The following is a 108,717-nucleotide window of genomic DNA, read 5'->3' as shown; positions in this document are numbered from 1 at the left end:
CCGACCTGGCGCCGCACGAGCACCGGGTCCACGCCGGCACCGTAGAGGTCCTTGCCGTCGAGCAGCACCTCACCCTCCACGCGGGCGCCGGGGATCACCTCGTGCATGCGGTTGAGGGTGCGGAGGAAGGTGGACTTGCCGCAGCCCGACGGGCCGATGAAGGCCGTGACGCTGCGCGGCTGGATGTCGAGGGAGACGCCTTCGACCGCGAGGAAGTTGCCGTAGTAGACGTTGAGGTCGTTGACTTCGATGCTCTTGGACACGTGGATTCCTATTCTGAGTGGTCGGGCGCTCAGCGGCCGTTGACCTTCGGGGCGAACAGCTTCGCGATCAGGCGGGCGAGCAGGTTCAGCACCATGACGATGAGGATGAGGGTGAGGGCGGCGGCCCAGGCGCGCGCGACGGCGGCGTCCGGGCTCGTGCCCTGGTTCATGTACTGGTTGTAGGCGAACACCGGGAGGGTCATCATCTGACCGTCGAAGATGTTCGTGTTGAGGCTCTGCGTGAAGCCGGCGGTGAGCAGCAGCGGGGCGGTCTCGCCGATCACGCGGGAGATGGCGAGCATGACCGAGGTCATGATGCCCGCGATCGAGGTGGGCAGGACGACCTTGAGGATCGTGAGCCACTTCGGCACGCCCAGGGCGTAGGAGGCCTCGCGCAGCTCGTTCGGGACGATCCGGAGCAGCTCCTCGCTGCCGCGCACGACGACAGGGGTCATCAGCACGGCGAGGGCGAGCGCGCCCATGAAGCCCATCGAGATCCCGGGACGGATCAGGAGGGCGAACACCGCGTAGATGAACAGACCCGCGACGATCGAGGGGATGCCCGTCATCACGTCGACGAAGAACGTGATGGCCTTGGCGATCTTGCCGCGGCCGTACTCGACGAGGTAGATCGAGGTCATCAGACCGACCGGCACCGAGATGATCGTGGCCGTGAGCGTGATGAGGACGGTGCCCCAGATGGCGTGCACGATACCGCCGCCGTCGCCGACGACGTTGCGCATCGAGTAGGTGAAGAACTCGGCGTCGAAGCGCTCGAGGCCGTTTGCCACCACGGTCCACAGCAGCGAGATCAGCGGCAGCAGGGCGATGAGGAAGGCCGTGGCGACGAGGGCCGTCATCAGGCGGTCGACGGCCTTGCGGCGGCTCTCGGCGATGGAGGAGATCACCGTGATGATCACCATGTAGAGCAGGATGCCGACGATGACGGTGCCCGCGATGTTGAAGTCCGCGAGCGGGGTGTCGGAGCCGGCGGCGGCGACACCGAAGACGGCGGCGGACACGACGAACGAGACGCCGAGGAGGGCCCACGGAGCCCACTTCGGCAGGCGGCCGGAGGTGAGGGCGGTGGTGCTCGCGGCGGGCGGAGCGCTGGTGAGGGCGGTCATGTCAGTTCGCTCCCGAGAACTCGGCGCGGCGGGCGACGATCCAGCGCGCCAGCGCGTTGACCGCGAAGGTCACGACGAAGAGGATGAGGCCGGTCGCGATCAGCGTGTTCACGCCGGTGCCGTGCGCCTCCGGGAAGGCGAGCGCGATGTTCGCGGGGATCGGCGTGGGGTTGGTGGCGGTGAGCACGAGGAAGCTGACGACCGCCGAGGGGGAGAGCACCATCGTCACGGCCATCGTCTCGCCGAGCGCGCGGCCGAGGGCGAGCATCGCCGCCGACACCATGCCGCCGCGGGCGAAGGGGAGGACGGCCATGCGGACCATCTCCCAGCGCGTGGAGCCGAGGGCGAGGGCCGCCTCCTCGTGGAGCTTGGGGGTCTGCAGGAAGACCTCGCGGCAGATGGCGGTCATGATCGGGATGCACATCACGGCGAGGACGAGGGCGGCGGTGAGGATGGTCTTGCCCGTCGCGGAGACCTGACCGCCGAAGAACGGCACCCACGAGGCGTTCTCGTTGAGCCACACGTAGATCGGCTGGAGCATGGGGGCGAGCACGAGGCCGCCCCAGAGGCCGAACACCACGGAGGGCACCGCGGCGAGCAGGTCGATGATGTAGCCGAGGAACGACGCCAGCCGCCGGTGGGCGTAGTGCGAGATGAAGAGCGCGATGCCGATGGCGATGGGGGCGGCGATCAGCAGGGCGATGAACGATGCCCAGAGGGTGCCGAAGACGAGCGGCCAGACGTACACCCAGAACGACTCGCCCCGCAGGATGTGGTTGTCGGTGGTGTCGAGCTGGAACGCCGGCAGGCTCTGGATGATGAGGAAGGCAGCGACGAGCGCCAGCACGATCAGGATGATGATGCCGGCCGCCAGCGCGGTGCCGGAGAAGACCCGGTCGCCGAGGCGCTGCTTGGCCTTGATCGGTGTGGGCGGCGCCGGTGTCGGTGCCGGTGCCGTTGTCGGCTCCTGCGCGGTCGTGCTCATGATCTCCCTGTTTCGGGCCGGGTGGAGATGGATCGGGTGCTGACCTGGCGGAGCCCCCGCGCCCGCTCGGGGACGCGGGGGCACCGTCGTCAGTGGATCGGCAGGATCAGCCGACCTGGATGAGGTCGATCGCGGCCTGGACCTGCTCGCGCAGGCCGTCCGAGATCGGGGCGCTGCCGGCGTTCTCCGCAGCGGCGTCCTGGCCCTCGGCGCTCGCGACATACGTGAAGTACTCCTTCACGAGCTCCGCGACGTTGCTGTCCTCGTACTGCTCGCAGCCGATGAGGTAGCTGACCAGGGCGATCGGGTAGGCGCCGTCCGCAGCAGCGGCCGGGTCGACGTCGAAGACGAGGTCGCCCTCACCACGGCCCTCGGCGAGCGGCGAGCCCTCGACGAGCTTCGCGGCGGCCTCGGCCGAGTAGGAGACGAAGTCCTCGCCGACTCCCACGGCGACCTGGCCGAGGCCGTCCGCCTGCGAGGCGTCGAGGAAGCCGATCGCACCGTTGCCGGCGGTGAGGGCCTGCTTCACGCCCGAGGTGCCCTGAGCGGCCTCGCCACCCTGGATCGGCCACTCGTCGGAGACCTCGTAGGTCCAGACGTCGGGGGCCGTCGCGCTGAGGTACTTGGCGAAGGTCTCCTGCGTGCCCGAGGGGTCGGAGCGGTGCACCGGCGAGATCGCCAGGTCGGGGAGCTCGACGCCGTCGTTCAGGGCGGCGATGGCCTCGTCGTTCCAGTTGGTGATCGTGCCGGCGAAGATGCCCGCGATCGTGGCGGCGTCGAGGTTCAGCGTGTCGATGCCCTCGAGGTTGAAGGCGACGGCGACGGGGGAGATATAGAGGGGGACCTCGACGATGTCGTCGGTGGTGCAGGCGCCGAAGCCGCCGGCGGCGATCTCCTCGTCGTTGAACGCGCGGTCGGAGCCGATGAAGTTGCTGCCGCCCTCGAGGAAGTTCTCGCGGCCGGTGCCCGAGCCGGTGGGCTCGTAGTTGACCGTCACATCGGGGTTGGCCGTCTGGAAGGCGGCGACCCAGGCCTCCTGGGCTGCGGTCTGCGACGACGCGCCGGTCGCGTCGATCGTGCCGGAGAGCGTGGACTCCGAGGGCTCTTCGCTGGAGCCGCCGGCTCCGCCTTCGTTCGCGGCACAGCCGGCGAGGGCGAGAGCGGCGACGGCGCCGATGGCGCCGATTCGTGCGATTCGGGAGATCTTCACTGTGGATCCTTCGATCTTGGAGGGGTGGGGCCCGGTGCAGGGCACACAGTGACGCTAGGGGCGACGGTTAACGAGACTCTCCCGCGCAGGTGAACGGCAGGTGAACGGCCGGCGACTCTCTGTCACCGATCCCCGTCACGGCGCGGCCCCGCCGTTTCGAATCGCCCACTTTGCGGCATCCCCGGCCCGGATGCAGCGAAGTGCGCGATTCGAACGTGGGGGAGGGATCAGACCTTCGGGGCGTGGGTCTCGATCGAGATGATGCCGGAGCCGGGATTGGTGGCCGAGACGTGCACCACGGAGAACGCGCCGGTCTCCAGATCGGCGGCGCTGCCGACGTACGAGCCGTGCACCGTGCCGGTCGCGAGGGCGATCTCCGAGAGGAGCGCAGGCAGCACCGGGCCGTGGCTGCAGAGCACGGCGGGCTTGCCGGCGCGGATGCGGCGGCCGACGACGGAGCGGAGATCGGCGACGCCGTCCTCCCAGGCGTCCTGGCTGATCTTCTCGGTGAGGACCGGCTTGCGGTCCAGGGCCTTGGCGAGCGGCGTGACGGTCTGCACGCAGCGCACCGCGTCGCTGGTGACGATCTTGCGCACGCCGAAAGCGCGGAGCGGTCCGACGATGGCCTTGGCCTGGCGCTTCCCGCGGTCGGTGAGCGGCCGGGCCGCGTCCGCCTTGTCCCACTCCGAACGGGGCAGGGCCTTCGCGTGCCGGAGGGCGATCACCGGGAAGGTCCGCAGCACGCCGTCGTCGACGAGGGCCGCGAACGCATCGAGGATCTCGAGGTCGACGGGGTAGCTCAGCGCGGCACGGGCCTTCTTCACGCTGACCCACTCGAGGGCGGCGATCTCGCGGTTGGGCACGAAGGTCGACGCGCGGATCGCGGCGTCCGTCGCCTCGGCAGCCCAGTAGTGCACGACCTTCTGCTTGCGGGACGCGAGGTGATAGCGGCTGATCCCGACCGGCACGCCGAGGGCCACGCGGATGCCGGTCTCCTCGTGCACCTCACGGACGGCGGTCTCCGCGAGCATCTCGCCCGGGTCGACCTTGCCCTTCGGGAGGGTGACGTCGCGGTACTTCGTGCGATGGATGAGCAGGATCCGCAGCTTGCCGTCGACCAGACGCCAGACGACGGCGCCGGCCGCGTACACGGCCTTGTCCGCCCACTTCGCGTCGGCCGCGGACGGCGGGAGCTGGACCTGCCGCGCCGTCATCGAACCGCCCGTGCCCGACGACGTCGCTGGATCATCCCCATGGTCTTATCCTGCAGGTCGGTGAGCGGCTTGCCGTCGGCATCCACGGCGTGGCGCTCCCACACGCCGTCGCGGCCGAGGTGCCACGACGAGGTCCGGTCGTCCATCGCCAGGTCGAAGAAGGCGGTGAGCTCCTTGAGATGCGCGGGGTCGGTGACCCGCACCAGGGCCTCGACGCGCCGATCGAGGTTGCGGTGCATCATGTCGGCGCTGCCGATGTACACCTGCGGGTCGCCATCGTTCTCGAACGTGAAGATGCGCGAGTGCTCGAGGTAGCGGCCGAGGATGCTGCGCACGGTGATGTTGTCGCTGATCCCGTCGAGGTCGGGCCGCAGGCTGCAGATTCCACGCACCCACACGTCGACCTTCACCCCCGCGGCGCTGGCGCGGTAGAGCGCGTCGATGATCTCCTCGTCGACCATCGAGTTGACCTTGATGCGGATGTGCGCGGGCTTGCCCGACTCGGCGATCCGGCGCTCGGCGTCGATCAGCCGCACGAGGCCCTTGCGGAGGTGGAGCGGGGCGACGAGCAGACGCTTGAACTTCTTCTCGATCGCGTAGCCGCTGAGTTCGTTGAACAGCCGGGTGAGGTCCTTGCCGACCTGGGCATCGGCGGTGAACAGACCGAAGTCCTCGTAGATTCGGCTCGTCTTCGGGTTGTAGTTGCCGGTGCCGACGTGCGAGTAGTGCTGGAGTCTGCCCTCCTCCTCGCGGATCACGAGGGCGAGCTTGCAGTGGGTCTTGAGTCCGACGAGGCCGTACACCACGTGCACGCCGGCCTTCTCGAGCTTGCGCGCCCACACGATGTTGTTGGCCTCGTCGAAGCGGGCCTTCACCTCGACGAGCGCGAGCACCTGCTTGCCGGCCTCGGCCGCATCGATGAGGGCCTGCACGACGGGGCTGTCCCCGGACGTCCGGTACAGCGTCTGCTTGATGGCGAGCACGTGCGGATCGCGGGCGGCCTGCTCGAGGAACGCCTGGACGCTCGTGGTGAAGGACTCGTACGGGTGGTGCACGAGCACGTCGGACTTCCGGATCGCCTTGAAGATGTCGGCACGGGTGTTGGAGCCCGTCGGCTGGAAGGCCACCGCGGTCGTGGGGAGGTGCGGCGGGTACCGCAGATCGGGGCGATCGATGCGTGACAGGTCGAAGAGGCCCCGCAGATCGAGCGGCCCGGGGAGGCGGTAGACCTCCTGGTCGGTGATGTCGAGCTCGCGCACGAGGAGGTCCATCGTGACCTCGTCCATGTCGTCGGTGATCTCGAGCCGGATCGGCGGCCCGAACCGGCGGCGCAGCAGCTCGGCCTCCAGCGCCTGGATGAGGTTCTCGCTCTCGTCCTCCTCGATCTCCACGTCCTCGTTGCGGGTGAGGCGGAACGCGTGGTGGTCGAGCACCTCCATGCCGGGGAAGAGATCGCCGAGGTGGTTGGCGATGAGCTCCTCGAGGCGGAGGAAGCGCTTGATCTCGCCCGTGGACGGCACCTCGACGAAGCGAGGCAGCATGGGCGGCACCTTGAGGCGCGCGAACTCCTGGCGGCCGGTCCGCGCATTGCGGATGCGGATCGCGAGGTTCAGGGAGAGTCCGGAGATGTAGGGGAACGGGTGCGCCGGGTCGACCGCCAGCGGCATCAGCACCGGGAAGACCTGCGCGCCGAAGTAGTCGGACAGCGCGCTGCGCTCGTCGCCGGTGAGATCCGACCACTCCGTGATCTCGATGCCGGAGTCGGCGAGGGCGGGGCGGACGAGCTTCGTCCAGGCGTCCGCGTGGCGGAGCTGGAGGGCGTGCGCTTCCCGAGAGATGTCGGCGAGGGCATCGACGGGGGAGCGTCCGATGTTGGTCGGCACGGCGAGACCGGTCATGATGCGCCGCTTGAGACCGGCCACGCGCACCATGAAGAACTCGTCGAGGTTGCTGGCGAAGATCGCCAGGAAGTTCGCCCGCTCCAGCTCCGGCAGCGACGGGTCCTCCGCGAGTTCGAGCACCCGCTGGTTGAACGCGAGCCAGCTCAGCTCGCGGTCCAGGTAGCGATGGTCGGGGAGCTGCGAGTCCGGCGCCTCGACGGCGTCGTCGAAGTCGTCGTCTTCGGCGTCACCGAGGCCGGCGTCGGCGAGTGCGGGATCGATCATGGGGTACATCTAAGCACCGGCAGGTGTCGGGCGTGTGAACGGCGGTCAGCGCGAGCCGACCAGGCTGTCGTCCTCGTAGACGTTGAAGCGGTACCCGACGTTGCGCACGGTGCCGATGATCTGCTCCTGATCGCCGAGCTTGGCGCGGAGCCGTCGCACGTGCACGTCGACGGTCCTGGTGCCGCCGAAGTAGTCGTACCCCCACACCTCGCTGAGCAGCTGCTCGCGGGTGAACACCCGGGACGGGTGGGTGGCGAGGAAGTGCAGGAGCTGGAACTCCTTGTAGGTGAGGTCCAGCGGCCGCCCGTGGAGCTTGGCCGAGTAGGACTGCTCGTCGATCGTGACGCCGGAGGCCTGCACGCGCGCCGGTTCGGCGACCTCGTCCCGTCGCGCGAGCGCCAGACGCACGCGCGCGTCGATCTCCGCGGGGCCGGCGGTGGACAGGAGCACGTCGTCGATGCCCCATTCGCCGGACAGGGCGCTCATGCCGCCCTCGGTCACCACGAGCAGCAGCGGCGCATCCTGGCCGGTGGCCCGCAGCAGACGGCACAGCGACTTCGCCCCGACCAGGTCGTGACGGCCGTCGACGATGACGATGTCGTACTCCGGGGCATTGATCAGCTGCGCCGGCTCCGCCGGGATCTGCCGCGTGCGATGGCTCAGCAGCTCGAGGGCGGGCAGCACCTGCTCCGAGAGCGGAGCATTGGTCAGAACCAGCACCAGGGCCACGCGCACTCCTCACCGGCGGGGGGATCGACGCCGTGCCGCCATGATAGCGGCCACCGATGCGCAAGAATGGAGACATGTCAGAACCGGCACTCGCGCCCCGCAACGCCTTCACCGGCGTCATCGCGGTCTGGGCGACCGCGTTCGTCGGCAGCATCGTCATCGGGATCTTCGCTCCGGAGGAGTGGCGCATCCCCTGGATGCTGGTCGGCTTCGGCGCGGTGGTGCTGCTCTCCTTCGCCGTGCAGCTCTGGTACGGGCGCACGCAGGGCTTCATCTTCCGCGTCGCGAGCAGCGTGACCGGTGCGCTGCTGCTGATGGGGATCATCTCGGTCGGCTTCGGCCTGGCCGCCCTCATCCCCTCCTGACCCGGATCGCCGGGGGTAAGGTGGAGGTCATGGACATCATGGCGCTCGAAATCTTCTTCATCGGCCTGCTCGGCCTGGCGAGCCTCGCGATCGTTTTCGTGTCGGCCGTGGTGCTGCGCAACCTCTTCCGCGGCCAGCGCTGACGACATGATCGAACTCCCCACGGACCTTCCCGCCGACCTCGCCCCGCTGGCGTGGCTGATCGGCGTGTGGGAGGGGTCCGGGGTGATCGACTACCCGGTCGGCGAGGAGCGTCTGCAGGGCGAGTTCACCCATCGCGTCAGCTTCAGCCACGACGGGGGACCGTTCCTCAACTACGCGGCCACGGCGACCTTCGTCGGTGACGAGGGTGCGCCCGCCGTCCCGCTGACCGCCGAGTCCGGTTTCTGGCGCCTGGCGCGTCCGGCCGCGGCGACCGACGCGGGACCGGCGCTGCTGCCGCCGACGGCGACACCCGTCACCCGCACGGTCGACGACGTGGAGGCGCTGCGGTCCGACAACGGCGCGTTCCCGCTCGAGGTGTCGCTGGCGCGCTCGGACGGCATGCTCGAGTACTACCTCGGCGAGATCAACGGACCGCGGGTCGACCTCGCGTCGGACGCGATCGTGCGCGGCGCCGGTGCCAAGGACTACGGCTCCGCCGCGCGGATGTACGGGCTCGTCGACGGGCACCTGCTGTGGGCGTGGGACATCGCCGCCCTCGGCACACCTCTGCGGGCGCACGCCTCGGCACGTCTCGCTCGCGTCTGAACGGAGCACACCGTGAGCACCAGCGTCTTCGACGGCGTCCCCGGCGCGACAGCAGGGGAGCGCGGGATCGCCCACTTCGGCGATCCGTTCCGGGAGCAGCGCCGCCTCGCGGCCGGAACGGCGATCGCGCCCCTCGACGACCGGGCGGTCATCGAGGTGTCCGGCCCCGAACGCCTCCCCTGGCTCGACTCCATCACGTCGCAGGCGGTGGGTCATCTGCGCGCGGGGGAGAGCACCGAGCTCCTCGTCCTCGATCCGCAGGGACGGGTGGAGCACGCGGCCGGGGTCCTCGACGACGGCACCTCGACCTGGCTCCTGGCGGACGCCGGCGATGCCGAGGGTCTGGCGACCTGGCTGACGCGGATGAAGTTCCGCACCCAAGCCACGGTCGAGCTGCGCCCCGACCTCGCGCTGCTCGGCTTCGTCGACGGCGGTCCCGCGGCCGAGCGCGTGCGCGGCCTCGACGACGCGCGGATCTGGGTCGACCCGTGGCAGCAGGTCGCCGTCGGCGGCCATCAGTATGCCGACGTGGCCGCGCACCCCGGGGCCGACCTCGCCTGGCGGGTCGGCATCGTGCCCGAGGCGGCGGCGCGGGCGCTCGCCGCGGAGCTCGATCGGGAGGACGCCGCCGGTCTCCTCGCCGCCGAGGCTCTGCGCATCGCCGCCTGGCGCCCGCGGTGGGCGGCCGAGGTGGACGAGCGATCGCTGCCGCACGAGTCGGACTGGCTCCGCAGCGCCGTGCACCTGAACAAGGGCTGCTATCGCGGCCAGGAGACGGTCGCGAAGGTGCACAACCTCGGCCATCCGCCGCGGCGGCTCGCTCTGCTCCAGCTCGACGGCAGCGACGCCGTGCTTCCGGAACCCGGAGCCCCCGTGTTCGCGGGCGACGACGAGGTCGGGCACATCACCTCCTCCGCGCGGCATCATGAAGACGGGCCGATCGCCCTCGCCCTCCTGTCCCGTCGCGCCCCGATTGGTGATCTCGTCGTCCGGGCCGAAGGGATCGACGTCGCCGCGTCCCAGCAGATCATCGTCCCGGCCGATGCCGGCGCCACCGCGGACGTCCCGCGCCTGACGCGGCTGTCCCGCCGCCCGACGGCGCCCGATCCCCGCGACGCCGGCGTTTGAGCGGGGCGTCCGTCAGATCTCGACTCCCGGTCCGGCCGCCGAGCGCTGCGCGGCGAGCTCCCGGATCCGTGCTCGGGCCAGGAACCAGCCGCCGATGAGCGCAGGGATCAGCACGCCGAGGCTGGCGACCGTCCAGGTGCCCGTCGGATAGTCGAAGGCCATGAGCACGACGACGGACGCGAGGAACGCCAGCGTCAGATACGAGGTGTACGGTGCACCGAAGAGGCGGAACGACGGGCGCTCGACGAGGCCGCGCCGCGACAGCCGGTACAGCCGGAGCTGGCAGAGGATGATGGTCGCCCAGGCCGCGATGATCCCCAGCGCGGACATGTTGAGCACGATCTCGAAGGCCTGTCCCGGCACCACCGCGTTCAGCAGGACACCAGCGAGGGCGAACACGGCGGTGACGAGGATCCCCACGACGGGCACGCCGCGACGGCTCATCCGCCCGGTCGCGCGGGGTGCGGCGCCCGAACTCGCGAGCGAGCGGAAGACCCGGCCCGTCGAGTAGAGCCCGGCGTTCAGCCCGGAGACCGCGGCGGTGATCACGATGAAGTTCATGGCGCTGCCGGCCACCGCCCCCACGTCCGGCCCTCCCACGTGCGAGAAGAACGTCACGAACGGGCTCTCCCCGGCGCGGTACACCGTGTATGGGAGCAGCAGGGCGAGGAGCAGCACCGATCCGACATAGAACACCGCGATGCGCAGGATCACCGAGTTGACGGCCCGGGGCATCACCTTCTCCGGGTCCGCGGTCTCGCCGGCGGCGGTGCCGATCAGCTCGATCGAGGCGTACGCGAAGACGACCCCCTGCATCACGATCACGGCGGGGAGCACCCCCTCCGGTGCGAAGCCTCCGTGCGCTGCGAGCATGGGGATCCCCGTCGGTCCCTCGTCGGTCTGCCAGCCGGCCGCGAGGAACACCACGCCGATCACGAGGAACAGCGCCAGCGCGGCGACCTTCACGAGCGCGAACCAGAACTCCATCTCGCCGAACAGCCGGACCGAGACGAGGTTGAGGCCGACGACGACGACCAGGGCGATCAGCGCGAGCAGCCACTGCGGCACGACGCGGAACGCCGACCAGTAGTGGACGTAGAGCGCCACGGCCGTGGAGTCGACGATCGCCGTCATGCCCCAGTTCAGCAGATACAGCCAGCCCGCGGCGAAGGCCAGTCTCTCGCCGAAGAACTCCCGCGCGTACGAGATGAACGATCCGGAGGAGGGGCGGTGGATGACGAGCTCTCCGAGGGCGCGGAGGATGAAGAAGGCGAACACCCCGCACACCAGATAGGAGACGGCCAGCAGGGGTCCTGCGGCGTTCAGGCGTCCGCCCGCCCCCATGAACAGTCCAGTCCCGATCGCGCCGCCGAGGGCGATCATCTGCAGGTGCCGCGCCTTCAACGCGGTGCGGTAGCCGGACTGCTCGTGGGAGAAGTCCTGCGCCGACGTCAGGACGTCGCCGAGTCGCTCGCGGTCGTTCTCCTGTGCCTCCGCGGATCCTTCCGCCTTCGCGTTCTCGGTCGCCATCGCCTCTCCTGCCCTGGGAACGCATGGCGATCGAGTCGGCGCACGCGTCGGTACGGCCCGCCGCGTACGACGCTAGCGGCCCGCAGGCCCGTGAGGAGGTGCGCACCGGAATACAGCAGGGGCGTGTCCTCGCGGGGCGCGTCAGGCCGGTGCCACGGCGCCCCACGGCAGGGTGAGCTCCCCCAGCCGCCACCGGCTCCGCCCGCCCTGCACAGGCCAGCCCTGCGCGCGCAGCGCCGTCACCGCGGCGAGGAAGCGCTGCGTGGCGCCGAAGGTCGACAGGGGAGCGGCGCGCTCCCACTCCCGGTCCAGCTCGACGAGCAGCGCGTGGATGCGCTCGCCGGGGACGTTGCGATGGATGAGGGCCTTGGGCAGCCGCTCCGCCACGATGCTCGGGACCTCGAGCCCGCGGAGGCGGAGGGAGACGGTGAAGCGGAGCGGCGTGCCGCCGGGATCGACGTCGACCCAGCTCGCCACGCGCCCGATCTCGTCGCAGGTGCCCTCCACCAGGAGCCCGTCCGGCGCGAGGCGGTGCGCCATCGTCCGCCAGGCGGCGGCCACCTCGGCCTCGTCATACTGCCGCAGGACGTTCATCGCCCGGATGACGGCGGGGCGCCGACCGCCGGGGAGCGGTACCTCGAATCCGCCGCGGGCGAAGGAGACGCGGAGATCGGCGGGGAAGGGGGTCCGGCCGGCCCGGACCTCGGCGAGCTGCTGCTCCGCGGTCGCCACCCGGTCCGGGTCGAGCTCCAGGCCGCGCACCTCCGCATCCGGCCGCACGCGTCGCAGCCGGGCGGCCAGCTCGAACGCGGTCACCCCGCTCGCCCCGAACCCGAGGTCGACGACGAGGGGGTCGGCCGCGCGTCGGAAGGCGGGGGAGGCGGCGATCCACCGGTCGTTCCGTCGCAGCCGGTTCGTCCCTGTCGTGCCGCGGGTCGGCCGACCGAGGGGAGATGACGCCATGCGTCCATCCTCCCTCCTCCGCCGCTGTGCCCGCTCCGCGCCCCGGATAAACTGGCGACATGACTGCGAAGCGCACCCTGATCCTGCTCCGCCACGGCCAGAGCGAGTGGAACGAACTGAACCTCTTCACCGGCTGGGTGGACGTCCGCCTGACCGCGCAGGGCAAGGGCGAGGCCCGTCGCGGCGGTGAGCTGCTCGCCGAGTCCGGCATCCTGCCCGACGTGCTGCACACGTCGCTGCTGAGCCGGGCGATCCAGACTGCCGACATCGCGCTGGATGCGGCCGACCGGCTGTGGATCCCGGTGAAGCGCTCCTGGCGGCTCAACGAGCGCCACTACGGGGCGCTGCAGGGCAAGGACAAGGCGCAGACGCTCGAGGAGTTCGGTCCGGAGCAGTTCCAGCTGTGGCGCCGCTCGTTCGACGTGCCGCCGCCCCCGCTGGACGACGCGAGCGAGTTCAGCCAGGTGGGTGACGCCCGCTACGAGGGCATCGACGGCGAGGTGCCGCGCACGGAGTCGCTCAAGCTCGTCATCGACCGTCTCCTGCCGTACTGGGACGCGGAGATCGTCCCCGACCTGGAAGCCGGCAAGACCGTCCTCGTGACGGCGCACGGCAATTCGCTGCGCGGCCTCGTCAAGCACCTCGAGGGCATCAGCGACGACGACATCGCCGGCCTCAACATCCCCACCGGCATCCCGCTCGTGTACGAGCTCGACGAGCACAACGCGCCGACGGGCCCCGGCCGCTACCTCGACCCGGAGGCCGCCGCCGCCGGTGCCGCGGCCGTCGCCGCCCAGGGCAAGAAGTAACCGAGACCCCGATTTCACGCCGAGACCCCCTGCTGCAGTCGCCTGCAGCAGGGGGTCTCGGCGATAAGGCGGGGGCTCGGTCAGGCGTGGCCGAGCTGCTCCTGCTGCTCCACCGCGAGGGCGATGTCCTCCTCCTCGACGTGCCAGTCGCCCGTCGCGAGGTAGACGACCTTCTTGGCGACGGCGACCGCGTGGTCCGCGAAGCGCTCGTGGTACCGGCTCGCGAGCGTCGCATCGACCGTGGCGACGGCCTCGCCCTTCCAGTTGTCGCTGAGCACCTTCTCGAAGACGCTGGCGTGCAGCTCATCGACGTCGTCATCGGCGTTGCGGATGGCATCCGCGAACTTCAGGTCCTGGGTGCGGAGGAGCTCCGTGAGCGTGCGCGAGATCTCCACGTCGAGCTCGCCCATCTTCACGAACGTGCCCTTGAGGCCCTTCGGGATCGCGCGCTCCGGGAAGCGCAGGCGGGCGAGCTGGGCGATGTGCTCGGACATGTCGCCCATCCGCTCCAGGGACGCGCTGACGCGGAGCGCCGTGACGACGATCCGGAGGTCGCGCGCGACCGGCTGCTGTCGGGCGAGGATCTCGATGGCCTGCTCGTCCAGCGCCACCGCGAGCTCGTCGATCTTGGCGTCGTCGGCGATGACCTCCTCGGCCAGCGCGACGTCGCTCGTGGCGAACGCGCGGGTGGCCTTGTCGATGGAGACCGTCACGAGCTCGGCGATCTCGACGAGGCGGGACTGCAGGTCCTCGAGGGACTGGTGGAAGACTTCGCGCATGGTGGGCGCAACCTTTCGTTCGGATCCGGCTGACGGTCCAGCGCGGGGCGGCGGGGCGTCCGCAGGGGTGAGGACTGCGCGCGCGCAGGCCTGAAGCGATTGTCTGCTCCGAAGGTTAACGAACGGTGCCCGGCGAGTGAATAGTACGTCTCCGCTCCCCGGGATGGCGCGGAAACCCGCCGGATCGACGGTGAACGCGCTCTACGCTGGAGTCATGACCCTGCCGCAGCTCGCGCTGTCCTCCCTCGCCATCGGGTTGGCGATCGGGGTGGGCCTCTCCCTCCTCGTCGTCTGGGCCTATCGGGCGCGGGCGCGGGCGGAGGAGGAGACGTCGATGACGATCCCGCCCGGGATCACCGACGTGCTGCGCAGCATGGACGACGCCGCGTGCGTCGTCGACGTCTCCGGCCTCGTGCTCGCCACGTCGAAAGCCGCCGCACGGTTCGGGATCGAGGTCGGATCGACGCTCGAGAACCCGGAGCTCCGGCAGCTCGTGCGGGGCGTCCGCTCGACGGGGGAGACGGCGACCGAGTCGCTGCGCATCACCCGCGGCGGTCTCAGCCTCGACCCGCGCCTCGTGTCGGCCAGGGCGAGCGCCATCGGCACGCGCCTCGTGCTCCTCATCATCCGCGACGTGACCGAGCAGGAGCGCCTCGATCAGATGCGCCGTGACTTCGTGGCCAACACGAGCCACGAGCTCAAGACGCCCGTCGGGGCCGTGAGCCTGCTCGCCGAGGCCATCGAGTCCGCCGCCGACGATCCCGCCCAGGTGCGGGCGTTCGCGTCCCGGATCTCGGCGGAGGCGGGCCGCCTCGGTCAGCTCACCGGACGCATCATGAGCCTGTCCCGGCTGCAGGCCGAGGACGGGCTGACCGAGGTCGCCCCCGTTTCGATCGACGAGGTCATCGCCTCCTCGATCGAAGCCCACGTCGTGCAGGCCGACTCCGCCGGTGTGGAGCTCGCCCGCGGTGGAGACCGCGGCGTCTGGGTCCGCGGCGACGCGCAGATCCTCATCGAGGCCGTCGGCAACCTCATCGCCAACGCGATCGTCTACTCGCCCCGCGGCTCCCGGGTGGGCGTCGGGGTGAAGGCCGACGACGAGGTCGTGGAGATCGCCGTGTCCGACCAGGGCATCGGGATCGCCGAGGCCGATCGCGAGCGCATCTTCGAGCGGTTCTACCGTGCCGACGAAGCCCGCTCGCGGCGCACCGGCGGCACCGGCCTCGGGCTGTCCATCGTCAAGCATGCCACTCAGCGGCACGGGGGAGAGGTGCGGCTGTGGTCGCGCCCCGGCCGAGGATCGACGTTCACCATCCGCCTGCCTCGCATCGACGCTCCCGCGAACGCCGGACAGGGCAAGAAGAGCAAGAAGAAGCGCGCACGCAAGGGCGCCCCCGCGACCGGGGCGACGCGCGTCCGAAACGGAGAGACCGCATGACCCGCATCCTTCTCGTCGAAGACGAGCCCGACCTCGCCGACCCCCTCGCGTACCTGCTGCGCCGCGAGGGCTACGAGGTCGAGATCGCCGAGGACGGTCCCGGTGCGCTCACGGCGTTCCGGGAGCGCGGCGCCGACATCGTGCTCCTCGACCTCATGCTGCCGGGGATGCCGGGGACCGAAGTGTGCCGTCAGATCCGCTCGACGTCCGCCGTGCCGATCATCATGCTGACCGCCAAGGACTCCGAGGTCGACATCGTCGTGGGACTCGAACTCGGAGCGGACGACTACATCACCAAGCCCTACTCGTCGCGGGAGCTCCTCGCCCGGATGCGGGCGGTGCTGCGACGCGTCGTGCAGGCCGAGGGCGAGTTGGACGAACGGGTGCTGGAGGGCGGGCGCGTCTCGCTCGACATCGATCGGCACACGGTGTCGGTCGCGGGCGAGCAGATCAACATGCCCTTGAAGGAGTTCGAGCTCCTGGAGGTGCTGATGCGCAACTCGGGACGCGTGCTCACGCGGGGCCAGCTCATCGACCGGGTGTGGGGGAGCGACTACTTCGGCGACACCAAGACGCTCGACGTGCACATCAAGCGCATCCGCTCGCGGATCGAGGAGAACCCCAGCGAGCCGGTGATGCTCGTGACCGTCCGCGGCCTGGGGTATCGCTTCGAGGGCTGATGACAGACGCGAGAGGCCGGCACCCACGGGTGCCGGCCTCTCCTCGACTCTGGGACTCAGTCCTGAGGAGCGAGGTCCGAGTAGTACGGCAGGGTGCCGTCGAGGACCGGGATCTCGGTCGTCACACCGGCGGAGTCGCCGGACTGGAAGTGCATCGCGACGGTCGCGCCGGGCATGGTGTCGAGTCCCGTGATCTCCACGGGCTCCTCGTCGGCGCCGAAGCTGATCCTTCCGCCGGCGGGCACCGTGATCTTGAAGGGATCGCCGCCCTCCAGCGACACCGTCAGGGTGGCGCGGTCCTGCGACGGGTTGACCACGGCGCCGACGAAGTTGCCGACCGTGCCGTCCTCGTTCGCGATGATCAGGGCGTTGCGCACGGCGATGGGGCCGTCCTGATCGGAGACGTTCACGCCGTCGGAGGCCGCGTACTCGATCTTCGTCGACTGCGGCGTGATGAACGTGCACCCGGTCGCGCCGAGCAGAACGAGGGCGCTGATGGCGGCAGACGCGACAAGGCGCGATTTCACGGGTCCTCCTGAGGTCCGACGGGATATCCCTCCCATTCTATGGGTAAGTCGGGAGCGCGCAGGGAACAGGGAGCGCGAACCTTAGCGCATATCCCCTGTGGTATCCTTGAGGTTGCCGAAAGGACATGTTTTTATGCTTTTTGAGGTTGGCGAGACCGTCGTCTATCCGCACCATGGCGCTGCGACCATCATCGAGGTCAAGGAGCGCATCATCAAGGGCGAGGCGAAGAAGTACCTGAAGCTCAACGTCACGCAGGGTGATCTCATCATCGAGGTTCCGGCCGAGAACGTCGACCTCGTCGGCGTTCGCGACGTGATCGGCAAGGAGGGCCTCGACCACGTGTTCGAGGTGCTGCGTGCGCCGTTCACCGAGGAGCCCACCAACTGGTCGCGCCGGTACAAGGCGAACCTGGAGAAGCTCGCGTCCGGCGACGTCATCAAGGTGAGCGAGGTCGTGCGCGACCTCTGGCGTCGCGACCAGGACCGCGGCCTGTCCGCGGGCGAGAAGCGGATGCTGGCCAAGGCCCGGCAGATCCTCATCTCGGAGCTGGCACTGGCCGAGAAGATCGACGAGGACAAGGCGGGCGCGCTGCTCGACGAGGTCCTCGCGTCCTGAGACGTCAACGACGAAAGGCGGGTGCTTCGGCACCCGCCTTTCGTCGTTCCCGCGGGTAACGTGAAGCTGTGAGCATCCTCCCCGTCCCGCACACCGCGATCATCGTCGTCGCCGCCGGTTCCGGCACCCGTCTCGAGGCGGGGGCGCCCAAGGCCTTCGTCGGCATCGACGGACGGACCATCCTGCGGCACGCCCTCGACGGCGTGTTCGCTGCGGCTCCCATGCAGGTCATCGTCGTCGCCCCCGCGGGATACGAGGGCGACGCGCAGACCGAGCTGCTCGCGGCTGCCGGCGATCGTGCCGACCTGGGCCGCGTGGTCACCGGAGGGGCGACACGGCAGGAATCCGTCGCGGCCGGACTCGCGGCGCTGTGGGGGGACGTGAGCACGGTGCTCGTGCACGACGCCGCGCGCGCGCTGACCCCGCCCGAGGTGATCGACGCCGTGGCGGCGGCCGTGATCGGCGACGCCGGTGCCGTACCGAGCCTGCCGGTCGTGGACACGCTCAAGCGGGTCGCGGACGGTCTCGTCGTGGGCACCGTGGATCGTGCGGAACTCGCAGCCGCGCAGACGCCGCAGGGTTTCCCGCGTGGCCCGCTGGAAGCGGCTTACGCGGAGGCGACGGCCCAGGGTGTCGAGTACACGGATGACGCGGCGCTCTTCGCCGCGGCGGGGCACGCGGTGCGGCTGGTGCCCGGCTCCGAGCGTTCGTTCAAGATCACCACCCCTGCCGATCTCGAGCGCGCCCGCCTCCTCGTCGCGCCCGCGCCCGTCTCGTCTCCCGTGCCTCGCGCGTCGGCTGTCGCCGGGCTCGGGCCGCGCGTGGGCATCGGCACGGACGTGCATGGGTTCGGCGGCGACGGGGCGCTGTGGCTGGCCGGGCTGGAATGGCCGGGGGAGCCCGCGCTCTCCGGGCATTCGGACGGGGACGCGGTCGCCCACGCGATCGTCGACGCCCTGCTCGGCGCCGCCGGGCTCGGTGACATCGGCGAGCACTTCGGTACAGCTCACCCGGAGTATGCGGGTGCGCACGCCGACGTCTTCCTCTCCCGCACCGCGGAGCTCCTGGCGGCGGCGGGGTTCATGATCGGCAACGTTTCCGTCCAGTTCCAGGGCAATCGTCCGCGGTTCAGCGGACGACGCGGGGAGGCCGAGGCGGTGCTGTCGGCGGCGCTCGGGGGTGCTCCGGTGGCCGTGACGGCCACGACGACCGACGGCCTCGGCTTCCCCGGACGGGGCGAGGGGATCGCGGTCACGGCCGTCGCGATCGTCATCCCGCGACCGGAGCAGGGTCTCTCAGCGCCCGCCGAGTAGGCTTGAGCGGTGACTCTCCGCCTCTACGACACCCGCGCACAGCTGCTGCGCGACTTCGTGCCTCTCGATCCCGAGAACATCACGATGTACGTGTGCGGACCCACCGTGCAGTCCGGCCCGCACATCGGCCACGTCCGGGCGGCCCTGAGCTTCGATCTCCTGCGCCGCTGGCTGACGCACCGCCACGGCCGAGTGACCTTCGTGCGCAACGTCACCGACATCGACGACAAGGTGCTCGCCAACGCCACGGACGCCGAGCCGTGGTGGGCGCTCGCCTACCGGATGGAGCAGGAGTTCGCCGCGGCCTACGCCGGCATCGGCATCCTGCCGCCCACGTACGAGCCGCGGGCGACGGCCTCCGTCCCGCAGATGCAGGAGCTCATCGCGCTGCTCATCGACCGGGGCCACGCGTATCCCGCTCCCGACGGGTCGGGCGACGTGTACTTCGATGTGCGCTCCTGGCCGTCCTACGGCGATCTCACCCATCAGTCGGTGGACGCGATGGAGGCGGCGCAGGACGCCGACCCGCGGGGCAAGCGCAACCCCCAGGACTTCGCCCTGTGGAAGGGCGCCAAGCCCGACGAGCCCGCCGATGCGACCTGGGCGTCGCCGTGGGGGCCGGGGCGTCCTGGCTGGCACATCGAGTGCTCGGCCATGGCGAAGCGGTACCTCGGTGCGGAGTTCGACATCCACGGCGGCGGCCTCGACCTGCGGTTCCCTCATCACGAGAACGAGCTCGCGCAGTCGACGGCCGCGGGTGACGGCTTCGCCCGCTACTGGGTGCACAACGGTCTCGTGACCGTCGACGGCCAGAAGATGTCGAAATCCCTCGGCAACTTCACCCTCGCGCGGGACGTTCTCGCGGAGCGGGACCCGCTGGTCGTGCGCTACGCCCTCGCCGCCGCGCACTACCGATCGAGCCTCGACCTCTCGGAATCGTCCTGGGCGGAGGCGGACGCGGCGCTCGGCCGTATCCGCTCCTTCCTCGATCGCGCAGTCCGCGCGGCCGGCGAGGAGATCGGTGCCGAGGACGCGCGGAGCCTGCCCGGTGCCTTCGTCGAGGCGATGGACGACGACCTCGGCGTGCCGCAGGCGCTGGCCGTCGTGCACGAGAGCGTGCGGGCCGGGAACTCGGCGCTGGACGCGGGCGACACCGGCACGGCCCTGGACGCGGCGCGGGCGGTGCTCGCCATGACCGGGATCCTCGGTCTGAACCCGCGCACGGGATCCGGCGCCGCCGGGGATGCGCAGGCAGCGGCGCTGGACGCGCTGGTGCAGGAGATGATCGCGCAGCGCGCCACCGCGCGCGCGGAGAAGGACTGGGCGGCGGCGGATCGCATCCGAGACGCGATCGCCGCCGCAGGAATCACGCTGGAGGACACTCCGGCCGGAACTCATTGGAGTATCGATGGCTAAGCCAGGGCGCCCCGGCGCGAGCAAGGGAAACAAGAAGGGCCCGACCAAGGGCACGGGCGGTCTCGGGCGCAAGGCGCTCGAAGGGCGTGGCCCCACGCCGAAGGCGGAGGACCGCGCGTGGCACCCCGCCGGGAAGCGCAAGGCTGCGGCTGAGCGCTACGCGGCTGCGGGCGGCAAGGGCAAGCCCGGAGGGCGTCCCGCCTCCGGGGGCAACCCGAACCGCAACGCCAGGTCGAAGGACAACACCAACGACACCGAGACGGTCACCGGGCGCAACTCGGTGCTCGAGGCGCTGCGCGCGAAGATCCCGGCGACCGCGATGTACATCGCGCAGCGCGTCGAGATGGACGACCGCGTCAAGGAGATGCTGTCGATCGCGACCCACCGCGACATCCCGGTGCTCGAGGTCACCCGCCAGGAGCTCGACCGCATGGCCGGCTTCGACGGCGTGCATCAGGGAGTCGCCCTCAAGGTGCCGCCGTACGAGTACGCCCACCCGCAGGACCTCCTGGAAGAGGTCATCGATCGCGGCGAGACGCCCCTGTTCGTCGCCCTCGACGGGATCACCGACCCTCGCAACCTCGGAGCGATCATCCGCTCGACGGCGGCGTTCGGCGGCCACGGCATCATCCTGCCGCAGCGTCGTTCCGCCGGCGTGAACTCCGCGGCGTGGAAGACCAGTGCGGGCGCGGCCGCCCGCATCCCGGTGGCGCTGGCGTCGAACCTCACCACGCAGCTCAAGGAGTTCAAGAAGCAGGGCGTGTTCGTGCTCGGGCTCGACGGCGACGGCGACGTCTCGCTGCCCGCGCTGGAGCTGGCGGACCGTCCCGTCGTCATCGTCGTGGGCTCGGAGGGCAAGGGCTTGTCCCGCCTCGTGACCGAGACCTGCGACCAGATCGTCTCCATCCCCATCTCCGCGGCGACCGAGTCGCTGAACGCCGGCATCGCGGCCTCGGTCGCGCTGTACCAGGTCGCGACCGTCCGCGCCGCGGACTGACCGAGAGGAACACGCATGGCCCGCATCATCGTCCTGGGAGGAACCGGCTACGCCGGACGCCACATCGTCGCGGAGGCGGTGAGCCGCGATCACGCGGTCGTCGCCATCTCGCGCTCGACCCCCGCGGATCCGGTCGCGGGTGCGGCGTACGTCCAGGGGTCCGCGCTCGACCCTGCGACGCTGACCGAGGCGTTCGCGGGTGCCGATGCCGTGGTCTCCGCGCTCTCGCCGCGCGGCGACATGGAGGACCGTGTCCTCGAGGCGCTGACGAACGTGGTGGCGCTGCTCGACGGCACCGAGACCCGGCTCGGGGTCGTGGGCGGCGCGGGCGGCAGCCTCGTCGCGCCCGGTGGCCCCCGACTGTTCGATCAGGGGTTCCCCGAGGAGTACAAGCACGAGGCGCAGGTCGGCATCGACTCTCTCGCGCTCCTGGAGCGCACCGCGGAGAGCCTGGACTGGTTCTTCGTGCACCCGGCCGAGGTCTTCGGGCCGTGGGCCGAGGGGGAGCGCACCGGACACTACCGGGACGGCGGTGACGTGCTCGTCCGCGACGAGGACGGGAAGTCGTACATCTCCGGGGCGGACTTCGCCGTCGCGATCGTCGACGAGATCGAGCAGGGCAACCACCACCGCGAGCGGTTCACCGTCGGCTACTGACGCCGTCCGGCGCGGCGCCGACGGGCGGGCACGGTCTCAGACGAGGTCGCGCCAGTCCACCTCGTCGTCGTCGCCGAGCGCCAGCGTACCGGTGACGACGGGGAGGCCCATCGTCTCGGTCGGCGGCCCCATGATGGTGGCCTCGTCGCGCCGGTGGCGGAGCACGTCGTTGATGTAGCTCGTCAGCACCTCCGCGAGGGCGACCGAGCGGCCCTGTGCCTGGGACAGGTACCAGCGGTGCTCCAGCACCTGGTGGAACACCTCGGCCGGCTCCAGCTTGGCGCGCAGGTCGTAGGGGATCGCGCGGACGACGGGCTCGAAGACGCGCGTGAGCCACTCGTGCGCGTACATCTCCTCGTCCGCCCACTGCTTGGTGGAGCGGGCACGGAACTCGTCGAGGTCGTTGAGGAGCCGCCGGGCCTGGTTCTCCTCGACGTCGAGACCGGTGAGGCGGATGAGCCGGCGCTGGTGGTGCCCGGCATCGACGACCTTGGGCTGGATCTCGACGACCGTGCCGTCGGCGGTCGTCGACATCGACATCTCGTCGATGTCGAAGCCGAGGGCGTTGAGCCGCTCGACGCGTTCCGTGATGCGCCACGTCTCGGCGGCGGAGAAGGACTCCTGCGCGGTGAGCTCGGCCCAGAGGGAGCGGTAGGACGACACGATGCCGTCCGCGATGGCGACGGCGTCGACCCCGTGCTCCAGGCGACCGCCCGCGGCGAGGTCCATGATCTCGCCGGCGATGTTCGTGCGCGCGAGGTCCAGGTCGTAGGCGCGCTGACCGTCGGTGAGGCCCTCTTCGTGCAGCTCGCCGGTCTCCGCGTCCACGAGGTACGCCGCGAAGGCTCCGGCATCCCGGCGGAACAGCGTGTTCGAGAGGGAGACGTCGCCCCAGTAGAAGCCGACGTTGTGCAGGCGCACGAGCAGGAGCGCCAGCGCGTCGACGAGGCGCGTGGCCGTGTCCGGACGGAGCACCCGGGTGAAGAGCGCCCGGTACGGCATCGAGAAGCGCAGATGCGAGGTGACAAGTGCCGCGGGGAGCGGCGCCCCCGCCGCGTCGGTGCGCCCCGCGATGACCGCGACGCGTTCCACGCACGGCACGTCGAGTCGCGACAGGTTTCCGAGCATCTCGTACTCCCGGCGCGCCATCTCCGTCGTCGTCTCCTTGACCGCCACCACCCGCCCGGAGAGGTCCGCGAAGCGCACGAGGTGGCGGGAGAGGCCCTTGGGCAGCGAGACGATGTGCTCGGACGGCCACTTCTCCAGAGGCGTCGACCAGGGCAGAGCGAGCAGACCGGGGTCGACCGTCTTGGCGGTGATCCGGAGGGATTCCTGCATGGGGGCTCCTGAGGGTGCCGGGGAAACGACGCGGCGCGGGCGACCGAAGTCAGCCCGCGCCGCGGTGGAGTGTCCGATCAGGCCGAGACGACCGGCTTGTCGTTCAGGCGGTCGCCCGACTCGAGGTCGAACGCGTGCACGTGACCCGGGTTCGCGGCGAGGGTGACGGTCTCGCCGGCGTTCGGGTGGTTGCGGCCGTCGACGCGGGCGACGAGGTCGGTGCGCTTGCCGTTGATCTCCGTGTGGCCGTAGAGGTAGCCGTCGGCGCCGAGCTCCTCGACGAGGTCGACGACGACCGACAGGCCCTGGCCGTCGGCCGGGCCGACGGTGATGTCCTCGGGGCGGACGCCGACCGTGACCTGCGAGCCGTTGGCGCGGCCCACGGTGTCGCGGTCGAGCGGGACGATCTCGGTGCCGAAGCGCACGCCGCCGTCGGCCAGGTCGGCCGAGAACAGGTTCATCGCGGGGGAGCCGATGAAGCCGGCGACGAAGACGTTCTCCGGCTTCTCGTACAGGTCGCGCGGCGAGCCGACCTGCTGGAGCAGGCCGTCCTTCAGCACGGCGATGCGGTCACCCATGGTGAGCGCCTCGGTCTGGTCGTGCGTGACGTAGACCGTGGTGACGCCGAGACGACGCTGCAGCGACGCGATCTGCGTACGGGTCTGGACACGGAGCTTCGCGTCGAGGTTCGACAGCGGCTCGTCCATGAGGAAGACCTGGGGCTGACGGACGATCGCGCGACCCATGGCGACACGCTGACGCTGACCACCGGAGAGGGCCTTCGGCTTGCGGGTGAGGTACTGCTCCAGGTCGAGGAGCTTCGCGGCCTCGAGCACGCGCGCGGCGCGTTCCTCCTTGCCGACGCCGGCGATCTTGAGCGCGAAGCCCATGTTCTCGGCGACGGTCATGTGCGGGTACAGCGCGTAGTTCTGGAACACCATCGCGATGTCGCGGTCCTTCGGCGGCACGTCGGTGACGTCGCGGTCACCGATGAGGATGCGGCCGGAGTTGACCTCTTCGAGGCCGGCGAGCATGCGGAGGGAGGTGGACTTACCGCAACCGGAGGGACCGACCAGGACGAGGAACTCGCCGTCTCCCACCTCGAGGTTGAGCTTGTCGACAGCCGGACGGGTGCCGCCGGGGTACAGGCGGGTGGCCTCGTCGAAAGTCACAGATGCCATCGTGTTTCTCCTTCACCGGCAGGTACGTGCCGGACGATCCGTAGTGAATGAAGCGGCGGAGCGACCCGCCGTGACCCTTCATCGGGTCGGGATCAGTATGGCACGAACGCCCGCACCTGGGTATTTCTCAGCCTCACTGGTTAGCATCGAACCCGGCCGTGCGCAGCGGCGACCACCGCCCGACGGTGGTCGGGGCCAACCCGGACCCCCTGAGACTCAAGAGGAACGATGTCGAGCGACGAAACGCCGAACGTCCCCGCCCCTCGCAATTCGCGCGAGGCCGTGCGGGAGAAGGCACAGAAGGTGCACGCCCAGCAGTCGCGGGCGCGTCTCATGCGACGGATCATCATCGGTGCGGTCGCGATCATCGCGGTCGGTGCGATCGGGACCGCCGTGACGCTCGCCGTGACCTCGCAGACGTCCAAGCCGCAGCTCAGCCCGAGCGGCATGGAGGCGGATGGCGTCGTGGTGACGGACATCGCCTCCGCCGCGATCGCCGGTACCCCTTCCGCCACGCCGGAGCCCGAGCCCAGCGAGGCCGGCGCCAGCGAGACGCCGTCGCCCGAGCCGTCCGCGGCGGGTGCTGTCGAGGTGCACATCTACGTCGACTACCTCTCGCCCGACGCGGGCAAGTTCGAGCGCGCCAACGCCCGGCTGCTCGCGCAGTGGATCGAGGACGGCGCCGCGACGGTCAGCTACCACCCGGTCGCTCTGCTCACCGCCAGCTCCAACGGCACCAAGTACTCGCTGCGTTCCGCCGCCGCGGCCGCCTGTGTGGCGACGCACTCGCCGGACCAGTTCTACGCGTTCAACCACGACCTGCTCGATGACCAGCCCGATGTGGGCAGCGACGGGATGTCGGACGAAGAGCTCGCCAACCTCGCGGGGGCTGTCGGCGTGGACAACGGCAAGACTGTGCGCTCCTGCATCCAGGACGGCGACTACGTCAGCTGGGCGAAGGAGGCGACGACTCGCGCGCTCGAGGGGCCGCTCCCCGGCTCCGACGACCTCGTGCTCACGGCCGCACCGATGATCGTCGTGAACGGCGAGGCCTACGTCGGCGCGCTGGACGACCCGCAGGAGCTGTCGACGTTCGTCATGTCGGTCGCCAGCGAAGCCTACTACGAGTCGGCGACTCCGACGCCGAGCCCCACGGCCACGTCGGCGCCGGCGAAGTAGTCCGCCGCGCGTCCCGGCCATCGCTAAGCTGTGATGGCATCCGCCGACTTGGCGCAATTGGTAGCGCACCGTACTTGTAATACGGGGGTTACGGGTTCGAGTCCCGTAGTCGGCTCCATACGGGAAGGCCCGCATCCCCCGGGAGACACGGGGATGCGGGCCTTTCGCGCATCTCGGCGAGGAGTGCTGCCCACTTCACCGGCACCCACGGCCCCAGCGCTAGGCTCTGCGCATGAGCGAACCCGCGGACGAGCCCGGCCCGTCGCTGATCCCGCAGCGGCTCGCACTGCAGCGACGGAGAACGTGGGCGATCGTGCTCGCCGTGTTCTGGACGGTGAGCGCCGCCTGATGGCTGAGCTCTGGTCTTCTGACAGGAGCGCCGTGATGTCAGGGCGCCCGCATATCGCGTAGCACGTCGGAGGGTGTTATGTTACTGGGGTGCAGGTGGTCGGCACCCCGCCCCGGCCACCTGCGCATCTTTCCGCCCCGCCACGGGAATGTTCGTGCCGCTCACAGCGGTTGTCTCGGACATGACCCGCATCGGCTCCAGTGACCTCGACGTCTTCCCCCTCGCCCTCGGCGGCAACGTGTTCGGCTGGACCGCCGACCGTGACGCCTCCTTCGCCGTCCTCGACGCCTTCGTCGACGGGGGTGGCGACTTCATCGACACGGCGGACTCCTACAGTGCCTGGGTTCCCGGCAACGAGGGCGGCGAGAGCGAGACGATCATCGGGGCATGGCTCGCGTCGCGGCGGCCCCAGGGCGTCGTCGTCGCGACCAAGGTCAGCCAGCACCCGGCCTTCCGCGGCCTGTCGGCCGGCAACGTCCGTCGGGCGGCCGAAGCGTCGCTCGCTCGCCTCGGACTGGACGAGATCGACCTCTACTACGCGCACTTCGACGACGAGTCCGTGCCGCTGGAGGAGACGGTCGAGGCGTTCGGCGCCCTCGTCACGGACGGGCTCGTGCGGCACGTGGCGGTGTCGAACTACACGGCCGACCGCATCCGGCAGTGGATCGACATCGCGGACCGCCTCGGCGTCGCGCGACCGGTCGCCGTCCAGCCGCACTACAACCTCGTGCACCGCAACGACGTCGAGGACACCATCATCCCCGTCGCTGAGGAGTTCGGGCTGAGCCTCGTGCCGTACTACGCGCTGGCGAGCGGCTTCCTCACCGGCAAGTACCGTTCGACGGATGCCGGGGGAGAGGGGTCTCCGCGGGCCGCCGGCGCCGCGAAGTACGCCACCGCGGCTGGACTTCGGATCATCGACGCGCTGGATGAGATCGGCGCCGCGCACGACGCATCCGTCGCCGCGACGGCCCTGGCCTGGCTGCGGGCGCAGCCGACCGTGGTGGCGCCCATCGCGAGTGCCCGGACGGTGGATCAGGTTCCGGATCTGCTCGCCGGAGCGCGGCTGGAGCTGTCGACAGCGGAGGTCGAGCGCCTGAACCGCGTGTCGGCCTGGACGCCGCCACAGGACTGACCCGCTCTCACCGCCCGACGAGGCCGAGCCGGTGGGCGAGGATCACAGCATGGATCCGATCCCGCGCCCCGAGCTTCGCCAGGATCCGCCCGACATGCGTCTTGACGGTGGACTCGCCGACGTAGAGGGACGCCGCGATCTCGGCGTTGGTGAGCCCGCGGCCGATCGCGACGAACACCTCGCGCTCGCGCTCGGTCAGGGAGCGGTACCCGGCGTCGTCGACCTCGTCGAGGGCGCCGGTTCCGAGCTGCGAGCCGACGTGCTCCAGCAGCACGCGGGTCACCCGCGGCGCCAGCGCGGCGTCTCCGCGATGGACGGCACGGACGGCGGAGAGCATCTCGTGGCGCTGGGCGTCTTTCAGGAGGAACCCGCTGGCACCGGCCCGGATCGCGCCGAAGGCGTACTCGTCGAGGTCGAAGGTGGTGAGGACGAGCACCTTCGTCTCGGGGTGGGCGCCGACGATGGCCGTCGTCGCCGCGATCCCGTCGAGCTCGGGCATGCGGATGTCCATCAGCACGAGGTCCGGGGCGAGCGCGGCGCTCTGCGCGATCGCCGCCTTCCCGTCGGCGGCTTCGCCGATCACGACGATGTCGGGCTCCGCCTCCAGGACCATGCGGAACCCCAGGCGGATCAGCTCCTGGTCGTCGACCAGGAGCACACGGATGGGCGATGTCATCTGTCCTCCTCCTCTGTCGGCAGGACGGCACGGAGGATCCATCGGCCCGCGCCGTCCGGCCGCGACTCCAGTGTGCCGTGCACGTGGGCAGCGCGTTCCTGGAGACCTCGGAGACCGAAGCCTCCTTCGCCCGGAGAGCCCGCAGCGCCGTCGTTGACGATCTCGACGACCACGGTAGCGGGCGCGTACTCCAGACGCACGGCCGCGGCCGTCGCGGTCGGTGCGTGCCGCATCGCGTTCGTCACCCCCTCTTGCACGATCCGTCCGAGCGCATGGGCGACGTCGGACGAGACATCCGCCTGCCCCGTCGTGGCGAGGGTGACCGGATAACCGGTGCGCTGCGCCGCCGCGACGGTCTCCTGTGGAGAGGCGGGCGAGACCGGCGCGAGGAGGAGCGGGGCGTCGTCGTCCCGGAGCACGCCGAGCATCGCCCGCATCTGCGTGAGCGCGCTGCGGGCGGTGTCCGCCGCAGAGGTGGCCGCCGCGCGCGCCTGTTCGCGGTCCGGGGTGGCGGCCGCACCCTCGGACAGCGCCACGACCACGGTCAGGGAGTGCGACACGATGTCGTGCATCTCACGTGCGATCCGCGCCCGCTCCGCCGCTGCGGCGAGCTGCGCCTGCTGGTCGCGCTCCACGAGGAGCTGCCGGGAGCGGTCGATGACGGCGTCCAGGTAGCGCTTCCGGTTGCCGACGTTCGCGCCGATCAGTGTGCCGATGAGGCCGAGCACGACCGTGCCGAGCAGGGCGTTGACCGCCTCTTGGAGTGTGAAGATGCCGGCCCAGAGGAGAAGTCCGGCTCCCGAGGCGCTGGCTGCGACGCCGATGCCGAAAGCGGTCCACGCGGCACGGGTGGAGCGGTAGACGGCGAGGGAGTAGCCGGCGAAAAGCAGCAGCGGGCTGCTTCCCGGCAGCGCGGTGAAAAGCAGGAAGACCTCGAGCAGGATCGCGGCGATCGCGGGGAGCCACGGCTTCCGTCGGCGCCAGAGCAGGGTGGCGGAGGCGGCGACCACGCAGAGCGGCAGCAGGGCGGCGAGCGCGAGCCCGACGGGGCCGCGGTCGGCATCGTCGATGCGCGCGGCGGGTGTGATCGTGAGGACGATGCAGAGCAGGGTGAGCAGGACGTCGGCGAGGACGGGATGGCGCGCCCAGAAACGCCGGAACACGCCGGGAGGACGAGGGAGCCGCAGCCCCTCGTCCTCCCGGACGGTGTCCGTTCCGCGTCGCTTCGCCGGCACCCGGTCTCCTACGCGTCGCGCGTGCGGAGGACGGCCCACGCGGCCAGCAGACCGCCGACCACCCAGCAGCCGAGGGTGAAGAAGGCGACCGGCGCATCCAGTGTCGCCGCGTCACCGGGCAGGATCGCGCTCTGCGCGGCGGCGACCGGCAGGTAGGCGGAGGCGTCGATCACCCAGGCCCAGGCCTCTCCCGCCATCGCGAAGAAGCTCGCGACGATCGGCAGGACGAACAGCAGACCGACCGTCGCCGCGATCGCTCCGGCACCCGAGCGCAGGATGAAGCCGAACGCCACGCCGATCAGCGCGAAGACGGCCATGGCGAGGGAGGCGACCACGATCGGCAGGACGGAGGCCGCGGGGTCCGACCAGTCGATGCCCTGCTCCCGTCCCGCGACCACGGCGGACACGGCGACCGCGGCGACGCCGAAGATGACCAGCGACGACAGGAAGAGGAAGCCCGCGAGCACGAGCGACTTCGCCAGCAGCACGGACCCGCGGATCGGGTCGGCGGTCAGCGTCGAGCGGATCATGCCCGTGGAGTACTCGCCGGTCACCGAGATCGCTCCGATGATGCCGGCGAGCAGCATCGTGAACTGGATCGGCATGACGACGGCCTGGATCGGGTCGAACCCGGGGGCATCGATCGCCTGGGCGATGAGGACGGCGATGCCGATCGTGAGCACGGCGGCGATCGCGATGGACCACCACGTCGACCGGAGGGTGATGAGCTTGATCGCCTCGCCGCGCACGGCTCGTGCGAAGGTGAGGCGGCGACCCGAGTCGACGGCGGGGGGCGCGACGGCCGGGGTCGTCACGGCGGGGGCGGTGGTCATGAGAGCTCCTTCGTGCGGTACTCGACGGCGTCGCCGGTGAGGGCGAGGTAGGCCTCTTCGAGGGATCCGGTGGTCGGGGTGAGTTCGTGCAGCGGGATCCCGCGCTCCGCGGCGAGGTCGCCGATGCGCGCTGCCGGGAGCCCCGCGATGTCGAGCAGATCGGGAGCGGCGCTGACGATCTCCACGTCCGGACCGCCCACCGCGGCCACGAGGTCGGTGGGGCGGGGTGTCCGCACGCGCACGCGGTTGGTCGTCCAGGAGCGCACCAGCTCGGCCAGCGGAGCGTCGGCGAGGACCTTGCCCCGTCCCATCACGATGACGTGGTCCGCGGTCTGCGCCATCTCGCTCATGAGGTGACTGGACAGCAGGACCGTCCGGCCCTCGGAGGCGGCATGCCGGACGAACTGCCGCACCCAGCGGACGCCCTCCGGGTCGAGGCCGTTGACCGGCTCGTCGAGGATGAGGGTGTGCGGGTCGCCGAGCAGTGCGGAGGCGATCCCGAGGCGCTGCCCCATGCCGAGGGAGAACTTCCCGGCGCGCTTGCGGGCGACCGCGCCGATGCCGGCGAGCTCGATGACCTCGTCGACGCGCGACGTCGGGATGCCGTGCGTGGCGGCCATGGCCCGGAGGTGGTCGCGCGCGGTCCGACCGGTGTGCACGGCCTTGGCATCGAGGAGCACGCCGACCTCGGTGAGGGGTGCCCGGAGCTTGCGATACTCCTGGCCGGCGACGGTCGCCCGGCCCGCCGAGGGACGGTCCAGCCCGACGATCATGCGCATGGTCGTCGACTTCCCTGCGCCGTTCGGTCCGAGGAAGCCGGTGACGGTCCCGGGCTGCACGGTGAAGGACACGCCGTCGACGGCGGTCTTGTCCCCGAATCTCTTGGTGAGGCCTTCTGCGGTGATCATGGTCCCCACGCTACGGACCGCCGCGCCGCGGCGCGTCCTCCTGCAGGACGATTCCCTGGTGCGGTGCGCTCGTCCTCCAGGAGGACGGTGCCGTGGAGGACAGGTGCGCGCGGAGGCTCCGATAGTGTCGAGAGGTGACCCCCGCACGCCGCCTCCCCGCCCCTCTGGCGCTCGGGGGAGCCGTCGCGATCGGAGTCATGACCGCGATCCAGGCGCGCATCAACGGGGTCCTGGGCGTGCGCGTCGACAACGGCATCGTCGCCGGCTTCCTGTCCTTCGCGGTGGGATTGGTGGCCCTCGCCGTGGTCATCTCCTTCCTGCCTTCGGCGCGCCGTGGTGCCATGCGCCTGGGCCGCGGCATCCGCGATCGGAGCATCCCGTTCTGGATGCTCCTCGGGGGCGCCTGCGGCGCTCTCACCGTCTCCACCCAGGGGCTGACGGCGGGCATCCTCGGCGTCTCCCTCTTCACCGTGGGTGTCGTGGCAGGGCAGACGCTGCACGGCCTCGTCCTCGACCGCATCGGCTTCGGGCCGGCCGGCGTCGTGGCCGTGACCCCCGGTCGGGTGATGGGCGGGGTGCTCGCGCTCGCCGCGGTGGGGATCTCCCTCTCGGGCGACGTGCTGGCGACCGCCCCGCTGTGGATGCTGCTGCTGCCCTTCGCCGCCGGCGTCGGTATCGCCTGGCAGGCGGCGACCAACGGGCGGCTGGCACAGCGCGTGCAGTCGCCGATCGCCGCGACACTCATGAGCTTCATCGCCGGGACGCTGGTGCTCGCGGTCGCCGCCGGCACCAGCGTCGCCGTGCGGGGATGGCCGGCCGCGCTGCCGACCGAGCCCTGGCTCTACCTCGGCGGCTTCCTCGGTGCGGGCTACATCCTGCTCGGCGCGTTCATCGTCGCGCACACGGGCGTGCTGCTCATGGGGCTGGGATCGGTGCTCGGGCAGCTCGTGACGTCGGTCGTGATCGACCTGCTCTGGCCGGCGCAGGCGGGACCGGCGCTGTGGCAGGTGGTCGCGATGGTGGTCGTCGCGGTCGGCTCGGTCCTCGTCGCGGTGCCCTGGCGTCGCCGCCGGCTCTAGGAGCCGCTCTTCTTGGCGGCCTTCTCGGCTATCTTCTTTTCCCTCTTCTTCGCCTTCTTGCGCGCCTTCTTCTCGGCCTTCTCGGCCTTCCGCTTCTCGGCCTCCTGTGCGGCCGCCTCAGCAGCCGCCCGCGCCTCCGGAGAGAGTTTCGGCGGTCGGGTCAGGAGCGCGCGGGCGTCGACGGTCTTGCGGCGGCCCGGGCTCTTGCCCTCGGGTTTCGCCCCGACATAGAGCCAACCGAGGAGCTCCTCGTCCGGCCCCAGCCCGTGCATGCGCGCGACCGGCTCCGAGCGCGTGTAGTGTCCGGTGCGCCAGATGACGCCCCACCCCGCCTCATCGAGCAGCAGGCTCAGCACATGCGCGACCCCGGAGGCCACCGCCTCCTGCTCCCAGCGCGGGACCTTCTCGCTCGGACGGTAGCTCGCGACCACCGCGATGAGGAGCGGAGCCCGCAGCGGCTTGGTCGACGGCTCCGCGTCCCCCTGAGCCTCGGCGATCGCGGCACCGAGCGCCTCGCGGTCCGCGCCGCGGAGCTCGATCAGACGCCAGGGACGCAGCGAGGAATGGTCGGCGACGCGGCCGGCGGCGCCGACGAGCGTCACCAGCTCCTCGCGCCCCGGGGCGGTGTCGCCGACCTTCGACCAGGACTGCCGTGCGCGGACGGCGTCGAGGGCGCTCACGACTCGTCGGGCGTGAAGTTCAGCGCGATCGAGTTCATGCAGTAGCGGTCACCGGTGGGGGTGCCGAAGCCGTCCGGGAAGACGTGGCCGAGGTGCGAACCGCAGGTCGCGCAGCGGACCTCCGTGCGCACCATGCCGAGACTGTCGTCCTCGAGCAGCTCGACCGCATCCGGCCGGACCGACTCGTAGAAGCTCGGCCAGCCGCAGCCGGAATCGAACTTCGTGCCGCTCTTGAACAGCTCGGCTCCGCAGGCACCGCAGGTGTAGAGGCCGGCGCGCTCCTCATCGAGCAGCTCACCGGTCCACGCCCGCTCGGTCGCCGCCTGGCGCAGCACGGCGTACTGCTCTTCGCCGAGCTCGTCGCGCCATTCGTCTTCGGTCTTGTTCACGCTGTAGGGCATCGTGTCCTCCTGAGTCCCCTCCATTCTCCCTCGTGCGGGGGCGTCGATGGCGCTTCGCGTCAGAATGGACGCATGACCGACACCGTGCAGGAGCGCTATGCCCGATTCGCGGCGACGGAGGCTCCTGGGCGCAGCGCGCTGTACGCGGAGTGGGCGGCCGGGGTCGCCGCCGACGACGAGATCAGCGAGGTGCTGCTGCGGATCCCCGCGACCCGTCGCCAGCCTCCGCTCGTGTTCGCCGTGTCCCGCCTGCTCGGCGCCGGTCACGGTCCGTACCGGGAGTGGCGTCGTTTCGTCTTGACCAATGCCACTCGACTCGTCGAGGAATGCACGAGGCGGGCTCTGCAGACCAACGAGCCCCTCCGCACCGCGGCACTGCTTCCGGTGCTCTCCGAGATCGAGGGCCCGATCGCGCTGCTGGAGGTCGGCGCCTCCGCCGGCCTCTGCCTCTATCCCGATCGCTACTCGTACCGTTTCATCGATGACGGCGGGTCCGTTCGTCGCGCGCTCGACCCCCTCGACGGTCCCTCCCCCGTGGTACTGGAGAGCACCGTCACCGGCGACCTCCCCCCGCTGCGCATGCCAGAGGTGGTGTGGCGCGCCGGGATCGACCTCGCCCCGCTGGACGCGGCCGACGAAGAGGATCGGCGCTGGCTGCGGGCCCTCGTGTGGCCGGGAGAGGTGGGGAGGGAGCAGCGCATCACCGCCGCCCTCGACATCGCGGCCGCCGAGCCGCCGCTTCTCGTCGCCGGAGACGCAGCCGCCCATCTGGAGGAGCTGGCAGGAGCCGCTCCGGCGGATGCCACGCTGGTGATCACGACCCCCGGGGTTCTCGTACACATCCCCCGGGAGCAGCGGGAGGCGCTGATCGAGACGATCGCGGCGCTGCCCGCGCGCTGGGTCACGATCGACCCGCCCGCTCTCCTCGGGGTCTGGGACCCACCCATCGTCGCGGAGGCCTGGCCCGGCTTCGTCGTCGCGCTCGACGGGCGGGTGCGGGCCGCTGCCGACCCGCTCGGCGCTCGGTGGGAGTGGCGCGCGGGCGATCCGTCGACCACGACCTAATCTGAGGGCATGCCCGCTGACCACCTCACGGAACGCGATCGCGCGATCCTCGCCCTGGAGGCCGCCTGGCCGCGCCACGGCGGTATGAAGGAGGAGGCGATCCGTGCGCGACTGGGCATGAGCGCGGCGCGTTACTATCAGCTGCTCGCCCGTCTCATCGACTCCGAGGCGGCCCTCGCCTTCGATCCGATCCTCGTCCGCCGACTGCGTCGACTGCGGGACGCCAGAAGCGCCCGGCGCACGTCCCGGATCCCCGGGTTCACCGGATGACCTGATCCTGCGGGGTCGGGCTCGTCGTGGAACGGTTTGCCAGCGACGTGCCGCTAGCATCGAGGGGTGTCCAAGCCCCCCCGTGACCGTTTCGACGAGGTTCCCCGTTCCACCGGACGTGTGGGAGCACACCGCGCCGAAGCTCCGGGGATGAACGGCTGGGTCGTGCTCCTGTGGTCGTTCGTCGCCGCTCTCGTGCTCATCATCGCCGGTATCTTCGGCGCTCTGGTCGTCATGGGACGGATCGACCTCTTTCCGGAGCCGATGTCGTCCGCGGCTCCCACGCCTGAGCAGACCGGGGTGGTCGACCCGACCTACTCGGTGCTCATCCTCAACGCGACCCCCGACAGCGGGCTGGACGACCAGATGCGCGACACCCTCATCAACGCCGGGTGGGCGGCGGCGACCGTGCTCGCCAGCGACAGCGCCAGCGACGACTTCGAGACCACGACCGTCTACTACGTCAGCGCCGAGGACGAGGAGGCGGCGAAGGGCCTCGCCGGCGTCATCGGCGGCGCCGAGGTGCAGCAGAGCGACTACTACGCCGGCCAGACGGAGGACGGGCAGAAGCAGCTCACCATCGTGATCGGCGTCGACCGGGCGGCATCGGTGCCCGAGACTCCCGCGCCCTGACCCTCGCCCGGCTCCCGGACGACGCGGCTTGCACTCGATGGTGTCGAGTGCCAGAATGGCGTTAGCACTCTCTCACTCTGAGTGCTAAACCCACCGTCTACGTCCAGGAGGGACGACAAAACTCATGGCAAAGATCATCGCCTTCGATGAGGAGGCCCGCCGCGGCCTCGAGCGTGGCCTCAACATCCTCGCCGACGCGGTCAAGGTGACCCTCGGCCCGCGTGGTCGCAACGTCGTGCTCGAGAAGAAGTGGGGCGCCCCCACGATCACGAACGACGGTGTCTCCATCGCCAAGGAGATCGAGCTGGACGACCCGTACGAGAAGATCGGCGCGGAGCTCGTCAAGGAGGTCGCCAAGAAGACCGACGACGTCGCCGGTGACGGCACGACGACCGCCACGGTCCTCGCCCAGGCCCTGGTCCGCGAAGGCCTGCGCAACGTCGCGGCCGGTGCCGACCCCATCTCCCTCAAGCGCGGCATCGAGAAGGCCGTCGCCGCCATCACCGAGGAGCTGCTGAGCACGGCGAAGGAGATCGACTCCAAGGAGCAGATCGCCGCGACCGCCTCCATCTCCGCCGCCGACCCCGCGATCGGCGAGCTCATCGCCGAGGCCATCGACAAGGTGGGCAAGGAGGGTGTCGTCACCGTCGAGGAGTCGCAGACCTTCGGCACCGAGCTCGAGCTCACCGAGGGCATGCGCTTCGACAAGGGCTACCTGAACCCGTACTTCGTCACGGACCCGGAGCGCCAGGAAGCCGTCTTCGAAGACCCGTACATCCTCATCGCGAACCAGAAGGTCTCCAACATCAAGGACCTCCTGCCGATCGTCGACAAGGTGATCCAGGACGGCAAGGAACTCGTCATCATCGCCGAGGACGTCGAGGGTGAGGCCCTCGCTACCCTCGTGCTGAACAAGCTCAAGGGCATCTTCAAGTCGGTCGCCGTCAAGGCTCCCGGCTTCGGCGACCGTCGCAAGGCGCAGCTGCAGGACATCGCGATCCTCACGGGTGGCCAGGTCATCACCGAAGAGGTGGGCCTGAAGCTCGAGAACGCCACGCTCGACCTGTTGGGTCGTGCGCGCAAGGTCATCGTCACCAAGGACGAGACCACGATCGTCGAGGGTGCCGGTGAGGCCGACCAGATCGAGGGTCGCGTCACGCAGATCCGTCGCGAGATCGAGAACACCGACAGCGACTACGACCGCGAGAAGCTGCAGGAGCGTCTGGCGAAGCTCGCCGGTGGCGTGGCCGTCATCAAGGCGGGCGCTGCGACCGAGGTCGAGCTCAAGGAGCGCAAGCACCGCATCGAGGACGCCGTCCGCAACGCGAAGGCCGCCGTCGAGGAGGGCATCGTCCCCGGTGGTGGCGTCGCGCTCATCCAGTCCGGCACGAAGGCGCTCGACGCGCTCTCGCTCGAGGGCGACGAGGCGACCGGTGCGAACATCGTGCGCGTCGCGATCGAGGCTCCGCTGAAGCAGATCGCGCTGAACGCCGGTCTCGAGCCGGGTGTCGTCGCCAACAAGGTCTCCGAGCTCCCCGCGGGCCAGGGCCTGAACGCCGCCAGCGGCGAGTACGGCGACATGTTCGCACAGGGCATCATCGACCCGGCGAAGGTCACGCGTTCCGCGCTGCAGAACGCCGCGTCGATCGCCGGCCTGTTCCTCACGACCGAGGCCGTCGTCGCCGACAAGCCCGAGAAGGCTGCTGCTCCCGCGGGTGACCCCACGGGCGGCATGGACTTCTGATCCTCTGAGAGGTTCAGAGACCCCGTCTCACACAGAAAGCCCCCGGCTCCGGCCGGGGGCTTTCCGCGTCCCTCAGCGGAAGAGGCTCGCCGAGTACTGATCCGCTTCGGCGTACTGGGTGGCCACGGCGCCGAGCGACGTCCCGATCCCGTCCAGGACGAGCTCGACGTGCTGCTGAGCGCCCTGCCACTCTTCGGCGCATCCTTGGAACGCCGTCGCGGCGGTGCCGACCCATGCGGTCTGCAGCTGCCTGAGCTGAGACATGAGGGTGGCGGATTCGGTGCGCAGGCGCTCGATGGTGGCGCGGGTCGCGGCTTCCGCCGCGTGGACCGCGTCGGTGTCGACGGTGAAGACGGTCATGGGAACTCCCTTCGAAGAAGCTCCGACGCTACGGGGGCTGCAGCGTCGTCGAAGAGGCGAGCCCGCATCCGCTCCGGAAGCCGGGAGAAGCCCGCCTCGCCCGTGGATGGTGCAGGAGCGAGTGCCTACGGGAGGTCGTCGAGCCGCTCCAGCGGCTGCGTGTCCTCGAGGAGATGCTCCGGGGTCGAGCGCGCGGGGGCGAGCGGGAGCGTGACGGTGAAGGTGGCGCCGCCTCCCGGGCTCTCCGACACCGCGATGTCACCATTGAGCGCCTTGAGGATCGAGGCGACGATGGCGAGCCCCAGACCGGACCCGCCGGTCTCGCGCGCCCGCGACGTGTCGGCGCGCCAGAACCGCTCGAAGATCTGCTCGCGGATCTGCGGTGGCACGCCCTCGCCATGGTCGACGATCGAGATGCTCGCGGTGCCCGCCGTGCGGTCGGAGTCCACGACGATCTCGATCGGGCTGTCCTCGGGGGAGAAGCGGCGGGCGTTGCCCAGGAGATTCGTGACGACCTGTCGGACCTTGTTCTCCTCGCCGAGCACGATCGGCGGCGTCCGGACCGGGATGTCCGCCACCTCGGTGAAATCGATGGCCGGAGGCTGCGCCGGCGTCCGCGGACGACGGCGCAGCCGTGACAGGGGGGCCCGGGGGCGCGTCTTGGGGGCGGGCTCCGGGGTGATGGGCACCACAGGCGTGCGGATGGGGGCCGTGGGCACGTTCTCGACCGTGCGGTCGATCACGGAGATCACCCGGCCGGGGGCGGCGGCGCGCACGTCCAAGGCGGCGTCGCGGGCGATGGGACGGAGGTCGAGAGGAACGATCTGCGGCTCCCGCTCCTCATCCAGACGAGCGAGCGCCAGCAGGTCCTCCACGAGGACGCCCATGCGGATCGCCTCCTTCTCGATGCGCTCCATCGCCCGGGCGGTGTCCTCCTCGCCCTTGATCGCGCCCATGCGGTACAGCTCCGCGTACCCACGGACGCTGACGAGCGGAGTGCGCAGCTCGTGGCTGGCGTCGCCGATGAAGCGTCGCATGTGCTGCACGGTGCGATCGCGCTGAGCCAGGGAGCGATCCACCCGGTCGAGCATCGTGTTGATGGCCGCGTTCAGGCGCCCGACCTCGGTGGTCGGCTCCAGATCCGTGAGCCGCTGTCGGAAGTCGCCGGCGGCGATCGACATGGCGGTCTGCTCGACCTGCCCGAGCCGGCGGAACGTCAGCGTCACGAGGCCGCGGGTGAGCAGCGCCGCGACGAGGATCGTGATGAGGGCGATGGTGATGTAGATCCCGAAGTACTGGCTGATGATGCGGTCGGCTTCGGCGAGGGGGAGCGCCACCATCTGGATGCTCAGCGGGTCGCCCTCCTGCTGCACGACGGCCGCGGCGGCGTGGTAGACCCGGCCGTCCGTGTCCTCGAGGGCGAGCACCTGGTCCTCGTTGGCCTGGGCGTCGGACAGGGAGTACTCCGCGGGGAAGACCGGAGCCCGGCCGGAGGCACTGGGTGCGGTCGCGCGGAGGGCGCCCTCCGCATCGTAGATCGCGAAGGAGAAGTCACGGGGCTTCTCGTCTCTCGGCGTATAGGTGGTGACGCCGTCGATCGTCGTCGTGTCGAAATACCGGTCGACGAGGTCGCTGGTCACCAGTGCAGGGAGCTGCGCATTGATGTTCTCCACGAGGGCGTTGCGCAGCAGCGGCACCGTGCCGATCCCCGCGACGAGGAGACCGAGGGCGAGCACGGCGACCGTGACGCCGGTGACCTTGGCGCGGAGGCTGATCCGCCGCCACCACGCGGTGACCGCATCCGGCTTGTGCGCCATGCGGTCCTCCCTCGTGCGGCGGCGATGCCGTCCGGGGACGGCGGGTGCGGGCTCGACGGTCTCAGACCGTCTTGCCCACCTTGAGCATGTACCCGAAGCCGCGCTTCGTCTGGATCAGCGACTCCTCCGTGTGCGGATCGATCTTGCGACGCAGGTACGAGATGTAGCTCTCGACGATGCCGGCGTCGCCGTTGAAGTCGTACTCCCAGACGTGGTCGAGGATCTGCGCCTTCGACAGCACCCGGTTCGGGTTCAGCATGAGGTAGCGGAGGAGCTTGAACTCGGTCGGGCTCAGGTCGATCGGCTCCTTGCCGACGTGCACGTCGTGCGTGTCCTGGTCCATGGAGAGCTCGCCGGCGCGGATGATCGACTCCTCGTCGGCCTGCATCGTGCGGCGGAGGATGGCCTGGGCCCTGGCGACGATCTCGTCCAGGCTGAACGGCTTGGTGACGTAGTCGTCGCCGCCGGCGTTCAGGCCCTCGATCTTGTCCTCCGTGCCGTCCTTGGCCGTGAGGAAGAGGATGGGGGCGGTGAATCCGGCGCCGCGGAGGCGCTTGGTCACGCTGAACCCGTTCATGTCGGGGAGCATGACGTCGAGGATGATGAGGTCCGGCTCCTCCTCGAGGACGGCGGAGATCGTGGCGGCGCCGTTGGCCACCGTCTTCACCTGGAACCCGGCGAAGCTGAGACCCGTGGAAAGCAGGTCGCGGATGTTGGGCTCGTCGTCGACGACCAGGATGCGCGCAGCAGTCATGACCCCATTATGGTGACTTCGGCCATGCGCGGGCTGATTATCCTGCGGAACGGCGTGGATGCGGTCCATCCGTCGGCCGGTGGATGTGCTGCACAGCCGTCCGGGGGAGGATCGAGGCATGAGTTCGATCGAGGACGCCACCGTCGCCCCCGTCTCCCCGTCCGCCCCCTCGTCGGAGGTGTCCGCTCGCGGGGTCGAGTACCACCGTCTGGCGCTCCTCCGTCCGCGTCCCCGCTGGTGGAAGCCGCTGCTCACCGGACTCCTGGGCATCGCGTTCTACCTCGCGATCCTCGTCCTGGTGATCGTGCCGCTCGTGATCGTGGCGGGCCTCGTCCCGGAATGGGGAGCGGAGCTGCAGATGCTCTTCCGCACCACCGCCTACTTCCAGCTCGATCGTCCATGGCTCCTGGTGGCGCTCGTGCTGCCGCTCATCCTCATGATCCCGGCGCTGCTGCTGGCCTCGCGGGTCGTCCAGGGACGAGGCGTCGGCCTGCTGTCCTCGGTCGCCGGGCGGCTGCGGATGGACTGGCTCGGTCGGACCCTCGGGCTGGCGTTCGCGGTGTTCGTCGTCTACTTCGCCGTGGTGCTCGGCTGGTCGGCGGCGCTCGGCGATGCGGTGACGCCGGACTTCTCGCACCCGGGGCTCCTGCTCATGGTGGTGCTGCTGCTCGTGCTGATCCCGTTCCAGGCCGCCGCGGAGGAGTACGTCTTCCGCGGCTATCTCATGCAGCTCGTCGGGACCTGGCTCCGGCACCCCGCCTTCGCGATCCTGCTGCCGGTGCCGCTGTTCGTGCTGGGGCACGGCTACGACATCTGGGGTGCGGCGAGCGTCGGCCTCTTCGCCGTCGTCGCCGCCTGGCTCACGTGGCGGACGGGCGGGCTGGAGGCGGCGATCGCGCTGCACATCGTGAACAACCTGATGATCTTCCTGCTCGGCTCCGTCGCCGTGGTCGACGCGAACGCCACTTCGGGGACGCCGGTGGATCTCCTGGGCTCGGCCGCGGCGATGCTCGTCTTCGCCGTCGTCGCAGACCGCTGGGCGCGCCGGAGAGGGATCACCCGGACCGCGTCAGCCGTCGCCCGCGGGACGCACCTGCTGCCGCCGAGGATGCACGGCTGAGCGCCGCGACCCTGTTCAGGCGGCGATCGCCTCGGCGTCCATGATCGTGTAGCTGTACCCCTGCTCCGCGAGGAACCGCTGCCGGTTCTGCGCGTAGTCCTGGTCGATCGTGTCGCGGGCCACGAGCGTGTAGAAGCTCGCGGTGTGGCCGGACTGCTTGGGGCGGAGCAGCCGCCCGAGTCGCTGGGCCTCCTCCTGCCGCGAGCCGAACGAACCGGACACCTGGATGGCCACCGATGCCTCGGGGAGGTCGATGGAGAAGTTCGCGACCTTCGAGACCACGAGCAGCGAGATGTCGCCCTCGCGGAACGCCCGGTACAGCTCCTCGCGCTCCTCGACCGGGGTGGACCCGGTGATCTGCGGGGCGTCGAGCGCCTGCGAGAGCGCGTCGAGCTGGTCGAGATACTGGCCGATGACGAGGATCTGCTCGCCCTGGTGGGCCGCGATCAACTCGCGCACCGCATCGATCTTCGCCGGGGCGGAGGCCGCGAGCCGGTAGCGCTCATCGTCTGTCGCCGCCGCGTACTCCAGGCGGTCCGCCGGGGGGAGGTCGACCCGCACCTCGAAGCAGGCAGCGGGGGAGATGAACCCCTGCGCCTCGATCTGCTTCCAGGGGGCGTCGAAGCGCTTGGGGCCGATGAGACTGAACACGTCACCCTCGCGGCCGTCCTCGCGGACCAGGGTCGCGGTGAGGCCGATCCGGCGCCGCGCCTGCAGGTCGGCGGTGAGCTTGAACACCGGGGCGGGCAGCAGGTGCACCTCGTCGTACACGATGAGGCCCCAGTCCAGGGCGTCGAGGAGTGCGAGGTGCGCGTACTCGCCCTTCCGCTTCGCCGTGAGGATCTGGTACGTCGCGATCGTGACGGGCTTGACCTCCTTGGCCTGCCCGGAGTACTCGCCGATCTCCTCGGGTGTGAGGCTGGTGCGCTTGAGCAGCTCGTCCCGCCACTGCCGTGCGGACACCGTGTTCGTCACGAGGATGAGCGTCGTCGTCTTGGTCGCCGCCATGGCCCCGGCGCCCACGATCGTCTTGCCTGCGCCACAGGGGAGCACGACCACACCCGAGCCGTCCTTCGAGAAGGCGTCGACGGCGTCCTGCTGGTACGGGCGGATGGTCCAGCCGTCCTCGGCCAGCTCGATCTCGTGGGGCGTGCCGGGGGTGTAGCCGGCCAGGTCTTCGGCCGGCCAGCCGATCTTCAGCAGCTCCTGCTTGATCTGTCCGCGGGCCCACGCGTCGACGACGAAGGTCTCCGGCGTGGGGTGCCCGATGAGCAGCGGCTGGATGCGCTTGTTGTTCGCGACCTGGGCCAGCACGGCGGGATCGGTCGAACGCAGGATGAGCACGCCCTCGTCGTCGCGCTCGATGACCAGGCGCCCGTACCGGTTGACCGTCTCGCGCAGGTCGACCGCGACCGAGGGCGGCACGGGGAAGCGCGACCAGCGGTCGAGCGTCTCCAGCATGTCCTCAGCGGTGTGCCCGGCCGCGCGGGCGTTCCACAGACCGAGCCGCGTGATCCGGTACGTGTGGATGTGCTCGGGCGCGCGCTCCAGCTCGGCGAAGATCGCGAGCTCGTGGCGGGCGCTCTCGGCGTCGGCGTGGGCGACCTCGAGGAGCACGGTGCGGTCGCTCTGGACGATCAGGGGGCCATCAGACATAGCTGACCAGTCTACCGGCCCCTGGCTGCCCGGGGCCTAGGTCGGGACGACGGTGGCGGCACGGATGCTCGACACGGGCAGGGTGCGCTCGACGTCAGCTGCCCTGTCCCTCCCCCGCAGTCGCCCACCGCCGATCCCGGTGGCTTCGAGGAGGAGGTCCCTGGTGGAACCATCCGGCATGCCGACCGTCACCCGCAGCACGGCCTTCGCGCGCACGGCCGCCTCCAGTTCCCTGTCCAGCCACGCGGCGTCCGCGTCAGGACCCTGGCGTTCGCGCAATCGGGCGATCAGCGGTCCGTAGTCGGGGTCGGAGGGGGGATCCGGCACGGCGGCCGGATGGCGTGTGCGCACCGCGACGGTCCCGTCGCGATCGACGAGCGTCGCCGGATACCGGGCGTCGGTCAGCGCCCAGTAGACGGTGTCCTGCCCGACTTTGGTCGTCAGCGATCCCCCGTGCACGGCGAGCCCGAGAGGGCGCAGCGACTGGTCGACCGCCATGGCCTCGAGGAGGTGCGCATCAGCGCTCTCCACCCGTGTGCGTCCGGTCTCGTCGTCCACCGAGACCCGTACGAGCCCGTGACGCTGCGCGGTCTGCGCGACGAGGTAGCCCAGGGGCTGCGGGATGCCCGTGAGCGAGATCCCCCCGAGGAACTCCAGGATCGACGCCTCGTCCTCTCCCGCGGCGAAGGCGTGCGCGACGGACTCCGCCGTGAACCGGTACGACGAGGCCTGGGAGGCGGACTCCCGACGGGCCATGGTGCGTAGGCGCACGTCCAGTGCGGGTTGCAGCGGACCGGGGGCGATCGCCGTGAGGTCGTTCTGCAGGAAGATCCGATCGACCTCCGCGGGCAGGAGTATCGACAAGGGCGAAGGGTCCGCAGCTGCACCGCTTCGCAACGGCGCAGACCACGGGGGCTCGGAGCCGTCCTCGGCGATGAGGCCGAGCAGACGAGCGGCCTCGAGCTGCCGCGCTGCCTCTTCCGGCCAGGCCGGGTCCCACGGGTGGGCCAGAGGCCATTGGCCGGGTGGCAGCCAGCCGCCCGTCGCGGTGCGGATCCCAGGAGGGAGGGTGTCGCGGAAGGTCGTGGCCAGGAGGCCCCAGCGGGCGGGAGCGGGGGAGCGAAGCCATTCCTCTGCTGCGGGTGTGGTGCGCAGCAGTCGCTCGACCGGGGTGGCCAGGCCGGCTCGCACAGCGAGAGCAACCAGCGGGTCCACGCTCTCGACGGCGAGACCCGCCTCGGCGAGCTGGCGCTTCTGACCTGCGCTCACCGCCCCGCCCATGAGAAGCGCGAACGGCTGCTCTCTGGCGAGCAGGAGGATATCGGCGAGCACGCCGACAGTGGTGAACGCCCGCTCGGCGGCGTGCGCGGCCGCGGATTCCTCCGCGGCCGGTGCGGGCGTCTCATCGAGCGGAGCAGGTCGTGGTCTTCCGGCGACGGCGTCGGCGACCGGCGGATGCGGCGTGCCGTCGGGGCGGAGCAGGGCGAGTGCGGTCAGGCGCTCACGCCCGGCGCCGGCGTCGCCTCCCTTCGCAGCATCGACGAGCGCGGCGGCCTCCGCGACGGTGAGGGTCGGGAGCACGCGGCCGATCGACGAGGGCTCCAGCAGGGCCTCCGCGGCGTCGAAGAGATCCTGCCAGGTGGCGTCGGGACGCACGCCGCGCGCGGACAGCAGCGCCGTCAGCTCGTCATCGCTCGCCGCAGCCAGGTCGTCGGCCAACGGGCGTGCGTGCGTGCTCATCGATGCGGCCTCAACGACGCGACTCGGCGCGGCCCTTCCGCACGAAGCTCATCACCAGCAGCACGATGATCATGATGAAGGCGAGAGGCAGGCCCCAGTACGGGATCGCCGCGATCACCGGCCAGAGGCCTTCGCCGAACGCGGCCCGGTCCATGCCGAGCGCCGTGCCGATGATGATGACGAAGAAGCAGATCACCGAGGCGGCCGCGATGCCGAGCGCGGTGAACGCCAGGATGCGGTCGATCCGACGGATGGGGACCTCCGGTCCGGGACTCTGCGTACTCATCGGCCCCAGCCTACTCGCACGCGCGGGAGCGGTTCCGTTCCGCGCGTGACCGGTAGGCTGGGGGCACGCGCACGAGCGCGCTCCGTCAGCATTCGATCCAGCGAGGTTCTCCCATGCCCACCGGCAAGGTCAGGTTCTACGACGAAGACAAGGGTTTCGGCTTCATCGCCAGCGATGACGGCCAGGACGTCTTCCTGCACGCCTCCGCGATGCCGGCAGGCACCGCCGTGAAGGCCGGTGCACGCGTGGAGTTCGGCGTGGCCGACGGCAAGCGCGGCCTCCAGGCACTGTCGGTGCGCGTGCTCGAAGCGCCGCCCAGCCTGGCGAAGGCGAAGCGCAAGCCCGCCGACGACATGGCCATCATCATCGAGGACCTCGTGAAGCTCCTCGATGGCATCGGCGGCGATCTGCGCCGCGGCCGCTACCCTTCCTCCAGCCATGGTCGCAAGATCGCGGCCGTCCTGCGCAAGGTCGCCGATGACCTCGAAGCCTGACGCCGACGCGCGTCTCATCGAGGCGCATGACCTCGCGCTCTCCGCACTGCGTGAGATCACTCCCGCCGCCACGATCGGGCCGGCTGCGGGTTTCACGCCGGAGGACGACGGATCCGTCTCGCTGCGGTTCGAGAATCGTCTTCCCGGTTACCCGGGCTGGTACTGGACCGTGACGGTCGCTCGGGTCGACGACGAGGAGCCGACCGTCCTCGAGGTCGAGCTGCTCCCCGGCGACGGAGCGCTCCTGGCCCCGGAATGGGTCCCGTGGGCGGAGCGCCTCGCCGAGTACCGTGCGCACCAGGCCGAGCTGGCCGAGGCCGCGGCAGCCGGCGGTGAGGACGAGGACGCCGACGGGGACGACGAGGACGGCGACCTCGACGACGGCATCGACGATGACGAGCTCGATGAGGATGGCTCGGACATCCTCCACGCCGGCGATCTCGACGGCGTGGACATCGACGAGCTCGACGACTCCGACGAGGAGGACGCGTCCGGCGACGACGTCGACGAAGACGACGAGGCAGAGGACTCCGAAGACGACGACGCCGACGCCCGCGATGCGGACGCCGGCGACGAAGAGGAGTGAGCCGGGCGGTCAGCCGCCCATGTTCTCCTGCACGAAGTCGATGGCCCGGATGAGCTGACGCACGTCGTCCGGCTCGATCGAGACGAAGGTCGCCACCCGCAGCTGGTTGCGGCCGAGCTTGCGGTACGGCTCGGTGTCGACGATGCCGTTGGCGCGCAGCGTTTTCGCGATCGCCGCGGCGTCGACGCTCTCGTCGAAGTCGATGGTCGCCACCACGGGCGAGCGGTGCGCCGGGTCGCTGACGAAGGGCGTCGCCACGGCGGACGCCTCCGCCCAGTCGTAGAGCACCGACGACGACTCCGCCGTCCGTGCCGCAGCCCACGAGAGCCCGCCGTTGTCGAGGATCCACCGCAACTGGTCGTCCAGGAGCAGCAGCGTCGTCAGAGCGGGTGTGTTGAGCGTCTGGTTGAGCCGCGAGTTGTCCACCGCATGCTTCAGGCTCAGGAACTCCGGGATGTACCGCCCCGAGGCGGCGATCCGCTCGATGCGGTCGATCGCGGCGGGGGAGACCGCGGCGAACCAGAGTCCGCCGTCGGAGCCGAGGTTCTTCTGCGGGGCGAAGTAGTAGACGTCGGCCTGCGCCATGTCGAGGTCGATGCCGCCCGCGGCGCTCGTCGCGTCGATCACGGTGAGCGCTCCTTCCGCGTGGACGCGCTCGATCGGCGCGGCCACGCCGGTGGAGGTCTCGTTGTGCGGCCAGGCGTACACGTCCACACCCTCGACGAGCTCGGCGGCGCTGCGCGACCCGGGCTCGGCGGAGCGGACGTCGGGAGCCTCCAGCCAGGGAGCGGCGGCGGCCTTGGCGAACTTGCCTCCGAACTCGCCGAACACGAGGTTCTGGCTGCGACGCTCGATGAGACCGAAGGCCGCGGCGTCCCAGAACGCCGTCGAGCCGCCGTTGCCGAGGATGATCTCGTATCCCTCCGGGAGGCGGAAGAGAGCGGCCAGCTGCTCGCGGACGCTGCCGACGAGGTTCTTCACGGGCGCTTGGCGATGCGATGTGCCCAGGATCGAGGCTCCCGTCGTGACGAGCGCCTCGAGCTGCGCGCCGCGCACCTTCGAGGGTCCGCAGCCGAAGCGGCCGTCGTTGGGCAGGAGGTCACGGGGAATCTCGATCGCCATGGCTAGATTCTAGGGGGATCGCGCGGCCGTCCCTCCCGCCCCCCGCCCCGTCCGATGTCGCCGGAGGAATGTAGGCTTGCCTAAGAACTTTCGGAGGGCCACATGACGGATCTGATCGACACCACGGAGATGTATCTCCGCACCATCCTCGAGCTCGAGGAGGAGAACATCGTGCCGCTGCGGGCGCGCATCTCGGAGCGCCTCGGCCACTCCGGTCCCACCGTCTCGCAGACCGTCGGACGCATGGAACGGGACGGCCTCGTCGTGGTGTCCGAAGACCGCACGCTCGAGCTCACCGACGCCGGACGTCGCAAGGCCGTCGACGTCATGCGCAAGCACCGCCTCGCCGAGCGCCTGCTGTCCGACGTGATCGGGCTGGACTGGGCGTTCGTCCACGAGGAGGCCTGTCGCTGGGAGCACGTCATGAGCGAGCAGGTCGAGCGCCGTCTCGTCGAGCTGCTCGGTCACCCCACCGAGTCGCCGTACGGCAACCCGATCCCGGGCCTCGACCAGCTCGGCGACCTTCCCGCCCGCACCTTCGACGAGGGTGTCATCGGCCTCGTGCAGCGGCTGAATGCCGCGGGCGAGCCGGTCGAGGGGACCGTCCGCCGTCTCGCCGAGCCGGCCCAGGTCGACCCCGAGCTGCTGGAGCAGCTGCGTGACGCGGGCGTCGTCCCGGGTGCGCGCGGAGACTTCCGCTTCAACGAGGGCTACGTGCTCATCCAGATGGACGGCAAGGAGGAGGGCCTGGAGCTTCCGGTGGAGCTGGCCTCGCACATCTTCCTCGTCGGCGAACCGGCCTGAAAACCCTCACCGAGGATTGTCAGTTTCCCAGGGTGACATGATCGTTATCTTCCGGTAACCTCGGTCAGGTCCTCAGCGAAGAAGCCCGCTGGGGGCGAACCGCGAAGATCCGCCTTCCGGCTCGTCGTCTTCCCGAGAGGGATGCGCTCGAACCCGAGCAGTGCATCTCTGCCCTCGGGCAGAGGCCGACGAGCCAGCGCCACCCGAGGTGCGAAGGCTCAGGAGGACCACGTTTTGGCCGCAGACATCGAACCGACCGCGAAGACATCTGAAGATCGAGTACCCGCCCGGCGCACCGGTGCCAGGGTCAGTGCTCGGAAGATCGCAGCCCCTCTCCGGTCGGTGGCGATCTTCGGTGCCGTCGGTGCTCTCGTCGCCGCCGTCGCGCTCCCCGCCTACGCGGCCTCGAAGCCGACGGACGCCACGGCGCAGACCGTGCAGCAGCTCGCCGCGGTCGACGCACAGTCGCTCGTCGTCGCATCCGAGGCCACGGCGGCTCCGCTCGTCCGTGGCGCCTTCAGCGCGACCACGCCGGAGGAGATCGAGAAGAAGAAGGCAGAAGAAGCGGCCGCCGCCGCGGCCCGTGCCGCTGCTGCCACCGCGTCCGCCTCCGCGTCCGCGCCGTCCTCAGGCACCTTCAACACGTCCGGCTACGCGCTCGTCGCCCCCGGCTCCGGCCAGGTCCGCTACCCCCTGCCGCTCGGCTCGTGGAACGTCAGCCGTACCGTCGGCGGCGGCCACAACGGCGCCGACATGCTCGCGCCGGCCGGTACGCCGATCTATGCGGCCGCCGCAGGCGTCGTGCGCGCCTCGGCCGAGAGCATCGGCGGCTACGGCGTCGCCGTCATGCTGGACAGCGTCGTGGGCGGACAGCAGGTCCAGACCACGTACGGCCACATGCTCTACGGGTCGCGCCAGGTGCAGGCCGGCCAGACCGTCGCCGCCGGGCAGCTGATCGGCTACGTCGGCAGCACGGGCCGGTCGACCGCGAACCACCTCCACTTCGAGGTCTGGATCAACGGCGGTCTGGTCGAGCCGATGTCCTGGCTCTCCGTCAACGCCGGCTGAGCGGGACACGTTCTCGAGCATTCATCTCCCGTTTCGCATCGGTCCTCGCGGGATGAGTTAGCCTGAACCCGTCGTCATACAGACGGGAGAGGCTGATGGAGCGAACACCGAGCATCCGAACCATGGACGCTCTCGGTCGTCACGTCCTTCGGCATTGCCCGCAGGGATGCCGCGGTGCTGCCGCGCGCGAGAGGCGCCGTCTGTAGACGGCGCCTTTTTTCGTCCCTGCGAACACTCTTCCTCCTGCACGACGTCGTGTGAGTCGAGAGTGCCGGGAAGCCGTCCCGGCGGATCGAGAGGATGACGAATGCGCACACTGGTCCTGAACGCCGGATACGAGCCGTTGGCGATCGTGTCCTTCAAGAGAGCCCTCGTCCTGGTGATGAACGACAAGGCGACGGTCATCGAGAGAGTCGAGGACGACCCTGTCTGGGGTACCCACGGCGTCTACGATCGCCCGGCGGTGATCATCCTCTCCCGCTACGTGCGCGTCCCCCTCAGCCGTCGCGTGCCGGTCACGCGACGTGGCGTGCTGCGGCGTGACGGGCATCGCTGCGGATACTGCGGCAAGGCCGCTGCGACCATCGACCACGTCCTGCCACGGTCGCGTGGCGGCGCGGACTCCTGGGAGAACCTCGTCGCGTGCTGCCTGCGCTGCAACAACCTCAAGAGCAACCGCACCCCGCAGGAGATGCGGTGGCAGCTGCGGTTCACGCCGCGACCGCCGCACGGAACGGCATGGACGGTACGCGGGGTGGAGCGCAGCGATCCTCGGTGGGAACCCTACCTCGCTCTCGCCGCGTGACGGACGGCGCGAGGGCGCGCAACCCTGGTCCCGTAGACTGGGCTGCGCGCCCTCGTAGCTCAGCAGGATAGAGCAGCCCTCTCCTAAAGGGCAGGTCGCAGGTTCGAATCCTGTCGAGGGCACTCCCGCTTCCGCACGCGTCAGGGGCGTCCGCGCCGCCAGAGCTTCGACGGCCACCAGATGGCCTTGCCGATGTCGTACGCGAGCGCCGGCACGAGCAGCGAGCGCACCACGAAGGTGTCCAGCAGCACTCCGAACGCGACGATGAACGCGAGCTGCACGAGGAAGAGGATCGGGATCACCGACAGCGCCGCGAAGGTCGCCGCCAGCACCAGGCCCGCGGAGGTGATGACGCCTCCGGTGATCGAGAGCCCGCGCAGGATGCCCTCCCTCGTCCCGTGCTGCTTCGACTCCTCCCGCACCCGCGTCATGAGGAAGATGTTGTAGTCGATGCCCAGGGCGACGAGGAACACGAAGCCGTAGAGCGGGACGGCGGGATCGGCGCCGGGGAAGTCGAAGATGCCGTTGAACACGAGTGCCGAGACCCCCATGGCCGTACCGAAGGACAGCACCGTCGTGAGGATCAGCAGCACCGGCGCGAGGATCGAGCGCAGCAGCAGCATGAGGATGATCATGATCACGACGAGGATCACCGGGATGATGAGGTTGCGGTCGTGGATGGACGCGTCGTTCGTATCGATCGAGGTGGCCGTCACCCCGCCCACCACGGCGCCGAGGTCATCGAGCTCTCCCCGCAGCTCGCGCACGGTGGAGGCCGCGGCCGCAGAGTCAGCGGCGTCCGTCAGCGTCGCCTGCAGGAGCACCTGACCGTCGACCGTCGTGGGGTCGGGAGCCGGGGTCCCGGGAGGGCCGACGGCCGTGATCCCGTCTGCCGTCACCGGCGCGGATCCGCTCGGCGAGTCGGCCGCGGTGACGGTCACCCCGTCGATCCCGTCGTTCGCGAGGAGCACGTCGGCGGCATCCTGCAGGTTGTCCTCGTCGACGACAACGGAGACCGGGCTCCCCGAGCCGCCGGGGAAGTGCTCGCCGAGCGCGACCTGGCCGTCGCGCGCCTCGGAGGCCCCGAGCACGAGGTCGGACTGCGGCACCCCCTGAGCGTCCAGCTGGGTGACCCCGGCCGCGCCCGCGAGGAGGACGAGCGTGGTCGCGATCCAGATCACGCGCGGGCGCTTCTTGATGAGGCCGGACAGTCGTGCCCAGAGGCCGGTGGTGCGCATGCCGTGCTCCTCGGCAACGACCGCGGGTTCGAAGCGGGGACGCCGCGGCCAGAAGACCGCGCGCCCGAACAGCAGCAGCAGCGAGGGCAGGAGCGTGAGCGCGGACAGCATCGCGAACACGATGCCGATCGCCGCGACCGGGCCGAGGGTGCTGTTCGACTTCAGATCGCTGAGCAGCAGGCACAGGAGTCCCGCGATCACGGTGCCCCCGGAGGCGACGATCGGCTCGACGGACCCCTTCCACGCGGCGAGGAGCGCGACGCCCTTGTCCTGCGAGACCCGCAGCTCCTCCCGGAACCGCGCGACGAAGAGCAGCGCGTAGTCGGTGGCGGCGCCGATCACGAGGATGAAGAGGATGCCCTGGGTCTGCCCGCTGAGCAGCAGGATCTCCCACTTGGCCAGCCACCAGACGACGAGGAGCGCGACGCACAGGGCGAACAGGCTCGTGGAGAGCACGACGAGCGGCAGCAGGAACGAGCGGTAGACGAGCACGAGGATCACGAGCACGGCGAGCAGGGCGACGCCGAGGAGGAGGCCGTCGATGCCGGCGAACCCCGCGGCGAGGTCGGCCGTGAAGCCCGCAGGACCGGTGATGTAGACCGTGATGCCGTCCGGCACCGCGGCGCGCAGCTCATCGCCGAGAGCGGTGGTGGCATCGCTGAGCTCGGCGTCGCCGTCGATCGGGATGAAGGCCTGCACGGCGCGGCCGTCCTCGGACGGCAGCGCCGGGGAGACGTCGTCCGCGACGCCCTCCACGTCCGGCGCGTCGGCCACCGCGTCGGAGATCGCTTCGAGCTCGGACGGCGTCAGCTCCTCCTCCGAGGTGAACACCGCGATCGCCGGGATGGCGTCGCTGTCGGTGAACTCGCCGAGGAGCTGCTGCACGGTCGTGGCGTCCGCGGACTCCGGGAGGTAGGTGGTCTGGTCGTTCGACGACACCTCGTCGACCTTCCCGAACAGCGGACCGCCGAAGGACGCACCCGCGAGCCACACCAGGATGAGGGCGACGGGCAGGAACACCCGCAGCCAGGAATGGCGGCGGGTGCGCTCGCGGGTCGGCGGCGTCGGTGCGGGGGCGGGGCGGGACATCGGGGTCCTTTCAGGCGGGCGGTCGGGGAGGGTGCGACGGGTCAGGAGACCCAGGCGAGGATGAGGATCATCGTGGCGAGGAAGCCAGCGATGTAGTTGAGCGCGATGAACCGGCGCCAGGCGCGGTTCGTGCCGGCCGAGGTCTCGTCGGTGACGTTCCACCACGGCGCGGCGTTGACGATGTAGGGCAGCGCCAGCACGGCGGCGAGCGGTCCGGGCCAGGGGGTCAGCAGCATCGCGGCGCCGGCGATCGTCCAGAGCACGAGGGAGAGCCGGACGGTGGCCCTGGCTCCGATCACGGTCGCGATGGACGAGATACCGGCCTCGCGATCGGGCCCGATGTCCTGCACGGCGCCGAAGGCGTGGGCCGCCATGCCCCAGAGGAAGAAGGCGACGAGGACGAGGACGGCGGTCGTCGTGACGGGGGCTCCGGCGAGGGAGAGGCCGACGAGGGCGGGGCTGACGAAGTGGGTGCTCGAGGTCACGGAGTCCAGGAAGGGACGCTCCTTGAAGCGCAGCGCCGGTGCCGAGTAGGCGAGGACGGCGAAGACGCTGACGGCGAGCCACAGCCAGGATGCCGGGGTACCGACCGCGAACAGGTACACGAGGAACGGCACGTTCGTGACCGCCGCCGCCCACAGCGTCGCGCGGTGGATCCGCGGGGACAGCAGGGCGCCCTCGATCCCGCCCTTGCGGGGGTTGGCCAGATCGGAGGCGTAGTCGAAGACGTCGTTGATGCCGTACATGGCGAGGTTGTACGGGACGAGGAAGTACAGCGTGCCGATCACGAACGTCGCGTCGATCTCCCTGGTGCTCAGCAGGTAGGCGGCGGCGAAGGGGAAGGCGGTGTTGATCCAGCTGATCGGTCGGGAGGAGAGCACGATCTGGGCGATGTCGCGGCCGAGGCCCCCGGTGCGGGACGTCTGATCGGTCATGCCTGCTCCTCCGTCCGGGCGGCGGCGCGCGTCCGGGAGCGGCGCCCGCGGAGGGCGGTCCACAGCGCGGGGAGCAGCAGCACCCCGGCCAGCGGGTAGGCGAAGTCCTCGATCGGGGCGAGCCCGATGTGCAGGCCGGCGAGCGGGCCGGGTGCGTAGTGGAAGAGGCCGGTGGCGATCATGACGGTGTCGAACACGGCGGTCAGCACGAGGAGGGCGAGGGCTGTCAGCGCGAGGGCGCCGAGGTGCGGGGTGCGGCGTGCGGCGACGCCGAGGGCGACCGCGGCGAGGGCGGCGACGGCGAGGAACACGGCGGACAGCTGCAGGTAGGTCATCGCGCCGCTCCTTGCGCCTGGGAAGTGCCGTGGCGGCGCTCCAGGAGGCGCACCGCGCCGCCGTAGAGCACCATCGTGCACACGACGAGGAAGACGAGGAAGATCGGCTCTTCGAGAGGGAGTTCGGGAGCCAGGACGATGCCCGTGGCGATCGCCGCCTCGCCGCGGAAGAAGATCCCCGCCGCGATACCGGCCACATCCCAGACGAGGAAGAAGGCGAGGCCGACGGCGGTGACGACGGCCGCCGCCACGGCGTCGCGCCAGAAGAACAGGCGGAACCGCCAGTCCAGCAGGAGCATGCAGCCGAGGGAGACGAGCAGGGCGGCCAGATAGATCGCGCCCATCATGCCCGCTCCGCGCTCTTCGGCCGTGGGGCCGGCTCCGGCAGCGGACCGGGGGAGTGGTCGCCCCGGATGCGCTTGAGCACGATCTCGGCGCTGATGAGGCACATCGGCACGCCCACACCGGGGGCGGTGGTCGCTCCGGCGTAGTACAGCCCCTGCACGCGGCGGGAGGCGTTCTGCGCGCGGAACATGGCACTCTGCGAGAGGATGTGCGCGGGCCCGAGCATCCCGCCCCGCCAGGAGTGGTAGTCGTCGCGGAAGTCGGCCGGCCCCACGGTCTCCCGGACGACGATCCGCTCCCGAAGGTCGGGGATCCCCGACCACGTCTCGATCATGTCGATCGCGGCGTCCGCGGCCTTCTCGACAGCCGCGGAGCCGGCGCCGTCGCTTCCCCCGTGCCCGAGATCGACGTCGGCCGGCACCGGCACCAGCACGAAGAGGTTCTCGTACCCGTCCGGCGCAACCTCGGCGTCGGTGGCGCTGGGGCGGCAGACGTAGGTGGACGCCGGGCTGGGGACGGCAGGGGTGCGACCGAAGATCGCGTCGAAGTTCGCATCCCAGTCGTCGGTGAAGAAGAGCGAGTGATGGGGGAGCTCGGGCAGGGCGCCGCGGACGCCGAGCATCACGAGCACGCCGCCGGGCCCGCTCGTGCGCCGCGCCCACCAGGACTCCGGGTAGGACTGCAGCGTCGGGGGCAGCAGCGCCGTCTCCGTGTGGTGCAGATCGGCGCCGGAGACGACGATGTCCGCGTCCTCCACATGGTGGTGGCCGTCGCGGTCCGTCCAGCCGACCCCGGTCGCATGGGTCGCGCCGTCGGCATCCTGGGTGCGGATCCCGGTGACCTCCGCGCCGGTGACGATCCGGGCGCCGGCATCCTGGGCCAGCGCCGCCAACCGTTCGACGACGCGCCAGAAGCCGCCCTGCGGATACAGCACGCCCTGGTCGAGGTCGAGCGCGCTCATCAGGTGGTACATCGCCGGGGCCGTCCGGGGATCGGTGCCGAGGAAGACCGCGGGGTAGCCCAGGATCTGGCGCAGCACCGGGTTCCGGAAGCGGCGGGCGGCGAAGGCCTGGAGGCGCGTGCCGAGCAGCGAGAAGAGCCGAGGGAGCGCGCGCACCACCTCGGGCGCGGCCAGCGTCCTGGTCCTGGTGAACGGGTTGTAGAGGAAGTACCTCCTCGCCATCGCCCCGGCATCGTGGGCGGAGGCGAGGTAGGTGCCGAGCGCGGCAGCGGAGCCGGGTTCCATCGACTCGAACAGCGCCGAGACGGCGTCCCGTCCGGCGGGCACCGTGACCGGAGCGTCGCCGGAGTCGGGGGAGCGGAAGACGCGATACCCCGGGTCGAGCAGGGTCAGGTCGAGCTGCTCCTCGGTGCTCGTGCCCATCATCGCGAAGTAGTGGTCGAACACCTCGGGCATCAGGTACCACGAGGGGCCGGAGTCGAATCGGAAGCCGTCGCGCTCGATGGTGCCCGCCCGTCCTCCCACGCGGTCGTTCTTCTCCAGGACCACGACGTCGTGGCCGTCGCGTGCGAGCAGCCCGGCCGTGGCCAGGCCGGCCACCCCCGCGCCGATGATGACGACGCGGCTCATCGGTCCCGCTCCAGGCTCGTGACGGCGACGGCACGCGCGGCGAGCAGCGCCTTGATCGGATCCGGCACGCGGACCCGCCGGCGGTACAGCTCGGCGGCCGGCGTCCGCGCGACCTTCCGGGTCAGGGCGGCGAAGAGGGCGAGGGCGCTGCGCACCGCGGCACGGGCGTCCTTCGGGAGCAGCGGGATCGCAGCTCTCGCGTCGGTGAGCTGACGGTGGACCGTGTCGACCCAGGCGTCGCGGTCGGCATCGGTGAGACGAGCTGAGCCGCCGAGGTAGCCGCGCTGCAGGCGGTCGGTGTCGTCGGCCAGATCGCGGAGGAAGTTCACGTTCTGGAAGGCGGCTCCCAGCCGCCGAGCCCCGCGCTCGAGGATGTCGAGCTCGGCCGGCGTCCGCGTGGCGTCGCGGAGGAAGACCCGCAGGCACATGAGGCCCACGACCTCCGCCGACCCGTAGACGTAGGCGGCGTGCGCGTCGGCGTCGTAGGCCGTGAAGCCGGAGTCACCGGCGATGTCGGCGCGCATCGAGTCGAAGAACGGCCGCGTGAGCTCCTCGCCGATCCCGCACGCGCGCGCCGTCCGCGCGAACGCGTGCAGGATGAGGTCGCTGCTGTAGCCGGTCCGCATCGCCCGATGCGTCTCCGCGATGTACGAGTCCAGGGCGGTCGCCTGGGCGCCCGCGTCGAGCCCGGCCTCCGCGGCGACACCGTCGACGATCTCGTCGGCGATGCGCACCATGGCGTAGATGTTGCGGACGTGCTGACGGTGGCGTCGACCGAGGAGGCGAGTGGCCAGGCCGAATGATGTCGAATAGGTGCGGATCACGTCGGAGGTCGCGATCTCGGCGGTGCGGCTGAAGCGGCGCAGCGCCGCGTCGTCGCGATGCTCGGCGGGGGTCGCGGTCATCGGCTGCGGCCCTCGATCCGGTCGGCGAGCGCGAGGACGACGCGCCCCGCGTCGGCGGAGAGCGTGCCCGCCTCCTCGGCTTCCGCGAGGACTGTCGAGACGGCGGTCAGCTGCTCCTCCACGAGTCCGCGGACGAAGCCCTCCGCACCGCACTCGCGGAGGCGGTCGCGCATCTCTGCCGCGTCGTCGATGCTGAGGTCGGTGGCCCCGAATCGCAGTTCGATGCCGGGCCAGTGGCTGGTCATCCGCGCGTAGGCGATGATCGCGGTCTCCTTGCCCTCGCGGAGGTCGGAGTAGGGGTCCTTGCCGTGCGTGTCCGGGTCTCCGAACACGGACAGCAGGTCGTCCTGGAGCTGGTAGGCGAGCCCGAGGTGGCCGCCGATCTCGGTCAGCTGCTCCTCGGCTGCCGTCGACGCCCCCGACAGGATGGCCGCCGCGCGGAGGGGGAGGACGAACGAATAGGCGGCCGTCTTCGACGCGCTCGTGGAGAGGATGGTGCGGAGGTCGGCCGCGATGATGCCGTCGCTGAGGGCCACGTCCGAGTGCTCGCCAGCGACGGTCTCGAATACCGTCGTCTCGAGGAGGGCGAGGAGCCGCTCCCGTCGCGCGGCGGGGATGTCGGCGCGGGCGAATCCGAGCACGGCACTGGACAGGAGGAGGTCTCCGAGGAGGATGGCGCTCGACCGGCCCCAGTGCAGGGCCGCCTCGCCACCGGCGTCGGGGCGACGGGAGACGAGGGAGCCGATGAGGTTGGGGCGGCGGCGGCGCGTGAGGTCGCCGTCGATCACGTCGTCGTGCAGGAGGAACGCGAAGTGCAGGAGCTCGACATGAGCGGCCACGTCGATCGCCCGCGCGGTGTCCTTCGCCGTGAGGGGAGCCGCGGTGAGTGCGGACAGCAGGTCCATGAGCATGCGCGGACGCAGGAGCTTCCCGCCGAGGGCGTGCTCTGCCGCCGTGTGCCACAGCGCGGCGAACTCCGCCCCGTAGTGCTCGGCGGCGACCGTGCGCTCGGCGAAGCGTCGTCGCAGCACCGCCTCGATGCGGGTGCCGAGGTCTTCCTCTGTCACGGTGACGGCCATGGCTCAGACGTCTCCGTGTCGTCGGAGGAGCGGGAGCTGCTCCGCGAGCCAGGGGCTGAAGGCGAAGGGGGTGCGGATGACCGCGGCGAGCAGGTCGTCCACATCGACCCATTCCCATTCCGCCACCTCGTCGGGATTCGCGGCGGGCTGCCCGTCGATCACGGCGACGTGCACCGGGCAGATCTCGTTCTCCACGATGCCGCTCGCGTCCACGGCGCGGTAGCGGTAGTCGGGGAGCGCGAGCCGGACGTCGCTGACCTGGACCCCCAGTTCCTCGGAGCCGCGTCGGCGCACCGCCTCGATCATGTCCTCGCCGGGCTGAGGGTGACCGCAGAAGCTGTTGGTCCAGACACCCGGCCACGTGCGCTTGCCGAGGGCGCGACGGGTGACGAGCAGGCGTCCCTCCCGATCCTGCACGTAGCAGGAGAAGGCGAGGTGGAGGGGCGTGTCGGTCGTGTGGACTTCGCTCTTCGGCAGGATGCCGACGGCAGTCCCGTCTTCGGCGAGGAGTGTGACGTTGTCCATGGCGCCCTCTCGTCTTTTAGCTAACCTGGCGAAATATCAACTTAGCATGAAGCTGTTGGTGTGTAACATGATCGCATGCACTCCGAGCCCCGCACCACCCCGGTCGCCGAGGCGCCGGCGACCGCGGGGCCGGACGACCTGACCCATGGCGCGATCTACGACGTCGAGGCCAGCGATCCGCGCAGCACGCTCATCGACCGCTCCGGCGTCGCGCCGGAGGATCTGCGGCAGATCGCTCGCGTCATGGAGGCGCTCGGCGGATTGCGCGACGCCGAGCAGCGGCTGTCGCAGGCGTCGCGCCGGTACATGCAGCTGAACGAGACCGACATGCGGGCGCTGCACTATCTGATCGTGTGCGCGAATCGGTCGCTGGTGGCGACACCCAGCGGGATCGCCCATCACCTCGGGGTCTCGACCGCGGCGACGACGAAGCTGCTCGACCGGCTCGAGAAGGGCGGGCACATCCGGCGCTCGCCGCATCCCACCGACCGACGAGCCCTCGCGATCACGATCACTCCGGAGACCAGGCACGCCGCGATGGAGACGGTCGGGCGGCAGCAGGCCAAGCGCTTCTACGCGGCCGCGCGGTTGTCGGCGGCGGAGCGCGATGTGGTGATCCGGTTCCTCCAGGACATGACGGAGGAGATCACCCTGCGTGACGAGCCGTGGGCCACGCAGGGCGTACACGAAGATCCCGCCCGACCGTGAGGTGGGGCGGGACCGGATCAATGAGCGGCGCGGTACGCGTCCAGGATGGGGGCCGGAACTCGTCCCCGCTCCGAGAGCGTGTACCCGTTCTCCTTCGCCCAGGCGCGGATAGCCGCGACCTCGGGGTTGCGTGAGGGCCGCTTCCGCGACGAGGCGGAGGACGAGGAGCGCCCTCCGCCGGTGGACGCACCGGATCCCGCCCGACGCCCGGCCGTGATGTACGGCTCGAGGGCCTGACGCAATTCCTCGGCGTGCGCGGAATTCAGATCGATCTCGTAGGAGGTGCCGTTCAGCGAGAAATGCACGGTCTCGCCTTCTCCGACCTCCAGGACGGTGCCGTCGATATCGTCGACCAGCTGGTGCACAATTCGTCTCGCCATGACGGCGACTTTATCGCGGCGGCGGGAATGCGCACAACAAAGGCCGCTCCTTCATGGCCCCGTATGACGCGGTCGTGGAGAATGCCGATTCAGGGAAGCAGGCCCGCGCGACGTGCTTTGGTCACGGCGGCATGCCGCGTCGACGCGTCCAATTTCGACATCGCGGTGCCGAGATAGGCCTTGACGGTGCCTTCCCGCAGACCGAGGTGCGCGGCGATCTCCGCATTCGTCGATCCGAGGGCGGCGCACGCGAGGACGTCGGTCTCGCGCGGGGAGAGGTGGATGACGGGGACGGGACCGGTCGTCGTCGGGAGGTCGTCACCGGCGAGGGTCAGCAGTCGGCGCTCGACCTGCGCCAGCCGCGCGCGGATGCCGGCGTCGTCCACGGTGGCGGCGATGCTGCGCAGCTCGGCGAAGCTCTCCCGCAACTCCTCGCGCTGGGCCGGCGCGACCGTTGCGGGCGACGGGGACGCGGCCCGCAGACGGTGCTGCACCTCGTCCCGGATGCGCAGCTCATCGGCGACGGATTGGGCGACCTGCATCGCCGGTGCCGTCGTCACGCCGCCGATCCTCTCCTCGGCCCAGGCGCCGGCATAGAGCACGCCGCGCGGGCGCCCCTGGACGACGATCGGCAGGGCGAGCAGCGTCCGCAGGCCTTCGCCGAGCACGAAGACGTCGTAGTCGTGGGTGATCTGGCGGGAGGAGCCGTAGTCGCTCGTCATCCGCGGGCGCAGCTCCATCATCGCCCGCCCGCCGAGGCCGCGCTCGGGGCGCACGCGGAGCCCGTCGAGAGCACGCGTGCGGGCGCCGACGATGCTCGTGACGCTCACGACGCCCTCTTCGATCAGCCCGCCGAACGCGACGGGGAAGCGCGTGCGCCGCGCGAGCTCGCGCACCGCGTTGGCGACGAGCTCCGCCTCGGATTCGACGGTGATCGGAGAGCTCACGAATACCTACTTTCGGGGGTGACGGCACCGTTCCCCGTTTCGTAGCGTCGACCCTACCACTCGGGCGGCGACAGCCGCGCGTGCAGCGGACATGTGGCAAGGAGGCCCCATGAGCGAACAGGTTCCGACCCCTCAGAACGGTGCGATCGATTACGTCGCCGTCGAGCAATCCCCTCGATTCCTGCGATTGAAACGGACGCAGCGCTCTTTCATCTTCCCCCTCGCCGCGTTCTTCCTCGTGTGGTATTTCGTCTACGTGCTGCTGGCGGCATTCGCCCGCGATTTCATGGCGCAGCGCGTCTGGGGGGATATCACCGTGGGGCTGCTGTTCGGGCTCGGACAGTTCGTGACGACATTCGCCATCACGATGGCGTATGTCGCATTCGCGAATAGGAAGCTCGATCCGCTGGCATCGGAGATCCGCGAAGAACTCGAGAAGGCGCAGGCGGACGCATGACCATCATCCGCACGGCCACCGAGGATGTGGCACTCGACATCAATCCGGTGTTCAACATCTCGATCTTCCTCGCCTTCGTCGCGGTGACGTTGTTCATCGTCATCCGCGCCAGTCGGAACAACAAGACGGCCGCTGACTACTACGCAGCCGGTCGTTCCTTCACCGGGCCCCAGAACGGATTCGCGATCGCCGGCGACTATCTCTCCGCCGCGTCGTTCCTCGGCATCTGCGGCGCCATCGCGATCAACGGGTACGACGGATTCCTCTACTCCATCGGATTCCTCGTCGCCTGGCTGGTGGCGCTGCTGCTCGTGGCGGAGCTCATGCGCAACACCGGCAAGTTCACGATGGCGGACGTGCTCTCGTTCCGCTTGAAGCAGCGCCCGGTGCGGATGGCGGCGGCGATCACCACGCTCGCGGTCTGCTTCTTCTATCTCCTCGCGCAGATGGCGGGGGCGGGCGGCCTCGTGTCCCTGCTGCTCGGGATCGACGGGCGCGTCGGGCAGTCGGTCGTCATCGCCGTCGTCGGCATCCTCATGATCGTCTACGTGCTCATCGGCGGCATGAAGGGCACCACCTGGGTGCAGATCGTCAAGGCGGTGCTCCTCATCGGCGGTGCCCTGGCGATGACCATCTGGGTCCTCGCGATCAACGGCTTCAGCCTGAACACCCTCCTGGAGGCAGCGGTGGCCAACTCCGACAAGGGTGAGGCGGTCCTGGCGCCCGGTCTGCAGTACGGCGCCAACCCGTGGGACTTCCTGTCGCTGGGCATGGCCCTCGTGCTCGGCACTGCGGGTCTGCCGCACGTGCTCATGCGTTTCTACACCGTGCCGACGGCCAAGGAGGCACGGCGTTCGGTGGTGTGGGCGATCTGGCTGATCGGCGGGTTCTACCTGCTCACGCTGGTGCTCGGTTACGGAGCCGGTGCGCTCGTCGGCGCCGATGTGATCGCCGCGGCCCCCGGGGGAGTGAACTCCGCCGCGCCGCTGCTGGCGTTGAAGCTCGGCGGTCCGGTGCTCCTCGGGTTCATCTCCGCGGTGGCGTTCGCCACGATCCTCGCGGTCGTCGCCGGACTCACCATCACCGCGGCGGCGTCGTTCGCCCACGACATCTACGCGAACGTCATCCAGAAGGGGCGCAAGGACGCCTCGGGGAAGCCGGTCGAGACCGATCCCAATGGCGAGGTGCGGGTCGCTCGCCGGACCGTGATCGTCATCGGCATCCTCGCGATCGTCGGCGGCATCGGGGCGCAGGGGCAGAACATCGCGTTCCTCGTCGCGCTCGCCTTCGCGGTTGCGGCATCGGCCAATCTGCCGACGATCCTCTACTCGCTGTTCTGGCGCCGGTTCACGACGCGGGGCGCGGTGTGGAGCATGTACGGCGGGCTCGGTTCAGCGATCATCCTCATCATCCTGTCGCCCGTGTTCTCCGGCACGCCGACGTCGATGATCCCGGGGATCGACATCGCCGTCTGGCCCTTGAACAACCCGGGCATCGTGTCCATACCGCTCGGGTTCGCGCTCGGCTGGCTCGGGACCGTCACCAGCACGCGGCGCGAGTCTCCCGAGCTGGCGGCCGAGATGGAGGTGCGCTCGCTCACCGGCTTCGGCGCGGAGAAGGCCGTCGACCACTGACGCGACCTCCTCGGGTGCGGGCCCGGCGGCCTACTCGCCGGGCCCGCACCCCAGGAGCGGGATTCATCGGGACTCGAGGTCCAGAAGGAAGCGCTTCCGTTCCGGATGGCCGCCGTAGTGCCCCGCGGAGCCGTCGGATCGCACGACCCGGTGCACGGGCACGATGATCGAGAACGGCGTGAGGCGGCACGCCGTCCCGACGGCGCGCGCGGCCCCCGGGTGGCCGGCGAGGACCGCGACCTCCCCGTAGCTCAGGGTCTGGCCCCAGGGGATGTCGCACACGGTGTGCAGCGCCGCCCGGTGGAATCCGTCCATGAGGCGCCAGTCGAGGCGGACGTGCTCGTCGAAGCGCACGGGCTCGCCGTCGAAGTAGGCATCGAGGAGCGGGACGAGCTCGTCGGCGGCGCCGGGCTCGGGCTCCGGGACGGCACCGAGCTGCCGCGACACGCTCTCGAGCAGCCAGGGCACCTGCGGGTCTGCGGACTCGGAGAGGTCGAAGCGCACGATGCCCTCGTCGGAGAAGACCGCGAGGGCATCGCCGAAGGGCGTCGGAGCGAAGTCATAGCGGAAAGTCATGTCCCCATCCTGACCGGCCCGCTCGACACGAGAGAACCGGTCGCCGGCCCGGTCGCGCGTTCCGTGGGCAACGTGAGCGCACGACCGTCCGGGGAGGAGCAGTCCGAGCGGGCGTCGTACCGGCTGTTTTTCACCGGAAACCCGCCGTGGATACCGATCTCCGGCGGTGTCGCGCCTAGGGTGTGAGTGTGTGGCGACGGGAAAGCAGGTCTGCGAACAGCACAGCGGTGGACAACGCTGTGTCCCTCGGCGACCTGCACGACTCGTCCACCGGAGTCGGCATCGCGCACGCCGCCGAGGCCGAGCGCACGCGCCTGCGGGCCGAAGCCGCCGATCTGGGCGGTCCTTCGCCGCTGAGCAGCTTCCGCGACGGGCCGGAATCCGGCATCGACATCTCCAAGGCGCACCCGGGTAGCCTCCCGCAGTTCATCACCGGCAAGTCGACGCTGCTGTCCAACCTCTTCCGCGACGAGGTGGGTCTGCGTACCGCGCGGCTGGCCGCCGAGCGGATCACGGCCAAGAACACCGAGCTGCGCACGGTCCGGGGGATCGAAGCCGTGCACCTCGCCGTCGGTGTCGCGCGGTGGCGCATCGGCGGGGCGACCTTCGCCGCCCCTGTCCTGCTGCGACCCCTCGCGATCCGCCGCCATCACACCGACTTCGAGCTCAAGCTGCAGGGCGCCTTCGAGGTGAATCCGGAGCTCGTCCGGGTCGCCCGCGAGCACTTCGGGCTGTCGCTCGACGCCACAGCCCTCGCGGCGCTCGCTTACGACGGCGGCATCTTCAAGCCGCAGCCGGTGATCGACCGCCTTCGCGGTCTCACCCGATCGATCGAGACGTTCTCCGTCGAGCCTCGACTCGTCGTCTCCACCTTCGCCGACGTCGCGGGTGCCATGGCCCAGGACGGCGGCACCCTCGACCACCCGGTCCTCAACGCCCTCGGCGGCCACGTCGGCGATCGCGAGCAGGTCACGGCACCCCGGGCCGTTCCTCACCACATCGGCCCCGACGACCGCGCGCCCGCCTCGGACACGCTCCTCCTCGACGCCGATGCCGAGCAGGAGGCGGTGCTGGCCCGCATCACCGCCGGTCACTCCCTCACCGTGGCGACGCTGCCGGGCACCGGCGGCACGCAGACCGTCATCAACGCGCTGGGCGAGCTCGTCCGTGCCGGCAAGAAGGTGCTCGTCGTCTCGGCGCGCCGGTCGACGCTCGACGGCGTGCGCCACCGCCTCGCCGGCATCGGCCTCGACAGCCTCGCGGTGTCCCCGGCGAGCCTGCGCCGCGACCTCGTCCGGGCGATCGGCAGGAACGAGAAGGCGACCGCGCCCAAGGTGAGCGAGGTCGACGACGCGCTCGTGCGGCTGCGCACGGTGCTCCGCGACTACCGCGACGCTCTGACCGTCCCGATCCCCGGCCTCGACGCCTCCGTCCTGGACGCGACCAGGCACCTCACCCGCCTCGCGTCGCTGCCGGTCCCGCCGTCGACCACGGCCCGCCTGAGTGTGGACGCCCTGCGCCGGCTCGCGAAGGACCGCAGGGACGCGGCCGCCGCCCTGGCGCACGCCGCGCGGCTCGGCGAGTTCCGCGTCGGCCCGAACGATTCGCCCTGGTACGGCGTGACCTTCGGCAGCACCGAAGCCGCCCGCGCCGCCCACGAGCTCGCCGGGCGCCTCCATGCCGTCAGCGTGCCCGCCCTGCTGGAGCGCGGCTACGAGCTCATCGCGCAGACGCACATGCGACCGTTCTCGACGATCGACGAGCTCGGCGACTACCTCGAGCTGCTGCAGGGCATCCGCGACACCCTGGACCGGTTCAGCCCGACGGTGTTCGAGCGTCCGCTCGGGGAGCTCATCCAGGCGCACGGCTCGCGCCGGGACGCGCCCGGGATGTCCGGAGCCAACCGTCGCCGCCTCCGCCGTCTCGCCAAGGAGTACGTCCGCCCCGGCGTGCACGTGACGGAGATGCACGAGGCGCTGCTGCGCATCCAGACCCAGCGCACGCAGTGGCAGCGCTACGTCGACGCGGGCGTCGCGCCGGAGATCCCGCTCGGCCTCGCCGACGTGTTCGCCTCCTGGCAGCGGGTGGAGGCCGAGCTGGCCGAGCTGGATGCCGCTCTCGGCCGCCGCGAGCCGCTGTCCTCGCTGCCGGTCGCGCGACTCGTGCGCATGCTCGCGGGCCTCGCGGCGAAGTCCGACGTCTTCGAGAACCTCGTCGAGCGCGCGCAGCTGCGTGACAAGCTCGCCCTCCTCGGCCTGGAGCCGCTGCTGACCGAGCTCTCGGTGCGCCACGTCTCCGAAGCCCGGGTGGGGGACGAGCTCGAGTTCGCCTGGTGGCAGTCCCTTCTCGAGCGCGCGCTGCAGGACAACCGGGCGCTGCTCGGAGCGAACACGGCCGTGGTCGACCGCCTCGAGCGCGACTTCCGTCTGGTGGACGAGGCGCACGCGGCGATGGCGGGACCGCTGCTCGCCTGGCAACTCGCGAACCAGTGGCGCATCGCCATCGTCGACGAGCCCGAGCAGTCGCAGAACCTGCGCCGGGCCCTGACCCAGTCCGCGACGACGGCCGCCGAGGTCGTCAGCGCCGCACCGACGCTCGTCGACGTCCTGGCTCCGGTCTGGATCTCGTCGCCCTACCTCGTCCCGGAGATCCCGGACGCGGTGGAGTTCGACACCGTGCTCCTCGTCGACGCCGCGGCCATCAACCTCGCCGAGGCGGCCCCGGCGATCCGCCGTGCCCGGCAGGTCGTCGCCTTCGGAGACCCGGTCACGCAGCGGCCCTCTCCCTTCCGCATCGCGGTCGACCCCGCGGAGGACTGGGAGGAGGAGGTCCCGTTCGACGAGGTCTCCGTCTTCGAGCGGCTGTCCGAGCTGTTCCCCGTGATGACGCTGACCCGGAGCTACCGTGCCGGCGGCGAGGATCTCGCGGAGCTCATCAACGACGCGTTCTACGGCGGCGAGATCGTCTCCCTTCCGTGGGCGGGGTCGTACCTCGGCCGCGGCAGCCTCACCGTCGACTACGTCGAAGGCGGCACCGGGACGCCCGATCCCGTGTCTGGCGCCGTCGAGAGCCCGGACGCCGAGGTCGCCCGCGTCGTCACGCTCGTCGTCGAGCACGCGGTGCATCGCCCGACGGAGTCGCTCATGGTGGTCACCGCCAGCACCCGCCACGCGGAGCGCGTGCGGGCCGCCGTGACCGCCGCCTTCGCCGGCCGCTCCGACGTCGCCGACTTCGTCGCCCGCGACACCGCGGAGCCGTTCGCCGTGCTCACGCTCGAGGAGTCCGTCGCCGAGAGCCGCGACCGCGTCATCTTCTCGCTCGGCTTCGGGCTCACCAAGCACGGCCGCGTCCTCAGCGACTTCGGCGACCTGTCGACGCCGGACGGCGAGCGGCTGCTGACCGTCGGGATGACCCGGGCGCGGCGTTCCATGGTGATCGTCTCGTCCATCCGCCCCTCGGCCTTCGACGACGGGCGTCTCGAGCACGGCGCGGCCACGCTCATGTCGATCCTCGGCGGTCTCGCGGCCCGCGCCCGCGACGCGCGCCTGGAGGATCTGGCCGACCCGCTCACGCTCGCGCTGGCCAGGGAGCTCAGGCGTCTCGGGGCCTCCGTCGACGTCGACTACCGAGGGCTCCTGCCGCTCGTGGCGCAGCACAACGGCAAGGCCGTCGTGATCGAGTCCGATCCGGAGTCCCGGGGGGAGTCCCTGCGCGAGACGCTCCGGCTGCGCCCGCATGTGCTCCGCCGCCTCGGCTGGCACTACGTCCGCGTCCACGCGTTCGACCTCTACAGCGACCCGCGCACCGTGGCGTCCCGGATCGCGACGGTGCTCGGCATCTCGGAGTCGGCCCCGCGCGCGGAGAACGACACGCAGCCCCTCGACCTCGGCGACCACCGGAATGACTGACGGCCGTGACGAGCCGCGTCAGCGGGTCGTCCGGGTGCCGGGCTCCCGGCGGGCGCGCCTGACGCCGGTCGAGGGCAGCGACCCGGCGCCGGAGGTCCCGGAGGGCCAGGCGCCGCGCCGGTCCGCCCCCGGTGACCCGAAGGGGCCCAATGACGACCAGCTCCTCCGCGACGTGCCTCCGCACTACTGAGGCGCCCGCACCCGGAACGAGAAAGACCCACGGCCCTCCGAGGAGAGCCGTGGGTCGTGAGCGCGGTGCGGTCAGACGCCGCGCGGACCCTGCTGGGTCTTGAGCAGATCGCGGATCTCGACGAGCAGCTCCGCCTCGGTCGCGGCGGCCGGCTCTTCCTCCGGCTCCTCGGCGGGCGTGCCCTTGCGTGCCTCGACGTGCGCCTTGAAGGTGTTCATCGGCAGCACGAAGACGAAATAGACGACCGCGGCGACCGCGAGGAAGCTGATGATCGCCGAGATCAGGTCGCCGATCGGGAAGACGACCTCTTCGCCGTAGATGTTGGTGACAGGGATGCCGAAGTTCCCGGCCGCATCGGCCTTGAGGAAGAGCGCGATGAGCGGGTTGATGATGCTGTTCACCACGGCCGTCACGACGGCCGTGAAGGCGGTGCCGATGACGACCGCGACGGCCAGATCGATGACGTTCCCGCGGAGCAGGAAGTCCTTGAATCCTTTGAGCATGGAAACCCCCAAGTCGACTGGGCCTCAGTTCGAGGCGGGAGTCGACGCAGCAGCCGGTTTGGCGCTCGTCGTCGAATCCGACTTCGATGATGCCGAAGCATCCTTCGAACCCCCGGATTTGGCGCGCGAGTCCGTGCGATAGAAGCCGGAGCCGTTGAAGGTCACGCCGATCGAGCCGTACTGCTTGCGCAGCGCGCCACCGCACTCGGGGCAGACCGTGAGCGCGTCGTCGGAGAAGCGCTGGACGGCGTCGAACTGGTGCCCGCACGCGGTGCAGGCATAGGCGTAGGTGGGCATGGCGGTCCTTGCGGGTCAGCGTCGCCGAGGCGACAGATGCAGCGTCTGCGACGGGGTCACGATGCCGTCGACCGGCTGGTCGTGCACCTCGCGCGGCAGTTCGTCGAGTACCTCGGAATCATAGATCACCGCGTACACCGGAGGGCATTTCTCCATGGAGCCGATGGTCTTGTCGAAGTAGCCGCGGCCCCAGCCCATGCGCATCCCCGAACGGTCGACGGCGGCGGCGGGGACGATCATCAGATCGACGTCGTTCACCGCGATCGGCCCGAGCACCTCGCCGGTGGGCTCGGGCAGCCCGTGCAGGCCTTCCGCGATCTCGTCGGTGTCGTCGGCGACCGCCCAGTCCAGCAGTCCGTCGGAGCGGGTGACCGGGAGAAGGACCCGGATCCCGCGGCGGACCGCGCGGGTGACGAACTCCCTGGTGCCCGGCTCCGTGGTGGTGGAGAGGAAGCAGGAGACGGAGCGGGCGCCGAGCTCGTCGACGAGGGCGTCCAGCCGTTCGCCGATCGCCGTGGCAGCGGCTTCGCGCTGCGGATCGGACAGAAGCTGACGCCGCTCGCGCAGCTCCGCGCGGAGGGCTCGCTTGGCGTGCTCGACGTCGTTAGCCATGGTCCGAGTCTAGGGCGGCCCCCACCGGTAGGCTGTGGGAATGGCTCACGAGAAGATCAAGGCTGTCATTCCCGCTGCCGGGTTGGGGACACGATTCCTGCCCGCGACGAAGGCGATGCCGAAGGAGATGCTCCCCGTCGTCGACAAGCCGGCGATCCAGTACGTCGTCGAGGAGGCGGCGAACGCCGGGATCGAGGACATCCTCGTGATCATCGGGCGCAACAAGAACGCGATCTCCAACCACTTCGACTCCGTGCCGGAGCTCGAGGTGAAGCTCATGGAGAAGGGCGACACGGGTCGCCTGGAGCGCGTGATGAAGTCGAGCGACCTCGCCGACATCCACTTCGTCCGCCAGGGCGAGCCCAAGGGTCTCGGCCACGCCGTGCTCCGCGCTCGGACGCACGTCGGCGACAGCTCGTTCGCGGTGCTGCTCGGCGACGACCTCATCGATGAGCGCGACCCGCTGCTCACGGAGATGATCGCGGAGCACGAGCGCACGGGCGCCGCCGTCATCGCCCTCATGGAGGTCGACCCGGACAGCATCCACATGTACGGGGCCGCCGCCGTCGAGCCGATCGAGGGGTCGGACGCGGTTCGTGTCACGGGCCTCGTCGAGAAGCCCGCGAAGGAGGACGCCCCGTCCAACCTCGCGATCATCGGACGCTACGTGCTCCCCGCATCGGTCTTCGAGATCCTCGAGCGGACCGAGCCCGGCAAGGGCGGAGAGATCCAGCTCACCGACGCGCTGCAGGAGCTCGCGACGGCGGACGGCGGTCCCGGCGTGGTCGGCGTCGTCTTCGGAGGCCGCCGCTACGACACCGGCGACCGCGTGGACTACATCAAGGCGATCGTGCAGCTCGCGGCCGACCGCGACGACCTGGGCTCGGAGCTGCGCCCCTGGCTCAAGGACTTCGCGGAGCGCCTCTAGGCGCCTCGCGGTCGTCGGAGGTGCGGCGTGGAGCTGTCGACGGGGATGCGGCACGGACCGGTCGAGCTGCGTCTGATCCGGACGAAGGACGCGCGACCTCTGCAGCAGGAGCTGCTCGCGAACCGCGCGTGGCTGCAGCCGTGGGAGGCGACGATCCCGCACGGGGCGGTCTCCTTCGACATGCGGGTCAGCATCCGTCGGCTGCTCCAGCAGTACCGGGACGGCGGAGGCTACCCGTTCGTCATGGAGTACGACGGTGAGGTCGCCGGGCAGCTGAACGTCTGGGGCGTCGCCCGGGGCTCGCTGTGCTCGGCGACGATCGGCTACTGGGTGAGTGAGCGCTTCGCGGGGCGGGGGATCACCCCGACCGCGGTCGCGCTCGCCACGGACGCCTGCTTCACGGAGTACGGGCTGCATCGGATGGAGATCTGCATCCGGCCCGAGAACGCCGCGAGCCTTCGCGTGGTCCAGAAGCTCGGCTTCCGGTACGAGGGGCTGCGCCGGCGATACATCCACATCGACGGGGACTGGCGCGACCACTACGCCTTCGCCCTCACGCAGGAGGAGGTTCCGCAGGGCGTGCTCGCCCGGTGGATCCACGGACAGGTGCCGCCGCACGCGGCCACGATCCCGCCGGCGGACCGCATCAGCCTCTGACATCGCTTGTTGCGGAAGGACACGCCGCGACACGCGCCCCGACTGCACGGCGCGGCCGGTCCGCCGCCGTTACCGTTGTCCTATGGACGGGCCGGTGCTGAGCGGGGGAGTGATCGTGCTCGTCGCCGTGCTCCTGTGGATGCTGTACCTGCTGCCCTCTTGGCGCGGGCGCTTCCAGTACAACGCGGCCGAGCGGAACGCCGTGCGGCTGAACCAGGCGCTGCGGATCCTCGCCGAGACGAGCGAGACGCCCAGTGAGGTGCACATGGAGCTCAACGCCCGTACCGTCGTGGCCCAGCAGAAGCTCGCGAAGCGGCTGCAGGCCCAGCGGGAAGCCGCGGAGCTCGAGGCCCTCCGCCAGGAACTCGCCGCCACGCGCGCCGATCCCGTGATCCGTCGCGCCCGTGCCCGCCGACGCGTGCGGCTGACGGCGACCGGCGCGCTCGTCGTCGGCCTCGCCGCGGTCGGGCTCGGCATCTGGCAGCTCCTGGCCACCGGGGGAGCCGTGCTCCTCTGGAGCGGTGGGGTGGCAGCCCTCATCGCCACCATCGTCCTGCAGCGGATGGCGGCGGTCGCTGTGCGTGCTGCCCGTCGTCCGGAGCCCGCTGCCGTCGAGACCGTCGCGGAGAGGATCGCTCCGGCCCTGCATGACCAGGGCCCCGCCACCTGGACCCCGCGCCCGCTCCCGGAGCCGATGGTGTCGGTGTCGGGATCGCGCGCACAGGCGGCTCGCGCCGAGATCGATGCGCAGGAGGAGCGCCGCAAGGCCGCTCGGGTCGCCGCGCTCCGTGCCCGCGCCGAGGAGATGGCGCCGGCAGCGCCCGTCAGCCTCCCGGCAGCTCCGGCGGCATCGGCGGAATCCCCGTACGCCCGCATGGGCTTCGTCGACGACGCGGAGATCGAGGCGCATGTCCGCCAGCTCCTCCAGCGTCGGGCCGCGGGTTGACGGCAGCGGTGAGCGCGGTTCTCCACCGCTGACACCAGACGCGCGCGAGTGTCGCTCCTCGCGTCCCGCTCGCTCGGGGCCGTAGAGTCGTGGGATGGGAACCATGCAGTACGGCTCCGGCAGCGAGATCCAGATCGAGGACCGCGCCCTGGCCCATCTGAAGGTCGCGATCGCGACCAAACTCCGCCGGAACGAGAGCTTCACACTGTCCTGGAAGCACCCCGACGGCGACGTGCCGGGACGCTCGACGATCTGGCTGCATCCGTCGATCCCGCTGCGCTTCACCTTCTCGGAGCCGGAGACGCCGGAGCTGAACGTGAAGTGGATCCAGGCCCTCATGGTCGAGGCGAGCTCGTCGGGAGGCATCAGCCTCGTGGACGAGGTCGTCGACGGTCCCGCCGACTGAGCGCCTCCGCTACTCGGCGGGGTACGCCTGCGCAGTGAGCTGCCGGGCGAGGTGCGCGGCGTTGCGGGTCGCGGTCGCGATCGCGGAGCTCACGGCCTCCGGGGTCTCGTCGAGGTCCTTGTAGTCCACGGTCTGCATGGCCTCGCCGTTCCAGTACACCGACGTCTGGGCCGGGATCGTGTAGCCGATGTCGTTCAGCGCCTGGAAGAGGATCGCGGAGATGTGGTGCGCGCCGTCCTCGTTCCCGAGGACACCGGCGATCGCGACCTTGTCGAAGAGGATCGGGCGGCCCTGCTCGTCCGTCTCGCCGAGCTCGGCGTCCAGGCGCTCCAGCACGCGCTGGGCGACGCTCGAGTGCTGTCCCATCCACGTCGGCGTGACGAAGACGAGGATGTCGGCATCGAGGACGCGCTGACGCAGGCCCGGCCACTGGTCGCCGTCGCCCATGTCCTTCTCGACGCCGGGACGGATGTCGAGGTCGACGGCACGGACGAGGTCACCCGTCACCCCGTGCTCGGTAAGGGCATCGAGCAGCTGACGCGCGAGCAGATCGGAGCTCGACGACGCGGGGGAGGGCTTGAGGGTGCAGGAGATCGCGAGGGCGGTGAGGGAGGTGTCCATGCTCCGACTCCACCAGAGATCCGGGCGGCGGCACAGGGCCTTTCCGGGTCCGGGCTATCCTGGTAGAGCACCGACGACAGGAGATCCCGTGATCCTCAGCTTCCTCTTCTTCATGATCATGTTCCTCGGAGGCTTCTGGCTGCTGGGGATCGCCCACGAGATGCCGGACACGCTCGCCGCGCTCACCTTCGTCGGCGGCATCCTGCTCGTCTCGCTGGCTCTCGGGTTCGCGATGCGTCAGCGCGGTTCTGCCACGCGTCGCTCCAAGAACTGGACCGGCAGCCCGACCGAGTGACCAGCGCGGGGCGGCGCCCCGCGCTCACCGTCGCCGGGCGAGCCTCGCTTCGAGGTTCGCCCGCACCGCGGGCCATTCCGGCTCGATGATGGAGTACTCCACGCTGTCGCGGAGTGCGCCGTTGCGGTAGCGGCTCATGGCCCGCATCACACCGTCCTGCTTCGCTCCCAGCCGTTCGATCGCGGCGCGGGACTGGAAGTTCACCCACTGGGTCGTCAGCCCGACCCGGAACACCCCCAGCGTCTCGAAGGCGTGGCGGAGGAGCAGCAGCTTCGATTCCGCGTTGGTGCCCGTGCCATGGGCGGACGGGCGGTTCCAGGTGTACCCGATGTGCAGCCGGGGGACGTCGGCGACGATGTCGTAGTACGACGTGAGGCCCAGCACGCGACCGGCGCTGTCGAAGGCCGTGAAGGGCACCATCTCGCCGGTGGCGACGAGGCCCAGGCGGCGGTCGACCTCAGCCGCGACGCCGTCGGGCGCCGGAACCGAGGTGTACCAGGCCGTCTTCCACAGGTCGCCCTCGGTGACCGCTTCGACGAGTCCGTCGACGTGCGACCGGTCGAGAGGGCGGAGCTCGACGAGCTCGCCGGTGAGAGTGACGGGGGCGGGGGTGACGAGGAAGGCCATGAGGTCATTCAACCAGCGTCCCCCGCCGTCCCCGATCATCAGGCGGCGGACTCGGACGGGTTCTTCCGGAGGAGCACACGCTGGAAAGCGAGGACGATCTCGATCGTCACGTCGAGTTCGAACGCCAGGCTGGCCAGGTGGGTGCCGCGGAGCTGCTCCGCCGCTGCGTACGCCGCGGGCGTGATCAGACATCGCGCGGCCCACTCATCGGCCTGCCGCTCCTGTCGCGCGCGGAAGGTGGCTTGCCGTGTGGGCTGATGGCCGAGGTGGGCGTGGCCGAGTTCGTGGGCGAGCACGCTGCGCGCGGTACGCCGGCTCATCCCCGGAGCGAGCCGGATGGTCCCGGTGACGGGTTGGAAGCCTCCGGGGGTGGGACCTGTGCGTTCGATCACGCGGAGACCGAGATCGTCGGCCAGACGGAGGAGATGCTGCATGGGCCTCCGTCCGGTCGGTGTCGTCTACTCGTAGAGGTCGTCGGTGTCCGTCTCGCGGGCGGATCCGGATTCGAAGGCGACCTCGCGGGTATTGTCGCGCGGGGTGGCGACATCGGTGCGGCGCCGGAAGGGGGTGATGATCGCCGACATGCCGTCGGCGGCCAGGCGCTCCTCGGCCCGGGCGACGAGGACGTGCGGCTCGATCCCGAGCGTGGCGCACACCGCGTAGACCACAGGGACGGGAATGGCGCGCTTGCCCGTCACGTAGTTGTCCAGCGCGCTCCGGGCGATGCCCACGTCGCGCGCCATGGCGGCGATGCTGCTGCGTGCCGCCGCGATCTCCGCCCGCATCTGACGACCGATCGCCTCGTTGAACTGCTCGGCTGGTGTCTTCATCCGGCTCACCTTAGCAGCGGGCCGACAGCAGGATGCCGTCATATTGGTGGGCTATAGGAGTGTGGGTGTCCGTGCGTGGCGGTACCGTAGGCGTATGGGGACAGAATTGCGTCATCTGATGGCATCAGCGGTGGAGGCGGCGCGATTGCACGCCGGAGTGTCGTTCATGGACCTCTCGGAGCAGGCCGGGATCGCACCTCCCGCCCTGGCAGACCTCCTCGAGGAGCGCGCGGACTTCACGATGGAGGATGTCGCGGGGATCGCGATGGTCCTCGGCGTCCCCGTCACGCGCCTGCTTCCCTGCGCGCCCTGAGGCGGGGCCCGCTCGTGCCACGGGCGGGCGGGACGCGATGAAGTAGCGTGGGCGCATGAAGACCGTTTCCTTCGGATCGACGACCGCTCCGGCCCTGATCGCCGGGATGATGCGCATCGACAGCCTCGACGACGAGCAGATCCGCGCGCTGTACACGACCGCACGCGATGCCGGGATCGACTTCTTCGACCACGCGGACATCTACGGCGGCCGGATGCACCACTGCGAGGCGCGATTCGCGGATGCCCTCCAGCTCGGCGGCGCGGAGCGCGACGAGATCGTGCTGCAGACCAAGTGCGGCATCGTGCCGGCGCAGGGCATGTTCGATTTCTCCTACGACCACATCGTCGGGCAGGTGGAGGGCTCGCTCGCGGCCCTCCGCACCGACCGCATCGATGTCCTCCTGCTGCACCGGCCGGACGCTCTGGTCGAGCCGGAAGAGGTGGCCCGCGCCTTCGACCACCTCGAGTCATCGGGCAAGGTCCGGGCGTTCGGGGTGTCCAACCACACGCCCTCGCAGATTGAGCTGCTGAAGACCGCAGTGCGGCAGCCCCTGGTCGCGAACCAGCTGCAGCTGTCCCTCACGCACGCGCCGATCATCGCGCAGCCGGTGGCCGCGAACATGGCCGGGCACGATCAGAGCATCGGCCGCGACGGCGGCGGCGTCGTGGACTACTGCCGGATCCATGGCATCACCGTGCAGGCCTGGTCGCCCTACCAGAGCGGTTTCGGCGGCGGCGTCTTCCTCGGGCACCCGGACTACCCCGAACTCAACGCGGTGATCGAGCGTCTGGCCGGAGTCCATGGAGTGACACCGACCGCGATCGCCACCGCCTGGATCACCCGGCACCCCGCCGGGATGCAGGTCGTGCTCGGGACGACGACACCGCACCGCGTGCAGGAGGCGGCGGCCGGGGTGGACGTCGTGCTCACCCGCTCGGAGTGGTACGAGCTCTTCCGCGCCGCCGGACACCTGCTGCCGTGAACCCTCGGCTCCGGCCCGTGCGTCGTCTACCCTGAACCCATGCCGTTCCTGTTCTCGCTCCTGGTCATCGCGCTGATGATCGGTGCCCTGATCGACATCATCACGCGCGACGACTCGCAGGTGAAGTACCTGCCGAAGATGGTCTGGATCATCATCGTGATCCTCCTGCCGCTGATCGGCAGCGCGCTGTGGTTCGCGATCGGCCGCGAGTACGGGGACGCCGGCGTCCCTCTTCCGCGGATGCGGCGCGCCGAGCGCCCGACCGCCCCGACGACCACGGTCACACGCTCAGCGCCGCCGGTCGACGTGCGCTCCACCGAGCAGCAGATCGCGGACCTCGACCGCGAGATCGAGGAGTGGCGGCTCCGCGAGGAGATCGAGAAGCGGCGTCGGGAGCGGGGAGACGACGCTCTTCCTTCGTCCTAGCCGCCGAGCGGTCCAGCCTGCCAGGATGCCGTCATGAGCATCCTCGTGAACGTCGACAACTTCGCCATCGCCGAGACCCACCGCATGATGCGCGACCTCCAGAAGGAGGCCGGGGGTGTGGAGCGGTTCCTGCACAACAGGGCTCCGGCCGCGATCGACCGGCAGACCGTGATCCGGCTGAACCGGGACACCCTGTACAGCTTCGCGGTCCTCGACATCAGCGAGGGCGCGACGTTCACCATCCCGGAGCACGGCGACCGCTACCTCTCGGCGATGGTCGTCAACGAGCACCACTACGTCGATGCGATCTTCCACGAGGCGGGCGAGCACACGCTGACGGTGGCGCAGTTCGGGACTCCGTACGTCGTGCTGGCCGTCCGCATCCTCGTGGACCCCGCGGACCCGGCGGATGTGGCGGAGGTGGGGGCGCTGCAGGACCGCATCGCGCTGCACAGCGGGTCGGCCACGCCGTTCACGATGCCGGACTACGACACCGTCAGCTTCGACGAGACCCGCCAGGCGCTGCTCGCGCTGGCGCGGAACCTGCGAGGCTTCGACCGCATGTTCGGCAGCGAGGGCGAGGTCGACCCGGTGCGGCACCTCATCGGCACGGCGGCGGGCTGGGGCGGGCTGCCGTCATCCGAAGCGAGCTACATCGGCGTCGACCCCCGTCTGCCGGTGGGCCGGTACGAGCTCACGGTCGGCGAGGTTCCGGTCGACGGCTTCTGGTCGATCTCGGTGTACAACGCGGACGGCTTCTTCGAGCCGAACGATCGCGACGCCTACACGATCAACGACATCACCGGCGTCCGCAACGACGACGGCACGATCACCGTCCGCTTCGGCGACCATCCGGAGGGGGTGCCGAACGTGCTGCCGATCACGGAGGGTTGGAACTACCTCGTCCGCCTCTACCGCCCCCGCCCCGAGGTGCTCGACGGCAGCTGGACGTTCCCGGCGCTCCCGGAGTCGGCATGACGGGCTCTTCGCGCGACCGCGGTCAAGCCACGTACGTCCGGGCGTTCGCGTCCGCCGCGGCGAACGAGGCACAGACGGCCTCCTCGAGGTCCGGGTAGCGGAAGGTGAAGCCGGCGGCGGTGAGCTTCTCGGGGAGGACCCAGCGGCTCTTGAGCACGAGCTCGGTCTCGGTACGGATGCCGATGGCGCCGAGCTCGAGCATCCAGCGCGGCATCGGCGGGCCGATCTTCGTTCCCAGCACGCGGCGCACGGTGGCCATGAAGGTGACGTTGTCGACAGGGTGCGGTGAGGCGGCGTTGACCGGCCCGTCCAGGGCGGGGGTCCGTTCGAGGAACTCGATGATGCGCGCCACATCCTCGATGTGGATCCAGCTGAAGCGCTGTCGCCCACGACGGGCGCCGGGAAGGTGCGCGGTGCCGGCGGCGCGGCGCGCGGGACCGACCGGCCAGAACCCGTCGTACTGGGGGCCGCCGAGGCCCCGCCGTGCGAGGGTGCGGAGCGGTTCCAGTACACCGCCGTCGCCGAGGACGATGGCGGTGCGGAGGGCCACGCGGCGGGTGCCGGGGAGTGTGTCGGCGAAGAGGGCACGCTCCCACGCCTTGGCGACCTCGACCGAGAAGCCCGTGCCGATCTCGCCGGAGGACTCCGTCATCGGCCGGTCTTCCGCGTGCCGGTAGATCGTGGCCGTCGAGGAGTTGATCCACAGCGGCGGCGGGGTGGCCGCGCGGGAGATGGCGCGGCTCAGGGCCGCGGTCGTGTCCAGGCGGGAGCGGAAGATCTCGGCACGGTTGCGTGGCGTGTAGCGACAGTTCACGCTCTTTCCCGCGAGGCCGACCACGAGCGAGGCCCCGTCGACAGCGGCGTCGATGCCGTCCTGATCGCTCCAGGTGAGGTCGCTTCCCGAGCGGGAGATCGTGACGACCTCGCGCCCGGCATCCCGGAGTCGTGCCGTGAGGAATCGCCCCATGAACCCTGTGGCCCCGCCGATGACCGCCCGGTCCGTGCTCATGCGCTGTCGTCCTTCCGATCGGGTTCGAGGGCGTAGTCGAAGTCGCCCCGGTACTCGTAGAGGCGGCCGAGGAGCGGTGCGTCGACCGTCAGGCGCACCCGCTGACGACCGGCCTCGTCGTCCCAGCGCTCGACGAGCCGGACCACGGGAGCCACGATCCGCGGGATGCGGAGCCGGAAGCGCCCGAGGCGGATGCCCACCGCGCGACTGGTCAGGTGCAGAGCGCCCGCGCGGGGCTCGACATCGAAGCAGGCCGCGATGAGGCCGGGCTCGCCGATTTCGTCGACGATGCGGCCGTGCCGCGTCGGGGCGACGGCGTCGCGCATGACCCACGGCCCGGTCGCGAACCGGAAGGTGCGCTCGGCGATCGCCCGGGAGGCGATGGTGCGGTTCTCGATGCGGAAGGGCACGTCGCGCTCCCAGCGGGCGGCGATCACCCCGCGCCGTTCGAGGCGGCGGAGGAGCGGCCAGAGCGCGCGGCGCGGCGTGCCGACGCGCTGGAACGTGCCTTCGCCGACGCCGACCATCCCGTCCGGGACCGCCTGGAAGTAGGTCCGGAGCCGGGGGTGCAGCTCGGCGAGGCGCTCGCCGAGGGCCCTCGCGTACGGGGACTGCGGCACGGGCGTCACGGTTCGAGCCTAGCCCTCGGGGACGTCGCCCCGGCCCGCGTCGTCCGCCGGGCGGAGCAGACGGTCGAGGAGGGCGAGGGCCTCGTGCTGCGGAGCCGCGTCGTCCAGCAGCCACTGCGTCTGCAGGCCGTCCGAGGCCGCGACGACGAGGGCGGCGACCGCGAGAGGATCGACGTCCGCCCGGATGCGCCCGTCCGTCTGCTGCTCCCGGACCGTCTCGGCGATGTCGGCCCGCAGGCGGGCGAAGCGCTCGGTCGCGAAGGCGCGGGCGGCGGGATGGCCCTCCTCGAGCGCGCTGGCGACGAGCGTGGAGTACAGCTGCACCAGACCGGGGACCTCGCGGTTGGCCCTGGCCGACCGGATCATCCCCTCGACGGGGTTCGCGGGTTCCGGCTCGGTCTTGCGTCCCGGGGCGTTGCTCTCGACGTAGACCGCGACGAGCAGCTCCTCCAGCGACCCGAAGTAGTGGGTGAGGGCGGCATGCGTCACCCCCACCTCCTTCGCGATCGCCCGCAGACTCGTGCGGTCGGCGCCGCGGGCCGCGAACACCTCGATCGCGCGGTCCAGGATCTCCTGGCGGCGGGCGATGCCCTTGGCGTACGTCCCGCGGGGACGCGGGCGTTCGGAGTCGTCGGAGGGTGCGGCGGGCATGTCGCGAGTCTATCGACAGAAAACTTCCATGTGGAGGTATTCGGTGCTAGCGTGCCTCCGGGGCGCGATGCCCACCTGTCACCGACGACCGAGGAGCACGACCGATGACGATCCAGACCTCTCTCCAGCTGTTCACGATCCGCGAGCAGCTGGAGGCCGACCTCGAGGGCACGCTCGCCGCGGTGGCGGCGCGCGGGTTCACCGCGGTCGAGCCCTACGACTTCGTGCGCCGGGCGGACGCCATGGCCGCCGCCGTGTCGGCCGCGGGACTGACCGCCCCCTCCGGGCACGCTTTCCTGGCCACGCCGACCTTCGTACGCCCTGACGGCTCCGGCACCACGGCCCCCGTGCCTTCGCCCGCGGAGGTCTTCGCGGCCGCGAAGGCGCTCGGCATGGGCACGGTGATCGATCCCTACACCGAGCCGGCGCGCTGGGAACGCATCGATCAGATCGTCGAGACGGCCCGGCTGCTCAACGAGGCGGCGGAGATCGGCGCCGAGGCCGGCGTCCGGGTCGGCTACCACAACCACGCGCATGAGCTGGAGGCGGTGTTCGACGGGGTGACCGGGCTGGAGGTCCTCGCGGAGCACCTCGATGAGCGCGTCGTGCTGGAGGTCGACCTCTACTGGGTCGCTCGGGGCGGCGTCGATCCGGTGGCCCTCGTGGAGCGTCTCGGCGAGCGCGTGATCGCGGTGCACGCGAAGGACGGCACCCTCGACCCCGCGCTGCTGGATGCGTACCCGCCGGCCGATCAGGTGCCCGCGGGCGACGGGACGGTGCCGCTCCGGGAGGCCATCGCCGCCGCGCCCGCGCTCGAACTCGCCATCGTGGAGTTCGACCACTACGACGGCGACCTGTTCGACGCCATCGAGCGCAGCCGGGTCTTCCTGGACGCCGAGGTGGCGCGCTGATGGTGCGCGGGGGTGGTGTCGTCGGCGTCGGCCTCATCGGCGCCGGGAACATCAGCGACCAGTATCTGCAGAACCTCACGCGCTTCCCGGACGTGGAGGTGCGGGCGATCGGCGACCTCGTCGAGGAGCGGGCGCGCGCGCAGGCCGCGGCGTACGGTGTGCCGCGGGCCGGGGGCGTGGAGGTCGTGCTCGACGATCCCGACATCGACATCGTCGTGAACCTCACGATCCCCGCCGCGCACGTCGCCGTCTCGGAGGCCATCGTCGCCGCCGGGAAGCACGTGTGGACCGAGAAGCCGCTCGGCGTGGACCGCGAGGAGGCGCGACGCCTGCTGGAGACGGCCGCAGCGGCCGGACTCCGTGTCGGCGTCGCGCCCGACACGGTCCTCGGCCCCGGTGTGCAGACCGCGAAGCGCGCGATCGCCCGCGGCGACATCGGGCGTCCGCTGTTCGGTCAGACGACCTTCCAGTGGCAGGGACCGGAGATCTTCCACCCGAACCCCGCGTTCCTCTACGCGAAGGGGGCGGGGCCGCTCCTCGACATGGGGCCGTACTACGTCTCGACCCTGGTCCACGTCTTCGGGCCGGTGGCCGCCGTGGCCGCCCTCGGGCTGCAGGGGTCGCCGACCCGCCGCGTGCAGGTCGGCGACCGTGCCGGGGAGGAGTTCCCGGTCGAGATCCCGTCCACGCTCAGCGTCCTGATGGACTTCGAAGGCGGCGGTCAGGCCCAGAGCCTCTACAGCACGGACTCGCCGCTGGTGCGGCAGGGCATCGTGGAGATCACGGGAACCGAGGGCACCCTCGTCATCCCCGACCCGAACACGTTCGGCGGGCCGATCACGATCACCCGGCCGCTGTCCCGGCACTTCGTGCCACCGGAGCCGGTGGTGCAGGAGGTCGTCGATGTCGCGCCCGAGGGGGTGCTCGCGGGGCGCGGGCTCGGGCTGCTCGACATGGTGCGCGCGATCGCGGAGGACCGACCGCACATCGCCACCGGCGAGTTCGGGTACCACGTGCTCGACACCCTCCTCTCGATCGAGGAGGCTGCAGCGCGGCGCACGTTCGTGGAGGTCGCGAGCACGCTGGATCAGGTGGGCGCGCTGCCCGCCGACTTCGATCCCTTCGCGGCGACGTAGCGGTCCACGTTCGCGGGGGAGAGCACCTCGCGAGCGACCATGATCGCCGCCCCCAGCACCGCCGCGCGGTCGCCCGCCTGCGACTGCACGATCGCGAGGTGCTGGGTGGCGAGCGGGATCGAGCGGCGGTAGACGACCTCGCGGACACCGGCGAGCAGGTGCTCTCCCGCGCGGGCGATGCTGCCCCCGAGCACGATGATCGACGGGTTGAGCAGGTTCACGACCGTCGCGAGCACCTCGCCGACATCGCGACCCGCCTGGCGGGTGGCCTCGATGGCCGCGGCGTTGCCGGCGCGGACGAGGTCGACGACGTCGGAGGCGCTGTGCACGTCGTGACCTTCGGCGCGCAGCGCGACGGCGAGGGCCGAACCGCTCGCGAGGGCCTCGAGATCCCGTTCGTCGCCCGGCTCCCGCCCCGAGCCGGCGCTCATCGGCACCTGGACGTGACCCATGTCGCCCGCCGATCCCTGGGCCCCGCGCTGCAGCTGACCGCCGGCGATGATGCCGGCGCCGATGCCGGTCGAGACCTTCACGAACACGAGGTCGTCCACCCGCGGCCAGCTCGTGGCCTGCTCGCCGAGGGCGAGGATGTTCACATCGTTGTCGACGAGGACCGGGACGTCGAACGTGCGCTGCACGTAGCCGGGGACGTCGAAGCGGTCCCAGCCCGGCATGATCGGCGGGTTGGTCGGGCGCCCCGTGGAGTGCTCGACAGGGCCGGGGACGCCGATGCCGACGCCCACGAGGGGCAGGCCGTCGGCGGTCGCGGCGAGCAGGGCCGTCCCCTCCGCGAGGATCGCGTCGAGGAGGGCCTCCGGTCCGTCGCCGATGTCGATCGCGCGGGTGTGCGCGTCGAGGATCACGCCGGCGAGGTCGGCCACGGCGACGGTCGCATGCGTGGCTCCGAGGTCGACGGCGAGGACGAGGCCGGCGCGCGGGTTGAAGGCGACGCGGGCCGGAGGGCGGCCGCCCGTCGAGACCGCTTCACCGGCGGGGCGGAGGAGATCGGCGGCCAGCAGTGCGTCGACCCGGGAGGCGACGGTGGAGCGGGCGAGGCCGGTGAGGGCGGCGAGCTCCGCCTTGGTGCGCGCGTGCCCGTCGCGGAGGATCTGGAAGATCTCGCCGGTCCCGGGGGAGGGCGTCGCGAGCGGCCTCAGCACGTCAACCATGGCGTCAGTAAAGCACAGCACTTCTCGCAGTCGGCTGTGCGACTTCGGATTCGTTACAAACAACTTTTGACGAAGGGCTAGCAAAAGTCCTCGTCGCTGTGTCAGACTCGCCGCCATGACAACGGATGTCACTGACACCGGTCTCGGGACGATCCGAACCGGGATCCTCGGCGGGGGCTTCATGGCTCGCGTGCACCGCACGGCCGCTCGAGACGCGGGCGGCGCCCTGCGCGCCGTCGCCACCCGTTCCGCGCAGGGCGCCAGGGAAGCCGCGCAGCTGCTCGGCGCCGCACGGGCCGACGACGTGGAGGCCCTGCTGGACGCCGACGACATCGACGTCGTCCACATCTGCACCCCCAATGCCACACATGCCGACCTCGCTCTCCGCGCGCTGCGGGCGGGCAAGCATGTCGTGTGCGAGAAGCCGCTCGCGACGACCGCCGCCGATGCGGCCGCCCTCGCCGAGGCCGCCGCCGAGGCGGGGCTCGTCGCGGCCGTCCCCTTCGTGTACCGCTACCACCCCATGGTGCGCGAGGCCAGGGCGCGCATCGCCCGTGGTGAGGCCGGGGAGCTGCTCACGCTGGACTGCTCGTACCTGCAGGACTGGATGCTGCGGCCCACCGACGACGACTGGCGGGTGCGCTCCTCGTCCGGCGGCGCCTCCCGCGCCTTCGCCGACATCGGCTCGCATCTGTGCGACCTCCTCGAGTTCGTCACGGGCGACCGGATCCGCACCCTGAGCGCCCGTACCCGCCGCGTCTTCGCCGAGCGGGCAGGGCAAGCCGTCGACACGGAGGACATCGTCGCCGTGCTCGTCGAGACCTCGGCGGGGGCGCTCGGCACGCTGCTCATCTCGCAGATGGCGGCGGGCCGGAAGAACGCCCTCACCCTGGAGCTGCACGGGACGCGGCAGAGTCTGCGGTTCGAGCAGGAACGGCCGGAGGAGCTCTGGGTCGGCATGCGGGAGGAGTCGCGGCTGCTGCTGCGCGACCCCGTCGCGGCCGACCCGGAGTCCGCCCGGCTGCAGCGTGTCCCGGCCGGGCACGCCATGGGATATCAGGACGCCTTCAACGGCTTCGTCGCCGACGTCTACGCCGCGATCGCGGGCGACGTCCCCGACGGACTGCCGACGTTCGCCGACGGCCACCGCGCGGCCGTGCTGACCGAGGCCGTGCTCGATTCCGCCGCCCACGAGGGCCGCTGGACGGAGGTGCGGGCATGACCGCGACGACGACGCAGCCGGTGCTGCGGGTGGCCGGGATCCGCAAGGCGTTCTTCGGCGTGGAGGTGCTGAAGGGCATCGACTTCGACGTGCGGCCGGGGGAGGTGCACGGCCTCGTCGGCGAGAACGGCGCAGGCAAGTCCACGCTCATGAAGATCATCGCGGGCGTGCAGCCGGCCGACGAGGGGACGATCACGTACCGGGGCGCGGAGGTACGCCACGCGCACCCGCGGCAGGCGATGGACGCCGGCATCGTCACGGTGTTCCAGGAGTTCACCCTGCTCCCGGAGCGCACGGTCGCGCAGAACGTCTACCTCGGCCGGGAGCCGCGGCGCGCGGGGCTCGTCGACGTCCGGGCCATGAACGTGCGTACCGGGGAGCTGCTGAGCGACCTCGGCGTCTCCTTCATCGATCCGCAGTCCCGGGTGGGCTCGCTGACGGTGGCCGAGCAGCAGATCGTCGAGATCGTGAAGGCGCTGTCGTTCGACGCGCAGGTGATCTCGATGGACGAGCCGACTGCCGCCCTCAGCGACCGCGAGGTGGAGCTGCTGTACGCGATCATCCGCCGGCTCACGTCGCGAGGGGTCGCCGTCATCTACGTCTCGCACCGGCTGAAGGAGATCTTCGACCTCTGCGACCGGATCACGATCCTCAAGGACGGCGCCCTCGTCTCCACGGACGAGACCGCGGCGCTGACCACCGACGAGCTCGTGCGCCGGATGGTGGGGCGGTCGATCCAGTCGTACTTCCCCGACCCGGTGGCCGGCACCGCGGTCGGCGCGCCCCGACTCGAGCTCGACGGCTGCGGGAACGCCTACGTGGACGGGGTGTCGCTGACGCTCCGTGCGGGGGAGATCGTCGGGGTGGCCGGGCTCCAGGGGTCGGGGCGCACCGAGCTGGTGGAGGGCGTGTTCGGCATCCAGGCCTTCACCCGCGGCGCCGTGCGGATCGACGGGAAGCCGGTGCGGATCGGCGGCCCACGCGCGGCTGTGCGCGCCGGACTCGCCCTCGTCTCCGAGGACCGCAAGGCGCAGGGGCTCGCGCTGGGGCAGTCGATCCTCGACAACGCCCTGCTCGTGGTGCGGAACGTGTTCGCGGGACGCACCGCGGCGTCGCGCCGGGAGGTGCCGGGGGTGCTCCGCACGCTGGAGGTGTCCTCGCGCGGCCTCGATCAGGAGGTGCGCTTCCTGTCCGGCGGCAACCAGCAGAAGGTGGTGCTGGCGAAATGGCTGCTCACCCAGCCGCAGATCGTGCTCTTCGACGAGCCGACGCGGGGCATCGACGTGGGCGCCAAGTACGCCGTCTACCAGCTCATGCGCGAGCTGGCGGGACAGGGGAAGGCCGTGCTCATGGTCTCGAGCGAGCTGCCGGAGGTCATCGGCATGAGCGACCGCATCCTCGTCATGCACGACGGCGAACTCGTCGCCGAGCTGCCGGCCGGTGCGGCCGAGCACGAGATCCTCGCGGCGGCCACCGGCGCCGACCGCGGTCCTTCGACGAACGGGGGTGCGCGATGAGCCGCCGCTCCGGAGCCCGTCTCCGCATCGACTCGACCGTGATCGTGCTCGGCATCCTGCTGCTCGCGCTCGTCGTCGGCGCGATCCTCGTCGCCACGGTCGGTCGCAACTTCCTCAGCCCGGGGAACATCCGCGACATCCTGACCGGGATGAGCGTGCTCGGCCTCGTGGCCATCGGGCAGACGCTCGTGGTGCTCGGCGCCTCGCTCGACCTGTCGGTCACCTACGTCATCAGCCTGTCGAGCCTGCTCGCGGCGACGATGATGGCCGGGAGCGCCGGCAACATCCCGCTCGCGGTGATCGTGACGCTCCTCGTGTGCGCGGGGATCGGGCTCGTGAACGGGCTCATCGTGACGGTGCTCAAGGTCAACGGCTTCATCGCGACGCTCGGCGTCGGGCTGATCCTCCAGGGCATCCTCAACACGAACTTCGAAGGTTCGGCAGGCGAGGTCCCGTGGGCGTTCCAGCTCATCGGCGCGACCGGGGTCGGACCGATCCCGGTGTCCACGCTCATCATGATCGCGCTCGCCGTGCTGGTCTGGGTGCTGCTCAACCGCACCCGCACCGGCGCCCATCTCTACGCCGTCGGCGGCGACCCCGAGATCGCGCGGCTCAGCGGCGTGCGCACCCGCCTCCCGCTGATCTGGGCGCACGTGCTGTGCTCCGTGTTCGCGGGCCTCGCCGGACTCCTGCTCGCCAGCCGTCTCGGCGTGGGCAGCCCGACGGTCGGGCAGCAGGGCGGCTACGCGCTGCTCTCCATCGCCGCGGTCGTGCTCGGCGGCACCCTGCTCCTCGGCGGGCGCGGCTCGATCTGGGGCACCATCGGCGGCGTCGCCATCCTCGCCGTCGTCGACAACGTCATGAGCGTGCTGCAGGTGAACCCCTTCCTCAAGGACGTGGTGCGCGGCATCGTCATCGTCGCCGCGGTCGCCGTCTACAGTCGGCGTGCCATCGTGCGGCGCCGTCCTCGCTTCGGCGCCGGCGGCACGCGCACCGGGGGAGATGATGCCGCGAAGGCGGCCGAAGCCGACATGGCGGTCGCGGCCGCCGAGCTCGCCGACCCGACCACCGAGGTCGCCGCCGTCGACAGCGCCGCGGATACCGCCTCCGTGCGGGAAGGAGGGCGCTCATGAACGCGCTGCGCACGCTCGTCAGCCCCCGCGGGGCGGTCTTCCTGCTGCTCGTGATCCTGCTCGTCGCGGTCGCCGTGCTCAACCCGAGCTTCGCCGAGCCCGGGCAGTTCATGCGGTACCTGCAGCGCGTCGCCCCCATCGCGATCGTCGCGATCGGGCAGTACTTCGTGATCATCGCGGGGGAGTTCGACCTCTCCCAGGGGTCGCTCATCACGGCGCAGGTCATCATCGCCGGCAACCTCGTCGGCCAGGACGACGCGCGCACCCTCCCTGTCCTGCTGCTCATGATCGTGTTCGGCGTCGTGGTGGGGCTCGTGAACGGCGTCCTCACGACGCTGCTCAAGGTGCCGTCGTTCATCGTGACGCTGGGCATGATGCTCGCCCTGCTCGGCGGCGTGATGTGGTGGACGGGCGGCGCGGCCACGGGGAACCCGGCCGACAGCTTCCGGGAGATCGGTCGCGGCGGGATCCGCGACCTCCCCGTGCTGGAGTTCCTGCCCTGGGCCGTGCTGCTGCTCGCCGCCTGGCTCGCCCTCGGCATCGTCATCACCAAGCGCCCGCTGGGCAAGACCCTCATCGCGATCGGCGACAACGCCCGCGCGGTGGACTACGCCGGTGCCCGCCGGGCCTGGGTCACGACCCGCGCGTTCGTGCTGTCCTCCCTCTCGGCCACTCTCTCCGCCGTCCTGCTCGTCGGGTACGCGGGGGTGCACCCGTCCGTCGGCCGCGGCTACGAGTTCACCGCGATCACCGCGGTGGTGCTCGGCGGCGTCGTGCTCGGCGGAGGCCGAGGGTGGATCGTGGGCGCCGTGGCCGGAGCCTTCGCGCTGGAGGCGCTGTTCCTGCTCCTGAACATCGCGGGCGTCCCCTCCACGCTCCGCGACGCCGTGCAGGGCGTCATCATCATCGCGGCCGTCGCCTACGCGGGGGTCGCCTTCCGAGCCCGCCGCCGGCGCGGTCCCCAGCCGACGGACGTCCCGACCGCGGGGACCGAGAACGCCGAGAACCGCACCACCGCATCAAGCCCTACAACCAGAGGAGATTAGCAATGCGACGATCGATGAAGATCGCCACCGCAGGGGTGGCCCTCTTCGGCCTCATCGCGCTCGCCGGGTGCACGACCGACCCGTCCGTGGCGCCGGCGGAGTCGGAGAACCCCGAGGAGTCGGCCGAGACCACCGAGTGGTTCGACCAGGAGCTCTTCGACAAGCAGGACGAGGAGCGCGGCGTCGACCCCCAGGGCCCCGCCGACCAGCCCTACCTGCAGCACATCAACGCCGAGATGGTCGACACGTCGGAGTTCGCCAGCACCGGCGCCAAGAAGGCCTGCTTCGCGAACGCCTCGATCTCGAACCCGTGGCGGCAGACGGGCTGGATCACGATGAACGAGCAGCTGAAGGTGCTGCAGGAGTCGGGCGCGATCAGCGAGATGGAGACCCGCGACGCGCAGGACTCCGACGACACCCAGATCGCCGACATCGACTACTTCATCTCCGAGGGGAACTGCGACGTCTTCCTCATCTCGCCGAACAGCACGGCGGCGATGACCCCCGCGGTCGAGCGGGCGTGCGAGACGGGCAAGCCGGTGGTCGTGTTCGACCGCGGCGTGAACACCGACTGCCCTGTCACGTTCATCCACCCGATCGGCGGCTTCGCCTGGGGCATCGACACCGCGGAGTTCCTCATCGACAACCTGGACGAGGGCGACAAGGTCGTGGCTCTCCGGATCCTCCCCGGCGTCGACGTGCTGGAGCACCGCTGGGCCGGAGCCGAGAAGCTGTTCGAGGAGGCCGGGATCGAGGCCGTCGACCACTTCACCGGTGCCGACCCCGCCGAGATCAAGAGCATCATCAGCGACGAGCTCGCCAAGGGCGACGTGCAGGGCATCTGGATGGACGCCGGTGACGGAGCCGTCGCCGCCATCGAGGCCTTCGAGGACGCCGGAGCCGACTACCCGGTGATGACCGGCGAGGACGAGATGAGCTTCCTGCGGAAGTGGAAGGACACGGGCCTCACCGGCCTCGCTCCGGTGTACTCGAACTTCCAGTGGCGCACCCCGCTGCTCGCGGCGCAGATGATCTTCGCGGGTGAAGAGGTGCCGAAGGAGTGGGTGCTCCCGCAGAAGCCGATCACCGAGGCCGAGCTGGACGACTACCTCGCGGCGAACGAGGGGATGCCCGACGGCCACTACGCCAAGTTCGGCGGCGAGGACCTCCCCGGTTACCCGACGGTCTGGCAGGAGCGTCAGATCCCGTAACCCCGTGTGTCCCGCCCTTCCGCTCGGCCCGCGCCGAGTGGGAGGGTGGGAGCACCCGCACGATCACAAGGACAACGATGCCCCGCACGATCGCCGTCAACACCTGGGTCTGGACGTCTCCGCTGACGGACGACACCCTGGAGCCGCTCGCCCGCACGGCAGCGCAGATGGGCTACGACGCCCTGGAGCTGCCGCTGGAGAGCGTCGGCGACTGGGACCCGCTGCGGGCCCGCGCCGTGCTGGACGGCCTCGGCATGGGCGCGGTCGTGGTCGGCGCGATGGGTCCCGGCCGCTCGCTGCTCGCACGCGCCGGAGACGTCGCCGCGACGCAGGACTACCTCCGTGCGTGCCTGGACGCCGCGGCCGTGCTCGGGGCCTCGGTCGTCGCCGGACCGTTCTACGCGCCGACCGGCGTCACCTGGCGCATGGACGAGGCGGAACGGGCGGAGGTCGTCGGCGAGCTCCGGGAGAACCTCGCTCCGCTCGCCAGGGAGGCCGCGGCGATCGGCGTGACGCTGGCCGTCGAGCCGCTCAACCGCTACGAGACCAGCGTGCTGAACACCGTGGCGCAGAGTCTGGACGCGCTGGCGCCGCTGCTCGGTGCCGGGGTGGGGCTGGCCCTCGACACCTACCACCTCAACATCGAGGAGAAGCGGCCGGCCGATGCGGTCCGCGCGGCCGGCGCCGCCATCGCGCACGTGCAGGTGTGCGGCAGCGACCGCGGTGCCGTGGGCGACGACCACACCGACTGGCCGGAGATGCTCCGCGCGCTCGACGACGCCGGCTACCGCGGCGCCCTGGGACTGGAGAGCTTCACGGGGGAGAACGCGACGATCGCCGTCGCCGCCTCCGTCTGGAGACCGCTCGCCGCGAGCCAGGACGACCTCGCCGCCCGCAGCATCGCCCACCTGCGCGCCCTCGGAGCCTGAACCCCGCCCGCGACACGAAGCCCCCGCGATACGAAGGAGTATCCATGAGCAGTCACCCGGTCACCCTGTTCACCGGCCAGTGGGCCGACCTCCCGTTCGAGGAGGTGGCCCGCCTCGCGGCGGAGTGGGGCTACGACGGGCTGGAGATCGCCGCGTCCGGCGACCACCTCGACCTCCGTCGGGCGGACGAGGACGACGCCTACGTCGCGTCCCGCCGCGAGATCCTCGACCGGCACGGGCTGCAGGTGTTCGCGATCTCCAACCACCTGGCCGGGCAGGCGGTGTGCGACGACCCGATCGACTTCCGGCACCAGGGCATCCTGCGCCCGTACGTCTGGGGCGACGGCGAGGCCGAGGGTGTGCGGCAGCGGGCCGCGGAGGACATGAAGCGGGCGGCAAGGGTGGCCGGGAAGCTCGGCGTCGACACCGTCGTCGGCTTCACCGGGTCGTCGATCTGGCCCTATGTCGCGATGTTCCCGCCGGTGCCGGAGGCGGTGATCGCCCAGGGCTTCCAGGATTTCGCTGACCGGTGGAATCCGATCCTCGACGTGTTCGACGGGGAGGGCGTGCGCTTCGCCCACGAAGTCCACCCGGGGGAGATCGCGTACGACTACTGGTCGAGCGTCCGCACCCTCGACGCGATCGACCACCGCGACGCGTTCGGCTTCAACTGGGACCCCTCGCACATGATGTGGCAGAACATCGACCCCGTCGGCTTCATCGTCGACTTCGCCGACCGGATCTACCACGTCGACTGCAAGGACACCCGTCTGCGCCCGCGGAACGGTCGGGCCGGGGTGCTCGGCTCGCACCTGCCGTGGGGCGACCCCCGGCGCGGCTGGGACTTCGTCTCCACCGGCCACGGCGACGTGCCGTGGGAGGACGCCTTCCGTGCGCTGGACGCGGTCGGCTACGACGGACCGATCTCGATCGAGTGGGAGGACGCGGGCATGGACCGCCTGCACGGAGCCCCTGAGGCACTGGCTTTCGTGCGCTCCCTGCTGTGGCCGCAGCCCGAAGCCGCCTTCGACGCCGCGTTCCGCCATCAGTGACGGCAGGGCGGACGACCGGCCGTGCTCAGGGCTCCCGCAGGCGGACCAGGCGCTCGTGCCCGGTCTCCTCGAGCTCGGCGATGTCGTCGCGCGACTTGAGGAAGTCGGAGAACGACCGGTAGCCGAGGGCCTTCTCGCTGAAGGACGGGTCCATGCGGCGCATGTGCGTCTTGACCGCGGAGCTGTGCAGCCACTCGTCGGCGTCCGCCTTGTCGTGGCCCAGACGCAGCGCCCGCTCCAGGAGGCGTGTGGCCTCGCCCTGGTCGTCGATCTTCTCCTCGACCTTGGGCTCCTCGGCGGTGGGCTTGCTCTTGGCCTTCGTGCGCGACTTCGACGCCGTCTTGGGCTTCGGGGCACCCGTGTCCGCGGTGGCCGGGGCGGACGGCTCCGCCGGAACCTCGACCGCGGGGGCGGCGGCCGGTGCCGCCTTCGTCGGACGCGCCACGCCGGGGAGCGAGTCGTACGACTCGAACTCGTCGCACGCGGCCGCGAGGGATTTCGCCGTGGACCCGGCCACGCCCACCCCGATCACGTACCGGCCGAGGCGCTTGCAGCGCTGGGCGAGCGGCACATAGTCGCTGTCGCCCGCCACGATGACGACGTGGGTCAGGTCCGGCAGGCGGAACATGTCCTCGACTGCGTCGACCGCCAGCCGGATGTCCGCGCCGTTCTTCGCATACGCCGCGGCCGGGAAGAGCTGCACGAGATCCACCGCGCGCGCCACGAGCTGCGAGCGGTACTCGGCGTTGACCGGCGACGACCAGTCCGCATACGCCCTCGTCAGCACGAGCGTGCCGAAGGACGCCGCGTAGTCGATGATGGCGCCGACCTCGATCATCGCCCGGTTCAGCCGCTCGGCGACCTCGGGGTCGTTCGGGTGCTCCGTGATGCGCTGGCGATCCTTGCCGTAGGAGTTGCGGCCGTGGACGCGGTCGTACCAGGAGATGACGATGTTGTCGAAGTCCAGGTACACCGCCACACGGGCGTCGGTCGTCTCAGCCACGGTCGTCCTCCTCACCGGGGTACCGGACGCCGATCTGCGCGCGGATCTCGTCGAGGGCACCCATGATGGCGACGCTCTCCGCGATGGGGAGGATGTCGCCCTCGAGGAGACCGTCGCGGACCAGACGCTCGGCCGCGAGCGCCTGGTACTGCATGCCGCGGCCCTCGACCTCCGAGACGTACTCCTCCTGCACGGTGCCGTCCGGCCGCACGACGCGGAAGGAGGTGGGGGTGTACCAGACCCGATCGATGTCGATGCGGGCCTCGGTGCCGACGATGCTCGCGGCGTTGGGGCCGGCACCGCGCGAGGAGGAGAGGCTCGTGGAGACCGCTCCGCTCTCGTGGATCATGACGGTGGCGACCTCGGAATCGGCTCCGGTCTCGACCAGACGCCCCACGGCGCGGATGGTGGTCGGTGCCCCGAGGATGTCCCAGATGAAGGAGATCGGGTAGATGCCGAGGTCGAGCAGCGCGCCGCCGCCGAGCTCGAGCGCATTCAGACGGTGTGCGGGGTCGGTGGGCAGCTGCTGCGTGTGGTCGGCGCTCACGGCGCGGATCTCCCCCAGGGCGCCGTCGGCGAGGAGCTCGCGGATGCGGACCATGTGCGGCAGGTAGCGCGTCCACATCGCCTCCATCACGAGCAGCCCGCGCTCGGCGGCGAGCCGCTGGAGGTCTTCGGCCTGGGCGTGGTTGAGGGTGAACGCCTTCTCCACGAGCACGTGCTTGCCGTGCTCCAGGGCGAGCCGGGCGTTCTCGTGGTGCATCGGGTGCGGCGTGGAGACGTAGACGATGTCGACGTCTGGATCGGAGACCAGCGCCTCGTACGACGGATGCGCGTGCGCGATGTCGAAGCGCGCGGCGAAGGCGTCGGCCGACTCCTGCGAGCGCGAGCCCACCGCGACGAGGTCGAGGCCGGCCGTGCGCAGATCGGATGCGAAGGCGCCGGCGATGCCGCCGGTCGCGAGGATTCCCCAACGAAGTCCAGTCATCCTCTCAGCGTAGAGGGTGGCGCATGTGACCGTCTGTGACATCCGGTGACCTCCGGCTTCCTCTCCGTGGCCCGGGTGGCGGCCGCGGTCCTACCGTGTCGGCATGACGGAACCCCTCGTGATCGGCGCCATGGTGCGCACCCTCGGCGCCTACCCCTCCGGGTGGCGGTACCCCGGAGCCCACCGCGACCCCGCGGGAGACGCCGACATCCTCCGCCGCATCGCGCGGGAGGGGGAGGACGCGGGCCTGGACTACCTCTTCTTCGGCGACTGGCTCGCGACCGGACCCGACCTGGAGTTCCGCGATCCCTACCTGCTCGCCCGCATCGACCCGCTGAGCGCTGTGCTGTTCCTCGCCGGGGTGACCTCGCGGATCGGGCTCATCGCGACGGTCAACACCACCTATGCCGACCCGTACGCCACGGCGCGGGCCCTGGCCTCCCTCGACGTCCTCACGCACGGGCGCGCCGGGATCAACCTCGTGACCGGCGCGGAGCCGCGGGCCGCCGGCAACCACGGTCGGGACGCGCACGCCGACACCGAGACGCGCTACGACCGGGCGGAGGAGTTCGTCGTCGCGCTGCGCCGGCTCTGGGACTCCTGGGACGAGGACGCCTGGATCGCGGATGCCGAGCGCGGCGTGCTCGTCGACCCCCGGGGGCTGCGCGCCGCGGACGTCCAGGGTGCACACGTGCGGGTCGCCGGCCCGCTCAACGTCGCACGTCCGCCGCAGGGGCGCATTCCGATCGTGCACGCCGGCACCTCGCCGCGGTCGCGGGCGCTCGCGGCGACCGCCGCCGATCTCGCCCTCATCGCCGCCCCGACCCTCGCCGATGCCGTGGCCACGCGGCGCCTGCTGCGGGAGATCGCCGCGGAGGCGGGCCGCGCGGCGGAGGAGCTGAAGGTCATCGCCCCGGTGCTCCCCGTCGTCGCGGAGTCCGACGCCGCCGCCCACCGGATCGTCCGGCGGCTGCTGGAGCTCGTCCCGCTCGCGGAGGATCCGCAGCGGGACCGTCTCGGGTTCCCGCCGAACCGCACGGTGGAAGCCCTCGCCGACGCGCTGGAGGTGGCCGCCGACGACCCGCTGCGGGTGGCTGACTTCGACGTCGCGGTGACGACCGCGGAAGCCGCACGGCTGGGGGAGCGGGGTGCCGCGCTCGTCGAACGGCTCGCGCGGATTGCCGGACTCCGGGTCGGGGCGCCGGACGCCCTGACCTGGCGGCATCTCGTCGCCGCGCACACCGTGCCCGCGGCCTTCGTCGTCGGCGACGCCGGCACGATCGCCGACCACTTCGAGCTGTGGCGCGACGAGGGCGCCGCCGACGGCTTCAACGTCCTCTCGGCGTTCCAGCCCGGGCAGTTCGAGGCTTTCACCCGCCTCGCGGCCACCGAGCTCCGTCGTCGCGGTCTCCTCCGGACCCCGGACGAGACCGGCCAGGGGGCCCGCGCGGAGACGCTGCGTGACCGCCTCCGTGTGACGTCGCGTGTCGGCACGTGACCACGGGTGTCGTCTCGCGACACCCGGAGTCCGCCGCCTCGCCCCCGCGCCCTGCCGCTTCCTACCGTGAACACCACTCGCACCCCCTCCGCACCCGACACCCTGCCTTCCGAACCCGAGGAGCCCTCCCCATGAACCGCCGCCTCATCCGCACCGCCGCCGTCGCGGTCCCGCTCGTCCTCGCCGGCAGCCTCGCCGCCTGCGCCACCTCGCCGGCCCCGGGGAACACCCCGGCCGACGCGGGGGACCCGGTCGCCGGCGGCACGCTCACCTACCTCGAGCACCAGGCCTACACGAACCTGTACCCGCCGCAGGCCGGCTTCTACCCGAACGGCGGCATCGTCAACAACATCGCTGCCCGGCTCACCTGGCAGAACCCGGAGACGCTCGAGATCGAGCCGTGGATCGCCGCGGAGTGGACCGTGAACGACGACGCCACGGAGTACACCTTCGACCTCAACCCGGACGTGACGTTCTCGGACGGCACGCCCGTGGACGCCGCTGCCGTCGCGAAGAACTTCGACACCTACGGGCTGGGCGACGCCGAGCGCGGGCTCACCGTCTCCGAGGCCATCAACAACTACGCCGGCAGCGAGGTGGTGGACGAGAACACCGTGACGTTCCGCTTCAGCGCGCCGTCGCCCGGCTTCCTGCAGGCGACGTCGACCATCAACTCGGGACTGCTGTCCCCGGAGACCCTGGACGGCACGATCGAGGACTTCGGCGCGGGCAATGCGGAGGAGATCATCGGCTCCGGGCCCTTCACCGTCACCGACGAGAAGCTCGGTACCGAGTACACCCTCACCGCCCGCGACGACTACGCCTGGGGCCCGGACAGCGCCGAGAACGACGGCCGTCCGTACCTCGACGCCGTGCACGTGCTGGTCACGCCCGAGGACTCCGTGCGCATCGGGTCGCTGCTCGCGGGCCAGGCCGACTATGTCCGCTACGTGCAGGCGTTCGACGAGGACCGCGTCGAGGGCGCCGGATTCACGCTGTACGCCCCGCAGACCCGCGGCGTGAACAACTCGATCGCCCTCCGCCCGGAGAACCCGCTGCTGTCCGACATCCGCGTGCGCCAGGCGATCATCGCCGCGGTCGACGCGCAGGAGGTCGTCGACACCCTGTTCACCGAGAACTACCCGGTGGCCACGTCGGTGCTGTCCTCCCAGGCCGCGGGATACAAGGACGAGTCCGCGCACTACGCCCACGATCCGGAGAAAGCGGAGGCGCTGCTCGACGAGGCCGGCTGGGAGCCCGGCGCCGACGGCATCAGGGAGAAGGACGGCGAGCGGCTGTCGATCACGGTCTACGAGGCCAAGCCGCAGCCCCTGTCGAAGCAGACCCTGGAGCTCGTGGCGCAGCAGCTCGCGGCGGTCGGGGTGGAGCTCACCGTCAAGCCCGGCGACGCGGGCAGCTACGCGGAGGACACCCGTGATCCACTGAAGACGGGGTTCTACCACTCGATGGTCGGCCGTGCGGACCTCGACGTGATCAAGAGCCAGTACTTCACGAAGAACCGAGACGTCCTCATCTCCCAGGACGCGACGCTGGATGAGCTGCTGCTCGCCGTCGCCTCCGAGCCGGACGCCGAGAGGCGGGTGGCCGCCTCGCAGGCCGTGCAGGACTACATCGCGGAGCAGGCGTACGTGATCCCGCTCTTCGAGGAGCCGCAGGTCTACGGTGCGGCCACCTATGTGCACGGCGTCGCCTTCGAGTCGGTCGGCCGCCCCACGTTCTCCGGCGTGTGGCTCGCGGAGCACTGAGGACCACGGTGACCCCATGACCTTCGTCCTGCGACGGGCCGGGCAGGCCGCGATCGTGCTGATCGCGGCCTTCACGGCCACGTTCTTCCTGCTGCAGCTGCTGCCGGGAGACGCCATCCTCATCAAGTTCTCCGACCCGAGCCTGGGGCTCTCGCCGGAGCAGCTCGACGACATCCGCGCGACCTACGGCGCCGACGTGCCGTGGGGGGAGCAGTACCTGCACGCCGGTCTCGGCTTCCTGGCGGGTGACTTCGGCTACTCGACCCAGTACGGCACGCCCGTGCGGACGATGCTCGCCGAAGCGCTGCCCGCCACGCTGCTGCTCGCGGCGCTCGGACTCCTGGTCGCGGTCGTGCTCGCGGTGCTGATTGCGGCGCTCTCCGCGCTCGCGCCCTTCGCCTGGCTGCGGGACGGTCTGCGGCAGGTGCCGGGACTGTTCGTGGCGGTCCCTGTGTTCTGGCTCGGGATCCTGCTCATCCAGGTGTTCTCGTTCGGGCTCGGCTGGGTGCCGATCGTGGGAGCCGACCCCGTCAGCGGCCTGATCCTCCCCGTCCTCACGCTCGCCGTGCCGATCTCGGCGCCCCTCGCCCAGGTGCTGGTCCGGTCGATCGACCGCGTGCAGGCACAGCCGTTCGTGACGGTGGTGCGGGCGAAAGGCGCGCCGCCGACCTGGGTGCTCACCCGCGCGGTCGCACGCAACGCCGCCGTCCCGACGCTCACCATCGCGGGGGTGCTGTTCGGAGAGCTCGTCGGAGGAGCGGTGGTCACCGAGACGGTCTTCGGCCGCACCGGCATCGGACGCCTCACGGAGCAGGCGGTCGCGAACCAGGACATCCCGGTGCTGCAGGGGGTGGTGCTGCTGTCGGCCCTGGGGTTCGTGGTGATCAGCTTCGCCGTCGACCTCGCCACGCCCCTGATCGACCCGCGGCAGCGGCGATCGGCGCGCGCGGCCCGTTCCCGCCCCGTCCGTCCCGCCGCCCAGGAGGTGCCCGCATGACCGCTCCCGTCATCGCCGAGACGTCGGTCGAGACGTCGGATGCCCCGCCCGCGCCGTCCGCCCCGGCGCCCGTCTCCGCATCCCATCCGCGACGGCGGTCGCGCGCCTGGGGGCTGGACCTCGCGTTCGCGGTCGTCGCCGTGGCGGTGCTGTGGGCGGTGATCCCGGGGGTCTTCGCGCCGGGCGATCCGCTGACCGGCGTGCCCGCCGACAAGCTCCTGCCGCCGAGCGCCGCGCACTGGTTCGGGACCGACGCGCTCGGCCGCGACCTCTTCGGCCGGGTCGTGCACGGCGCGGTGCACTCCCTGTCGGGGGCGCTCATCGCCGTGACGGTCGGCCTCGCGCTCGGCACGCTCCTCGGGGCCGTCGCCGGTGCGACCGGCGGCATCGTGGACGACGTGCTGATGCGGATCGTCGACGTGCTGCTGGCCATCCCGGGGCTGCTGCTGTCGCTCTCCGTCATCATCCTGCTCGGCTTCGGCACCGTCAACGCGGCGATCGCCGTGGGACTCGGCAGCGTCGCCGCCTTCGCCCGGCTCATGCGCGCCGAGGTGGCGCGGGTGCGCCGCACCGAGTACGTCGAGGCGGCCTTCGGCAGCGGCGGCACCTTCGTCGCCGTGCTGCGCCGGCATGTGCTCCCGAACGCCCTCACCCCGATCATCGCGCTCGCCGCCTTGCAGTTCGGCACGGCCATCCTCGCCATCTCCACCCTCGGCTTCCTCGGCTACGGGGCCCCGCCGCCCACCCCCGAGTGGGGGCTGCTGATCGCCGAGGGACGCAACTACATCGCGACCGCCTGGTGGCTCACGGCGCTGCCCGGCCTCGTCGTGGTCGCCGTCGTGCTCAGCGCCAACCGCATCAGCCACCGGCTCGGAAGGAGCACCCGATGAGCGCGCCAACCCCCGTCCTCGCCGCGACGGACCTGCGGGTCTCGTACGCCGGCCGCGAGGTCGTGCACGGCCTCTCGTTCGCTATCGCCGAGGGGGAGACGCTCGCGCTGGTCGGCGAGTCGGGCTCCGGCAAGTCCACCACGGCGCACGCGCTCCTCGGCCTGCTGCCGGAGGGCGGACGGGTCGAGGGCGGCCGCGTCCGGCTCGGCGACCTCGACATCTCCGGATGGTCGGATCGGGCGTTCCGCGGCATCCGCGGGTCGGAGATCGGGCTGGTGCCGCAGGATCCGACGACGTCGCTCGACCCGGTGCGCCCCGTCGGCGTGCAGGTCGCCGAGGTGCTGCGTCTGCACGGGCATCGCGACCGTCGTTCCCGGAACGCCCGCGTGCTCGAGCTGCTCGAGCGCGTCGGGCTGGACGACCCCGCTCTGCGGGCGCGCCAGTATCCGCACGAACTCTCCGGCGGCATGCGGCAGCGCGTGCTCATCGCGGCCGCGATCGCCCTCCGCCCTCGGCTGCTCATCGCGGACGAGCCCACCAGCGCCCTCGACGCCACGGTCCAGCGCCGCGTGCTGGACCTGCTGGACGAGCTGCAGCGCGAGGACGGCACGAGCATCCTGCTCGTGACGCACGACCTCGGCGTCGCCGCGGACCGGGCGGCGCGGATCGCGGTGCTGAAGGACGGCCGGATCGTGGAGCAGGGGCCGAGTGCGCAGGTGCTCGCCGATCCGGAAGACCCGTACACGCGGCAGCTGCTCACCGACGCGCCTGCCTTCACGACCGGCTTCCGGCGTCCGGACGCGCCGCCGTTCCTCCGGGATGCCGCGGCGGTGGCGGCCGAGAAGCCCTACGAGATCGTGGCCGCGGGCCTCGTGAAGGAGTTCCGGGTCGCGGGTCGTGAGCGCTTCCGTGCGGTCGACGACGTCTCCTTCCGGGTGCGCCGCGGCACGACCCATGCGCTGGTCGGCGAGTCCGGATCGGGGAAGTCCACGACCGCGCGCCTGGTCACGCGCTTCCTCCGTCCGGACGCCGGGACCGTGGAGCTCGCGGGGGAGGACGCGACGGCCGTCGAGGGGGCGCGACTGCGTGCGCTGCGCCGGCGGATCCAGCTCGTGTACCAGAACCCGTTCGCCTCCCTCGACCCGCGGCAGCAGATCGCCGACATCGTGGCCGAGCCGCTGCACAACTTCCGCATCGGCACCCGCTCCGAGCGTCGGGATCGGGCGGTCGCGCTGCTCGAACGCGTGGCGCTGCCGGCGGATGCGGCACGCCGCACCCCGAGCGAGCTGTCCGGCGGGCAGCGCCAGCGGGTCGCGATCGCGCGGGCGCTCGCCGTCGACCCGGAGATCCTCGTGCTCGACGAGGCGGTGTCGGCGCTCGACGTGACGGTGCAGGCACGCATCCTCGAACTGCTCTCCGCTCTCCAGGCCGAGCTCGGACTCACCTACCTCTTCATCTCGCACGACCTCGCCGTGGTGCGCCGCATCAGCCACACCGTCTCCGTCATGCACCGCGGGCGCGTGGTGGAGGACGGGCCGACCGAAGAGCTGTTCCACGACCCGCAGCACGAGAACACCCGGGAGCTGCTGGCCGCGGTCCCCGGACGAACGGAGATCTTCGCATGAGCACCATCCCTCGTCCCACCGTCGCGTTCTTCACGCGGCTCCTCGACGACGCGTCCCCGGCCGATCGCTACCGCCTCGCCCTGACGCAGATCCAGCACGCCGAGGAGCACGGCGTGGGGAGGGCATGGGTGGCGCAGCACCATTTCCGGGCGGCGGAAGGCGGGCTTCCCTCGCCGCTCGTCTTCCTTGCGCACGCGGCGGCACGCACCTCGCGGATCCGCCTCGGCACCGGGATCATCACCCTTCCCCTCGAAGACCCGGTGCGGGTCGCCGAGGACGCCGTGGTGGCCGACCTGCTCGCGGACGGGCGGATCGACCTCGGGCTCGGCAGCGGCGGCACCCCGTCGTCCTTCGCGCCCTTCGGGGAGGACGTGCGCGACAAGGGGCCCACCTACGACCGCAAGCTGGGCGTGCTGCTCGACGCTCTCGCAGGCCGGGACATCGGTGCGGGGAACACGCTGTATCCGGACGCGGGGTCGCTGGCCGCGCGCATCTGGCAGGCGACGTTCTCGGCCCCCGGCGGTCATCGGGCGGGCGTCCACGGTCACGGACTGCTGCTGTCCCGCACACAGCCCCGCCCCCACGACCGGCTGCACGCGCCGCTGTCCGCGCTGCAGAACCCGATCATCGACGCGTACCTCGACGCGCTCCCCGCCGAGGCGACCCCGCGCATCACCGCCTCCCGCACCGTGTTCGTGGCGGACGACCGTGCCGAGGCGCTCCGGTTCGCCGAGGTCGGGTTGCGGCGCGCGGCCGAGGGCTTCCGTCGGCAGGGCCAGACGATCCCCGGAGACGACCTCGACGACCTCATCGCCGCTCTCGACACGCATCTCGGCACGCCCGAGGAGGTCGCCGCCTCGCTCGCCGCCGACGCCACGTTGCACCGCGCGACCGAGGTGGCGTTCCAGGTGCACTCGGTCGACGCGCCGCACGCCCACGTCCTGCGCTCGATCGAGCTGTTCGCGACGGAGGTCGCCCCGGCCCTCGGCTACGCGCTGAGTCCGCCGGATCCCGAGAGCACCCGCACGACCGAGAACACCCCCACCGTGAAGGAGAACGCATGACCGCCGACATCGTCGACCAGCTGACGGGGGTGACGCCGGAGCTGGATGCGCTGCGTCGTCGCCGTCCCGTGACCAGGGAGCAGCTCCAGGCGAGCTTCGACGCGCTGTTCCACCCGGTCTCCGCGGAGCACGTGTCGCTCGCGGAGCGCGCGCTCATCGCGGCGTTCGCGACCGCGCTCGCCGGTGCCGACGACCACACGGCGGAGTTCTACGCCGAGAGGGCCCGCGAGATCGACCCGGAGCGCGCCGCGATCGTCGCCCGAGTGGCCGACGCCGCCGCGACCACGGGACCGTTCGGCGCCTACACCGAACGCGGGCTGGAGGCCGAGAGCACCGACGGCGCGCGGTACGTGCCGGACGAGGCGGCGTCGTCCGCCCTGGGGGAGCGCCTCGCGGCGGCTCTCGCGCACACGCACCTGCTGGTGTTCCGTCCCCGCGAGGCATCGGGCGCCGATCTCGGCCGCCTGCACGACGCCGGCTGGTCGACGGACGGCATCGTGACACTGTCGCAGCTCGTGTCGTTCCTCGCCTTCCAGCAGCGGGTCGTCACCGGCCTGCGGGTGCTCCAGGACGCCGGACTCACCGCCACCGCCACAGATGCCTCCACCGACCCCGACACGGACACGGACACCGACACCGACACCGTCACCGCTACCGACACCGCCGAGGAGGCCGCATGACCGCCGCCGACACCGTGCTCCGGCACGACGCCGCCCCCTATCCCGACGCCTTCACCCGCGCCGAGGTCGGCTGGACGCCGCACCTCGCGCCGCTGGCGGAGGAGGGTCTCACTCCGCGGCATCTCGACGGCCTCGTCGACGCCGCCCGTGCGAAGAACGAGTACTTCCGGCTGCTCGCGCGCGACCCCGAGGTGCTCCGCGCGCGCACCCTCGTCGACAAGGACATCTTCTACAACACCGCGGAGGGCCTCCCACGCGCCGAGCGGGAGCTCGCGGCCACGGCCGCCTCCCGCCGCAACGGCTGCGTGTTCTGTGCCTCCGTGCACTCTCGGTTCGCGGCGCACCACGGCAAGCGGCCGGGGGACGTCGATACGCTCCTCGCCGAGGGCGTGGACGCGGATCTGGGGGAGCGCTGGAACGCGATCGTCGCCGCCGCGGTCGCGCTGACCGACACGCCCCGCGCGTTCGGTCCCGCGCACATCGCGCGCCTCCGTGCGGCCGGACTGGACGACCTCGAGATCGCCGACGTCGTGCACGGCGCGGCCTTCTTCAACTGGGCGAACCGGCTGATGCTCTCGCTCGGCCGCCCCGTCGCTCCCGCCTGACCGCGGGTCATGGGACCAAGATGATCTTCCCCGAGGCGGCGCCGGTCTCCATGAGCTCATGGACCTGGGCCGCCTCGGCGAGGGGCAGGTCTGGTGCTCCGAGCAGGAGCACTACGATCCGAACATGACGTCTCAGAACCAGCTCGACACCAGTGTGCCTGGTTCACCACACCAGGGGGCCGCGGCCGAGACCGAACGGGATCGGCTCCTGGTGGCGGCGCAAGTCTTCCTCACCGGCTTGACCACGTATGTCGCGATAGCGATCTGGTCGACCACCGCGGCCGGGTACACGGAGGGCTTGCAGATCATCGGATTCGCGGTCTTCTCCACTCCGCTCACGATCCTGGCGTTCCTGGCCGGGCTGCCTCTGCGTATCGTGCCGCGGGCACGTCGGTGGTGGTTTCGACACGCAGGGTGGTTCTTCGCCTTGTTCGGAGTCGCTGCGGGCGGTCTGCTTCTGTCCTACGTCGTCGGCGAAGCGGGACCGGTTCGCTATGCCCAGAGTGGATGGCCTGTGAGTGACGGTTATGTACCGGACGCGCGACTCTTCGTGCCATCCCTTGCTGTGCTGGCGTTCGCGACCATGCATCTTCGCCTTCCACCGCGCCGGAAGCCGAAAGCCGCCTGACCGATCAGTGTCTCCTGGGCGCGGCAGGACCCGCCCAACGCCGCGTGCGGGGTGCCGCCCGACGCTCTGTCAGGGTCGAGTTCAGGGGACGAGGATGATCTTCCCCGAGGCAGCGCCGGTCTCCATGAGCTCATGGGCCCGTGCCGCCTGGTCGAGGGGCAGCTCCGGGCCGAGTTCAATGGTGAAGTCGCCCGCGGCCAGCAGGTCGACCGTCTTCTGCAGCGCCTCGGCGCGCCACTCCAGCTCCTGCGGCGTGAGCGGCTCGGGCGAGCCGCCGGAGAACGCCCGGATACCGAAGTCGGCCGCGTCGGGGCCGCGGACGATGGTCGCGATGCGGTCGCGGTCGGCGACCAGGGCGAGGGAGGTCTCGATCGCCTCGTCGGTGCCCGCACAGTCCAGGACGACGGTCACGGGGGAGGGGGCCGCCGCGCGGACGCGGTCGAGCAGCCCGTCTCCGTAGGCCACGGGGATCGCGCCGAGCTCGCGGAGCTGGTCGTGCCGGGCGGGGCTCGCGGTGGCGATCACGGTCGCGCCCCAGGCGACCGCGAACTGCACGGCGGCCTGGCCGACCGAGCCGGAGCCCGCGTGTATGAGGAGCACATCGTCAGCCGTCACGGCGAGCGAGCGGAGGGACTGGTAGGCGGTGCCGGCCGGGATGCCGATCGCCGCCCCCTCGGCCGCGGTGACGGCGTCCGGGAGCTTCACGAGCTTGTCGGCCTCGACCGCGAGGGCGGAGGCGTAGGTCCCGAGCGTGTCGCGGATCGCGACGCGGTCGCCGACCTCGAACCCGTCCACGCCCTCGCCCAGCACCTCGATCACTCCGGCGCCGTCGAACCCGACCGGACGCGGCTCGGTGATCGGCGCGGAGGGGCGCTTGCCGCCGCGGAGCTTGGCGTCGATGGGGTTGGCGCCGGCCGCCTCGATGCGCACCAGCGCCTCGCCGCGGACGGGCACGGGGTCAGGCACCTCCATCAGGTGGAGGACAGCGGGGGATCCGAACTCGGTGTAGACGATCGCGCGGGCCATGCCCTCAGGCTACCCGGCGGGGGTCACTTCCCCGCGAGCGCCTTGGTGATCCGCTGCGGCGACACCGGCTGCGCGGTGCCGAGACGCTGGGCGAAGACGCTGACCCGGTACTCCTCCAGCAGCCAGCGCACCTCGACGATCGCGGGCGGAGCGTCGGGCGCGAGGGGGATGGTGCCCCCGGCGTCCGCGAACAGCACGGCCATCCGCTCGAACTCCGTCATCCGCGCACGGTCCTTGCCCGGCTCGTTCGCGAGGGTCTTCAGCCGGTCGATCATGCCGTCGAGGTACCGGGGGAAGTGGGCGAGCCGGTCGACCCCGGTCGCCGCGACGAAGCCGGGGTGGAGCAGTCCGGAGAGCTGGCTGCGGATGTCGTTCAGCGGGCCGAGCAGCGCCAGCGCGTTCTGGGCCTTGATGCCGCGCTCCACCTCCCGCGCCTTCGTCAGGATGCGCGCGACGAGGGAGACGCAGGCGAAGAGCTCGTCGACGAGCACGGCGGACACGGCGTCGCGCACCCGCGCGAACTCGGCCTCGGTGCGCACGACGCCGCGGTCCCGGCCGTCGGCGCCGCCGGTCGACGCGTCGATCACGCGACGGGCGACGGCGGCCCGGCAGTCCTCGATGAGAGCGGCGGCCGACGGATACGGAGAGGCGGCGAGTGCGAGCTTCTCCGCGCTGGTGAGGTGCTGCTGCACGTACGAGGACGGCGAGGGCACCGCGAGCAGGACGAGACGGAGCACGCCGTCGCGCGTGGCGGCGGCCGCGGCGTCGGGAGTCGCCTCGACCCGCACCGACACGCTCGTGCCGGCATCGACGATCGCCGGATACCCCCGGACGACGCCGCCCGCGACCTTGGTGTCGATGACCGCCGGGAGGTCGCCGAACGTCCACGCCGTCAGCCCGGTCTGTTCGACCGGAGCGGCGGCCACGCGCTCCGCCCCGCGCGGTCCCGGTGTCTCCGCACGCCCGGGGCGCGCGATGGAGCGGGCGACGCTGCTGCGCGCGCGGTCGGAGAGCTGAGCCTGCAGCGATCGGAGATCGCGGCCGGACCCGACCACGCGTCCCCGCTCGTCCACGGCGCGGAAGTTCATGCGCAGATGCGCCGGCACCCGTTCGTCGTCGAAGTCGGCGGCCGTGACCACCTGGTTCGCGAGCGGCTGCACGAGCCGCGCGAGCGCCTCCTTGAGGGTGCGCGGGGGGAGACCGCCGTGCACCTCCGGACCCTCGTCGGCCAGCGCCGCCCCGAACTTCTCCGCCCAGTCGGCGGCGGGGACGACGTGGCGCCGGATGGCCTTGGGCAGCGCACGCAGCAGTCCGGTGACGAGCTCGGCGCGCAGCCCTGGCACCTGCCAGTCGAAGCCGCGGTCCTCGATCTGGGCGAGCAGCGGCAGAGGCAGCACGACGCTCACGCCGTCGTCAGGTGCGCCCGGCTCGAACCGGTACGCGAGGCCGAGCACCTGGTCGCCCTGCGTCCACCGGGTCGGGAACTCGCGCTGGTCGGCGCGGTCCTCGTCGTCGATGAGGTCGCTCTCGCGCATCACGAGCAGCTTCGGCGTCGCGGTCAGCGCCTCGCGCCACCACTTCTCGAACGACCGCACGTCGAACACGTCAGCGGGGATGCGCTCGTCGTAGAAGCGGAAGACGGCCTCGTCGCCGGCCAGGATGTCGCGGCGCCGCTCGCGCTCCTCGAGCTTCTCGAGGCGGCGGCGGAGCTCGGCGTTGCTGCGCCAGAACGCGCTGACCCGCTTGTCGATGCGGGACGGGTCCCATTCGCCCTCGACGAGCGCATGACGGACGAAGAGCTCGCGCGAGGCGGCCCGGTCGATGCGGGCGAACTGCACCCGCCGGCGCGGGATGATCTCGACCCCGAACAGGGTGACCTTCTCGAAGGCAACGGCGGCTCCGGCGTCCTTGGACCAGTGCGGCTCGGTGACCTGGCGCTTCGCGAGGTCGCCGGCGAGCGGCTCTGCCCAGGCGGGGTCGATGGCGGCGACGGTGCGGGCGAAGGTGCGGGAGGTCTCCACAATCTCGGCCGCCATGACCGCCCGGGGGCTCTTCTTGCGCAGCCCTGAGCCCGGGAAGATCGAGAACCGGATGCCCCGCGCGCCCCGGTACTCCGTGATCCGGCGGCGCGCGTCCTTCGCAGGGGAGTGAGCCTTCCCCGCGGGGGCGGTGCGCTCGTCGAGGATGCCGATCTGCGACAGCAGGCCGGACAGCAGCGCGCGGTGGATGGCGTCCGGATCGGCCGCGCCGCCCGGCTCCGCCCCGCGGTCGGGGTTCTTCACGAGCGTGCGGAGCTGGCGGTGCACGTCGAACCACTCGCGGACGCGCACGTAGTTGAGGTGCTCGCTGCGGCACAGCCGGCGGAACGCGCTGGAGCCGAGCTCGCGCTGCTGTTCGCGCAGGTGGTTCCAGAGGTTCAGGAGAGTGAGGAAGTCGCTCGTCGGGTCCACGAAGCGCGCGTGCAGCCGGTCCGCCTCCTCGCGGCGCTCCTCGGGTCGCTCCCGGACGTCCTGGATGGACAGCCCCGCCACGATCGCGAGCACGTCCCGCAGCACCGCCCTCTGGGTCCCTGAGCCTGTCGAAGGGCTTGACCCCCTCTGGGTCCCTGAGCCTGTCGAAGGGCCTGACCCCCTCTGGGTCCCTGAGCCTGTCGAAGGGCTTGACCCCCTCTGGGTCCCTGAGCCTGTCGAAGGGCCTGCCTCGATGAGCATGCGCGCGAACCGCGGGTCCATCGGCATCCGGGCGATGTCGCGTCCGATCCGGGTGAGCCGGGGGCCGTCGTCCGGCCCCCGCGCCGGGCGGAGGGCGCCGAGCTCGGTGAGCAGGTCGAACGCCGCCTTCACGCCCCGGGAGTCGGGCGGGGTGAGGAAGGGGAACGCGGTGATGTCGCCGAAGCCGAGCGCGAGCATCTGCAGGATGACGGAGGCGAGGGAGGTGCGCAGGATCTCGGGTTCGGTGAACTCGGGACGCCGCGCGTAGTCCTCCTCGGAGTACAGGCGGATGGCGATGCCGTCGCTCGTGCGGCCGGCGCGGCCGGAGCGCTGGTTCGCCGAGGCCTGCGAGATGGCCTCGATGGGCAGCCGCTGCACCTTCGAGCGGTTGCTGTACCGGGAGATGCGTGCGGTGCCGGTGTCGATGACGTATTTGATGCCGGGGACCGTGAGGCTCGTCTCGGCCACGTTCGTCGCGAGCACCACGCGGCGACGGACGCCGGCCACGGTGCTGCGCTCGAACACCCGGTGCTGCTCGGCGGCGGAGAGCCGGCCGAACAGGGGGAGCACCTCGGTGGGCGAACGGTCCTTCGCGTAGGCGGCGCGTACGGCGTCGGCCGCGTCCCGGATCTCCGCCTCGCCGGGCAGGAACACGAGCACGTCGCCGGGCGCCTCCCGGTCGAGCTCGCGGAGTGCCGAGACGATCGCGCTCACCTCGTCCTCCGGCTCGCCGGCGGCGTCCTGCTCCGCGTCCTCGTCGACGAGCGGGCGATAGCGGATCTCGACGGGATACGTGCGCCCCGACACCTCGATGACGGGCGCGGGGGTGCCGTCGGCGGCGGCGAAGTGCCGGGCGAAGCTCTCCGGATCGATCGTGGCGGAGGTGATGATCACCTTCAGGTCAGGACGCTCCGGGAGGATGCGGGCGAGGTAGCCCAGCAGGAAGTCGACGTTGAGGGATCGTTCGTGCGCCTCGTCGATGATGATCGTGTCGTAGCGCGTCAGCAGCCGGTCGCGGTGGATCTCGTTGAGGAGGATCCCGTCGGTCATCAGCGCGATCCGCGTCTCATCGGAGACCTTGTCGGTGAAGCGCACCTTGTAGCCGACGAGGGTGCCGAGCTCGACCCGCAGCTCCTCGGCCACGCGCTCCGCGATCGTGCGGGCGGCCAGGCGGCGGGGCTGGGTGTGGGCGATGCGCTCGCGGCCCAGTTCCAGCGCGATCTTCGGGAGCTGGGTGGTCTTCCCCGATCCGGTCGCACCGGCGACGATGACGACCTGGTGGTCGCGGATGGCGTCGGCGATCTCGTCCCTGGCCGCGCTGACGGGCAGCTCCGGAGGGTAGGAGATCACGGGGGAGGACATAGCCCTCCATCGTATGCCGGGATGTGCACCGGGGTCGCCGCGATCGCCGCATACGATCATCGGGTGATGACTGCTCTCCGCCCCGTGCGCTGGTTCCGTGATTTCGGGCGGCCGCCGCGCATCCTCGGTCTCGACGTCGCGCGGGGTCTGGCGATCCTCGGCATGGCCGGTGCCCACGTCGGGGTGACGGAGGCGTTCGAGTGGGGCGACCCGACCACCTGGACCGACCTCGTGCACGGCCGCTCCTCGATCCTCTTCGCGCTGCTCGCCGGCGTCTCCATCACCCTCATGACCGGGCGCGACGTGCTGCCGGAGCGGGAGCGCCTGCCGAGCATCCGCCTCAACCTCGTGGGCCGCGGCGCGGTGATCTTCGTGATCGGTCTCGCCCTGGAGCTCCTCAACACGCCGATCGCCGTGATCCTCACCCTTTACGGCCTGCTCTACGTCGCCGTCATCCCCGTGCTGCGGTGGCGACCGCGGCAGCTGCTCCTCGGCGCCGCCGTCCTCGCCCTCGCCGGTCCGGCGCTGCTCGCTCTGCTCAGTGCGGTGGCGCTGCAGCCGTTCGGCGCGGGCATCGGGTTCGTGCTCTACGGCACCTATCCGATCACCGTGTGGCTGGCGCTCGTGCTCGGCGGCATGGCTCTGGGGCGGCTCCGGGTGCAGGAGGTGCGCACGGCCGTCGTCGCCCTCGTCGTCGGCGTGGTCCTCGCCGCGATCGGCTACGGCCTGGGCGCCCTCGGCGCGGGCGCGGGGCTGGGGGGAGAGACGGGATCGATCGTCTCCTCGACCAGCGCCTCCTCCGGGAGCGAGAGCATCGAGATCCTTCCCGACGAGAGCCTGTCGTCGTCGTTCATCCCCGACGATGTGATGCCGCCGTCCGGCTGGGAGAGCTATCCCGAGGCGCTCGCCGCGACGGATCCGCTCGGCTCCATGGTCCGCGCGGTCTTCGCTGTCGACGCGCACAGCGGTGGCACCGCCGAGATCCTGGGCTCCGGTGGCTTCGCCCTCGCGGTGGTCGCGCTGTGCCTGCTGCTGAGCCGTCCGCTGCGCTGGCCGCTGCTGCCCCTCGGTGCACTGGGGTCCATGCCGCTCACGGCATACAGCCTGCACGTCGTCTCCGTCGTCCTCGTCGCGGGTCCCGGCGGCTTCATCGCGGACAACGCCTTCTGGGCGCTCACCGCCGTGGGACTCCTGCTGGTCACGACGCTGTGGGCGATGTTCGTCGGCCGCGGCCTGCTGGAACGTCTCGTCGGGAAGGGGGCCGCCGCGATGGCCGCGGTGCCTCGGCGCTGACGCTTTTCGTCATCCGCACGGGCGCACCTGTCATCACAGGTCCTAGGCTGGGGGGATGACCATTCCTGCACTCGAACTGAACGACGGCAACTCCATCCCCCAGCTGGGCTACGGCGTCTTCAAGGTGCCGCCGGCAGAGACCGAGAAGGCGGTGAGCGAGGCCCTCGAGATCGGGTACCGCCACATCGACACCGCCGCGATCTACGGCAACGAGGAGGGCGTCGGCGCGGCCATCGCGTCCTCCGGCATCCCCCGCGAGGAGCTCTTCGTCACCACGAAGCTGTGGAACGACCGCCACCACGACGACGAGCCCCGCGCCGCCATCGGCGAGAGCCTCGAGAAGCTCGGCCTGGAGCAGGTGGACCTGTACCTCGTGCACTGGCCCACCCCGGCGAAGGACGACTACGTCCACGCGTTCGCGAAGCTCGTCGAGCTGCGGGACGCGGGCCTGACCCGCAGCATCGGCGTCTCGAATTTCCTCGTGCCGCACCTGGAGCGCACGGTGAAGGAGACCGGCGTCGTCCCGGCTGTGAACCAGATCGAGCTGCACCCGGCCTACCAGCGCCGCGAGGAGGTCGCGTGGGCCGAGGCCAACGGCGTCCGCATCGAGGCCTGGGGTCCGCTCGGCCAGGGCAAGTACGACCTCTTCGGCACCCCGGCGATCGCGGAGGCGGCCGCCGCCCACGGCGTGACCCCCGCACAGGCCGTCCTGCGCTGGCACCTGCAGAAGGGCATCATCGTCTTCCCGAAGTCGGTGCGTCCGGAGCGCCTGCGCGAGAACCTGGACGTGTTCGGCTTCGAGCTCACCGACGCCGAGATCGCCGCGATCGACGCGCTCGACCCGCTCGACGGCTCCGGCCGCGTGGGCTCGCACCCCGACGAGGTCAACTGATCCCGCCCTCATACCGGCCGCGGGCTCGGCACTGACGCCGTCACCGAGCCAGCACTGACCGGAGCCTTGCTCCCGAGCCCGCGGCCCGCGGCTCGTCTCCGTTCCACATGACGCCCCGTGTCGCTTCGCGCGACACGGGGCGTCCGCGTGGGTACCGTCGAGCCCATGACAGCTCCGCTCCGCGTCGTCGCCGTCTCGGGCTCCCTCCACGAGCCGAGCAAGACCACCGCCCTCCTCCGTGCGATCACCGCCGCGATCGCCGAGCGCGCCCCGGTCGAGGCGCAGCTGATCGAGCTCACGCAGGTCGGCCCCTCCCTCGCGGGTGCTCTCACCCGTGACCAGCTCCCGCCGGAGGTGGAGGCGAACCTGCGTGCGATCGAGACCGCCGACCTCCTCATCGTGGGCAGCCCGGTGTACCGCGCCTCGTTCACGGGGCTGTTCAAGCACCTGTTCGACTTCGTGGACCAGTACGCGCTGGTCGGCACGCCGGTGCTCCTCGCCGCGACCGGCGGGGGCGAGCGGCACGCCCTCATGATCGAGCACCAGCTGCGCCCCCTGTTCGCGTTCTTCCAGGCGCTCACCCTCCCGCTCGGCGTGTACGCGAGCACGACCGACTTCGACGGCTACGAGGTGGCGACCGACGTGCTGCGTGCGCGGATCGCGCTCGCGGCCGAGCGGGCCCTCCCGCTCGTCGGCTACACCCTGTCGCGCCCCGCGGAGCTGCTCGTCGGCTGACCCGGGTCCGGAGCCGGTGACCCCGGCGTAGCGTGGAAGCATGACGAACCGTCTCGCCGACACCCTCAGCCCTTACCTGCGGGCCCACGCCGAC

The 108,717-nt window shown here is 71.0% G+C and carries 111 protein-coding genes, 2 tRNA genes and 1 pseudogene (2 of these 114 only partly in view); 62 read left to right on the top strand and 52 right to left on the bottom strand.

From position 1 onward, the window contains the following. The 7 genes from pstB to KZC57_RS05795 all read right to left on the bottom strand — a co-directional run. Positions 1–263, bottom strand: partial view of a phosphate ABC transporter ATP-binding protein PstB gene (gene pstB, locus KZC57_RS05825; RefSeq protein ID WP_025104291.1) — the 5' portion only. 517 nt of this gene lie to the left of the window's left edge; the window shows 263 of its 780 coding nt (coding positions 1–263); the start codon lies at positions 261–263; its stop codon lies off the left edge, out of view. A gap of 29 nt (positions 264–292) precedes the next feature. Continuing rightward, positions 293–1,390 (bottom strand): phosphate ABC transporter permease PstA, encoded by a 1,098-nt coding sequence (gene pstA / locus KZC57_RS05820; RefSeq protein WP_060923076.1) that lies wholly within the window; start codon positions 1,388–1,390, stop codon positions 293–295. A 1-nt stretch (position 1,391) separates the two neighbouring features. Continuing rightward, positions 1,392–2,375 carry a phosphate ABC transporter permease subunit PstC gene (gene pstC / locus KZC57_RS05815; protein WP_060923075.1) on the bottom strand — a complete coding sequence of 328 codons (984 nt, stop codon included), beginning with the start codon at positions 2,373–2,375 and terminating at the stop codon, positions 1,392–1,394. A 106-nt stretch (positions 2,376–2,481) separates the two neighbouring features. Further along, positions 2,482–3,585, bottom strand: a complete 1,104-nt coding sequence (locus KZC57_RS05810; RefSeq protein WP_060923074.1) for a phosphate ABC transporter substrate-binding protein PstS — start codon at positions 3,583–3,585, stop codon at positions 2,482–2,484. A gap of 227 nt (positions 3,586–3,812) precedes the next feature. Beyond that, a complete protein-coding gene (locus KZC57_RS05805) occupies positions 3,813–4,799 on the bottom strand; it encodes an NUDIX hydrolase (RefSeq protein WP_025104295.1) in 987 nt (328 codons plus the stop codon). Continuing rightward, positions 4,796–6,964 carry an RNA degradosome polyphosphate kinase gene (locus KZC57_RS05800; protein WP_247641251.1) on the bottom strand — a complete coding sequence of 723 codons (2,169 nt, stop codon included), beginning with the start codon at positions 6,962–6,964 and terminating at the stop codon, positions 4,796–4,798. Before KZC57_RS05800 ends, KZC57_RS05805 begins: the two co-directional genes overlap by 4 nt. 45 nt (positions 6,965–7,009) lie before the next feature. Further along, positions 7,010–7,693, bottom strand: a complete 684-nt coding sequence (locus KZC57_RS05795) for a response regulator transcription factor (RefSeq protein WP_060923071.1) — start codon at positions 7,691–7,693, stop codon at positions 7,010–7,012. Between the two features lie 74 nt (positions 7,694–7,767). Between KZC57_RS05795 and KZC57_RS05790 the strand changes: the two genes are divergently transcribed. The 3 genes from KZC57_RS05790 to KZC57_RS05780 all read left to right on the top strand — a co-directional run bounded on the left by KZC57_RS05790 (position 7,768) and on the right by KZC57_RS05780 (position 9,936). Beyond that, complete coding sequence (locus KZC57_RS05790; RefSeq protein WP_062636289.1) at positions 7,768–8,058, top strand: hypothetical protein; 291 nt, start codon at positions 7,768–7,770, stop codon at positions 8,056–8,058. Between the two features lie 147 nt (positions 8,059–8,205). After that, a complete protein-coding gene (locus KZC57_RS05785) occupies positions 8,206–8,808 on the top strand; it encodes an FABP family protein (protein ID WP_217584225.1) in 603 nt (200 codons plus the stop codon). Positions 8,809–8,820: 12 nt separating this feature from the next. Beyond that, a complete protein-coding gene (locus KZC57_RS05780) occupies positions 8,821–9,936 on the top strand; it encodes a glycine cleavage T C-terminal barrel domain-containing protein (RefSeq protein WP_247641250.1) in 1,116 nt (371 codons plus the stop codon). A gap of 12 nt (positions 9,937–9,948) precedes the next feature. Here KZC57_RS05780 and KZC57_RS05775 read toward each other — a convergent pair whose 3' ends face one another. Next, a complete protein-coding gene (locus KZC57_RS05775) occupies positions 9,949–11,466 on the bottom strand; it encodes an amino acid permease (RefSeq protein WP_247641249.1) in 1,518 nt (505 codons plus the stop codon). 141 nt (positions 11,467–11,607) lie between these two features. Then, on the bottom strand, positions 11,608–12,429 hold the full coding sequence (locus tag KZC57_RS05770) for a class I SAM-dependent methyltransferase (RefSeq protein WP_247641248.1): 822 nt from the start codon (positions 12,427–12,429) through the stop codon (positions 11,608–11,610). 59 nt (positions 12,430–12,488) lie between these two features. Here KZC57_RS05770 and KZC57_RS05765 point away from each other — a divergent pair, with 59 nt between their 5' ends. Continuing rightward, the gene (locus KZC57_RS05765) at positions 12,489–13,238 is read left to right on the top strand and encodes a phosphoglyceromutase (protein ID WP_105950264.1); all 750 of its coding nucleotides are present in this window, start codon (positions 12,489–12,491) and stop codon (positions 13,236–13,238) included. Positions 13,239–13,318: 80 nt separating this feature from the next. Here the strand turns inward: KZC57_RS05765 and phoU are convergent, their stop codons facing one another. After that, a complete protein-coding gene (gene phoU / locus KZC57_RS05760) occupies positions 13,319–14,017 on the bottom strand; it encodes a phosphate signaling complex protein PhoU (protein ID WP_025104304.1) in 699 nt (232 codons plus the stop codon). Positions 14,018–14,231: 214 nt separating this feature from the next. Here phoU and KZC57_RS05755 point away from each other — a divergent pair, with 214 nt between their 5' ends. After that, entirely contained in the window at positions 14,232–15,455 is a 1,224-nt protein-coding gene (locus KZC57_RS05755) for a cell wall metabolism sensor histidine kinase WalK (RefSeq protein WP_247641247.1), read from the top strand. Continuing rightward, entirely contained in the window at positions 15,452–16,135 is a 684-nt protein-coding gene (locus tag KZC57_RS05750) for a response regulator transcription factor (RefSeq protein ID WP_071328841.1), read from the top strand. The genes KZC57_RS05755 and KZC57_RS05750 overlap by 4 nt, the downstream gene beginning before the upstream one ends. Before the next feature lie 56 nt (positions 16,136–16,191). Here the strand turns inward: KZC57_RS05750 and KZC57_RS05745 are convergent, their stop codons facing one another. Beyond that, positions 16,192–16,662: a hypothetical protein gene (locus tag KZC57_RS05745; RefSeq protein ID WP_060921931.1), complete on the bottom strand. Its 471-nt coding sequence runs from the start codon at positions 16,660–16,662 to the stop codon at positions 16,192–16,194. 133 nt (positions 16,663–16,795) lie between these two features. Between KZC57_RS05745 and KZC57_RS05740 the strand changes: the two genes are divergently transcribed. The 5 genes from KZC57_RS05740 to KZC57_RS05720 all read left to right on the top strand — a co-directional run bounded on the left by KZC57_RS05740 (position 16,796) and on the right by KZC57_RS05720 (position 21,661). After that, complete coding sequence (locus KZC57_RS05740) at positions 16,796–17,278, top strand: CarD family transcriptional regulator (protein ID WP_045255828.1); 483 nt, start codon at positions 16,796–16,798, stop codon at positions 17,276–17,278. A gap of 68 nt (positions 17,279–17,346) precedes the next feature. Beyond that, complete coding sequence (gene ispD, locus KZC57_RS05735) at positions 17,347–18,591, top strand: 2-C-methyl-D-erythritol 4-phosphate cytidylyltransferase (protein WP_247641246.1); 1,245 nt, start codon at positions 17,347–17,349, stop codon at positions 18,589–18,591. 9 nt (positions 18,592–18,600) lie between these two features. Continuing rightward, a complete protein-coding gene (gene cysS / locus KZC57_RS05730; protein WP_247641245.1) occupies positions 18,601–20,007 on the top strand; it encodes a cysteine--tRNA ligase in 1,407 nt (468 codons plus the stop codon). Then, positions 20,000–21,004, top strand: coding sequence for a 23S rRNA (guanosine(2251)-2'-O)-methyltransferase RlmB (rlmB, locus tag KZC57_RS05725; protein ID WP_060921927.1), 1,005 nt, complete (start codon positions 20,000–20,002; stop codon positions 21,002–21,004). The genes cysS and rlmB overlap by 8 nt, the downstream gene beginning before the upstream one ends. Before the next feature lie 15 nt (positions 21,005–21,019). Next, the gene (locus tag KZC57_RS05720; RefSeq protein WP_060921926.1) at positions 21,020–21,661 is read left to right on the top strand and encodes an NAD(P)-dependent oxidoreductase; all 642 of its coding nucleotides are present in this window, start codon (positions 21,020–21,022) and stop codon (positions 21,659–21,661) included. A 36-nt stretch (positions 21,662–21,697) separates the two neighbouring features. On the opposite strand, the gene KZC57_RS05715 is transcribed toward KZC57_RS05720, so the two are convergent. Next, a complete protein-coding gene (locus tag KZC57_RS05715; protein ID WP_060921925.1) occupies positions 21,698–22,999 on the bottom strand; it encodes a DUF4032 domain-containing protein in 1,302 nt (433 codons plus the stop codon). Between the two features lie 77 nt (positions 23,000–23,076). After that, positions 23,077–24,180, bottom strand: coding sequence for an ABC transporter ATP-binding protein (locus KZC57_RS05710; RefSeq protein ID WP_060921924.1), 1,104 nt, complete (start codon positions 24,178–24,180; stop codon positions 23,077–23,079). 228 nt (positions 24,181–24,408) lie between these two features. Between KZC57_RS05710 and KZC57_RS05705 the strand changes: the two genes are divergently transcribed. From KZC57_RS05705 to KZC57_RS05695, 3 genes are all read left to right on the top strand, one after another. Continuing rightward, a complete protein-coding gene (locus KZC57_RS05705; RefSeq protein ID WP_060921923.1) occupies positions 24,409–25,359 on the top strand; it encodes a thioredoxin domain-containing protein in 951 nt (316 codons plus the stop codon). 42 nt (positions 25,360–25,401) lie between these two features. Continuing rightward, positions 25,402–25,477 (top strand) — tRNA-Thr (locus KZC57_RS05700). A gap of 412 nt (positions 25,478–25,889) precedes the next feature. Beyond that, positions 25,890–26,843, top strand: a complete 954-nt coding sequence (locus KZC57_RS05695; protein WP_247641244.1) for an aldo/keto reductase — start codon at positions 25,890–25,892, stop codon at positions 26,841–26,843. 7 nt (positions 26,844–26,850) lie between these two features. On the opposite strand, the gene KZC57_RS05690 is transcribed toward KZC57_RS05695, so the two are convergent. From KZC57_RS05690 to KZC57_RS05675, 4 genes are read right to left on the bottom strand one after another with little or no spacing between them, the layout of a single operon-like run. Continuing rightward, the gene (locus KZC57_RS05690; protein ID WP_247641243.1) at positions 26,851–27,519 is read right to left on the bottom strand and encodes a response regulator transcription factor; all 669 of its coding nucleotides are present in this window, start codon (positions 27,517–27,519) and stop codon (positions 26,851–26,853) included. Beyond that, the gene (locus KZC57_RS05685) at positions 27,516–28,754 is read right to left on the bottom strand and encodes a sensor histidine kinase (protein WP_247641242.1); all 1,239 of its coding nucleotides are present in this window, start codon (positions 28,752–28,754) and stop codon (positions 27,516–27,518) included. The genes KZC57_RS05690 and KZC57_RS05685 overlap by 4 nt, the downstream gene beginning before the upstream one ends. An 8-nt stretch (positions 28,755–28,762) precedes the next feature. After that, positions 28,763–29,587 carry an ABC transporter permease gene (locus KZC57_RS05680; RefSeq protein WP_247641241.1) on the bottom strand — a complete coding sequence of 275 codons (825 nt, stop codon included), beginning with the start codon at positions 29,585–29,587 and terminating at the stop codon, positions 28,763–28,765. Beyond that, positions 29,584–30,495 (bottom strand): ABC transporter ATP-binding protein, encoded by a 912-nt coding sequence (locus KZC57_RS05675; protein WP_025105520.1) that lies wholly within the window; start codon positions 30,493–30,495, stop codon positions 29,584–29,586. The genes KZC57_RS05680 and KZC57_RS05675 overlap by 4 nt, the downstream gene beginning before the upstream one ends. Before the next feature lie 164 nt (positions 30,496–30,659). On the opposite strand from KZC57_RS05675, the gene KZC57_RS05670 reads away from it, so the two are divergent. Next, positions 30,660–31,574, top strand: a complete 915-nt coding sequence (locus tag KZC57_RS05670; RefSeq protein ID WP_060921936.1) for a DMT family transporter — start codon at positions 30,660–30,662, stop codon at positions 31,572–31,574. 149 nt (positions 31,575–31,723) lie between these two features. Here the strand turns inward: KZC57_RS05670 and KZC57_RS05665 are convergent. Together KZC57_RS05665 and msrB are read right to left on the bottom strand one after the other, a co-directional pair. Next, positions 31,724–32,254, bottom strand: a pseudogene (locus KZC57_RS05665) (nitroreductase family protein); the annotation flags it as partial. After that, positions 32,251–32,655 (bottom strand): peptide-methionine (R)-S-oxide reductase MsrB, encoded by a 405-nt coding sequence (gene msrB / locus KZC57_RS05660; RefSeq protein ID WP_025105523.1) that lies wholly within the window; start codon positions 32,653–32,655, stop codon positions 32,251–32,253. The pseudogene KZC57_RS05665 and the gene msrB, both read right to left, overlap by 4 nt. 72 nt (positions 32,656–32,727) lie before the next feature. On the opposite strand from msrB, the gene KZC57_RS05655 reads away from it, so the two are divergent. The 4 genes from KZC57_RS05655 to groL all read left to right on the top strand — a co-directional run bounded on the left by KZC57_RS05655 (position 32,728) and on the right by groL (position 36,367). Further along, positions 32,728–33,720 (top strand): DUF2332 domain-containing protein, encoded by a 993-nt coding sequence (locus KZC57_RS05655; RefSeq protein WP_247641240.1) that lies wholly within the window; start codon positions 32,728–32,730, stop codon positions 33,718–33,720. 9 nt (positions 33,721–33,729) lie between these two features. Then, on the top strand, positions 33,730–33,990 hold the full coding sequence (locus KZC57_RS05650; RefSeq protein ID WP_217584195.1) for a DUF3263 domain-containing protein: 261 nt from the start codon (positions 33,730–33,732) through the stop codon (positions 33,988–33,990). Between the two features lie 66 nt (positions 33,991–34,056). Next, the gene (locus KZC57_RS05645; protein ID WP_247641239.1) at positions 34,057–34,623 is read left to right on the top strand and encodes a LytR C-terminal domain-containing protein; all 567 of its coding nucleotides are present in this window, start codon (positions 34,057–34,059) and stop codon (positions 34,621–34,623) included. 124 nt (positions 34,624–34,747) lie between these two features. Next, positions 34,748–36,367, top strand: coding sequence for a chaperonin GroEL (groL, locus tag KZC57_RS05640; RefSeq protein WP_025105526.1), 1,620 nt, complete (start codon positions 34,748–34,750; stop codon positions 36,365–36,367). 72 nt (positions 36,368–36,439) lie between these two features. Here the strand turns inward: groL and KZC57_RS05635 are convergent, their stop codons facing one another. The 3 genes from KZC57_RS05635 to KZC57_RS05625 all read right to left on the bottom strand — a co-directional run bounded on the left by KZC57_RS05635 (position 36,440) and on the right by KZC57_RS05625 (position 39,298). Further along, positions 36,440–36,727: a WXG100 family type VII secretion target gene (locus KZC57_RS05635; RefSeq protein WP_060921915.1), complete on the bottom strand. Its 288-nt coding sequence runs from the start codon at positions 36,725–36,727 to the stop codon at positions 36,440–36,442. A 125-nt stretch (positions 36,728–36,852) separates the two neighbouring features. After that, positions 36,853–38,544, bottom strand: coding sequence for a cell wall metabolism sensor histidine kinase WalK (locus KZC57_RS05630; RefSeq protein WP_247641238.1), 1,692 nt, complete (start codon positions 38,542–38,544; stop codon positions 36,853–36,855). A 61-nt stretch (positions 38,545–38,605) separates the two neighbouring features. Further along, a complete protein-coding gene (locus tag KZC57_RS05625) occupies positions 38,606–39,298 on the bottom strand; it encodes a response regulator transcription factor (RefSeq protein ID WP_025105529.1) in 693 nt (230 codons plus the stop codon). Positions 39,299–39,416: 118 nt separating this feature from the next. Here KZC57_RS05625 and KZC57_RS05620 point away from each other — a divergent pair, with 118 nt between their 5' ends. Then, a complete protein-coding gene (locus KZC57_RS05620) occupies positions 39,417–40,418 on the top strand; it encodes a CPBP family intramembrane glutamic endopeptidase (protein ID WP_247641237.1) in 1,002 nt (333 codons plus the stop codon). Positions 40,419–40,433: 15 nt separating this feature from the next. On the opposite strand, the gene KZC57_RS05615 is transcribed toward KZC57_RS05620, so the two are convergent. The 3 genes from KZC57_RS05615 to KZC57_RS05605 are packed head-to-tail and all read right to left on the bottom strand — an operon-like array spanning position 40,434 to position 44,100. Further along, positions 40,434–42,074 (bottom strand): DNA repair helicase XPB, encoded by a 1,641-nt coding sequence (locus tag KZC57_RS05615; protein ID WP_083370903.1) that lies wholly within the window; start codon positions 42,072–42,074, stop codon positions 40,434–40,436. A gap of 36 nt (positions 42,075–42,110) precedes the next feature. Beyond that, entirely contained in the window at positions 42,111–43,814 is a 1,704-nt protein-coding gene (locus KZC57_RS05610) for a helicase-associated domain-containing protein (RefSeq protein ID WP_060921799.1), read from the bottom strand. 10 nt (positions 43,815–43,824) lie between these two features. Beyond that, positions 43,825–44,100: a hypothetical protein gene (locus tag KZC57_RS05605; protein ID WP_060921798.1), complete on the bottom strand. Its 276-nt coding sequence runs from the start codon at positions 44,098–44,100 to the stop codon at positions 43,825–43,827. Positions 44,101–44,213: 113 nt separating this feature from the next. Between KZC57_RS05605 and KZC57_RS05600 the strand changes: the two genes are divergently transcribed. Both KZC57_RS05600 and KZC57_RS05595 read left to right on the top strand, forming a co-directional pair. Next, positions 44,214–44,594: a cold-shock protein gene (locus KZC57_RS05600; protein WP_025105533.1), complete on the top strand. Its 381-nt coding sequence runs from the start codon at positions 44,214–44,216 to the stop codon at positions 44,592–44,594. Further along, complete coding sequence (locus tag KZC57_RS05595) at positions 44,578–45,180, top strand: DUF3027 domain-containing protein (protein WP_060921797.1); 603 nt, start codon at positions 44,578–44,580, stop codon at positions 45,178–45,180. Before KZC57_RS05600 ends, KZC57_RS05595 begins: the two co-directional genes overlap by 17 nt. 9 nt (positions 45,181–45,189) lie before the next feature. Here KZC57_RS05595 and serC read toward each other — a convergent pair whose 3' ends face one another. Continuing rightward, the gene (serC, locus tag KZC57_RS05590; RefSeq protein WP_247641236.1) at positions 45,190–46,302 is read right to left on the bottom strand and encodes a phosphoserine transaminase; all 1,113 of its coding nucleotides are present in this window, start codon (positions 46,300–46,302) and stop codon (positions 45,190–45,192) included. 102 nt (positions 46,303–46,404) lie between these two features. On the opposite strand from serC, the gene KZC57_RS05585 reads away from it, so the two are divergent. The 4 genes from KZC57_RS05585 (at position 46,405) to KZC57_RS05570 (ending at position 49,101) form a co-directional block, all read left to right on the top strand. Further along, positions 46,405–47,106, top strand: a complete 702-nt coding sequence (locus KZC57_RS05585; RefSeq protein ID WP_025105536.1) for a metal-dependent transcriptional regulator — start codon at positions 46,405–46,407, stop codon at positions 47,104–47,106. A 342-nt stretch (positions 47,107–47,448) separates the two neighbouring features. Then, positions 47,449–48,174, top strand: a complete 726-nt coding sequence (locus KZC57_RS05580; RefSeq protein WP_231919647.1) for a M23 family metallopeptidase — start codon at positions 47,449–47,451, stop codon at positions 48,172–48,174. A gap of 307 nt (positions 48,175–48,481) precedes the next feature. After that, entirely contained in the window at positions 48,482–48,979 is a 498-nt protein-coding gene (locus KZC57_RS05575; RefSeq protein ID WP_060921795.1) for an HNH endonuclease, read from the top strand. 48 nt (positions 48,980–49,027) lie between these two features. Then, positions 49,028–49,101, top strand: a tRNA-Arg gene (locus KZC57_RS05570). Positions 49,102–49,119: 18 nt separating this feature from the next. On the opposite strand, the gene KZC57_RS05565 is transcribed toward KZC57_RS05570, so the two are convergent. Genes KZC57_RS05565 through idi form a run of 8 tightly spaced genes read right to left on the bottom strand, consistent with a single transcriptional unit; the run spans position 49,120 to position 57,021 of the window. After that, the gene (locus tag KZC57_RS05565; protein ID WP_247641235.1) at positions 49,120–51,306 is read right to left on the bottom strand and encodes an MMPL family transporter; all 2,187 of its coding nucleotides are present in this window, start codon (positions 51,304–51,306) and stop codon (positions 49,120–49,122) included. A 41-nt stretch (positions 51,307–51,347) separates the two neighbouring features. Beyond that, positions 51,348–52,241, bottom strand: coding sequence for a prenyltransferase (locus KZC57_RS05560; RefSeq protein ID WP_247641234.1), 894 nt, complete (start codon positions 52,239–52,241; stop codon positions 51,348–51,350). Next, positions 52,238–52,576: a lycopene cyclase domain-containing protein gene (locus tag KZC57_RS05555; protein ID WP_144882434.1), complete on the bottom strand. Its 339-nt coding sequence runs from the start codon at positions 52,574–52,576 to the stop codon at positions 52,238–52,240. The genes KZC57_RS05560 and KZC57_RS05555 overlap by 4 nt, the downstream gene beginning before the upstream one ends. Continuing rightward, entirely contained in the window at positions 52,573–52,920 is a 348-nt protein-coding gene (locus tag KZC57_RS05550) for a lycopene cyclase domain-containing protein (RefSeq protein ID WP_060921791.1), read from the bottom strand. The genes KZC57_RS05555 and KZC57_RS05550 overlap by 4 nt, the downstream gene beginning before the upstream one ends. Then, positions 52,920–54,512 (bottom strand): phytoene desaturase family protein, encoded by a 1,593-nt coding sequence (gene crtI / locus KZC57_RS05545; protein WP_247641233.1) that lies wholly within the window; start codon positions 54,510–54,512, stop codon positions 52,920–52,922. The genes KZC57_RS05550 and crtI overlap by 1 nt, the downstream gene beginning before the upstream one ends. Further along, a complete protein-coding gene (locus tag KZC57_RS05540) occupies positions 54,509–55,417 on the bottom strand; it encodes a squalene/phytoene synthase family protein (protein ID WP_247641232.1) in 909 nt (302 codons plus the stop codon). The genes crtI and KZC57_RS05540 overlap by 4 nt, the downstream gene beginning before the upstream one ends. Continuing rightward, complete coding sequence (locus KZC57_RS05535; protein ID WP_217584186.1) at positions 55,414–56,496, bottom strand: polyprenyl synthetase family protein; 1,083 nt, start codon at positions 56,494–56,496, stop codon at positions 55,414–55,416. Before KZC57_RS05535 ends, KZC57_RS05540 begins: the two co-directional genes overlap by 4 nt. A gap of 3 nt (positions 56,497–56,499) precedes the next feature. Continuing rightward, entirely contained in the window at positions 56,500–57,021 is a 522-nt protein-coding gene (idi, locus tag KZC57_RS05530) for an isopentenyl-diphosphate Delta-isomerase (RefSeq protein WP_247641231.1), read from the bottom strand. A gap of 75 nt (positions 57,022–57,096) precedes the next feature. Between idi and KZC57_RS05525 the strand changes: the two genes are divergently transcribed. Beyond that, a complete protein-coding gene (locus tag KZC57_RS05525) occupies positions 57,097–57,729 on the top strand; it encodes a MarR family winged helix-turn-helix transcriptional regulator (protein WP_105950249.1) in 633 nt (210 codons plus the stop codon). A gap of 17 nt (positions 57,730–57,746) precedes the next feature. Here KZC57_RS05525 and KZC57_RS05520 read toward each other — a convergent pair whose 3' ends face one another. Together KZC57_RS05520 and KZC57_RS05515 are read right to left on the bottom strand one after the other, a co-directional pair. Further along, a complete protein-coding gene (locus KZC57_RS05520) occupies positions 57,747–58,109 on the bottom strand; it encodes an Lsr2 family protein (RefSeq protein ID WP_060921786.1) in 363 nt (120 codons plus the stop codon). 89 nt (positions 58,110–58,198) lie between these two features. Then, positions 58,199–59,056 (bottom strand): LuxR C-terminal-related transcriptional regulator, encoded by an 858-nt coding sequence (locus KZC57_RS05515; protein WP_247641230.1) that lies wholly within the window; start codon positions 59,054–59,056, stop codon positions 58,199–58,201. A 109-nt stretch (positions 59,057–59,165) separates the two neighbouring features. Between KZC57_RS05515 and KZC57_RS05510 the strand changes: the two genes are divergently transcribed. After that, positions 59,166–59,513, top strand: a complete 348-nt coding sequence (locus tag KZC57_RS05510; protein WP_060921784.1) for a DUF485 domain-containing protein — start codon at positions 59,166–59,168, stop codon at positions 59,511–59,513. Next, positions 59,510–61,147: a cation acetate symporter gene (locus tag KZC57_RS05505; RefSeq protein ID WP_247641229.1), complete on the top strand. Its 1,638-nt coding sequence runs from the start codon at positions 59,510–59,512 to the stop codon at positions 61,145–61,147. The genes KZC57_RS05510 and KZC57_RS05505 overlap by 4 nt, the downstream gene beginning before the upstream one ends. 63 nt (positions 61,148–61,210) lie before the next feature. Here KZC57_RS05505 and KZC57_RS05500 read toward each other — a convergent pair whose 3' ends face one another. After that, on the bottom strand, positions 61,211–61,723 hold the full coding sequence (locus KZC57_RS05500) for a methylated-DNA--[protein]-cysteine S-methyltransferase (protein WP_247641228.1): 513 nt from the start codon (positions 61,721–61,723) through the stop codon (positions 61,211–61,213). A 227-nt stretch (positions 61,724–61,950) separates the two neighbouring features. Between KZC57_RS05500 and KZC57_RS05495 the strand changes: the two genes are divergently transcribed. Next, positions 61,951–65,631, top strand: a complete 3,681-nt coding sequence (locus KZC57_RS05495; RefSeq protein ID WP_247641227.1) for an AAA family ATPase — start codon at positions 61,951–61,953, stop codon at positions 65,629–65,631. Then, on the top strand, positions 65,624–65,821 hold the full coding sequence (locus tag KZC57_RS05490) for a hypothetical protein (protein WP_060921780.1): 198 nt from the start codon (positions 65,624–65,626) through the stop codon (positions 65,819–65,821). Before KZC57_RS05495 ends, KZC57_RS05490 begins: the two co-directional genes overlap by 8 nt. A 71-nt stretch (positions 65,822–65,892) precedes the next feature. Here the strand turns inward: KZC57_RS05490 and mscL are convergent, their stop codons facing one another. The 3 genes from mscL to KZC57_RS05475 are packed head-to-tail and all read right to left on the bottom strand — an operon-like array spanning position 65,893 to position 67,233. Next, positions 65,893–66,324, bottom strand: a complete 432-nt coding sequence (gene mscL / locus KZC57_RS05485; protein WP_060921779.1) for a large conductance mechanosensitive channel protein MscL — start codon at positions 66,322–66,324, stop codon at positions 65,893–65,895. Positions 66,325–66,348: 24 nt separating this feature from the next. Next, positions 66,349–66,621, bottom strand: coding sequence for an FmdB family zinc ribbon protein (locus KZC57_RS05480; RefSeq protein WP_247641226.1), 273 nt, complete (start codon positions 66,619–66,621; stop codon positions 66,349–66,351). A 15-nt stretch (positions 66,622–66,636) separates the two neighbouring features. Continuing rightward, complete coding sequence (locus KZC57_RS05475; protein ID WP_144882436.1) at positions 66,637–67,233, bottom strand: 5-formyltetrahydrofolate cyclo-ligase; 597 nt, start codon at positions 67,231–67,233, stop codon at positions 66,637–66,639. Between the two features lie 40 nt (positions 67,234–67,273). On the opposite strand from KZC57_RS05475, the gene galU reads away from it, so the two are divergent. The 4 genes from galU (at position 67,274) to KZC57_RS05455 (ending at position 70,170) form a co-directional block, all read left to right on the top strand. Further along, the gene (gene galU / locus KZC57_RS05470) at positions 67,274–68,161 is read left to right on the top strand and encodes a UTP--glucose-1-phosphate uridylyltransferase GalU (RefSeq protein ID WP_060921777.1); all 888 of its coding nucleotides are present in this window, start codon (positions 67,274–67,276) and stop codon (positions 68,159–68,161) included. A gap of 45 nt (positions 68,162–68,206) precedes the next feature. Next, positions 68,207–68,818, top strand: a complete 612-nt coding sequence (locus KZC57_RS05465) for a GNAT family N-acetyltransferase (protein ID WP_060921801.1) — start codon at positions 68,207–68,209, stop codon at positions 68,816–68,818. Positions 68,819–68,900: 82 nt separating this feature from the next. After that, positions 68,901–69,764, top strand: coding sequence for a hypothetical protein (locus KZC57_RS05460; RefSeq protein ID WP_217584183.1), 864 nt, complete (start codon positions 68,901–68,903; stop codon positions 69,762–69,764). A 94-nt stretch (positions 69,765–69,858) separates the two neighbouring features. Next, a complete protein-coding gene (locus KZC57_RS05455; RefSeq protein WP_025105561.1) occupies positions 69,859–70,170 on the top strand; it encodes a hypothetical protein in 312 nt (103 codons plus the stop codon). A 9-nt stretch (positions 70,171–70,179) separates the two neighbouring features. On the opposite strand, the gene KZC57_RS05450 is transcribed toward KZC57_RS05455, so the two are convergent. Then, entirely contained in the window at positions 70,180–70,791 is a 612-nt protein-coding gene (locus KZC57_RS05450; RefSeq protein ID WP_247641225.1) for a flavodoxin family protein, read from the bottom strand. An 88-nt stretch (positions 70,792–70,879) separates the two neighbouring features. Between KZC57_RS05450 and KZC57_RS05445 the strand changes: the two genes are divergently transcribed. Further along, entirely contained in the window at positions 70,880–71,086 is a 207-nt protein-coding gene (locus tag KZC57_RS05445; protein WP_025105563.1) for a hypothetical protein, read from the top strand. Between the two features lie 24 nt (positions 71,087–71,110). Here the strand turns inward: KZC57_RS05445 and KZC57_RS05440 are convergent, their stop codons facing one another. The 3 genes from KZC57_RS05440 to KZC57_RS05430 are packed head-to-tail and all read right to left on the bottom strand — an operon-like array spanning position 71,111 to position 72,543. After that, positions 71,111–71,713: a GNAT family N-acetyltransferase gene (locus tag KZC57_RS05440; RefSeq protein ID WP_217584181.1), complete on the bottom strand. Its 603-nt coding sequence runs from the start codon at positions 71,711–71,713 to the stop codon at positions 71,111–71,113. Positions 71,714–71,751: 38 nt separating this feature from the next. Then, positions 71,752–72,147: an ImmA/IrrE family metallo-endopeptidase gene (locus tag KZC57_RS05435; protein WP_217584180.1), complete on the bottom strand. Its 396-nt coding sequence runs from the start codon at positions 72,145–72,147 to the stop codon at positions 71,752–71,754. A 24-nt stretch (positions 72,148–72,171) separates the two neighbouring features. Continuing rightward, positions 72,172–72,543 (bottom strand): helix-turn-helix domain-containing protein, encoded by a 372-nt coding sequence (locus KZC57_RS05430; RefSeq protein WP_231919646.1) that lies wholly within the window; start codon positions 72,541–72,543, stop codon positions 72,172–72,174. Positions 72,544–72,661: 118 nt separating this feature from the next. Between KZC57_RS05430 and KZC57_RS05425 the strand changes: the two genes are divergently transcribed. From KZC57_RS05425 to KZC57_RS05410, 4 genes are read left to right on the top strand one after another with little or no spacing between them, the layout of a single operon-like run. Next, positions 72,662–72,856: a helix-turn-helix transcriptional regulator gene (locus KZC57_RS05425; RefSeq protein WP_060921772.1), complete on the top strand. Its 195-nt coding sequence runs from the start codon at positions 72,662–72,664 to the stop codon at positions 72,854–72,856. Positions 72,857–72,911: 55 nt separating this feature from the next. Beyond that, positions 72,912–73,841 (top strand): aldo/keto reductase family oxidoreductase, encoded by a 930-nt coding sequence (locus KZC57_RS05420; protein ID WP_247641224.1) that lies wholly within the window; start codon positions 72,912–72,914, stop codon positions 73,839–73,841. Positions 73,842–73,880: 39 nt separating this feature from the next. Then, positions 73,881–74,267: a PLDc N-terminal domain-containing protein gene (locus KZC57_RS05415; protein WP_060921770.1), complete on the top strand. Its 387-nt coding sequence runs from the start codon at positions 73,881–73,883 to the stop codon at positions 74,265–74,267. 33 nt (positions 74,268–74,300) lie between these two features. Continuing rightward, positions 74,301–75,245, top strand: a complete 945-nt coding sequence (locus KZC57_RS05410; RefSeq protein WP_247641223.1) for a DUF1214 domain-containing protein — start codon at positions 74,301–74,303, stop codon at positions 75,243–75,245. A 22-nt stretch (positions 75,246–75,267) separates the two neighbouring features. Here KZC57_RS05410 and KZC57_RS05405 read toward each other — a convergent pair whose 3' ends face one another. Genes KZC57_RS05405 through KZC57_RS05395 form a run of 3 tightly spaced genes read right to left on the bottom strand, consistent with a single transcriptional unit; the run spans position 75,268 to position 77,534 of the window. Further along, positions 75,268–76,254 (bottom strand): epimerase, encoded by a 987-nt coding sequence (locus tag KZC57_RS05405; protein ID WP_247641222.1) that lies wholly within the window; start codon positions 76,252–76,254, stop codon positions 75,268–75,270. Further along, positions 76,251–76,883, bottom strand: a complete 633-nt coding sequence (locus KZC57_RS05400) for a DUF4166 domain-containing protein (RefSeq protein WP_105950237.1) — start codon at positions 76,881–76,883, stop codon at positions 76,251–76,253. Before KZC57_RS05400 ends, KZC57_RS05405 begins: the two co-directional genes overlap by 4 nt. A 9-nt stretch (positions 76,884–76,892) precedes the next feature. Further along, positions 76,893–77,534: a TetR/AcrR family transcriptional regulator gene (locus KZC57_RS05395; RefSeq protein WP_105950236.1), complete on the bottom strand. Its 642-nt coding sequence runs from the start codon at positions 77,532–77,534 to the stop codon at positions 76,893–76,895. A 104-nt stretch (positions 77,535–77,638) separates the two neighbouring features. Here KZC57_RS05395 and KZC57_RS05390 point away from each other — a divergent pair, with 104 nt between their 5' ends. Together KZC57_RS05390 and KZC57_RS05385 are read left to right on the top strand one after the other, a co-directional pair. Further along, a complete protein-coding gene (locus KZC57_RS05390; protein WP_247641221.1) occupies positions 77,639–78,445 on the top strand; it encodes a sugar phosphate isomerase/epimerase in 807 nt (268 codons plus the stop codon). Next, complete coding sequence (locus KZC57_RS05385) at positions 78,445–79,581, top strand: Gfo/Idh/MocA family protein (RefSeq protein WP_247641220.1); 1,137 nt, start codon at positions 78,445–78,447, stop codon at positions 79,579–79,581. The genes KZC57_RS05390 and KZC57_RS05385 overlap by 1 nt, the downstream gene beginning before the upstream one ends. Here KZC57_RS05385 and KZC57_RS05380 read toward each other — a convergent pair. Beyond that, the gene (locus KZC57_RS05380; RefSeq protein WP_060923559.1) at positions 79,533–80,750 is read right to left on the bottom strand and encodes an ROK family protein; all 1,218 of its coding nucleotides are present in this window, start codon (positions 80,748–80,750) and stop codon (positions 79,533–79,535) included. The genes KZC57_RS05385 and KZC57_RS05380 overlap by 49 nt on opposite strands. Positions 80,751–80,865: 115 nt before the next feature. Between KZC57_RS05380 and KZC57_RS05375 the strand changes: the two genes are divergently transcribed. From KZC57_RS05375 to KZC57_RS05345, 7 genes are all read left to right on the top strand, one after another. After that, entirely contained in the window at positions 80,866–81,972 is a 1,107-nt protein-coding gene (locus KZC57_RS05375; RefSeq protein WP_247641219.1) for a Gfo/Idh/MocA family protein, read from the top strand. Continuing rightward, positions 81,969–83,489, top strand: a complete 1,521-nt coding sequence (locus KZC57_RS05370; RefSeq protein WP_247641218.1) for a sugar ABC transporter ATP-binding protein — start codon at positions 81,969–81,971, stop codon at positions 83,487–83,489. The genes KZC57_RS05375 and KZC57_RS05370 overlap by 4 nt, the downstream gene beginning before the upstream one ends. After that, on the top strand, positions 83,486–84,622 hold the full coding sequence (locus tag KZC57_RS05365; RefSeq protein ID WP_105950231.1) for an ABC transporter permease: 1,137 nt from the start codon (positions 83,486–83,488) through the stop codon (positions 84,620–84,622). The genes KZC57_RS05370 and KZC57_RS05365 overlap by 4 nt, the downstream gene beginning before the upstream one ends. Next, complete coding sequence (locus KZC57_RS05360) at positions 84,619–85,668, top strand: ABC transporter permease (RefSeq protein ID WP_025105581.1); 1,050 nt, start codon at positions 84,619–84,621, stop codon at positions 85,666–85,668. Before KZC57_RS05365 ends, KZC57_RS05360 begins: the two co-directional genes overlap by 4 nt. Before the next feature lie 14 nt (positions 85,669–85,682). Beyond that, positions 85,683–86,879 carry a substrate-binding domain-containing protein gene (locus KZC57_RS05355; protein ID WP_370670664.1) on the top strand — a complete coding sequence of 399 codons (1,197 nt, stop codon included), beginning with the start codon at positions 85,683–85,685 and terminating at the stop codon, positions 86,877–86,879. Positions 86,880–86,956: 77 nt separating this feature from the next. After that, positions 86,957–87,808, top strand: a complete 852-nt coding sequence (locus KZC57_RS05350) for a sugar phosphate isomerase/epimerase (RefSeq protein ID WP_247641217.1) — start codon at positions 86,957–86,959, stop codon at positions 87,806–87,808. A gap of 44 nt (positions 87,809–87,852) precedes the next feature. Then, on the top strand, positions 87,853–88,860 hold the full coding sequence (locus KZC57_RS05345; protein WP_105950230.1) for a sugar phosphate isomerase/epimerase: 1,008 nt from the start codon (positions 87,853–87,855) through the stop codon (positions 88,858–88,860). A 25-nt stretch (positions 88,861–88,885) separates the two neighbouring features. Here the strand turns inward: KZC57_RS05345 and KZC57_RS05340 are convergent, their stop codons facing one another. Continuing rightward, positions 88,886–89,863, bottom strand: coding sequence for an NYN domain-containing protein (locus tag KZC57_RS05340; RefSeq protein WP_060923159.1), 978 nt, complete (start codon positions 89,861–89,863; stop codon positions 88,886–88,888). Then, positions 89,856–90,851: a Gfo/Idh/MocA family protein gene (locus KZC57_RS05335; RefSeq protein ID WP_247641216.1), complete on the bottom strand. Its 996-nt coding sequence runs from the start codon at positions 90,849–90,851 to the stop codon at positions 89,856–89,858. The genes KZC57_RS05340 and KZC57_RS05335 overlap by 8 nt, the downstream gene beginning before the upstream one ends. Before the next feature lie 103 nt (positions 90,852–90,954). On the opposite strand from KZC57_RS05335, the gene KZC57_RS05330 reads away from it, so the two are divergent. The 9 genes from KZC57_RS05330 (at position 90,955) to KZC57_RS05290 (ending at position 100,604) form a co-directional block, all read left to right on the top strand. Further along, positions 90,955–92,349, top strand: coding sequence for an NtaA/DmoA family FMN-dependent monooxygenase (locus KZC57_RS05330; RefSeq protein ID WP_247641215.1), 1,395 nt, complete (start codon positions 90,955–90,957; stop codon positions 92,347–92,349). Between the two features lie 131 nt (positions 92,350–92,480). Continuing rightward, a complete protein-coding gene (locus KZC57_RS05325; protein WP_247641214.1) occupies positions 92,481–94,115 on the top strand; it encodes a TIGR04028 family ABC transporter substrate-binding protein in 1,635 nt (544 codons plus the stop codon). A gap of 16 nt (positions 94,116–94,131) precedes the next feature. Further along, complete coding sequence (locus tag KZC57_RS05320) at positions 94,132–95,112, top strand: ABC transporter permease (protein WP_247641213.1); 981 nt, start codon at positions 94,132–94,134, stop codon at positions 95,110–95,112. Next, entirely contained in the window at positions 95,109–96,002 is an 894-nt protein-coding gene (locus KZC57_RS05315) for an ABC transporter permease (protein WP_247641212.1), read from the top strand. The genes KZC57_RS05320 and KZC57_RS05315 overlap by 4 nt, the downstream gene beginning before the upstream one ends. After that, positions 95,999–97,627: an ABC transporter ATP-binding protein gene (locus tag KZC57_RS05310; RefSeq protein WP_247641211.1), complete on the top strand. Its 1,629-nt coding sequence runs from the start codon at positions 95,999–96,001 to the stop codon at positions 97,625–97,627. The genes KZC57_RS05315 and KZC57_RS05310 overlap by 4 nt, the downstream gene beginning before the upstream one ends. After that, complete coding sequence (locus KZC57_RS05305) at positions 97,624–98,691, top strand: putative FMN-dependent luciferase-like monooxygenase (RefSeq protein WP_247641210.1); 1,068 nt, start codon at positions 97,624–97,626, stop codon at positions 98,689–98,691. Before KZC57_RS05310 ends, KZC57_RS05305 begins: the two co-directional genes overlap by 4 nt. Continuing rightward, positions 98,688–99,371 (top strand): CMD domain protein, encoded by a 684-nt coding sequence (locus KZC57_RS05300; RefSeq protein WP_247641209.1) that lies wholly within the window; start codon positions 98,688–98,690, stop codon positions 99,369–99,371. Before KZC57_RS05305 ends, KZC57_RS05300 begins: the two co-directional genes overlap by 4 nt. Next, positions 99,368–99,976 (top strand): alkylhydroperoxidase domain protein, encoded by a 609-nt coding sequence (locus tag KZC57_RS05295; RefSeq protein ID WP_247641208.1) that lies wholly within the window; start codon positions 99,368–99,370, stop codon positions 99,974–99,976. Before KZC57_RS05300 ends, KZC57_RS05295 begins: the two co-directional genes overlap by 4 nt. Positions 99,977–100,034: 58 nt before the next feature. Further along, complete coding sequence (locus KZC57_RS05290; protein ID WP_105950221.1) at positions 100,035–100,604, top strand: hypothetical protein; 570 nt, start codon at positions 100,035–100,037, stop codon at positions 100,602–100,604. An 81-nt stretch (positions 100,605–100,685) separates the two neighbouring features. Here the strand turns inward: KZC57_RS05290 and KZC57_RS05285 are convergent, their stop codons facing one another. Together KZC57_RS05285 and hrpA are read right to left on the bottom strand one after the other, a co-directional pair. After that, positions 100,686–101,630, bottom strand: coding sequence for an NADP-dependent oxidoreductase (locus tag KZC57_RS05285; protein ID WP_105950220.1), 945 nt, complete (start codon positions 101,628–101,630; stop codon positions 100,686–100,688). A 23-nt stretch (positions 101,631–101,653) separates the two neighbouring features. Then, positions 101,654–105,703 carry an ATP-dependent RNA helicase HrpA gene (gene hrpA / locus KZC57_RS05280; RefSeq protein ID WP_247641207.1) on the bottom strand — a complete coding sequence of 1,350 codons (4,050 nt, stop codon included), beginning with the start codon at positions 105,701–105,703 and terminating at the stop codon, positions 101,654–101,656. A gap of 66 nt (positions 105,704–105,769) precedes the next feature. On the opposite strand from hrpA, the gene KZC57_RS05275 reads away from it, so the two are divergent. From KZC57_RS05275 to KZC57_RS05260, 4 genes are all read left to right on the top strand, one after another. Then, complete coding sequence (locus KZC57_RS05275) at positions 105,770–106,996, top strand: heparan-alpha-glucosaminide N-acetyltransferase domain-containing protein (protein ID WP_247641206.1); 1,227 nt, start codon at positions 105,770–105,772, stop codon at positions 106,994–106,996. 55 nt (positions 106,997–107,051) lie between these two features. Continuing rightward, complete coding sequence (locus KZC57_RS05270) at positions 107,052–107,888, top strand: aldo/keto reductase (RefSeq protein WP_060923596.1); 837 nt, start codon at positions 107,052–107,054, stop codon at positions 107,886–107,888. A 165-nt stretch (positions 107,889–108,053) separates the two neighbouring features. After that, positions 108,054–108,623, top strand: a complete 570-nt coding sequence (gene msuE, locus KZC57_RS05265) for an FMN reductase (protein WP_060923653.1) — start codon at positions 108,054–108,056, stop codon at positions 108,621–108,623. Between the two features lie 40 nt (positions 108,624–108,663). Next, a protein-coding gene (locus KZC57_RS05260; RefSeq protein WP_247641205.1) for a thioredoxin domain-containing protein crosses the window boundary here: on the top strand, positions 108,664–108,717 show its beginning. 1,749 nt of this gene lie beyond the right edge of the window; the window shows 54 of its 1,803 coding nt (coding positions 1–54); it begins with the start codon at positions 108,664–108,666; its stop codon lies off the right edge, out of view.

Source organism: Microbacterium sp. KSW4-4 (genome assembly GCF_023091185.1).
GTDB lineage: Bacteria > Actinomycetota > Actinomycetes > Actinomycetales > Microbacteriaceae > Microbacterium > Microbacterium paraoxydans.
The sequence above is the reverse complement of the archived record's forward strand: the minus strand, read 5'-3'. Positions and strand labels throughout refer to the sequence as shown.

What these genes read in the sequence shown, in the direction of transcription:
- pstA (WP_060923076.1), bottom strand. Translation starts at nt 1,390, where the DNA reads ATGACCGCCCTCACCAGCGCTCCGCCCGCCGCGAGCACCACCGCCCTC.
- pstC (WP_060923075.1), bottom strand. Translation starts at nt 2,375, where the DNA reads ATGAGCACGACCGCGCAGGAGCCGACAACGGCACCGGCACCGACACCG.
- KZC57_RS05805 (WP_025104295.1), bottom strand. Translation starts at nt 4,799, where the DNA reads ATGACGGCGCGGCAGGTCCAGCTCCCGCCGTCCGCGGCCGACGCGAAG.
- KZC57_RS05800 (WP_247641251.1), bottom strand. Translation starts at nt 6,964, where the DNA reads ATGATCGATCCCGCACTCGCCGACGCCGGCCTCGGTGACGCCGAAGAC.
- KZC57_RS05790 (WP_062636289.1), top strand. Translation starts at nt 7,768, where the DNA reads ATGTCAGAACCGGCACTCGCGCCCCGCAACGCCTTCACCGGCGTCATC.
- KZC57_RS05785 (WP_217584225.1), top strand. Translation starts at nt 8,206, where the DNA reads ATGATCGAACTCCCCACGGACCTTCCCGCCGACCTCGCCCCGCTGGCG.
- KZC57_RS05775 (WP_247641249.1), bottom strand. Translation starts at nt 11,466, where the DNA reads ATGGCGACCGAGAACGCGAAGGCGGAAGGATCCGCGGAGGCACAGGAG.
- KZC57_RS05770 (WP_247641248.1), bottom strand. Translation starts at nt 12,429, where the DNA reads ATGGCGTCATCTCCCCTCGGTCGGCCGACCCGCGGCACGACAGGGACG.
- KZC57_RS05765 (WP_105950264.1), top strand. Translation starts at nt 12,489, where the DNA reads ATGACTGCGAAGCGCACCCTGATCCTGCTCCGCCACGGCCAGAGCGAG.
- phoU (WP_025104304.1), bottom strand. Translation starts at nt 14,017, where the DNA reads ATGCGCGAAGTCTTCCACCAGTCCCTCGAGGACCTGCAGTCCCGCCTC.
- KZC57_RS05755 (WP_247641247.1), top strand. Translation starts at nt 14,232, where the DNA reads ATGACCCTGCCGCAGCTCGCGCTGTCCTCCCTCGCCATCGGGTTGGCG.
- KZC57_RS05750 (WP_071328841.1), top strand. Translation starts at nt 15,452, where the DNA reads ATGACCCGCATCCTTCTCGTCGAAGACGAGCCCGACCTCGCCGACCCC.
- KZC57_RS05740 (WP_045255828.1), top strand. Translation starts at nt 16,796, where the DNA reads ATGCTTTTTGAGGTTGGCGAGACCGTCGTCTATCCGCACCATGGCGCT.
- rlmB (WP_060921927.1), top strand. Translation starts at nt 20,000, where the DNA reads ATGGCTAAGCCAGGGCGCCCCGGCGCGAGCAAGGGAAACAAGAAGGGC.
- KZC57_RS05720 (WP_060921926.1), top strand. Translation starts at nt 21,020, where the DNA reads ATGGCCCGCATCATCGTCCTGGGAGGAACCGGCTACGCCGGACGCCAC.
- KZC57_RS05715 (WP_060921925.1), bottom strand. Translation starts at nt 22,999, where the DNA reads ATGCAGGAATCCCTCCGGATCACCGCCAAGACGGTCGACCCCGGTCTG.
- KZC57_RS05710 (WP_060921924.1), bottom strand. Translation starts at nt 24,180, where the DNA reads ATGGCATCTGTGACTTTCGACGAGGCCACCCGCCTGTACCCCGGCGGC.
- KZC57_RS05705 (WP_060921923.1), top strand. Translation starts at nt 24,409, where the DNA reads ATGTCGAGCGACGAAACGCCGAACGTCCCCGCCCCTCGCAATTCGCGC.
- KZC57_RS05695 (WP_247641244.1), top strand. Translation starts at nt 25,890, where the DNA reads ATGACCCGCATCGGCTCCAGTGACCTCGACGTCTTCCCCCTCGCCCTC.
- KZC57_RS05690 (WP_247641243.1), bottom strand. Translation starts at nt 27,519, where the DNA reads ATGACATCGCCCATCCGTGTGCTCCTGGTCGACGACCAGGAGCTGATC.
- KZC57_RS05680 (WP_247641241.1), bottom strand. Translation starts at nt 29,587, where the DNA reads ATGACCACCGCCCCCGCCGTGACGACCCCGGCCGTCGCGCCCCCCGCC.
- KZC57_RS05675 (WP_025105520.1), bottom strand. Translation starts at nt 30,495, where the DNA reads ATGATCACCGCAGAAGGCCTCACCAAGAGATTCGGGGACAAGACCGCC.
- msrB (WP_025105523.1), bottom strand. Translation starts at nt 32,655, where the DNA reads ATGCCCTACAGCGTGAACAAGACCGAAGACGAATGGCGCGACGAGCTC.
- KZC57_RS05655 (WP_247641240.1), top strand. Translation starts at nt 32,728, where the DNA reads ATGACCGACACCGTGCAGGAGCGCTATGCCCGATTCGCGGCGACGGAG.
- KZC57_RS05650 (WP_217584195.1), top strand. Translation starts at nt 33,730, where the DNA reads ATGCCCGCTGACCACCTCACGGAACGCGATCGCGCGATCCTCGCCCTG.
- groL (WP_025105526.1), top strand. Translation starts at nt 34,748, where the DNA reads ATGGCAAAGATCATCGCCTTCGATGAGGAGGCCCGCCGCGGCCTCGAG.
- KZC57_RS05635 (WP_060921915.1), bottom strand. Translation starts at nt 36,727, where the DNA reads ATGACCGTCTTCACCGTCGACACCGACGCGGTCCACGCGGCGGAAGCC.
- KZC57_RS05630 (WP_247641238.1), bottom strand. Translation starts at nt 38,544, where the DNA reads ATGGCGCACAAGCCGGATGCGGTCACCGCGTGGTGGCGGCGGATCAGC.
- KZC57_RS05625 (WP_025105529.1), bottom strand. Translation starts at nt 39,298, where the DNA reads ATGACTGCTGCGCGCATCCTGGTCGTCGACGACGAGCCCAACATCCGC.
- KZC57_RS05620 (WP_247641237.1), top strand. Translation starts at nt 39,417, where the DNA reads ATGAGTTCGATCGAGGACGCCACCGTCGCCCCCGTCTCCCCGTCCGCC.
- KZC57_RS05615 (WP_083370903.1), bottom strand. Translation starts at nt 42,074, where the DNA reads ATGTCTGATGGCCCCCTGATCGTCCAGAGCGACCGCACCGTGCTCCTC.
- KZC57_RS05610 (WP_060921799.1), bottom strand. Translation starts at nt 43,814, where the DNA reads ATGAGCACGCACGCACGCCCGTTGGCCGACGACCTGGCTGCGGCGAGC.
- KZC57_RS05605 (WP_060921798.1), bottom strand. Translation starts at nt 44,100, where the DNA reads ATGAGTACGCAGAGTCCCGGACCGGAGGTCCCCATCCGTCGGATCGAC.
- KZC57_RS05600 (WP_025105533.1), top strand. Translation starts at nt 44,214, where the DNA reads ATGCCCACCGGCAAGGTCAGGTTCTACGACGAAGACAAGGGTTTCGGC.
- KZC57_RS05595 (WP_060921797.1), top strand. Translation starts at nt 44,578, where the DNA reads ATGACCTCGAAGCCTGACGCCGACGCGCGTCTCATCGAGGCGCATGAC.
- serC (WP_247641236.1), bottom strand. Translation starts at nt 46,302, where the DNA reads ATGGCGATCGAGATTCCCCGTGACCTCCTGCCCAACGACGGCCGCTTC.
- KZC57_RS05585 (WP_025105536.1), top strand. Translation starts at nt 46,405, where the DNA reads ATGACGGATCTGATCGACACCACGGAGATGTATCTCCGCACCATCCTC.
- KZC57_RS05575 (WP_060921795.1), top strand. Translation starts at nt 48,482, where the DNA reads ATGCGCACACTGGTCCTGAACGCCGGATACGAGCCGTTGGCGATCGTG.
- KZC57_RS05565 (WP_247641235.1), bottom strand. Translation starts at nt 51,306, where the DNA reads ATGTCCCGCCCCGCCCCCGCACCGACGCCGCCGACCCGCGAGCGCACC.
- KZC57_RS05560 (WP_247641234.1), bottom strand. Translation starts at nt 52,241, where the DNA reads ATGACCGATCAGACGTCCCGCACCGGGGGCCTCGGCCGCGACATCGCC.
- KZC57_RS05555 (WP_144882434.1), bottom strand. Translation starts at nt 52,576, where the DNA reads ATGACCTACCTGCAGCTGTCCGCCGTGTTCCTCGCCGTCGCCGCCCTC.
- KZC57_RS05550 (WP_060921791.1), bottom strand. Translation starts at nt 52,920, where the DNA reads ATGGGCGCGATCTATCTGGCCGCCCTGCTCGTCTCCCTCGGCTGCATG.
- crtI (WP_247641233.1), bottom strand. Translation starts at nt 54,512, where the DNA reads ATGAGCCGCGTCGTCATCATCGGCGCGGGGGTGGCCGGCCTGGCCACG.
- KZC57_RS05540 (WP_247641232.1), bottom strand. Translation starts at nt 55,417, where the DNA reads ATGACCGCGACCCCCGCCGAGCATCGCGACGACGCGGCGCTGCGCCGC.
- KZC57_RS05535 (WP_217584186.1), bottom strand. Translation starts at nt 56,496, where the DNA reads ATGGCCGTCACCGTGACAGAGGAAGACCTCGGCACCCGCATCGAGGCG.
- idi (WP_247641231.1), bottom strand. Translation starts at nt 57,021, where the DNA reads ATGGACAACGTCACACTCCTCGCCGAAGACGGGACTGCCGTCGGCATC.
- KZC57_RS05525 (WP_105950249.1), top strand. Translation starts at nt 57,097, where the DNA reads ATGCACTCCGAGCCCCGCACCACCCCGGTCGCCGAGGCGCCGGCGACC.
- KZC57_RS05520 (WP_060921786.1), bottom strand. Translation starts at nt 58,109, where the DNA reads ATGGCGAGACGAATTGTGCACCAGCTGGTCGACGATATCGACGGCACC.
- KZC57_RS05510 (WP_060921784.1), top strand. Translation starts at nt 59,166, where the DNA reads ATGAGCGAACAGGTTCCGACCCCTCAGAACGGTGCGATCGATTACGTC.
- KZC57_RS05505 (WP_247641229.1), top strand. Translation starts at nt 59,510, where the DNA reads ATGACCATCATCCGCACGGCCACCGAGGATGTGGCACTCGACATCAAT.
- KZC57_RS05500 (WP_247641228.1), bottom strand. Translation starts at nt 61,723, where the DNA reads ATGACTTTCCGCTATGACTTCGCTCCGACGCCCTTCGGCGATGCCCTC.
- KZC57_RS05490 (WP_060921780.1), top strand. Translation starts at nt 65,624, where the DNA reads ATGACTGACGGCCGTGACGAGCCGCGTCAGCGGGTCGTCCGGGTGCCG.
- mscL (WP_060921779.1), bottom strand. Translation starts at nt 66,324, where the DNA reads ATGCTCAAAGGATTCAAGGACTTCCTGCTCCGCGGGAACGTCATCGAT.
- KZC57_RS05480 (WP_247641226.1), bottom strand. Translation starts at nt 66,621, where the DNA reads ATGCCCACCTACGCCTATGCCTGCACCGCGTGCGGGCACCAGTTCGAC.
- KZC57_RS05475 (WP_144882436.1), bottom strand. Translation starts at nt 67,233, where the DNA reads ATGGCTAACGACGTCGAGCACGCCAAGCGAGCCCTCCGCGCGGAGCTG.
- galU (WP_060921777.1), top strand. Translation starts at nt 67,274, where the DNA reads ATGGCTCACGAGAAGATCAAGGCTGTCATTCCCGCTGCCGGGTTGGGG.
- KZC57_RS05465 (WP_060921801.1), top strand. Translation starts at nt 68,207, where the DNA reads ATGCGGCACGGACCGGTCGAGCTGCGTCTGATCCGGACGAAGGACGCG.
- KZC57_RS05460 (WP_217584183.1), top strand. Translation starts at nt 68,901, where the DNA reads ATGGACGGGCCGGTGCTGAGCGGGGGAGTGATCGTGCTCGTCGCCGTG.
- KZC57_RS05455 (WP_025105561.1), top strand. Translation starts at nt 69,859, where the DNA reads ATGGGAACCATGCAGTACGGCTCCGGCAGCGAGATCCAGATCGAGGAC.
- KZC57_RS05450 (WP_247641225.1), bottom strand. Translation starts at nt 70,791, where the DNA reads ATGGACACCTCCCTCACCGCCCTCGCGATCTCCTGCACCCTCAAGCCC.
- KZC57_RS05440 (WP_217584181.1), bottom strand. Translation starts at nt 71,713, where the DNA reads ATGGCCTTCCTCGTCACCCCCGCCCCCGTCACTCTCACCGGCGAGCTC.
- KZC57_RS05435 (WP_217584180.1), bottom strand. Translation starts at nt 72,147, where the DNA reads ATGCAGCATCTCCTCCGTCTGGCCGACGATCTCGGTCTCCGCGTGATC.
- KZC57_RS05430 (WP_231919646.1), bottom strand. Translation starts at nt 72,543, where the DNA reads ATGAAGACACCAGCCGAGCAGTTCAACGAGGCGATCGGTCGTCAGATG.
- KZC57_RS05425 (WP_060921772.1), top strand. Translation starts at nt 72,662, where the DNA reads ATGGCATCAGCGGTGGAGGCGGCGCGATTGCACGCCGGAGTGTCGTTC.
- KZC57_RS05420 (WP_247641224.1), top strand. Translation starts at nt 72,912, where the DNA reads ATGAAGACCGTTTCCTTCGGATCGACGACCGCTCCGGCCCTGATCGCC.
- KZC57_RS05415 (WP_060921770.1), top strand. Translation starts at nt 73,881, where the DNA reads ATGCCGTTCCTGTTCTCGCTCCTGGTCATCGCGCTGATGATCGGTGCC.
- KZC57_RS05410 (WP_247641223.1), top strand. Translation starts at nt 74,301, where the DNA reads ATGAGCATCCTCGTGAACGTCGACAACTTCGCCATCGCCGAGACCCAC.
- KZC57_RS05405 (WP_247641222.1), bottom strand. Translation starts at nt 76,254, where the DNA reads ATGAGCACGGACCGGGCGGTCATCGGCGGGGCCACAGGGTTCATGGGG.
- KZC57_RS05395 (WP_105950236.1), bottom strand. Translation starts at nt 77,534, where the DNA reads ATGCCCGCCGCACCCTCCGACGACTCCGAACGCCCGCGTCCCCGCGGG.
- KZC57_RS05390 (WP_247641221.1), top strand. Translation starts at nt 77,639, where the DNA reads ATGACGATCCAGACCTCTCTCCAGCTGTTCACGATCCGCGAGCAGCTG.
- KZC57_RS05385 (WP_247641220.1), top strand. Translation starts at nt 78,445, where the DNA reads ATGGTGCGCGGGGGTGGTGTCGTCGGCGTCGGCCTCATCGGCGCCGGG.
- KZC57_RS05380 (WP_060923559.1), bottom strand. Translation starts at nt 80,750, where the DNA reads ATGGTTGACGTGCTGAGGCCGCTCGCGACGCCCTCCCCCGGGACCGGC.
- KZC57_RS05375 (WP_247641219.1), top strand. Translation starts at nt 80,866, where the DNA reads ATGACAACGGATGTCACTGACACCGGTCTCGGGACGATCCGAACCGGG.
- KZC57_RS05370 (WP_247641218.1), top strand. Translation starts at nt 81,969, where the DNA reads ATGACCGCGACGACGACGCAGCCGGTGCTGCGGGTGGCCGGGATCCGC.
- KZC57_RS05365 (WP_105950231.1), top strand. Translation starts at nt 83,486, where the DNA reads ATGAGCCGCCGCTCCGGAGCCCGTCTCCGCATCGACTCGACCGTGATC.
- KZC57_RS05360 (WP_025105581.1), top strand. Translation starts at nt 84,619, where the DNA reads ATGAACGCGCTGCGCACGCTCGTCAGCCCCCGCGGGGCGGTCTTCCTG.
- KZC57_RS05355 (WP_370670664.1), top strand. Translation starts at nt 85,683, where the DNA reads ATGAAGATCGCCACCGCAGGGGTGGCCCTCTTCGGCCTCATCGCGCTC.
- KZC57_RS05350 (WP_247641217.1), top strand. Translation starts at nt 86,957, where the DNA reads ATGCCCCGCACGATCGCCGTCAACACCTGGGTCTGGACGTCTCCGCTG.
- KZC57_RS05345 (WP_105950230.1), top strand. Translation starts at nt 87,853, where the DNA reads ATGAGCAGTCACCCGGTCACCCTGTTCACCGGCCAGTGGGCCGACCTC.
- KZC57_RS05335 (WP_247641216.1), bottom strand. Translation starts at nt 90,851, where the DNA reads ATGACTGGACTTCGTTGGGGAATCCTCGCGACCGGCGGCATCGCCGGC.
- KZC57_RS05330 (WP_247641215.1), top strand. Translation starts at nt 90,955, where the DNA reads ATGACGGAACCCCTCGTGATCGGCGCCATGGTGCGCACCCTCGGCGCC.
- KZC57_RS05325 (WP_247641214.1), top strand. Translation starts at nt 92,481, where the DNA reads ATGAACCGCCGCCTCATCCGCACCGCCGCCGTCGCGGTCCCGCTCGTC.
- KZC57_RS05320 (WP_247641213.1), top strand. Translation starts at nt 94,132, where the DNA reads ATGACCTTCGTCCTGCGACGGGCCGGGCAGGCCGCGATCGTGCTGATC.
- KZC57_RS05315 (WP_247641212.1), top strand. Translation starts at nt 95,109, where the DNA reads ATGACCGCTCCCGTCATCGCCGAGACGTCGGTCGAGACGTCGGATGCC.
- KZC57_RS05310 (WP_247641211.1), top strand. Translation starts at nt 95,999, where the DNA reads ATGAGCGCGCCAACCCCCGTCCTCGCCGCGACGGACCTGCGGGTCTCG.
- KZC57_RS05305 (WP_247641210.1), top strand. Translation starts at nt 97,624, where the DNA reads ATGAGCACCATCCCTCGTCCCACCGTCGCGTTCTTCACGCGGCTCCTC.
- KZC57_RS05300 (WP_247641209.1), top strand. Translation starts at nt 98,688, where the DNA reads ATGACCGCCGACATCGTCGACCAGCTGACGGGGGTGACGCCGGAGCTG.
- KZC57_RS05295 (WP_247641208.1), top strand. Translation starts at nt 99,368, where the DNA reads ATGACCGCCGCCGACACCGTGCTCCGGCACGACGCCGCCCCCTATCCC.
- KZC57_RS05290 (WP_105950221.1), top strand. Translation starts at nt 100,035, where the DNA reads ATGGACCTGGGCCGCCTCGGCGAGGGGCAGGTCTGGTGCTCCGAGCAG.
- KZC57_RS05285 (WP_105950220.1), bottom strand. Translation starts at nt 101,630, where the DNA reads ATGGCCCGCGCGATCGTCTACACCGAGTTCGGATCCCCCGCTGTCCTC.
- hrpA (WP_247641207.1), bottom strand. Translation starts at nt 105,703, where the DNA reads ATGTCCTCCCCCGTGATCTCCTACCCTCCGGAGCTGCCCGTCAGCGCG.
- KZC57_RS05275 (WP_247641206.1), top strand. Translation starts at nt 105,770, where the DNA reads ATGACTGCTCTCCGCCCCGTGCGCTGGTTCCGTGATTTCGGGCGGCCG.
- KZC57_RS05270 (WP_060923596.1), top strand. Translation starts at nt 107,052, where the DNA reads ATGACCATTCCTGCACTCGAACTGAACGACGGCAACTCCATCCCCCAG.
- msuE (WP_060923653.1), top strand. Translation starts at nt 108,054, where the DNA reads ATGACAGCTCCGCTCCGCGTCGTCGCCGTCTCGGGCTCCCTCCACGAG.